118 protein-coding genes, 2 pseudogenes and 3 riboswitches (1 of these 123 only partly in view) are annotated in these 115,343 nt (G+C 43.3%); of the genes and pseudogenes, 47 read left to right on the top strand and 73 right to left on the bottom strand.

From position 1 onward, the window contains the following. From SFC25_RS12800 to SFC25_RS12820, 5 genes are all read right to left on the bottom strand, one after another. Window positions 1-1,014, bottom strand: the 5' portion of a protein-coding gene (locus tag SFC25_RS12800; RefSeq protein WP_411215649.1) for an ABC transporter ATP-binding protein. It extends 804 nt beyond the left edge of the window; 1,014 of the gene's 1,818 nt are visible here — the first part of the coding sequence; it begins with the start codon at window positions 1,012-1,014; the stop codon falls past the left edge of the window. 11 nt (window positions 1,015-1,025) lie between these two features. Further along, on the bottom strand, window positions 1,026-2,780 hold the full coding sequence (locus SFC25_RS12805; protein WP_411215650.1) for an ABC transporter ATP-binding protein: 1,755 nt from the start codon (window positions 2,778-2,780) through the stop codon (window positions 1,026-1,028). Window positions 2,781-2,903: 123 nt separating this feature from the next. Continuing rightward, window positions 2,904-4,073, bottom strand: a complete 1,170-nt coding sequence (locus tag SFC25_RS12810; RefSeq protein ID WP_411215651.1) for an alanyl-tRNA editing protein — start codon at window positions 4,071-4,073, stop codon at window positions 2,904-2,906. 67 nt (window positions 4,074-4,140) lie between these two features. Beyond that, entirely contained in the window at window positions 4,141-4,572 is a 432-nt protein-coding gene (locus SFC25_RS12815; protein ID WP_411215652.1) for a TlpA family protein disulfide reductase, read from the bottom strand. 2 nt (window positions 4,573-4,574) lie between these two features. Then, on the bottom strand, window positions 4,575-5,120 hold the full coding sequence (locus tag SFC25_RS12820) for a peroxiredoxin (protein WP_411215653.1): 546 nt from the start codon (window positions 5,118-5,120) through the stop codon (window positions 4,575-4,577). A gap of 126 nt (window positions 5,121-5,246) precedes the next feature. On the opposite strand from SFC25_RS12820, the gene SFC25_RS12825 reads away from it, so the two are divergent. Then, window positions 5,247-6,101, top strand: a complete 855-nt coding sequence (locus SFC25_RS12825) for a mechanosensitive ion channel family protein (protein WP_411215654.1) — start codon at window positions 5,247-5,249, stop codon at window positions 6,099-6,101. Window positions 6,102-6,115: 14 nt separating this feature from the next. Here SFC25_RS12825 and SFC25_RS12830 read toward each other — a convergent pair whose 3' ends face one another. The 3 genes from SFC25_RS12830 to cbpB form a co-directional block, all read right to left on the bottom strand. Beyond that, on the bottom strand, window positions 6,116-7,228 hold the full coding sequence (locus SFC25_RS12830; protein ID WP_411215655.1) for an N-acetyldiaminopimelate deacetylase: 1,113 nt from the start codon (window positions 7,226-7,228) through the stop codon (window positions 6,116-6,118). A gap of 58 nt (window positions 7,229-7,286) precedes the next feature. Beyond that, the gene (gene dapD, locus SFC25_RS12835; protein ID WP_411215656.1) at window positions 7,287-8,000 is read right to left on the bottom strand and encodes a 2,3,4,5-tetrahydropyridine-2,6-dicarboxylate N-acetyltransferase; all 714 of its coding nucleotides are present in this window, start codon (window positions 7,998-8,000) and stop codon (window positions 7,287-7,289) included. Between the two features lie 103 nt (window positions 8,001-8,103). After that, entirely contained in the window at window positions 8,104-8,577 is a 474-nt protein-coding gene (gene cbpB / locus SFC25_RS12840) for a cyclic-di-AMP-binding protein CbpB (RefSeq protein ID WP_411215657.1), read from the bottom strand. Window positions 8,578-8,789: 212 nt separating this feature from the next. On the opposite strand from cbpB, the gene trhA reads away from it, so the two are divergent. The 3 genes from trhA (at window position 8,790) to SFC25_RS12855 (ending at window position 10,913) form a co-directional block, all read left to right on the top strand. Beyond that, window positions 8,790-9,422, top strand: a complete 633-nt coding sequence (gene trhA / locus SFC25_RS12845; RefSeq protein ID WP_411215658.1) for a PAQR family membrane homeostasis protein TrhA — start codon at window positions 8,790-8,792, stop codon at window positions 9,420-9,422. 71 nt (window positions 9,423-9,493) lie between these two features. Beyond that, the gene (locus SFC25_RS12850) at window positions 9,494-10,354 is read left to right on the top strand and encodes a metallophosphoesterase (protein ID WP_411215659.1); all 861 of its coding nucleotides are present in this window, start codon (window positions 9,494-9,496) and stop codon (window positions 10,352-10,354) included. A gap of 85 nt (window positions 10,355-10,439) precedes the next feature. Continuing rightward, entirely contained in the window at window positions 10,440-10,913 is a 474-nt protein-coding gene (locus tag SFC25_RS12855) for a YkyB family protein (protein ID WP_411215660.1), read from the top strand. On the opposite strand, the gene SFC25_RS12860 is transcribed toward SFC25_RS12855, so the two are convergent. Continuing rightward, window positions 10,910-11,182 (bottom strand): hypothetical protein, encoded by a 273-nt coding sequence (locus SFC25_RS12860; RefSeq protein WP_411215661.1) that lies wholly within the window; start codon window positions 11,180-11,182, stop codon window positions 10,910-10,912. The two genes, SFC25_RS12855 and SFC25_RS12860, sit on opposite strands and share 4 nt — an antisense overlap. 118 nt (window positions 11,183-11,300) lie before the next feature. Next, on the bottom strand, window positions 11,301-11,438 hold the full coding sequence (locus tag SFC25_RS12865; RefSeq protein ID WP_411215662.1) for an FbpB family small basic protein: 138 nt from the start codon (window positions 11,436-11,438) through the stop codon (window positions 11,301-11,303). Window positions 11,439-11,546: 108 nt separating this feature from the next. Here SFC25_RS12865 and SFC25_RS12870 point away from each other — a divergent pair, with 108 nt between their 5' ends. Further along, the gene (locus SFC25_RS12870; protein ID WP_411215663.1) at window positions 11,547-12,707 is read left to right on the top strand and encodes an aminotransferase A; all 1,161 of its coding nucleotides are present in this window, start codon (window positions 11,547-11,549) and stop codon (window positions 12,705-12,707) included. Between the two features lie 33 nt (window positions 12,708-12,740). On the opposite strand, the gene SFC25_RS12875 is transcribed toward SFC25_RS12870, so the two are convergent. Next, on the bottom strand, window positions 12,741-12,968 hold the full coding sequence (locus tag SFC25_RS12875) for an aspartyl-phosphate phosphatase Spo0E family protein (protein WP_306452922.1): 228 nt from the start codon (window positions 12,966-12,968) through the stop codon (window positions 12,741-12,743). A gap of 388 nt (window positions 12,969-13,356) precedes the next feature. Here SFC25_RS12875 and SFC25_RS12880 point away from each other — a divergent pair. Further along, window positions 13,357-13,434: pseudogene (locus SFC25_RS12880) on the top strand (YjcZ family sporulation protein); the annotation flags it as partial. Window positions 13,435-13,477: 43 nt separating this feature from the next. Here the strand turns inward: SFC25_RS12880 and SFC25_RS12885 are convergent. Together SFC25_RS12885 and SFC25_RS12890 are read right to left on the bottom strand one after the other, a co-directional pair. Beyond that, window positions 13,478-14,842 carry a TrkH family potassium uptake protein gene (locus SFC25_RS12885; RefSeq protein WP_411215664.1) on the bottom strand — a complete coding sequence of 455 codons (1,365 nt, stop codon included), beginning with the start codon at window positions 14,840-14,842 and terminating at the stop codon, window positions 13,478-13,480. An 83-nt stretch (window positions 14,843-14,925) separates the two neighbouring features. Then, complete coding sequence (locus SFC25_RS12890; protein ID WP_411215665.1) at window positions 14,926-15,336, bottom strand: YwpF family protein; 411 nt, start codon at window positions 15,334-15,336, stop codon at window positions 14,926-14,928. 144 nt (window positions 15,337-15,480) lie between these two features. Between SFC25_RS12890 and SFC25_RS12895 the strand changes: the two genes are divergently transcribed. Next, entirely contained in the window at window positions 15,481-16,830 is a 1,350-nt protein-coding gene (locus SFC25_RS12895) for a dihydrolipoyl dehydrogenase family protein (protein WP_411215666.1), read from the top strand. A 28-nt stretch (window positions 16,831-16,858) separates the two neighbouring features. Here the strand turns inward: SFC25_RS12895 and SFC25_RS12900 are convergent, their stop codons facing one another. Further along, window positions 16,859-17,353, bottom strand: a complete 495-nt coding sequence (locus tag SFC25_RS12900; protein WP_411215667.1) for a class I SAM-dependent methyltransferase — start codon at window positions 17,351-17,353, stop codon at window positions 16,859-16,861. Window positions 17,354-17,493: 140 nt separating this feature from the next. After that, on the bottom strand, window positions 17,494-17,850 hold the full coding sequence (locus tag SFC25_RS12905) for a hypothetical protein (RefSeq protein ID WP_411215668.1): 357 nt from the start codon (window positions 17,848-17,850) through the stop codon (window positions 17,494-17,496). A 192-nt stretch (window positions 17,851-18,042) separates the two neighbouring features. Here SFC25_RS12905 and SFC25_RS12910 point away from each other — a divergent pair, with 192 nt between their 5' ends. Continuing rightward, entirely contained in the window at window positions 18,043-18,393 is a 351-nt protein-coding gene (locus SFC25_RS12910) for a YflT domain-containing protein (protein WP_411215669.1), read from the top strand. Window positions 18,394-18,430: 37 nt separating this feature from the next. Here SFC25_RS12910 and thiT read toward each other — a convergent pair whose 3' ends face one another. Next, a complete protein-coding gene (thiT, locus tag SFC25_RS12915) occupies window positions 18,431-18,997 on the bottom strand; it encodes an energy-coupled thiamine transporter ThiT (RefSeq protein WP_411215670.1) in 567 nt (188 codons plus the stop codon). Between the two features lie 84 nt (window positions 18,998-19,081). Then, window positions 19,082-19,181, bottom strand: a riboswitch (TPP riboswitch). A gap of 208 nt (window positions 19,182-19,389) precedes the next feature. Between thiT and SFC25_RS12920 the strand changes: the two genes are divergently transcribed. Then, complete coding sequence (locus SFC25_RS12920; protein WP_411215671.1) at window positions 19,390-20,763, top strand: peptide MFS transporter; 1,374 nt, start codon at window positions 19,390-19,392, stop codon at window positions 20,761-20,763. A 40-nt stretch (window positions 20,764-20,803) separates the two neighbouring features. Here SFC25_RS12920 and SFC25_RS12925 read toward each other — a convergent pair whose 3' ends face one another. The 6 genes from SFC25_RS12925 to SFC25_RS12950 form a co-directional block, all read right to left on the bottom strand. Further along, window positions 20,804-21,412: a response regulator transcription factor gene (locus tag SFC25_RS12925; protein ID WP_411215672.1), complete on the bottom strand. Its 609-nt coding sequence runs from the start codon at window positions 21,410-21,412 to the stop codon at window positions 20,804-20,806. Continuing rightward, on the bottom strand, window positions 21,387-22,532 hold the full coding sequence (locus SFC25_RS12930; protein ID WP_411215673.1) for a sensor histidine kinase: 1,146 nt from the start codon (window positions 22,530-22,532) through the stop codon (window positions 21,387-21,389). The genes SFC25_RS12925 and SFC25_RS12930 overlap by 26 nt, the downstream gene beginning before the upstream one ends. 8 nt (window positions 22,533-22,540) lie before the next feature. Further along, complete coding sequence (locus tag SFC25_RS12935; RefSeq protein WP_411215674.1) at window positions 22,541-23,275, bottom strand: ABC transporter permease; 735 nt, start codon at window positions 23,273-23,275, stop codon at window positions 22,541-22,543. Beyond that, entirely contained in the window at window positions 23,272-24,117 is an 846-nt protein-coding gene (locus SFC25_RS12940; RefSeq protein WP_411215675.1) for an ABC transporter ATP-binding protein, read from the bottom strand. The genes SFC25_RS12935 and SFC25_RS12940 overlap by 4 nt, the downstream gene beginning before the upstream one ends. Window positions 24,118-24,255: 138 nt before the next feature. Then, the gene (locus SFC25_RS12945; RefSeq protein ID WP_411215676.1) at window positions 24,256-26,049 is read right to left on the bottom strand and encodes a M3 family oligoendopeptidase; all 1,794 of its coding nucleotides are present in this window, start codon (window positions 26,047-26,049) and stop codon (window positions 24,256-24,258) included. Window positions 26,050-26,187: 138 nt separating this feature from the next. Beyond that, window positions 26,188-29,241 (bottom strand): NTTRR-F1 domain, encoded by a 3,054-nt coding sequence (locus tag SFC25_RS12950; protein ID WP_411215677.1) that lies wholly within the window; start codon window positions 29,239-29,241, stop codon window positions 26,188-26,190. A 417-nt stretch (window positions 29,242-29,658) separates the two neighbouring features. On the opposite strand from SFC25_RS12950, the gene ilvD reads away from it, so the two are divergent. The 9 genes from ilvD (at window position 29,659) to SFC25_RS12995 (ending at window position 40,631) form a co-directional block, all read left to right on the top strand. Beyond that, window positions 29,659-31,326 (top strand): dihydroxy-acid dehydratase, encoded by a 1,668-nt coding sequence (gene ilvD / locus SFC25_RS12955; protein WP_411215678.1) that lies wholly within the window; start codon window positions 29,659-29,661, stop codon window positions 31,324-31,326. 320 nt (window positions 31,327-31,646) lie between these two features. After that, window positions 31,647-33,380 carry an acetolactate synthase large subunit gene (gene ilvB, locus SFC25_RS12960; protein ID WP_411215679.1) on the top strand — a complete coding sequence of 578 codons (1,734 nt, stop codon included), beginning with the start codon at window positions 31,647-31,649 and terminating at the stop codon, window positions 33,378-33,380. Further along, on the top strand, window positions 33,377-33,901 hold the full coding sequence (ilvN, locus tag SFC25_RS12965; protein WP_367540367.1) for an acetolactate synthase small subunit: 525 nt from the start codon (window positions 33,377-33,379) through the stop codon (window positions 33,899-33,901). The genes ilvB and ilvN overlap by 4 nt, the downstream gene beginning before the upstream one ends. A gap of 23 nt (window positions 33,902-33,924) precedes the next feature. Further along, a complete protein-coding gene (gene ilvC / locus SFC25_RS12970; RefSeq protein WP_411215680.1) occupies window positions 33,925-34,971 on the top strand; it encodes a ketol-acid reductoisomerase in 1,047 nt (348 codons plus the stop codon). After that, window positions 34,949-36,490: a 2-isopropylmalate synthase gene (locus tag SFC25_RS12975; protein WP_411215681.1), complete on the top strand. Its 1,542-nt coding sequence runs from the start codon at window positions 34,949-34,951 to the stop codon at window positions 36,488-36,490. Before ilvC ends, SFC25_RS12975 begins: the two co-directional genes overlap by 23 nt. 24 nt (window positions 36,491-36,514) lie before the next feature. Next, window positions 36,515-37,600: a 3-isopropylmalate dehydrogenase gene (gene leuB / locus SFC25_RS12980; RefSeq protein ID WP_411215682.1), complete on the top strand. Its 1,086-nt coding sequence runs from the start codon at window positions 36,515-36,517 to the stop codon at window positions 37,598-37,600. A gap of 17 nt (window positions 37,601-37,617) precedes the next feature. Next, window positions 37,618-39,033 carry a 3-isopropylmalate dehydratase large subunit gene (leuC, locus tag SFC25_RS12985; protein WP_411215683.1) on the top strand — a complete coding sequence of 472 codons (1,416 nt, stop codon included), beginning with the start codon at window positions 37,618-37,620 and terminating at the stop codon, window positions 39,031-39,033. Between the two features lie 12 nt (window positions 39,034-39,045). Continuing rightward, window positions 39,046-39,627, top strand: coding sequence for a 3-isopropylmalate dehydratase small subunit (gene leuD, locus SFC25_RS12990; protein ID WP_411215684.1), 582 nt, complete (start codon window positions 39,046-39,048; stop codon window positions 39,625-39,627). A gap of 62 nt (window positions 39,628-39,689) precedes the next feature. Beyond that, window positions 39,690-40,631, top strand: coding sequence for a threonine ammonia-lyase (locus tag SFC25_RS12995; RefSeq protein WP_411215685.1), 942 nt, complete (start codon window positions 39,690-39,692; stop codon window positions 40,629-40,631). A gap of 29 nt (window positions 40,632-40,660) precedes the next feature. Here the strand turns inward: SFC25_RS12995 and SFC25_RS13000 are convergent, their stop codons facing one another. Together SFC25_RS13000 and SFC25_RS13005 are read right to left on the bottom strand one after the other, a co-directional pair. Further along, window positions 40,661-40,825, bottom strand: a complete 165-nt coding sequence (locus SFC25_RS13000) for a type II toxin-antitoxin system antitoxin (protein WP_095217437.1) — start codon at window positions 40,823-40,825, stop codon at window positions 40,661-40,663. A 12-nt stretch (window positions 40,826-40,837) separates the two neighbouring features. Beyond that, window positions 40,838-41,677, bottom strand: coding sequence for an SPFH domain-containing protein (locus SFC25_RS13005; protein ID WP_411215686.1), 840 nt, complete (start codon window positions 41,675-41,677; stop codon window positions 40,838-40,840). A 127-nt stretch (window positions 41,678-41,804) separates the two neighbouring features. On the opposite strand from SFC25_RS13005, the gene SFC25_RS13010 reads away from it, so the two are divergent. Further along, a complete protein-coding gene (locus SFC25_RS13010; protein ID WP_411215687.1) occupies window positions 41,805-42,593 on the top strand; it encodes a serine/threonine protein kinase in 789 nt (262 codons plus the stop codon). On the opposite strand, the gene SFC25_RS13015 is transcribed toward SFC25_RS13010, so the two are convergent. Together SFC25_RS13015 and SFC25_RS13020 are read right to left on the bottom strand one after the other, a co-directional pair. Then, a complete protein-coding gene (locus SFC25_RS13015; RefSeq protein WP_411215688.1) occupies window positions 42,590-42,808 on the bottom strand; it encodes a hypothetical protein in 219 nt (72 codons plus the stop codon). The two genes, SFC25_RS13010 and SFC25_RS13015, sit on opposite strands and share 4 nt — an antisense overlap. An 84-nt stretch (window positions 42,809-42,892) precedes the next feature. Continuing rightward, window positions 42,893-43,216 (bottom strand): thioredoxin family protein, encoded by a 324-nt coding sequence (locus tag SFC25_RS13020; protein ID WP_411215689.1) that lies wholly within the window; start codon window positions 43,214-43,216, stop codon window positions 42,893-42,895. A 146-nt stretch (window positions 43,217-43,362) separates the two neighbouring features. On the opposite strand from SFC25_RS13020, the gene SFC25_RS13025 reads away from it, so the two are divergent. Continuing rightward, the gene (locus tag SFC25_RS13025; RefSeq protein WP_411215690.1) at window positions 43,363-44,406 is read left to right on the top strand and encodes an LCP family protein; all 1,044 of its coding nucleotides are present in this window, start codon (window positions 43,363-43,365) and stop codon (window positions 44,404-44,406) included. A 13-nt stretch (window positions 44,407-44,419) separates the two neighbouring features. On the opposite strand, the gene SFC25_RS13030 is transcribed toward SFC25_RS13025, so the two are convergent. Then, window positions 44,420-45,301, bottom strand: coding sequence for a diacylglycerol/lipid kinase family protein (locus tag SFC25_RS13030; RefSeq protein ID WP_411215866.1), 882 nt, complete (start codon window positions 45,299-45,301; stop codon window positions 44,420-44,422). A gap of 129 nt (window positions 45,302-45,430) precedes the next feature. On the opposite strand from SFC25_RS13030, the gene SFC25_RS13035 reads away from it, so the two are divergent. Next, on the top strand, window positions 45,431-46,009 hold the full coding sequence (locus SFC25_RS13035) for a DUF2087 domain-containing protein (protein WP_411215691.1): 579 nt from the start codon (window positions 45,431-45,433) through the stop codon (window positions 46,007-46,009). Window positions 46,010-46,062: 53 nt separating this feature from the next. Beyond that, entirely contained in the window at window positions 46,063-47,256 is a 1,194-nt protein-coding gene (locus tag SFC25_RS13040) for an MFS transporter (protein ID WP_411215692.1), read from the top strand. Window positions 47,257-47,327: 71 nt separating this feature from the next. Here the strand turns inward: SFC25_RS13040 and SFC25_RS13045 are convergent, their stop codons facing one another. Both SFC25_RS13045 and SFC25_RS13050 read right to left on the bottom strand, forming a co-directional pair. Beyond that, a complete protein-coding gene (locus SFC25_RS13045) occupies window positions 47,328-47,540 on the bottom strand; it encodes a DUF6366 family protein (RefSeq protein ID WP_411215693.1) in 213 nt (70 codons plus the stop codon). A gap of 57 nt (window positions 47,541-47,597) precedes the next feature. After that, complete coding sequence (locus tag SFC25_RS13050) at window positions 47,598-49,301, bottom strand: DNA-binding protein (RefSeq protein WP_411215694.1); 1,704 nt, start codon at window positions 49,299-49,301, stop codon at window positions 47,598-47,600. A gap of 173 nt (window positions 49,302-49,474) precedes the next feature. Here SFC25_RS13050 and SFC25_RS13055 point away from each other — a divergent pair, with 173 nt between their 5' ends. Together SFC25_RS13055 and SFC25_RS13060 are read left to right on the top strand one after the other, a co-directional pair. Continuing rightward, window positions 49,475-50,128: a GntR family transcriptional regulator gene (locus SFC25_RS13055; protein WP_411215695.1), complete on the top strand. Its 654-nt coding sequence runs from the start codon at window positions 49,475-49,477 to the stop codon at window positions 50,126-50,128. Window positions 50,129-50,269: 141 nt separating this feature from the next. After that, window positions 50,270-51,616 (top strand): serine hydroxymethyltransferase, encoded by a 1,347-nt coding sequence (locus tag SFC25_RS13060; protein ID WP_411215696.1) that lies wholly within the window; start codon window positions 50,270-50,272, stop codon window positions 51,614-51,616. 142 nt (window positions 51,617-51,758) lie between these two features. Here SFC25_RS13060 and SFC25_RS13065 read toward each other — a convergent pair whose 3' ends face one another. The 5 genes and pseudogenes from SFC25_RS13065 to SFC25_RS13085 all read right to left on the bottom strand — a co-directional run bounded on the left by SFC25_RS13065 (window position 51,759) and on the right by SFC25_RS13085 (window position 56,595). Beyond that, window positions 51,759-52,178, bottom strand: coding sequence for an RDD family protein (locus SFC25_RS13065; RefSeq protein ID WP_411215697.1), 420 nt, complete (start codon window positions 52,176-52,178; stop codon window positions 51,759-51,761). A 222-nt stretch (window positions 52,179-52,400) separates the two neighbouring features. Next, window positions 52,401-52,886, bottom strand: a complete 486-nt coding sequence (locus SFC25_RS13070) for a DinB family protein (RefSeq protein ID WP_411215698.1) — start codon at window positions 52,884-52,886, stop codon at window positions 52,401-52,403. A gap of 693 nt (window positions 52,887-53,579) precedes the next feature. Beyond that, a pseudogene (locus SFC25_RS13075) lies at window positions 53,580-54,965 on the bottom strand (glycoside hydrolase family 30 protein); the annotation flags it as partial. 288 nt (window positions 54,966-55,253) lie between these two features. Beyond that, the gene (locus SFC25_RS13080; RefSeq protein WP_411215699.1) at window positions 55,254-56,141 is read right to left on the bottom strand and encodes a TIGR01777 family oxidoreductase; all 888 of its coding nucleotides are present in this window, start codon (window positions 56,139-56,141) and stop codon (window positions 55,254-55,256) included. A 16-nt stretch (window positions 56,142-56,157) separates the two neighbouring features. Beyond that, a complete protein-coding gene (locus SFC25_RS13085; protein ID WP_411215700.1) occupies window positions 56,158-56,595 on the bottom strand; it encodes an immunoglobulin-like domain-containing protein in 438 nt (145 codons plus the stop codon). Between the two features lie 187 nt (window positions 56,596-56,782). On the opposite strand from SFC25_RS13085, the gene SFC25_RS13090 reads away from it, so the two are divergent. From SFC25_RS13090 to SFC25_RS13100, 3 genes are all read left to right on the top strand, one after another. Continuing rightward, complete coding sequence (locus SFC25_RS13090; RefSeq protein WP_411215701.1) at window positions 56,783-57,844, top strand: YeeE/YedE thiosulfate transporter family protein; 1,062 nt, start codon at window positions 56,783-56,785, stop codon at window positions 57,842-57,844. Window positions 57,845-57,860: 16 nt separating this feature from the next. After that, the gene (locus SFC25_RS13095) at window positions 57,861-58,085 is read left to right on the top strand and encodes a sulfurtransferase TusA family protein (RefSeq protein ID WP_095222928.1); all 225 of its coding nucleotides are present in this window, start codon (window positions 57,861-57,863) and stop codon (window positions 58,083-58,085) included. Between the two features lie 158 nt (window positions 58,086-58,243). Next, complete coding sequence (locus tag SFC25_RS13100) at window positions 58,244-58,996, top strand: PAS domain S-box protein (RefSeq protein ID WP_411215702.1); 753 nt, start codon at window positions 58,244-58,246, stop codon at window positions 58,994-58,996. Between the two features lie 121 nt (window positions 58,997-59,117). Here the strand turns inward: SFC25_RS13100 and SFC25_RS13105 are convergent, their stop codons facing one another. Both SFC25_RS13105 and SFC25_RS13110 read right to left on the bottom strand, forming a co-directional pair. After that, window positions 59,118-60,383, bottom strand: coding sequence for an erythromycin esterase family protein (locus SFC25_RS13105; protein WP_411215703.1), 1,266 nt, complete (start codon window positions 60,381-60,383; stop codon window positions 59,118-59,120). 91 nt (window positions 60,384-60,474) lie between these two features. Continuing rightward, window positions 60,475-61,419: a magnesium transporter CorA family protein gene (locus tag SFC25_RS13110; RefSeq protein ID WP_411215704.1), complete on the bottom strand. Its 945-nt coding sequence runs from the start codon at window positions 61,417-61,419 to the stop codon at window positions 60,475-60,477. 181 nt (window positions 61,420-61,600) lie between these two features. Then, window positions 61,601-61,705: riboswitch (TPP riboswitch) on the top strand. A 79-nt stretch (window positions 61,706-61,784) separates the two neighbouring features. Between SFC25_RS13110 and SFC25_RS13115 the strand changes: the two genes are divergently transcribed. Genes SFC25_RS13115 through SFC25_RS13135 form a run of 5 tightly spaced genes read left to right on the top strand, consistent with a single transcriptional unit; the run spans window position 61,785 to window position 66,006 of the window. Continuing rightward, window positions 61,785-62,393: a YkoF family thiamine/hydroxymethylpyrimidine-binding protein gene (locus SFC25_RS13115; protein ID WP_411215705.1), complete on the top strand. Its 609-nt coding sequence runs from the start codon at window positions 61,785-61,787 to the stop codon at window positions 62,391-62,393. Further along, window positions 62,390-62,968 (top strand): ECF transporter S component, encoded by a 579-nt coding sequence (locus SFC25_RS13120; protein ID WP_411215706.1) that lies wholly within the window; start codon window positions 62,390-62,392, stop codon window positions 62,966-62,968. Before SFC25_RS13115 ends, SFC25_RS13120 begins: the two co-directional genes overlap by 4 nt. Further along, entirely contained in the window at window positions 62,965-64,572 is a 1,608-nt protein-coding gene (locus tag SFC25_RS13125) for an ABC transporter ATP-binding protein (protein ID WP_411215707.1), read from the top strand. Before SFC25_RS13120 ends, SFC25_RS13125 begins: the two co-directional genes overlap by 4 nt. Further along, entirely contained in the window at window positions 64,565-65,302 is a 738-nt protein-coding gene (locus tag SFC25_RS13130; RefSeq protein ID WP_411215708.1) for an energy-coupling factor transporter transmembrane component T family protein, read from the top strand. The genes SFC25_RS13125 and SFC25_RS13130 overlap by 8 nt, the downstream gene beginning before the upstream one ends. Before the next feature lie 41 nt (window positions 65,303-65,343). Then, window positions 65,344-66,006: an SOS response-associated peptidase gene (locus SFC25_RS13135; protein WP_411215867.1), complete on the top strand. Its 663-nt coding sequence runs from the start codon at window positions 65,344-65,346 to the stop codon at window positions 66,004-66,006. Window positions 66,007-66,049: 43 nt separating this feature from the next. Here the strand turns inward: SFC25_RS13135 and SFC25_RS13140 are convergent, their stop codons facing one another. The 15 genes from SFC25_RS13140 to SFC25_RS13210 form a co-directional block, all read right to left on the bottom strand. Then, on the bottom strand, window positions 66,050-66,868 hold the full coding sequence (locus tag SFC25_RS13140) for a hypothetical protein (RefSeq protein ID WP_411215709.1): 819 nt from the start codon (window positions 66,866-66,868) through the stop codon (window positions 66,050-66,052). Window positions 66,869-67,503: 635 nt separating this feature from the next. Then, entirely contained in the window at window positions 67,504-67,899 is a 396-nt protein-coding gene (locus tag SFC25_RS13145) for a hypothetical protein (protein ID WP_411215710.1), read from the bottom strand. An 8-nt stretch (window positions 67,900-67,907) separates the two neighbouring features. After that, window positions 67,908-69,836, bottom strand: coding sequence for a hypothetical protein (locus SFC25_RS13150; protein WP_411215711.1), 1,929 nt, complete (start codon window positions 69,834-69,836; stop codon window positions 67,908-67,910). Window positions 69,837-69,839: 3 nt separating this feature from the next. Further along, complete coding sequence (locus SFC25_RS13155) at window positions 69,840-70,148, bottom strand: hypothetical protein (protein WP_411215712.1); 309 nt, start codon at window positions 70,146-70,148, stop codon at window positions 69,840-69,842. Further along, entirely contained in the window at window positions 70,149-70,856 is a 708-nt protein-coding gene (locus SFC25_RS13160) for a DUF5081 family protein (protein ID WP_411215713.1), read from the bottom strand. It lies immediately after the preceding gene. Next, window positions 70,853-71,155 (bottom strand): WXG100 family type VII secretion target, encoded by a 303-nt coding sequence (locus SFC25_RS13165; RefSeq protein ID WP_411215714.1) that lies wholly within the window; start codon window positions 71,153-71,155, stop codon window positions 70,853-70,855. The genes SFC25_RS13160 and SFC25_RS13165 overlap by 4 nt, the downstream gene beginning before the upstream one ends. 3 nt (window positions 71,156-71,158) lie before the next feature. After that, on the bottom strand, window positions 71,159-71,497 hold the full coding sequence (locus SFC25_RS13170) for a chorismate synthase (protein WP_411215715.1): 339 nt from the start codon (window positions 71,495-71,497) through the stop codon (window positions 71,159-71,161). A gap of 41 nt (window positions 71,498-71,538) precedes the next feature. Next, a complete protein-coding gene (gene essC / locus SFC25_RS13175) occupies window positions 71,539-75,972 on the bottom strand; it encodes a type VII secretion protein EssC (protein WP_411215716.1) in 4,434 nt (1,477 codons plus the stop codon). 45 nt (window positions 75,973-76,017) lie between these two features. Next, window positions 76,018-77,292, bottom strand: coding sequence for a type VII secretion protein EssB (essB, locus tag SFC25_RS13180; RefSeq protein ID WP_411215717.1), 1,275 nt, complete (start codon window positions 77,290-77,292; stop codon window positions 76,018-76,020). A 43-nt stretch (window positions 77,293-77,335) separates the two neighbouring features. Continuing rightward, complete coding sequence (locus SFC25_RS13185) at window positions 77,336-77,590, bottom strand: EsaB/YukD family protein (protein WP_411215718.1); 255 nt, start codon at window positions 77,588-77,590, stop codon at window positions 77,336-77,338. Window positions 77,591-77,600: 10 nt separating this feature from the next. Further along, window positions 77,601-78,104, bottom strand: a complete 504-nt coding sequence (gene essA, locus SFC25_RS13190) for a type VII secretion protein EssA (RefSeq protein ID WP_411215719.1) — start codon at window positions 78,102-78,104, stop codon at window positions 77,601-77,603. Beyond that, window positions 78,073-81,612 (bottom strand): type VII secretion protein EsaA, encoded by a 3,540-nt coding sequence (gene esaA, locus SFC25_RS13195; protein WP_411215720.1) that lies wholly within the window; start codon window positions 81,610-81,612, stop codon window positions 78,073-78,075. The genes essA and esaA overlap by 32 nt, the downstream gene beginning before the upstream one ends. 179 nt (window positions 81,613-81,791) lie before the next feature. Next, window positions 81,792-82,088 carry a WXG100 family type VII secretion target gene (locus SFC25_RS13200; RefSeq protein ID WP_095222909.1) on the bottom strand — a complete coding sequence of 99 codons (297 nt, stop codon included), beginning with the start codon at window positions 82,086-82,088 and terminating at the stop codon, window positions 81,792-81,794. A gap of 363 nt (window positions 82,089-82,451) precedes the next feature. After that, entirely contained in the window at window positions 82,452-82,766 is a 315-nt protein-coding gene (locus tag SFC25_RS13205) for a DMT family transporter (RefSeq protein WP_411215721.1), read from the bottom strand. Then, complete coding sequence (locus SFC25_RS13210; protein ID WP_411215722.1) at window positions 82,766-83,104, bottom strand: DMT family transporter; 339 nt, start codon at window positions 83,102-83,104, stop codon at window positions 82,766-82,768. Before SFC25_RS13210 ends, SFC25_RS13205 begins: the two co-directional genes overlap by 1 nt. A 39-nt stretch (window positions 83,105-83,143) precedes the next feature. Then, a riboswitch (guanidine-I (ykkC/yxkD leader) is annotated at window positions 83,144-83,242 on the bottom strand. 94 nt (window positions 83,243-83,336) lie between these two features. On the opposite strand from SFC25_RS13210, the gene SFC25_RS13215 reads away from it, so the two are divergent. From SFC25_RS13215 to SFC25_RS13235, 5 genes are all read left to right on the top strand, one after another. Beyond that, window positions 83,337-84,110: an arylamine N-acetyltransferase family protein gene (locus SFC25_RS13215; protein WP_411215723.1), complete on the top strand. Its 774-nt coding sequence runs from the start codon at window positions 83,337-83,339 to the stop codon at window positions 84,108-84,110. Window positions 84,111-84,299: 189 nt separating this feature from the next. Next, window positions 84,300-84,530 carry a hypothetical protein gene (locus SFC25_RS13220; protein WP_411215724.1) on the top strand — a complete coding sequence of 77 codons (231 nt, stop codon included), beginning with the start codon at window positions 84,300-84,302 and terminating at the stop codon, window positions 84,528-84,530. Further along, window positions 84,527-84,814 carry a spore coat protein gene (locus tag SFC25_RS13225; RefSeq protein ID WP_411215725.1) on the top strand — a complete coding sequence of 96 codons (288 nt, stop codon included), beginning with the start codon at window positions 84,527-84,529 and terminating at the stop codon, window positions 84,812-84,814. The genes SFC25_RS13220 and SFC25_RS13225 overlap by 4 nt, the downstream gene beginning before the upstream one ends. Next, window positions 84,811-85,008, top strand: a complete 198-nt coding sequence (locus SFC25_RS13230) for a hypothetical protein (RefSeq protein WP_411215726.1) — start codon at window positions 84,811-84,813, stop codon at window positions 85,006-85,008. Before SFC25_RS13225 ends, SFC25_RS13230 begins: the two co-directional genes overlap by 4 nt. Then, window positions 85,005-85,304, top strand: coding sequence for a spore coat protein (locus SFC25_RS13235; protein WP_411215727.1), 300 nt, complete (start codon window positions 85,005-85,007; stop codon window positions 85,302-85,304). The genes SFC25_RS13230 and SFC25_RS13235 overlap by 4 nt, the downstream gene beginning before the upstream one ends. Window positions 85,305-85,423: 119 nt before the next feature. Here SFC25_RS13235 and SFC25_RS13240 read toward each other — a convergent pair whose 3' ends face one another. The 5 genes from SFC25_RS13240 to SFC25_RS13260 all read right to left on the bottom strand — a co-directional run bounded on the left by SFC25_RS13240 (window position 85,424) and on the right by SFC25_RS13260 (window position 88,567). After that, a complete protein-coding gene (locus tag SFC25_RS13240; protein WP_411215728.1) occupies window positions 85,424-85,717 on the bottom strand; it encodes a putative quinol monooxygenase in 294 nt (97 codons plus the stop codon). A 13-nt stretch (window positions 85,718-85,730) separates the two neighbouring features. After that, entirely contained in the window at window positions 85,731-86,375 is a 645-nt protein-coding gene (locus SFC25_RS13245) for a nitroreductase family protein (RefSeq protein WP_411215729.1), read from the bottom strand. After that, entirely contained in the window at window positions 86,372-86,824 is a 453-nt protein-coding gene (locus SFC25_RS13250) for a MarR family winged helix-turn-helix transcriptional regulator (protein ID WP_411215730.1), read from the bottom strand. Before SFC25_RS13250 ends, SFC25_RS13245 begins: the two co-directional genes overlap by 4 nt. A 121-nt stretch (window positions 86,825-86,945) precedes the next feature. Then, window positions 86,946-87,770, bottom strand: coding sequence for an SDR family oxidoreductase (locus tag SFC25_RS13255; protein ID WP_411215731.1), 825 nt, complete (start codon window positions 87,768-87,770; stop codon window positions 86,946-86,948). Between the two features lie 185 nt (window positions 87,771-87,955). Then, complete coding sequence (locus SFC25_RS13260; protein WP_411215732.1) at window positions 87,956-88,567, bottom strand: cell wall hydrolase; 612 nt, start codon at window positions 88,565-88,567, stop codon at window positions 87,956-87,958. A 229-nt stretch (window positions 88,568-88,796) separates the two neighbouring features. Here SFC25_RS13260 and SFC25_RS13265 point away from each other — a divergent pair, with 229 nt between their 5' ends. Continuing rightward, on the top strand, window positions 88,797-89,066 hold the full coding sequence (locus SFC25_RS13265) for a hypothetical protein (protein ID WP_411215733.1): 270 nt from the start codon (window positions 88,797-88,799) through the stop codon (window positions 89,064-89,066). Between the two features lie 76 nt (window positions 89,067-89,142). Further along, complete coding sequence (locus SFC25_RS13270) at window positions 89,143-89,295, top strand: DUF4021 domain-containing protein (RefSeq protein ID WP_411215734.1); 153 nt, start codon at window positions 89,143-89,145, stop codon at window positions 89,293-89,295. A gap of 544 nt (window positions 89,296-89,839) precedes the next feature. Here SFC25_RS13270 and SFC25_RS13275 read toward each other — a convergent pair. Genes SFC25_RS13275 through surE form a run of 5 tightly spaced genes read right to left on the bottom strand, consistent with a single transcriptional unit; the run spans window position 89,840 to window position 94,923 of the window. Continuing rightward, window positions 89,840-90,247, bottom strand: a complete 408-nt coding sequence (locus SFC25_RS13275; RefSeq protein WP_411215735.1) for a DUF2513 domain-containing protein — start codon at window positions 90,245-90,247, stop codon at window positions 89,840-89,842. 51 nt (window positions 90,248-90,298) lie between these two features. Beyond that, window positions 90,299-91,378, bottom strand: a complete 1,080-nt coding sequence (locus SFC25_RS13280) for an ABC transporter ATP-binding protein (RefSeq protein ID WP_411215736.1) — start codon at window positions 91,376-91,378, stop codon at window positions 90,299-90,301. Next, window positions 91,375-93,081, bottom strand: coding sequence for an ABC transporter permease (locus SFC25_RS13285; protein ID WP_411215737.1), 1,707 nt, complete (start codon window positions 93,079-93,081; stop codon window positions 91,375-91,377). The genes SFC25_RS13280 and SFC25_RS13285 overlap by 4 nt, the downstream gene beginning before the upstream one ends. 19 nt (window positions 93,082-93,100) lie before the next feature. Further along, on the bottom strand, window positions 93,101-94,120 hold the full coding sequence (locus tag SFC25_RS13290; protein WP_411215738.1) for an ABC transporter substrate-binding protein: 1,020 nt from the start codon (window positions 94,118-94,120) through the stop codon (window positions 93,101-93,103). A gap of 14 nt (window positions 94,121-94,134) precedes the next feature. Further along, complete coding sequence (gene surE / locus SFC25_RS13295; RefSeq protein ID WP_411215739.1) at window positions 94,135-94,923, bottom strand: 5'/3'-nucleotidase SurE; 789 nt, start codon at window positions 94,921-94,923, stop codon at window positions 94,135-94,137. A 557-nt stretch (window positions 94,924-95,480) separates the two neighbouring features. Here surE and SFC25_RS13300 point away from each other — a divergent pair. After that, the gene (locus tag SFC25_RS13300) at window positions 95,481-95,654 is read left to right on the top strand and encodes a hypothetical protein (protein ID WP_411215740.1); all 174 of its coding nucleotides are present in this window, start codon (window positions 95,481-95,483) and stop codon (window positions 95,652-95,654) included. A 35-nt stretch (window positions 95,655-95,689) separates the two neighbouring features. Here SFC25_RS13300 and SFC25_RS13305 read toward each other — a convergent pair whose 3' ends face one another. The 4 genes from SFC25_RS13305 to solA all read right to left on the bottom strand — a co-directional run bounded on the left by SFC25_RS13305 (window position 95,690) and on the right by solA (window position 99,672). Next, window positions 95,690-96,469 (bottom strand): nucleotidyltransferase domain-containing protein, encoded by a 780-nt coding sequence (locus tag SFC25_RS13305; protein ID WP_411215741.1) that lies wholly within the window; start codon window positions 96,467-96,469, stop codon window positions 95,690-95,692. An 88-nt stretch (window positions 96,470-96,557) separates the two neighbouring features. After that, window positions 96,558-98,042 carry a murein hydrolase activator EnvC family protein gene (locus SFC25_RS13310; protein WP_411215742.1) on the bottom strand — a complete coding sequence of 495 codons (1,485 nt, stop codon included), beginning with the start codon at window positions 98,040-98,042 and terminating at the stop codon, window positions 96,558-96,560. 215 nt (window positions 98,043-98,257) lie between these two features. After that, the gene (locus SFC25_RS13315; protein ID WP_411215743.1) at window positions 98,258-98,428 is read right to left on the bottom strand and encodes a hypothetical protein; all 171 of its coding nucleotides are present in this window, start codon (window positions 98,426-98,428) and stop codon (window positions 98,258-98,260) included. A 122-nt stretch (window positions 98,429-98,550) separates the two neighbouring features. Next, window positions 98,551-99,672, bottom strand: a complete 1,122-nt coding sequence (solA, locus tag SFC25_RS13320) for an N-methyl-L-tryptophan oxidase (protein ID WP_411215868.1) — start codon at window positions 99,670-99,672, stop codon at window positions 98,551-98,553. 194 nt (window positions 99,673-99,866) lie between these two features. Between solA and SFC25_RS13325 the strand changes: the two genes are divergently transcribed. From SFC25_RS13325 to SFC25_RS13335, 3 genes are all read left to right on the top strand, one after another. Next, on the top strand, window positions 99,867-100,007 hold the full coding sequence (locus SFC25_RS13325) for a hypothetical protein (RefSeq protein WP_411215744.1): 141 nt from the start codon (window positions 99,867-99,869) through the stop codon (window positions 100,005-100,007). A gap of 111 nt (window positions 100,008-100,118) precedes the next feature. Beyond that, entirely contained in the window at window positions 100,119-100,397 is a 279-nt protein-coding gene (locus tag SFC25_RS13330) for a hypothetical protein (RefSeq protein ID WP_411215745.1), read from the top strand. Window positions 100,398-100,497: 100 nt separating this feature from the next. Continuing rightward, entirely contained in the window at window positions 100,498-100,887 is a 390-nt protein-coding gene (locus tag SFC25_RS13335; protein ID WP_411215746.1) for a hypothetical protein, read from the top strand. 29 nt (window positions 100,888-100,916) lie between these two features. On the opposite strand, the gene SFC25_RS13340 is transcribed toward SFC25_RS13335, so the two are convergent. Then, window positions 100,917-101,570 carry a reverse transcriptase-like protein gene (locus SFC25_RS13340; RefSeq protein WP_411215747.1) on the bottom strand — a complete coding sequence of 218 codons (654 nt, stop codon included), beginning with the start codon at window positions 101,568-101,570 and terminating at the stop codon, window positions 100,917-100,919. 156 nt (window positions 101,571-101,726) lie between these two features. On the opposite strand from SFC25_RS13340, the gene guaC reads away from it, so the two are divergent. Beyond that, on the top strand, window positions 101,727-102,710 hold the full coding sequence (gene guaC, locus SFC25_RS13345) for a GMP reductase (protein ID WP_411215748.1): 984 nt from the start codon (window positions 101,727-101,729) through the stop codon (window positions 102,708-102,710). A gap of 125 nt (window positions 102,711-102,835) precedes the next feature. Beyond that, window positions 102,836-103,159: an antibiotic biosynthesis monooxygenase gene (locus tag SFC25_RS13350; protein WP_411215749.1), complete on the top strand. Its 324-nt coding sequence runs from the start codon at window positions 102,836-102,838 to the stop codon at window positions 103,157-103,159. 38 nt (window positions 103,160-103,197) lie between these two features. Here the strand turns inward: SFC25_RS13350 and lacZ are convergent, their stop codons facing one another. The 6 genes from lacZ to SFC25_RS13380 all read right to left on the bottom strand — a co-directional run bounded on the left by lacZ (window position 103,198) and on the right by SFC25_RS13380 (window position 112,864). Then, a complete protein-coding gene (lacZ, locus tag SFC25_RS13355) occupies window positions 103,198-106,239 on the bottom strand; it encodes a beta-galactosidase, LacZ type (RefSeq protein WP_411215750.1) in 3,042 nt (1,013 codons plus the stop codon). Between the two features lie 24 nt (window positions 106,240-106,263). After that, window positions 106,264-107,088, bottom strand: coding sequence for a carbohydrate ABC transporter permease (locus SFC25_RS13360; RefSeq protein WP_411215751.1), 825 nt, complete (start codon window positions 107,086-107,088; stop codon window positions 106,264-106,266). After that, a complete protein-coding gene (locus SFC25_RS13365) occupies window positions 107,085-108,020 on the bottom strand; it encodes a carbohydrate ABC transporter permease (RefSeq protein WP_411215752.1) in 936 nt (311 codons plus the stop codon). Before SFC25_RS13365 ends, SFC25_RS13360 begins: the two co-directional genes overlap by 4 nt. A 69-nt stretch (window positions 108,021-108,089) precedes the next feature. After that, the gene (locus SFC25_RS13370; protein ID WP_411215869.1) at window positions 108,090-109,364 is read right to left on the bottom strand and encodes an ABC transporter substrate-binding protein; all 1,275 of its coding nucleotides are present in this window, start codon (window positions 109,362-109,364) and stop codon (window positions 108,090-108,092) included. 233 nt (window positions 109,365-109,597) lie between these two features. Beyond that, window positions 109,598-111,364, bottom strand: a complete 1,767-nt coding sequence (locus SFC25_RS13375; protein ID WP_411215753.1) for a sensor histidine kinase — start codon at window positions 111,362-111,364, stop codon at window positions 109,598-109,600. Between the two features lie 15 nt (window positions 111,365-111,379). Next, window positions 111,380-112,864 carry a response regulator transcription factor gene (locus tag SFC25_RS13380; protein ID WP_411215754.1) on the bottom strand — a complete coding sequence of 495 codons (1,485 nt, stop codon included), beginning with the start codon at window positions 112,862-112,864 and terminating at the stop codon, window positions 111,380-111,382. Window positions 112,865-113,045: 181 nt separating this feature from the next. Between SFC25_RS13380 and SFC25_RS13385 the strand changes: the two genes are divergently transcribed. Both SFC25_RS13385 and SFC25_RS13390 read left to right on the top strand, forming a co-directional pair. After that, window positions 113,046-113,216 (top strand): hypothetical protein, encoded by a 171-nt coding sequence (locus tag SFC25_RS13385; protein WP_411215755.1) that lies wholly within the window; start codon window positions 113,046-113,048, stop codon window positions 113,214-113,216. A 190-nt stretch (window positions 113,217-113,406) separates the two neighbouring features. Further along, window positions 113,407-114,417 (top strand): aldo/keto reductase, encoded by a 1,011-nt coding sequence (locus SFC25_RS13390; protein WP_411215756.1) that lies wholly within the window; start codon window positions 113,407-113,409, stop codon window positions 114,415-114,417. A 40-nt stretch (window positions 114,418-114,457) separates the two neighbouring features. Here SFC25_RS13390 and SFC25_RS13395 read toward each other — a convergent pair whose 3' ends face one another. After that, window positions 114,458-115,324: an SDR family oxidoreductase gene (locus SFC25_RS13395; protein WP_411215757.1), complete on the bottom strand. Its 867-nt coding sequence runs from the start codon at window positions 115,322-115,324 to the stop codon at window positions 114,458-114,460. Window positions 115,325-115,343 lie beyond the last annotated feature (19 nt).

Raw genomic sequence — 115,343 nt, forward strand, 5'->3', positions numbered from 1 at the left:
TATACGCTCGGAAGATGCCATCGCTACAAGCAGCTGATTATAGATTTGACCCAGGCGGGAAATCGGCTCCCAGAACATTCCCAAGAAGAAAGCAAAGGTAACGAAAGTACCAATCTCAATTTGGTCTGACAAAATCAAATGAGCCCCATATGCGATCAGGATAACAGTACCAATAGCGTTGCTCATCTCCACGAAAGGACCAAAATACGCGCTCTTTTTTGTAGCAATTCGTTCACTTTCGAAATTATCCCGGTTAAGTGCTTCGAAATAATCTGTATTTTCCGGCTCCTGGGCATAAGATTGTGTCACACGAATACCTTGTATCGCCTCATTCAAATGCGAATTCATACGTGATTTTTGCATCCTCACTTGCTGCCAGGAACGCCTGATGCTTTTTCTGAGCTTCGTTGAGATGAAGAACATGAGCGGCAGAATAATAAGAACTGCTACTGCCAGCTTAGGACTTAGGACAAACAAGATAGCTATGATACCGATCAGCATAACAGAATCGGTCAGCAGGTTTATGATTCCGTTTGTGAACAGCTCTTGTAAGGAGTTGATGTCATTGAGAACTCGAACAAGAATGGATCCGGCAGAACGGGTATCAAAAAAACGATGCGACAGATGCTGGATATGACTGAACAGCTTCTTCCGTAGATCGTAAATCACATGCTGCCCGAGAATGTTTACCCACTTGATTCGCAATATATTAGCCACATAATTGAGTACGTATAAGAGCCCGATACCAACTACGAGATAGATCAGGGAACGGGTGTCACCGGACGCGATAGCCATATCGATTGCCACTTTACCGATTAGAATCGGAATAAGCAATCGGATTAGTGTGGACAGCAGCATCGTAACAATGGATCCTGGCAGCAGCGTTTTGCTGTAAGGTTTCATAAATCCAAGCAAACGCCTGATCTGAGCCCAGTCGAAAGGCTTTTCCATCGCTTGATCCTGTGAATAATGAAATCTGTTTGTATGCTTTTTCTTATATTGCAGGTTTTCCATAGGCTACCCCCTTACTGTGCTGAGCGCATGATTGCTTTTTGATCCTGGTACTGAATATCGTAGATACGCTGATACAAACCGCCATTGCGCAGAAGGAATTCATGCGTTCCCCGTTCAGCGATCCCCCCTTCATCCAGTACGAGGATCTCATCAGCATGCTTAACTGAAGATATACGGTGCGCGATAATGAATGTTGTACGGTTCTTCATTACTTCCTTCAGTGCCTTTTGTATCTTTACTTCTGTCTGCATATCAACGGCACTCGTCGCGTCATCCAGAATCAAGATACTTGGATCGATCAGCAGCGCCCTGGCAATTGCTATACGCTGCTTTTGACCTCCGGACAGACCCATGCCCCGTTCACCAAGCATCGTATCGTACTGATCAGGCAGTTCCATGATAAAATCATGGGCTTGCGCACGTTTAGCTGCATCTACAACTTGCTCAAAACTGACATGATCCGGATTGCCGTACGCAATATTTTCTTTGATTGTCGTGGAGAAGAGAAATGCCTCCTGCAAAACGAAGCCAATGTGCTGCCTTAACATCCGCAGATCATAATCCTGTACAGGCTTGCCGTCTATGTAGATATCGCCTGATGTTGGTTCATAAAAGCGGGTCATTAACTGGGTGATGCTTGTTTTTCCTGATCCGGTTCCACCCACAAGACCGATGATTTTACCTGGCGGCGCATCAAAGCTGATATCTTTAAGAGCCATGTCATCTTCCTTCACATACTGAAGTGAAACCCTGTCGAAGGTTACATGCCCGTTTATCTTTCTTTTGCTGATTGGCTGATCCAGCTGCTTGATATCTTCTTTTGCTTCCAAAACTTCCAGCAGCCTTTCCCCCGATGCCTTCGCTTGAGAGAACATATTGATTATAAAGCCAAGATTCGCGAGCGGTCCCAAGATGTAAGAGACAAGGCTGAAGAAAGCGACCAAAGCTCCTAATTCAAGCTGGCCGGAAATAACAAGATATCCGCCATAGGAGATGAGGACAACCATACAGATATTGCCGATCAGTTCCATGAGCGGGAAAAACTTTGCCCACACCTTGGAAGTGAAAATATAGTTGTCTCGATAAGTGGAATTATTATCTGTAAATCGATCAATCTCAAACTCTTCGCGTGATAAGGATTTAACCGTATTCATCCCGCTGATATTTTCCTGCACACGTGTATTAAGCACACCAAGGGAAGTTCTGATGTTTCGGAAAGCAGGATGCACACGCCGATCGAAACGATAAACGACCACAGCCAAAAACGGCATGGATACCATCGTAACAAGGGCAAGCGGAACAGAATATGCGAACATAACAGCAAGGCTGATCACAATCAGCAGGACAACACGAAGAAATTGGCCTACTCCCGCCGACAGAAAGAATCGTATTCCTTCTACATCCGCAGTCAACCGGGACATCAAATCACCTGTACGCGCGTTATCATAATACGTGAAGCTCAGTCTCTGCAGCTTTTGATAAAGACTGTTCCGCATCTTGAAAACCGTTTGGACACCGAATAGATCTCCAAGATACTGCTGCAGGAAATTGGCAACCCCCTTAATAATCATTAATAATACGAATCCGGCTGATATAATCGGAATAAGATTGTACTGATTACCCAGCACTACATCGTCAATCGTTATTTGCAAGATGATGGGATAGACAACTGTTATAGCTGTCACAATAGCGATGAATAGAAGCGATAAGTAGAAGTTGCGTCGATACGGCCAGTAGAATTCCTTCAATTTCCTGAATATATGCAAACCCTTCTCCCCCTCCAAGATTAGTCGCATGTTCTAATATATCGGGTTCCGAACTAATTTACCAGCTTAAATTAACGATTATTTAAAAAAGTTTGAATTTAGGTTAAATAAAAAAAGCATCGTTTACACGATGCTTCGATAATGCTCTTGCAGGAATCGTACATATCGCTCTAAATCTTCAGACTGCTGAAAACTAGCTTGCGCCACTTGGGCACTCCCGCCGCCCTTACCTCCGAAATCAGAGAGGGTTGTGCGGAATAGATTTCCGCTATGGAATTCTTCCAGATTATGCGTCAATACCAGCTTTCCGTCCGCAGCATTGGACAGTACGACAAAGTTCTTGCCAGCTTTGAGCAGTTTATCTGCCATTCGCTGCAAGGCTTTCACGTTTTTTCCTCCATAAGATCGAGTTACAATAGGACCCTCCGTTTGAATGAGTTCCTGTAATTCCAATTCTTCAAGTCTTCCTTCCAGCTCTTCCGCCCTTTTGACAGCTATTTGCAAATCAGCTGCTTGCTTCTGGATCCTATCGAGAACTTCCTGGCTGTTTGTTTGGAATTGGTCTGCTGCTTTTTCCACAATGGTAAACATATTCCGGGTGGTTTCCAGAGCTCGTTTTCCGCACTGGAAATAGATACGCTGCCCCTGTTTTTGTTTTTCTGTTTTTAGGATCTTAATCAACCCTATTTGTCCGGTAGATGAAACATGTGTGCCGCCACACGGGTTGTATTCCACTCCATCAATTTCAACGATCCTGACATCCTCAGTCACGGATGGCTGTTTGACAACAGGTAATTCAGCCAGCTGCGCAGCTGTCACATAATAGCTGGAAATCAGGCGGTTATCATAAATTAGTTCATTTACCTTTTGTTCTGTCTTTTCCAATTCTGCTTCTGTCAATTTGTCCCCAGGAAGATCAATTGTCACAGCTTCCTGTCCTAGATGAAAACCAATCGTTGGACGATCTAAGACGAAACGGAAAGCAGCAGAAAGAAGATGCTGTCCGGTATGCTGCTGCATCAAATCGAAGCGATGAGCCCAATCAATCTTGCACTCAACCTTACCTCTTACGCTGGACTCCAGACCATAATATGGCACTGCACCTTTGCTTTCGACAGCTTTGACTTCCAAATCAGATATGGTTCCTTGATCTGCAGGCTGTCCGCCGCCACCAGGATAAAATGCTGTTTCCTTCAATGACACATAGTATAGTCCATCTTTTTCATATGTATCTTCAACTTCTGTTGCCCACTTCTCACAAAAAGCGTCTTCTCTGTATAGCAGCTTGCTCATATCGTCCCACCCTTTATTTTCTGATAGAGCAAGCTTATCATGAATCACTTATCAGTAGAAAGTCTGCTCAACTATATCTAAGGGCATCCAACTGATTTATCAACATCGTCGTGAAGTTACCGCCAGTCTGTATATGCCGCACTCTTCCCTTTCTGTCCAGCAAGACAATGCATGGCAGCTTCTGTACTCTGAAGGTATTTTTCATTTGATGCCTTTGATCGAGATAGACAGGCAAATCGATATTATTTTTCAGCACATAATCATGTATTCTTTGTCCATCTAAATCCGATGCTGAGCGGGGTACATGAACCAATATGATATCAAAAAACCGTCTTTCAGAATTTGCAAAATTTAAAAAGACAGGTAGTTTCTCCTTACAAATCGCACAGCTGATAGACCAATAGTAAAGAATAACCGGCCGATTACCAGCATCTTGATGGGGTAATGTAAGCCAATTTGCGGTCTGCTGGTCAATTGTTTGTGGTAGCTGCGGTATCATGCCTATACATCCTCCCTCTTGAGCATCTCATCGCCCGGCTGCCAATTCACGCCGCATGCTTCTCCTGTTTGCAGCGCCTCCAAAACACGCAGTAATTCTGTTGTCTCCCTGCCAACCAAATCTGCATGCATTAGGTAATAGCAAATTTCACCCTCCGGATTGACAATGACTGTAGCTCGTAAAGATGTATAGCTTTTGCCGTCCAGCACACCGTAAGCCTGAGACACGTCACCCGTAAAGTCAGAAGCCAATGGATAGGTCACATTCTGGATCCCATTCTGTTCCCGTGGTGTTTCCTGCCATGCAGCGTGGGAAACAAGACTATCTGTAGAGATGGCAATTATCTCCGCATCCAAGTCATGCACTGTATCAATTTTATCCGCTAAATCATTCAATTCAGTGGGACAAACCGTACTGAAATCACGAGGATAAAAAAAGAGCACCAACCATTTATTATTATCAATTTTCTGTTTCAAGCTGATAGTCGCCGTCTTACCATCAGGCATGACAGCGGGCAGCTCGAACTGAGGTGCAGCACTCCCGATCATGGGCCCTCCCCCTTCATTTATACCTGTGTCACTATATGCTTATTGCCAGCATTTGTTACAGAACGTTTTGTCACTGCCTATTCCGGGTACTCTCCTAGGAGCAGAAATTGTAAAAGGAGACATGGTATGAACTTTCTAACAGACGGACTACAATTCAACTATGACGGCTTGATTGAAAAAACCGTGTCAATCGGCCTGCAGCTGCTGCTAATCATTATCGGTTATTTTGTTTTGCGAGCAGTTGGTAAAAAACTGATCAGTACGAGCTTGAATAAAGCAAGTTCTAAACAGCGTATTTCAACAAGCAGAATGATGACATTGGAAAAGCTGCTTATCAATACATATGGGTATGCCTTGATTTTCCTGCTCATTGTCATGGTATTTGGCGTTTTTGACATCCAGATTGGACCGTTGATAGCAGGGGCCGGGATTATCGGACTTGCCATCGGATTCGGCGCCCAAGGTTTGGTGAGTGACGTCGTGACTGGATTCTTCATCCTTTTGGAACGTCAAATTGAAGTAGGAGATGTTATTACTACATCCGGCTATAATGGTGTTGTAGAAGAAGTAGGATTACGGACGACACAGGTGAGGAGTTTCGATGGCACATTGAATTTCATTCCGAACCGCAATATAAACGGGATAAGCAACCACTCTCGCGGCAACATGCGCGCTATGGTTGACATTGGCATCAGCTATGAAGATGATATTGATCATGCTTTAAGAGTGCTGCAGGAAATATGCGAGTCGTTCCAGCAAGATGAACGCTTCCGGGAAGGACCAGATGTCATTGGTGTACAGGAACTGGGAGCATCTGAAATCACTTTACGAATCATTGGTCATACAGCCAATATGGAACAATACGGTGCAGAACGCGATATGAAAAAGGCAATCAAAGAAGCCTTCGACAGAGAAGGAATTGAAATTCCATATCCACACCAAGTTTTTCTGCAGCGAAAAGAAGAAAGCGCAAAGCAATAAGCTTTGCGCTTTTCTTATGCGTGGTTCATATAAGCCAATACAGCTTCGACTCCAAAGTGCAATGCCTGTTCATCAGGCTGCAGCTTACTATGATGCAATCCATAAGGTGAATCGACACCTAACCAAAACATAAAACCAGGAATCTCCTTCAGCATATAGCCAAAATCCTCACCGGTCATTGCAGCCGGAGCTTCCTTATACGTCAATGACGTTTTTGCTACAGCTCCTTGGAATGCTTCTACCTTCATTCCATCATTGTATACCTGATAATAATTCGAACCATAATCAATTTCAATCTGACAGTTATGACTAATTTCCATACCTCTTGCCTGCTGCTCGATATGCTGCTTCACCAGAGCAATAGCTTCCGGATCCATCGTTCTGATCGTGCCCTCCAAACGGGCAGTTTCCGCAATTGTATTCTGCACAAATCCGCTTTCCATCTTTCCGATTGTTATGACGGCACTTTGCAGCGGATCCAAATTACGCGCTACGATTCCCTGCATATTCGTCACAAAAGTACTAGCCGCGACAACCATATCCCTTGTTAAATGCGGATAAGCAGCATGTCCGCCTTTTCCTTTGAAATCAAGGAACAACTCAGACGTATTAGCAAATAGCAAACCTGCTCTTGAAGAAACAGTACCTACTGGAAGCTCGGGTGCAATATGAAGAGCGAATATCTCATCCGGCCACCATTCTTTTAGAATACCGCTTTGCATGAGCGGTAAAGCTCCTCCTGGACCTTCCTCTGCTGGCTGGAAGATGAATACGATGTTTTGTAAAGGCTGATCTTTGGCACAAGCAGTTAATGCGCCTAAAGCAATTGTCATATGCAAATCGTGCCCACACGCATGCATACGGCCTTCATGTTCTGACTGATAGGAGAGACCAGTAGCTTCCGTAATCGGCAATCCATCGATGTCCGTGCGATATGCAACCGTTTTTGAGCCGACAGACCCTGCCACTCTTACGATAATACCTGTCCGCCAAGTTTTGATTTCCAAAAATTCCTGTGGGAGTTTGCGGATGTAAGCAAGCAAATAGGCTTGCGTCCTCTCTTCCTGGAATCCAAGTTCGGGTATACGGTGCAAATCCCGTCTGATCTGTATCAATGTATCTTCCATGCCATCACCTGCTTTAGTTGATAATAAAAAAAGGAGCAGCAGCTGCTCCTTTTCCTTGTTAGTTCAGTTTACGAAGCTCCTGACGAATTTCTGTTTTTGATTTCGTCTGATCATCGATTTCTTTCAATACACGTGCTGGTGTTCCGCCAACAAGTGTGTTTGGAGCTACATCTTCAGTCACGATTGCGCCAGCAGCAACAATCGCTCCTTTTCCTACAGTTACGCCTTCCAATACGACAACGTTAGCACCGATGACAACATCGTCTTCGATAACAACTGGTTTCGCGGATGGTGGTTCGATAACACCAGCCAAGACCGTACCAGCTCCGATATGGCAGTTCTTACCAACAGTTGCTCGTCCGCCCATAACGACGTTCATATCGATCATAGTACCTTCACCGATAACTGAACCGATGTTGATGGAAGCACCCATCATGATAACGGCACCATCACCGATTTCCACTTGGTCACGGATAACAACACCTGGCTCAATGCGTGCATTGATTCCTTTCATGTCCAATAGAGGAATCGCAGAGTTCCGGCGGTCATTCTCGATGACATAATCCTCGATTGCTGCTGTATCTTTCAAAAAGCCTTCCAGCTCGCTCCATTCACCGAATAAAACTGCTGTGTTCGCTTCGGGGAAAGCTTTAACGCTTTCTGGGTAAGCCAGCGTGTCCAGGCCTTTCCCTTTTACGTATACTTTAACTGGTGTAGATTTTTTACTATTCGAAATGAAAGAGATGATTTCATTTGCGTCCATCATTTTCATGGTTTTTGCCTCCTATGTAACAACGTATGGAATTACTTTATCAAAACTTTTACTAATCAACAAGCTTTTTCAACCTGCCTGGTTTTTCGCCAGAAACACGTGATCAGACATTGGTCTTATCGCCGGTTGGATGGTAATGCACTTGTTCATGTAAGTAGCGGTTCATCTTTTTAAGAATCGCCCTTCGAGTCAGGATTCCCTCGAAGTAACCTTCCTCATCCAGCACGCAAAGAAAAGCTTGGTTCACAACAGCCTTCAATGCTGTCAGAAAAGAATCCGATTTCTTCAATACTGGTACATCCGTAAGCATCGTTTCCGACACTTTTATCTCGGAAAGCTTCTCCATCTCGAATCTCTCCATACCGAGAACTTCATTCAGGATTGCAGTCTTCGATATCATGCCCTTCAGTCTATACGTATGATCAAGTACGGGAATGACCGAATAACCTGATTTTACAAGCACAAGCAACGCGTGCTCCAGCGGGTTGTTCAATTGAACGTGAGCAACCTTTTCAGACTCGATCATCAAGTCCTCTACCGTTATTGCGGTGAGTTCCTGCAACTCTAATTTTGCCATTCGATCTCTCCTTTTGTCAGCGGCAATAGAAGGAGGTCAATCGCCTCTACCAGTTTACCACAACCCTCTGCAGCCTTCCAATTTCGACAACGTTTTCAAAGTGTCACATTTGGGCAGCTGCACCATAAAATATTTCCAGGATTGACTCGGTTTTTATGGTGTAAAGCTAAGAAAAGCTTTATACTGAAACAAAGCAGAAATGAGGTAAATAATTGGAAACTTATATTTTCACAAAAAAAGAAGAAGCCGCCCACTCTATCACGCATGGGTTCGGGGCTTTACTGAGTATTGCAGCCCTTGCTGTTGCAATCGTCTTGGCAAGCTTCACGAAGGATCCTTGGATCATTGTTTCTGTTACCATCTATGGTACGACAATGCTGCTTATGTATCTTTCTTCGACCATCGTTCATGCCTTGCCTGAGGGAAAAGTGAAGGATATTTTCCAGATTATCGATCACGCAGCCATCTATCTTTTTATAGCTGGCACCTATACTCCTTTATTGCTGATCAGCCTCAGAAGCTCGCTCGGTTGGACGATTTTTGGCATCGTTTGGGGAATTGCACTTGCAGGTATCATCTTCAAGATTTTCTTCGTCAAGAAATTTTTGATTATGTCGACAGTTTTCTATGTCTTGATGGGCTGGATGATCGTTCTCGTTTGGGAACCGATGCTTGCAGCTTTGCCGCAGCAGACGATTCTTTACTTGGTCATTGGCGGTCTTTTCTATACAGTTGGTGCTGTATTCTACGTTTGGCGAAAGATTCCTTATCATCACGCCGTATGGCATTTGTTCGTACTGGCGGGATCTGCTTTCCATTTCTTCGCCATTCTTTTCCTCATCTGAAGCAAAAAAGGCATTCTCCCCCTTCATTCGGGGAAGAGTGCCTTTATTACGGATAAAAGAAGGTGCACGTTATGAAAAAGACTTTGATTTCAGCTGCTGCGGGAACAATCATAACCGGAGCTGGACTAGGATATATGTATGCACGACATATAGAACCAGCACGGCTGGTAACAAAATCATACACACTTACTAGTGAAAGGCTGCCTAAATCTTTTCATGGGCTGAAAATTGTTCAATTCAGTGATTTACATTTGGGCTATCATTATTCCATTCGGAAGCTTAAACGTTTAGTTCGTCATATTCAGGAACAGCAGGCAGACGTCATCGTATTTACCGGCGATTTTGCCGATCGCCCAATACGACTGAAATGGAAGCAAGAGATCGTCGATTGTCTGACGACACTTCAGGCACCATTCGGAAAGTACTGGATATACGGCAACCATGATTATCGTGACGAAAGCGAAGCAATTGTTGCGAAATATATGGACGCTGGAGGATTCACACCCCTTCATAATACTGCTGCTTTCCTAAAACGCGGACAGGATCATATTCTCCTTGCCGGTATTGACGATGTCATCCGAAGCACACCGAACCTGCACGCAGCCACTCGTCATAGTGATGATGATTCCTTCACAATCCTGTTGGCACACGAACCAGACTTAGCAGAGAATGTGAGACATTTGCCAGTAGATGTCCAATTATCCGGTCATTCGCATGGCGGACAAGTAAGAATTCCTTTCTACGGGGAAGTGATTGTGCCTCCTTATGGCAGGCGATATGTGGATAGCCATTATGAAGTTGGCTCACGTCCCTTGCATGTTTTCGTTTCCAGAGGTGTCGGTACGACAAGAATGCCAATTCGTTTTGCATGCCCGCCGGAAATATCTCTACTCACCCTTCAGCATGGACCAAAGCACGTCGAGCTTAAATAAGAAAGAGCTTGCCAATTGTACAGCTTTTCTGTACGATAGTACCATTCTCCGATAGGGACTATTCCTGCAACAGGAGGTTAATCGAATGAAAGTGAACTGGACATTAGAGGATATAGCAAAAGCTTTGTTCGTCGTTAATCGGCACGCAAAGACAGCTTCTGATCCAAGCCACTTGTATCAATTAAAGAAACAAACAGTAGCGAAACTGCTGGAACAGAACAAGGCAAAGAAAATCGGCTTGCATTTTTCTGAACACCCAAAACTCAGCAGACAGCACTCTACCATGCTGGTACAAATAGCAGACTATTACTTCCATATTCCAGCTGCAAAGGAAGATTTCAAGACACTGCCGCATCTTGGAGAATTGGACAAGACTTTTCGGAACCCGAGGCCAAACCTTTCCCTTTCTCAAGCAAAGCGGATCCTTTCCAGCTATTTGGATTTACCGCAGCAGGATACCAGACCAAAACAGCAAACACCTATGAGCAGATCGGCATATTATACGCCGTCCTCACTTGGTCAGTTCACCTGGCCAGACAAGAAAAAGCGCCGCAGCTAAGCTGTGCGCTTTTTCTGTTTACCGCCTAAAACAGAAAGCAACCTAATCAAGATGAGTACGCTGCAAACGATTGTCATGACTAAAAGCAGTCTTTCTCCTAAAGCTTCCCACTGTATCCATCCTTTACGATATAAATTACCCAATGCCGTATGCGCACATAGTACAAATAGAATATAGTACCACTGCTTCCTTACCAGCCACTTTATACAGATAAATATAACTGCAAAAACAGACAGAACACCTAACAGGCCTACTATAGGCAAAATCATTTCTACCATCCCTTCCCGCTTACAGTTTTGACTAAAAAATAACCAGCTAAACAAAAAGGAATCCCTTTATCAATCAGGATTCCTTGTCTTCTTCCACTATGTTATAATGTATCAATCGTTATTCCATATGATCAGCCGGAATGCCATATTTATCATCCAGCGACTCTTCTATCTTTAGCATTGCCTGATCATCCTGTAATAACTCATTTTTGTTTTGCGTGATTAATTCTTCTAAAGAAAGCTTGCGGGGTCTCATCAATTAGCCTCCCTTTATATTTTCCTTTAGCTATTCCCAATACTATCACGTTATAATCAAAATTGTTTGAACATTATGTTAAGAAAGTATGACAATGGAGGATTTCAGATGGAACATCTTATCAATCCGCGCGTTACAAACATACAAATCTCCGGCATTCGCCGCTTTTACAATCTAGTGGCTGATAAAGAGGATATGATCAGCCTGACAATTGGACAGCCTGATTTTCCTACCCCGCTTCATGTAAAGGAAGCCGGAATCGAAGCAATCCGTACTGACAAGACGACGTATACACCAAATGCTGGTCTTATGCCTTTGCGTCAGGCAATCAGTGAGTTTTACACAAAATACGCTCCCGTCTACCGCGCTGCCGAAGAAATCATAGTCACAGTGGGAGCATCACAAGCTATCGATATCACACTGCGGACTATCCTGCAGCCAGATGATGAAGTAATTTTACCCGGTCCAGTGTATCCAGGTTATGAGCCGCTTATCACGCTGGCTGGAGGAAAGCCCGTTTTAGCTGATACAACTGAAAATGGATTTAAATTAACAGCCTCCATTTTGGAACAATACATTACACCGAAGACAAAATGTGTCATCCTGCCTTATCCCTCCAATCCGACTGGTGTCACACTTACATACAAGGAACTGGAAGAAATAGCGGATTTCTTAGCTGATAAGGAAATCTTCATTTTATCTGACGAGATCTATAGCGAGCTGACATATGATAATGCCCATGTATCAATTGCCGGTTTCCCGCAGGTTAGGGATAAGACGATTATTATTAATGGTTTGAGTAAATCCCATTCCATGACCGGCTGGCGAATTGGATTCACACTTGCACCGGCATGGCTGAGCACCCATATGCTAAAAGTCCATCAATATAACGCTACTTGTGCAAGTTCTGTCAGCCAATATGCTGCGATCGAAGCTCTGACAAATGGCCTAAAAGATCCTGTTGGTATGCGTGAAGCATACCGGGAACGCAGGGACTACTGCTTGAAGCGCTTGGAAAACATGGGATTGACTGTCGAGAAACCAAATGGGGCATTCTATATTTTCCCGAAATTCCCGATTAATGAAATGACTTCTTTGGATCTTGGTTTGACATTAGTGGAGAAAGCAGGCCTTGCTATCGTACCAGGAGATGCGTTTTCCCATCTCGGGGAAGGATATATGCGGATTTCTTATGCTTACAGCATGGAGCTGCTCCAAGAAGGAATGGACCGATTGGAGCGTTTTCTATCTACTAATAAGTTAGCATAACAAAAGGACAGGTCGCTTAGAACCTGTCCTTTTTTATATCTTTCTTTTTGCTTCATATAAATTCAGCAGCTTGTCCAATTCCTGGCTTTTCGCAATAGATTCACTGCTTGTAAACCCCTTCTCAAATGCTACTTCTGCCATTTGCTCACGCAGTACCTCAATCTGCTGCGTCAGCCTATTTAAATTGATTAGTTTATTGGAATGCTGCAGACAATATCTGGCGTGTTCAGGCAATATCATTTGATCACCATTATCCCTCATTAGTTACAAATCTTTTCCATAACTTATCATGCCAAAAGATCGAATGAATGTAAAGTTTATCAAGCACTTTTCACACTTTTTACATAAGTGGCTGACAAGCTTCCACCTTCTCTCCTATGATTCGGCAAAAGATGACGGAACGAAATTAGATCTTTATTCATAAAGGAGCCAGTCTATAGTCACGGTTACGCTCCAGAATACAAGATGGAAATAGTATTCGAAACTGGGCTAACGTCTATACCCCTTTACGCTCTGCGCCATATAGTAAGGTGTAAGCTTTAGGAGGTGAAACAGAATGGGTTACGGATACGGTGGCTTCGGCGGTTTCGGCGGAGGCGGTTACGGTGGCGGTTGTGAAAATGTCGGCGGTTACGGCGGCGGTGGCTGCGGCTATGGCAACGGCTTTGCTTTGATCGTTGTACTTTTCATCTTGTTGATTATTGTTGGTGCAGCATTCTACTGCTAATACTAACAAAAAAAGACGGCATCTTAGGATGCCGTCTTTTTCATTAACCAATGATGATTCGCTCTTTCGGATAGTGGTAGTTAGCTGTCTGTGAATTCCGCTGCAAGGAATAAAGGAACGTCAGTATACCGACACGTCCAAGAAACATAAGCAGCATCAAGACTATTTTGCTTGCATCACTCAGCTCTGGTGTAATTCCAAGACTCAGGCCGACCGTTCCGAACGCGCTGCAAACTTCAAATAACACTTCTGTAAGCGAAAACGGCTCAATAGAAGCAAGGATCACTGCAGAAGTGAATACCAAAATCATCCCGAAGATCGTTACGTTGATTGCTTTGAAAAGATCTTCCGGGTGGATTTCCCGCCGAAGGACAGTAATCTGTTTATTCCCTCTGGCAAAATGATAAAGCGCAATTACCACTAATGCCAGGGTGGTAGTCCGTATACCTCCTCCGGCACTGCTAGGAGATGCCCCGACAAACATCAGCGCAGACATGAACAGCTGATTTTGTTCTGTAAGCTGGGCAATATCCATTGTTGCCAGCCCACCACTTCGGGTGGTAACCGATTGGAAAAGGGAGTAGAACAGTACTTCATGCCACGATTTTCCCACAAAGAAATTCCTGGAATCAAGCAAAGCGATGATGATTGCACCAGCAAAAATAAGTACCATGAAAGTAATGGTTGTCAGCTTAGCGAATAGAGAAAATCGAATAAAAGTACGCTCATCCTTTGAAGCAAATATATACTGTTTTACCTCAATCAGAACCGGGAATCCGATTGCTCCCAGAACGATAAGCAGCATATGTACGAATTGTACGAAATAATCGTGCCGAAACGGAATCAGTGACTGCCCTGTTATATCAAAACCGCCATTGGTCGTTGCGCTGATGGAAGCAAATAAGCCCTGAAAATAAGCTTCTCCCGCAGTAGGAAAATACTGAAGATAATACGTCCCCAAGACAAGGAATCCAATCAGCTCTATGGAGAGGACTACAACCAATATCTGCTTCATAAGATTAACTGCTCCGCGAAACGACACTTGATTTTGATCTACCATGATCAGTCTTCTTTCCTTGAAGCCGATCTTTTTACCGAACAGCATCCATACAAATGTTCCTAATGTCATGACGCCAATTCCGCCGAGCTGCATCGTAAAGGCTATAAAAATAATGCCTGTCGTATTGAAGTATTCATGAATTGGCACAGAAGCAAGTCCTGTTACGCTAATTGCACTAACCGCTGTAAATAATATGTCGACGAAGGATATATTCGTTCCTTCTCTATGAGCGACTGGAAGTGCCAGCAAACACGTTGAGATAATTACAGCTGCTAAATAAAATAAGATGATCAATCTGGTTGGCGAAATATTATTCAGCCATCGCCAACGCGGGTCATAGGTACGCATACAAGAGCTCCTTTAATTGCACGTTCTAAACGTTGTCTATTATAGCAGGCATACTAAAGAATAGCTCGCTTTTTCAAGTGCACTTATTCTGTGGTTCCTGCTCCGCTGGTCAATATCTCTTCTTCTTCCATTCCTTCTTGACGCATGCTTTTAATGGAAGCGAACAGTTCCAGTTTTTCTTCCCTTGCAAGCGTACCCTTCATAATGACGTTTCCTTCCTCTCCTAAATCATTCACTTCCTGTACTTGGACAAGGAACATTGCTGGACGGTTTTCTGGTTTTGTAATTCGTACTTGTGCGAGCAGTACTTTACCGCTTTCCGATAATTTTTGTACACTGTCCAAATCTGTTTTACCCAAGACTGCTTCCAGCACCCATTCGTTATCTTCTTCCTTGTTGATGATCAATCCCTCTGCCAGTCTCATTTCCTTTTCGTTTAAAGCATCTTGATCTGTCGGATATAAAGTCAGCTCTACCAATTTGAATGTTTTCAAAGTACCTCTCCTTTTAACATGTCCAATTATGTCTTTTTCTCTATCTTATCAGAACTTCTCCTATCCGTATGTATTGTGTATCTAATGTTTTCTGGCTATAGAGCCAGGGTACAGAGTTAGGATATTGCCAGGAAGGATGATACTATGCATAAACTGGATTTAATCGTGATAGGGTCTGGCGTAAGTGGCCATAGCACAGCTTCAGCAGCAAGGAAAAAGGGTTGGACTGTGGCTGTCATTGACAATAAACCATTTGGCGGTACTTGCCCTCAATGGGGATGTGATCCAAAGAAGGTACTGATTGAAACAGTTAAAATCCAGGATGCTTTTGACCGGATGAAGGGGTATGGTTTGACTGGAGATGCACAGCTGGATTGGAGCAAGTTACGTGAACATAAGGAAACGTTCACGAAACCGATTCCTGCATCTACCGTAGAAGAATTTGAGAATGACGGTATCGAAGTATACCAAGGGCATGCACAATTTATTGATGACCATACTATAGAGGTTAACGGAGAAAAGCTCCAGGCTTCGTATATCCTGATCGCTTCAGGAGCATCTCCCATAAAATTGCCGGTTGATGGATTCGAACATTTAGTTTCAAGCGATGCTTTTTTTGAACTTGATGAGCTTCCCCAGGAATTAGTGCTGATTGGCGGAGGATATATCAGTTTTGAATTTGCACATATTGCTGCGCGCTTTAATAGAAAAGTCACTATCATTCATCGCGGAGAACGTCCTCTGGAAGGATTTGATGAAGACGTTGTCGAGCGCTTGGTTGACTATAGTAAAAAACTTGGTATCTATATTAGAACGAATACGGAGCTGGAAGCTGTAGAAAAGCAAGGAGATACATTCTCCGTTTCCATCCGCTCTAAAAACAATACAGAAAAGCTTTCTGCTGACATTGTCATTCATGGCGCTGGAAGAGCACCGAATGTTCAAGAAATGGGTTTGGATCAAACATCCATTTCCTATAGCAAGAAGGGAATTAAAGTGGATAAGAATCAGCAAAGCATATCAGCACCGCATATTTACGCTGCAGGTGATTGCGCGGATGACGGAAAACTGCCGCTTACACCTCTGGCATCAGAGGCTGGAAACCGCGTTATCCAGCATATGTTGGAAGAAAAACAGCAGCACGATTTCAACCATACGCAGCCTTCCGTTGTATATACGATTCCCGGAATTGCTTCCGTTGGTGTAAGAGCAGTCGAGGCTGCAAAACTACAGGATAAGTATGCGATCATTGAACAAGATTTGAGTTCCTTCTTCACGAACAAGATAACCCGGCTCGAGGAAGGATACAGTAAAATCATTTTAGACAGAGAAAAGCAAACCATTGTCGGTGCGCATGTATATGCAGCTCAAGCTGAACATTTAATCAATGTCTTTACATTAGCAATTGAAATGAAAGCACAAGTCAACCTGCTGCAGTCCTTGCTTTGGGCTTACCCGACAGTGGAGAGCGATATTCCAAGTATGCTTCAATAAACAAAAAAACCGCCAGCTTGGCGGTTTTTTATGCTTTATATGCTTTCACATAATATACTTCTTCATTTAAGTCCCCTTGAGATACTTCAAACCCTGCTTTCTTCAATTTGTCTGCAAGCAGATCTGCGCTGTGATCTCTGCTGTAGCCAAGCGCTATCATAATACCTTTTTCGATAGTCACCCTGTACATTTCCTGTGCCGCCTGCTCTGGTTCATCTAAGCTATCTAGCACAAATGCTGCAAGTCCACGTTGAAAGGAAGCGTCGGGAAAATTAAGAAGCCTGTCTAATCCGCTCGGCATCCGGTCGATATTCGATAGCGTCTCCTCCTCTGCACGAAGTGCCAACTCTTCTAATAAAGATTCATCCTTCTCCAGAGCAGTGACGCGATCCTTTGTTTTATGTGCGATAGGAATAACAAGGTCCCCATTTCCTGCACCGAAGACTATTACTTTTTCTCCACCTTCTATTTCCAATAGTTCCACTACTTCTGATGCGGAAACTTCTGTTGTTTTATTCGCCATACGACTCTCTCCTTTTGAATCAATTAGTTCTGTATTGCCCTTCCAATGCGAAAGCTAAACGTATCTTCCCTATACTCTCACGTATCTGCATTTTCTATCCTTCATACAAAAAGGACAGCTGATACATCCCAGCTGTCCTTTCAACTTGTATATTTATCTGTCTGTATCTTGCGGTCAATAAAGTAACATAAATCCCCTATCTTCGGAAATCGTTCAAATTCCATATCAACAGGATTTTCAGCATCAAGCAGCGTGATATCCCAATATCGCAGCAATTCATGATAACTCCTCAAAAAAAGCTCGCGATCCCCATTATATATCTCAAACAAATCAGAAGCTGTCGTTTTAAAAGTATAAGTTGGCAGTATATTCTTCGTATGTTTATCTACATATTTAACGACTGTCAAATATATTTCGTATTCAATACCCTTCATTTTGGCGACCTGACATAAACATTTTTTAGTCTTAACTCGATCCATATCAATAATATCTGCCATATTGTTTCCTCCTAACTCGGACTGGAAACCTCGATTTACATTCAGTTTATCACAACATAGGACGTCTGTATGTCAATTCGCAAATAAAAAGACATACTATATCGAATTTTTGTAATTATTACTGATGGTTTTATTTTCTAGATAGCGGGAAAACATTTAGTACAACAAATCAGCTAAAAAGGAGAATGTTACATGAAACCGTATTTAAAAGAGTACACAAATGATGAAAAGCTTCAAGAAGACATCCAACTTCTAAGCACAAAAGGCGTAAACAAAGATAACATCTATGTATTGTCTCATGATGATGACAGGACAAAACGAGTATCCAGTAAAGTGGATGCCAATACTATCGGATTATCCGAGATGGGAGCTAAAAGTGCTGTTGGCAGCATGTTCAGCAAACAAGGCGATGAATTACGTGCGAAATTAAGGGAAATCGGTTTTTCTCAAGAAGAAGCTGAGGATTTTGAAGAGGATCTTGATGAAGGGAAAATCTTCTTGATTGTCACAGAAACCGACAATGTCGAAGGCTTGCTTATATAAAAGAAAGGCACTGTCCAATAAGACAGTGCCTTTCTTTTTATTTCTTCGGCAAAATAAGTTTCGGCTGAGCCAAGACCAAAATGAGAATAACGATAATGCTTGCTATAAAGCTTGGCAGCAAATAAGAGCCGTTATATATAAGTGAGTAGGCCCACACAGTTTGCCCTGGAGCAGCAGCTGATCCGAAAAAAACCATTCCGCCTATAAAATGAGCGGCGAATCTCCCGATACTGCCAATCAATGTTCCAATGATCAAGAATCCAATAAGTTTAGTCCGGTTATTCTCTTTAGCTGCTTTTCTGGCTGAGCCAGCTGTTACAGCTGCCAAACCAACTAAAGTGAATGCTAGAGGATAATCCATAAAACCTTGGACAACATGTATGATATATGGGCCGGTGACTAATTGCAGAAGACCTACAACTAATCCTGTTGTCAGTCCGCCTTTCCAGCCCCAGCGAAACGCCATTAAGAATATCGGAACCATCTGCAAGGAAATGCTGCCTCCCTGCGCCCAGGCTTTAAATGAAAATAAGTCCAGTACGAATGCCAGTGCAGCGAATATTGCTACCTCAACTAAAAATAAAACCTTGCTTCTTGATTGCATATTTTTTTCTCCCCTAATAAAGAATGCAACAAAAAAACAATGCTGCAGTGGGATCCTTCCGATGGCCCAATGTGCATTGTTTCCCCATCAAAGAAGCTACATCCCTACGCGAGTGCTAACTCACAGGTTCAAAGGGTCTGGACATCCGTCCATCTCAGCCGAAATGGCTCCCCCTGCAGGCTTTTTTGTACCGTTTTGTTTTCTGTTGTCTATCTATTATATAGAAATATGATAGCGCTAGCAAGGAATAATATTATTTCCTTTATATGAAATATTGCCCAAGTGCTAATTTTAGCAATTTTATTACTTTTACTTCATCTAACGAAATTGTTTGAATTCGAGAAAAACTATGACGTATAATGGACAATGTTCTTAAAAAGGGAGGATTTAAAATGGATACACCAGCTACAATCCCACAAGGGAAGAAGCATCCAAAGGGATTGTATCTTCTCTTCTTCACAGAAATGTGGGAAAGATATAGCTACTATGGTATGCGTGCTGTCCTAATGCTTTACTTGACTGCTGCAGCAATCAGCGGCGGATTAGGCATGGATACACAGCAAGCAGCAATGATTTATGGCTTGTATACAGGAATCATCTACTTCACGCCAATTATCGGCGGTTACTTGACCGACAAGTATATCGGCTTGCGTACGGCTATCACAATTGGTGGCGTAACAATGGCGATCGGAGATTTCACAATATTCCTATTCAACAATCAGTGGGGACTATATATCGGTATGCTGCTTCTAATCATCGGAAATGGCTTTTTCAAACCGAATATCTCAACACATGTTGGTGAGTTGTATCATCCATTGGATAAACGTAAAGATGCTGCATTCACCATCTTTTATATGGGTATCAACATCGGGGCATTCTTCTCCCCGCTTGTTGCAGGGTTCCTTGCAGAGGATCTATTCCATACAACGGATGCTGCAGGAATTGAGCACTTTGGTTTCAAATGGGCATTCTTGGCATCTTCCATCGGAATGGTCATTGGTCAATTGATCTTCAGCTTGCTTGGCAAGAAATATCTAGGTGATATTGGTACAAAACCTGCGCGCACTAATATAGCTGCAGAGGGTGTACCTGCAAAAATGACATCAGCAGACAAGAAGCGTACTGGTGCAGTGTTGATTTTAGCTGTATTCATCATTTTCTTCTGGGCTGGATTCGAGCAGGCAGGTACTTCGCTGACACTTTATACAAGGGACTTCATCGACCGGAGTATCGGTGGTTACACAATACCTGTTTCCTGGTTCCAATCCGTGAACCCGTTGTTCATTGTCATTCTTGCACCAATCGTTTCTGCTGTTTGGATGAAATTAAGTAAATCCAAACGCGGAGATTTCCGTACAACTACAAAAATGTCCATGGGTATGATCCTATTAGGATTAGGATTCATGATTTTAGTTCCTGCTGTGCTTTATACAGGCAGTGACGAAGCTGATATGGTACACAAAGCCAATATTCTATTCATCGTCTTCACTTATCTGTTCCATACCTTAGGTGAGCTATGTCTGTCACCTGTTGGTCTATCGATGGTAAGCCGAGTAGCACCAATCAAGATTGCTTCACTATTGATGGGTGTCTGGATGGCTGCAACTGGTATCGCCAGTCTAATCGCTGGAAAGCTAGCTGCATTAACAGAATCCCTAGGTTATGTTGAAATTTTCAGCACCATTGGCGCAGTGGCTATCGTGGTAGGTATCATCCTGCTGGCGGTTTCCAAAAAACTGCAGTCCATGCTGGATGCAAGAGACTAACTCATAAGAAATACAGTTCCGTTTTTGGAGCTGTGTTTTTTTATATGTATTCCTTTTTCTTAGCCATGAATAGCGCTTGCGAACGATTTTGAGCTCCCAGTTTGTCCAGAAGTTCAGAAAAGTAATTTCGGACTGTGCCTGGTGAAAGAAACAGTTCCGCAGCAATTTGCTTTGTAGACAATCCTCTTTCGGCAAGTTGAAGAATTTCTTTTTCCCGTTCCGTCAATGGGTTATTATCTCCTTGGACGAACTGGTACGTGATCTCCGGACTGATTACTATGCGCCCATTACAGACTATATCCCTTACCGCATGAGCGAGCTGTTCACTTGGCGTATCCTTCAGTAAATAACCTTCTACATTCATCTTTATGGCTTGCTTTACATATGCCGTATTGGAAAATGTCGTCAGCATGAGCACTTTTTCTGCCCGATTATGCTGCCGTAACCAGTTGACGACTTCTAAACCGTTACAATTCGGCATTTCGATGTCAAGAATGAGCAAATCGAACGTCTGCATTTGAAGTGCTTGGATGACTTCATCTCCCGCACCAGCCTGGTGTGCTACAACAAAATCATCTTCCAGCTCGAGCATCGTTGCCATAGCACCTCGAAGCATGTTCTGATCATCCGCCAACAGCATACGTATCATGTATGACTTCTCCTTCCGTTTGCATCGGTATAACAACTGTCATATGGAATCCGCCTGACTGACTGGCTTTAAACTCTACACTGCCTTTCATCAGCATCACTCTTTTTCTGATTCCATTCATACCGTTTCCTTCCTGCCATGCGGTGCTTTTAAAGCTGCCATTATCCACCACTTCTAACTCAATCTCGTTTTCGGTTGCACTGACACGAATTTTACACATTGCAGCGCCGCTGTGACGGATTACATTTGTGACAGCTTCTTTGATAATATAACCAAGCATCGTTTCCTTCGAACTATCTTTAACCAAGTCTGTCTGCTGCTCCAATTTTAAAACAATACCGGCTTCGTTTAATCTCTGCCGAGCCGCTTTCACTTCTTCCTGTAAGGAAACCAACCGTAAATCACTTACAATTTCACGCATTTCTTGAAGCAAATTTCTGGCAAGCAGCTGGATATCATGCAATTCCTGTTTTGCCTTCTCCTGATTCTTATATAGAAGCTTCTTGGATATGTCGCTTTTTACTGATATAGTCGATAACGTCTGTCCTACCGTATCATGTAAATCACGTGCAATCCTGTCTCGCTCCCGCTCCTTGATCAATTCCTCGACACGTTGATTTGCTTCGTTAAGTTCCTTATTGACTGACTCCCATTTACGATACCATCTGTCTTGTATTTTCCATATTGCCGGCGTGATCAATCCAATCAAGATACCTGGCAATATATATCCCCAAACCAGTTCAAAGGGGCCAAAGATATCTATAAAAAGCAATCCTACTGTCACACTATTGATTGCAGCATATCCTAACCAGAATTCCCTTGGCTTCTTTAATCCATACAGCATGCTCATTGCATATAGAAGTAAATAAAAATAAGATACGGATACTAAGAAAACGAGAGAAGAAATAAGCAGTGTCATAATCATGGAAACAACAAACGTCCGTTCAGGTCTCCAGAAAATCTCTCGGTAGCTCATAAAGACCGCAGCAAGAATAAGCAACGTGAACCAAAATGAAAAACCTTCAAGGTGAATTAAATTCAGGCAAGAATAATAGAAGTACACCAACCAAAGATGTGGTATATAGCCATCCTCTTTCGGAAATAAGCGAAAGTTTTTCATCTATGCACTCAGCTCCTCTTCCTGTACTGCAATAACATTGCGCATATAAAGCATACCAAAAAATAACAGACAATAATTATAATATTGGAAAAATCTATACCCTGATTTGCAGCAATACTCCAAGCCCCTTGCGCATACAAGTAGGATGGCAGCCACTCCCCAATCGTTTGCAACCATACCGGAAATGAGTTCAGTGGCATCCACAGACCTCCCACGATAGCTAAACCAAGCACTACAATGTTTGATGTAGCAGAAGCAGTCTCAATTTTTCTCGACTGAGCAACTAAGATGCCGATCGTAAGAAAAAGGGTTGATCCACTCAGAAGCCATAAACTGGTCATCATCCACTCACTAAAAGGTCGATCGAATTGCTTCCAGAGATTTATAATAAAGAAAAACAGAGAGACAATCACTATATTCAATATAAGCTGCGTCATGATACGGGAGATGAAGTATTGTGGTCGTGTTATGGGTTGGGTAAACAAGTAATTCATCCAGGTTTGTTTACGATCATGCATAATTTGTATACCGAATGTTTGGACTGAAGTCATTACCAAGCTGTAGCAAGTCATGGAAATCAAAAAATAATAATCAAAATCAATTCCATTCACTGAAGAACCTCGACTCATATAAGTGAACAAGCAATAAAGGATAAAAGGCATCAGTAAAGAATAAAACAAAAAATATTTATCCTTTATCATACGCTGCAGCTCCATTTTTACCGTGAGAATAATTGGTCTCATGAGCGCATCTCCTTCTTATGCAATTCATCTACATAGCGCTCTAAAGTATCACCTTTTATCTCAAGCTGCTTTAGTTGAATACCTTTTTCGATCAAGTATTTCAGATCTTCAGCCGCATCATTACTCAATTTATGAAAAATGCCTTCCTTGTACATATATCCCATAGATACAAGCAAGGTATTATTTCTACCCACTGTCCGGAAGCTGATAGACTGCTTCCGCAGCCTAATTTCGTTGATTGTCCGGTCTTCCTTTATCACGCCGCCTTCCAAATACAATAATCGATCAGTAAGCTCTTCGGCCTCGGACAAGATATGACTAGTTAGTAAAAGACTGGCCCCATCCTCACGAGCTGCTGAAAGCTGTTTTCGAAATATCTGCTTTGCCTCCATATCCATGCCTGCTGTTGGCTCATCGAGTATCAGCAGTTTAGGTTTTGTCGCTGCAGCAAGCTGGAATAATAGACGCTTCATCTGCCCCACACTCAAATCCTCGGCCAATACTTTACTTTTGGCTTCCAGTCCTGCCTGTTGTAAAACATCAAAAGTTTGTGCCTTTCTTCCATGTAACGCCAGCACATAGGAAGCAAATTGCTTGACTGTCAAATTCGCTATCATAGAGGGTGCCTGTGGTACATAGCCTATCTGCGGTCTCTTTATATTCCAAATCATCTTGCCATGATCTTGTCTGATCATTTGCATGATGATCTTAAGCAGCGTTGATTTACCTGCTCCATTTGCTCCAAGCAGAAGAATACTTTCCCCTTCTTTGATTTGGAAAGTTATATCTTCCAGCACTGCGTGTCCTTGAAATGATTTACTAATATGATTCAATTTCAGCATGCTTCCACCTCCTGTTATGAGTTTAACAAGGCAGAACATCTTTAGTAAGAAAGTATTGTCACACAAAGAGATGACATTTGTCATAAAAAAACCGAAAAGATAGTAATAACCATCTTTCCGGTTGCATTAATAAACGCTTTATTCGGCAGTTAGTTTCAAGAATTCCTCAATGTCTTGCTTGCAAACTTCGATCGCTTTCAGCCAGAAAGCCTTGTCTGTCAAATCTTCCTGTAAATGCTTCATAGCCAAATCTTCAACTGTCATACGGCCAGTATCCTCCAGCAAAGCATTGTAGGAACGTTCAAAGTCTTCCGGATTCTCAGCTGCTTTTGCGTAGATACCGGTACTGAACAAGAACCCGAATGTATACGGGAAATTATAGAACGGTACATCAGTTGCATAGAAATGCAGCTTGGATGCCCAGAAAGTCGGATCATACTCGTCAAGCTGGTCATTATATGCTTCTTTTTGAGCCTCGACCATTAGCTCGCGCAAGCGGGCAGCAGATACCAAACCATTTTTACGTTCTTCGTAGAATCTTGTCTCGAATAAGAAGCGTGCATGGATATTCATAAAGAATGCGATGCTGCGCTGAATCTTCTCTTCAATCAACGCAATTTTCTCATCCTTCGTCGCTGCTTCTCTTACTGCAGCATCGGAAACGATTAATTCTGCTAATGTTGAAGCTGTCTCAGCCACATTCATTGCATATTCCTGGTTCAGCTGCTCAACATCATTCATTGCATAGCTGTGATAAGCATGACCTAATTCATGAGCTAGCGTAGAAACGTTGGAAGCAGTACCACTGAACGTCATGAAGATTCGGCTTTCTTTCTTTTCTGGAAAGCTGGTACAGAAACCGCCAGGACGTTTGCTGTTACGGTCTTCTGCTTCAATCCAACGCTTCTCGAATGCCTGTTGGGAGAAATCTGCCATTTGGCTGCTGTATGTCCGGAAATTCTTCACGATAAAGTCAGCCGCTTCATCGTATGATACATGCTTGGTCGCCGAGGTTAACGGCGCATCGATATCATACCAGCTTAATTTTTCCAAACCGAGAATTTCAGCTTTACGCTGCAGATACTTTACAAATGATTCTTTCTCATCTGAAATAGCTCCCCACATAGCGTCAAGTGTTGCTTGTGACATACGGTTATAAGCCAGCGGCTCCTTCAGCACACTGTCCCATTTCCGATGCTTGTAAGTCTGCAAGCGGAAGCCTGCAAGATGATTAAGCGTTTCTGCAAAGAAATCTTCTTTTTCCGTCCAAGCTTCCTGCATTTTAGCAAAAACATGCTGTCTTACTTTACGATCGGAAGCGTCCAGTTTATTAGCCGCTTGTCCGACAGAATAGTGCTTTTCTTCACCATCGATTTCCAATGGCACTTGGATGCTGCCGACAATCGTGTCATACATCGCTCCCCAGCCATGGTAGCCATCAATAGCCAAATCATTCAGCAACACTTCCTGTTCAGGCGAAAGTTTTTCAGCCGCCTCTTTTCTGCGCTCATCAAGAACAAACGCATAATCAATCAATTCCGGCTGCTCAAGAAGCTGCTCCCATGTCTGCTGAGGTACTCGTGTGATGACTTGATCTACACCAGTAAGCGTTCCGCTGTAAGCGGCCATAAGTTCATCTTTCTTTCCAGACCACTGCTTCGCTTTCTTATCTGTCACATCCTGTGCTACAAGGCATTCAACGAATGCAACGATTTCGAATACATGTTTAGCAGATGTTTCCCACTTTTCCACAATACGTACCAGGCCAGCAGTATCCTCTGCCTGATCCGGTACTTGAAAGGCTTCCAGAGCCTGTTTCCAATCAAGTAAAGCTTGATCTGCTTTATCGGCGAATTCTGCAAGAGCGGCAGAATCACTACCACCAGGGAAAATTGCATTCAAATCCCATGTTTGCCCATATTTGTTTGTCATATGTATACCTCCTTAAACTACCTTTCTATTATACGCTTTGCTATATTGACTGAAAAGTTTTAGTGTTCGATATTTTTCGGCATGAATGTAAAACAAGAAGGCCATAGCTAAAAGAAAGCTATGACCTTTCTATTGTGTTTATGCGAATCGTGTACCATTAAGATTACGGGTTTCTGCAGTAGCTGATGTGATATTCGAAGTTGATACTACTGTTACGCTCACTGTATAGGTAGCCACTCCAGTAGTTGTAATCACATCTACAAACGTATTCGGTACAATGACCCGATAAGTTCCCGCAGCTGTACCTGATCTGCTGACAATCACCTGATTAAGAATGGTGGCATCTCTCCGCAAAGTCGCAGTGACACTTACTGACCAGTTCGCAGTTGCGACAAATGCAATCTGTGCAGTTAAATCCAATTTCACATTATTGCCTGCCACTACTGCTGGAGTAATCGTGTTGATTACTGTATCCGTATTTAGAGGGACTGGGAGTGCTGTGGTGGCCTGGCTCGCTGCAATGGCACTAACAGAAGGAAGGGCACTACCCGTAGAGCCTGTCGGGCCAGTAGTTCCTGTAACTCCAGTCGGGCCGGTTGGTCCAGCTGCTCCAGTTGGGCCGGTGATTCCGGCTGGCCCTGTTAGTCCGACTGCTCCAGTTGGGCCGGTGACTCCAACAGCACCTGTTACTCCGGCTGCTCCGGTTGGGCCGGTGGTTCCTGCTGGTCCTGTAATCCCGACTGCTCCAGTTGGACCGGTAGTTCCTGCTGGCCCGGTTGATCCTATTTCTCCAGTAATACCAGTTGGCCCTGTTTCTCCGGTAACCCCAGTGAGGCCAGTTGGTCCTGTTTCTCCGGTAATTCCAGTAAGTCCAGTTGGTCCTGTTTCCCCTGTCACACCAGTGAGACCAGTTGATCCTGTTTCTCCGGTAACCCCAGTGAGGCCAGTTGGCCCTGTTTCTCCTGTCACACCTGTAAGTCCGGTCGATCCCGTTTCTCCAGTAACACCAGTTGGTCCTGTTTCTCCGGTAATCCCAGTGAGGCCGGTCGATCCCGTTTCTCCTGTCACCCCGGTGAGACCGGTCGATCCTGTTTCTCCTGTCACTCCTGTAAGTCCAGTTGGCCCTGTTTCTCCGGTAATCCCAGTGAATCCAGTTGATCCCGTTTCTCCTGTTGCCCCAGTGAGTCCAGTCGATCCTGTTTCTCCTGTCACTCCTGTAAGTCCAGTTGATCCCGTTTCCCCTGTCACTCCAGTGAGACCAGTTGATCCTGTTTCTCCGGTAACACCAGTGAGGCCAGTTGATCCTGTTTCCCCTGTCACTCCAGTAAGTCCGGTCGATCCTGTTTCTCCGGTAACACCAGTGAGGCCAGTTGACCCTGTTTCTCCGGTAACTCCAATTAGTCCCGTTGGCCCTGTTTCTCCGGTTACTCCAGTAAGTCCGGTGGTTCCTGTTTCTCCGGTAACTCCAGTGATACCAGTTGGTCCTGTTTCTCCGGTTACTCCAGTTAGTCCGGTCGATCCCGTTTCCCCTGTCACTCCAGTGATACCAGTTGATCCTGTTTCTCCGGTAACTCCAGTGAGTCCGGTGGTTCCTGTTTCTCCGGTAACTCCAGTGATACCAGTTGGTCCTGTTTCTCCGGTAACTCCAGTGAGTCCGGTCGATCCTGTTTCTCCGGTAACTCCAGTAAGTCCGGTCGATCCTGTTTCTCCGGTAACTCCAGTGAGGCCAGTTGATCCTGTTTCTCCGGTAACTCCAGTGAGGCCAGTTGATCCTGTTTCTCCGGTAACTCCAGTAAGTCCGGTGGTTCCTATTTCTCCGGTAACTCCAGTGATACCAGTTGGTCCTGTTTCTCCGGTAACTCCAGTGATACCAGTTGATCCTGTTTCTCCGGTAACTCCAGTGAGGCCAGTTGACCCTGTTTCTCCGGTAACTCCAGTAAGTCCGGTCGATCCCGTTTCCCCTGTCACTCCAGTGAGACCAGTTGATCCTGTTTCTCCGGTAACTCCAGTGAGGCCAGTTGACCCTGTTTCTCCGGTAACTCCAGTGAGGCCAGTTGATCCCGTTTCTCCGGTAACTCCAGTGATACCAGTTGGTCCTGTATCTCCGGTAACACCAGTGAGGCCAGTTGACCCTGTTTCTCCGGTAACTCCAGTTAGTCCCGTTGGCCCTGTTTCTCCGGTAACTCCAGTGAGGCCGGTGGTTCCTGTTTCTCCGGTAACTCCAGTGATACCAGTTGATCCTGTTTCTCCGGTAACTCCAGTGAGTCCGGTGGTTCCTGTTTCTCCGGTAACTCCAGTTAGTCCCGTTGGCCCTGTTTCTCCGGTAACTCCAGTGAGGCCGGTGGTTCCTGTTTCTCCGGTAACTCCAGTAAGTCCGGTCGATCCTGTTTCTCCGGTAACTCCAGTGAGGCCAGTTGATCCCGTTTCTCCGGTAACTCCAGTGAGGCCAGTCGACCCTGTTTCTCCGGTAACTCCAGTAAGTCCGGTCGATCCCGTTTCCCCTGTCACTCCAGTGATACCAGTTGATCCTGTTTCTCCGGTAACTCCAGTAAGTCCGGTGGATCCTGTTTCTCCAGTTGCCCCGGTAAGTCCAGTTGGCCCTGTTTGTCCTGTCGCTCCAGTAAGTCCAGTTGGTCCGGATACTCCTGGTACTCCAGGCGGTCCTGTTACCCCTGTTGCACCTGTAGGACCTGTTACTCCAGTTACACCTATTCCGCCCCCATAAATTGACAGACTCACATCATCCACTAGTATGCTGCCAAAAGCAGGATCAGGCAAAGTGTTAACCAGCAGGAAAATTTGAGCTGTTCCTTGAGGTGCTGTTACGGAAATACCTGTAACATTTCTCCAACCTTGTTGAGAGACTACAGGTATACTGTCTGAAGGTATATCTAACAATAATCCTCGCTCTAGCGTTTGGAAATTTGCTGAAAGAAAGATTAATTGTATTTGAACACTTGGTGCAGGCTGTTCACTCTCCCTTGCCAAATAAACAGATACATTATAGTTATAGGCTGCTATAACAGGAGTCACGTATTGTGCAATGAAAGCTGTCTCTTGACCACCGTCCAGCCTGGCTGCATAGTTACCGCTGTGCGTGTATTGCTGGGTGATTGATGCGTTAGATGCGACCCAAGGTGCCAGACTGCCAGATTCAAATCCGCCATTTCTTACGATGTTCTGGTCAGGCATCGTTTTTTTATGCCTCCTCCAAATAATTAATGAGTACCAATCCACATAATTTCTCTCCTATAACTATTCAAATTAAATCCTGTCTGAACCCTTGTTTGACCTATATTCCTATAACTTTTCCATATATGTACAAGTTGTAGCTTTCACTAAATTAAGGGCTATAAAAAAATTTTCTGCCAGATTTTCTTACAATCAGTCCCTGCACTAACGTATTGATAGCGCTTACAAATAGTTTGAATGATTTAAAGAATCTGAAAATTTATTCAAATAGCTGTTGACCTAGCTTGGGTTAGGCGTTATGATAACTGACAATTAATCAAATAAATGAATTTTCAAATTATTCAATGCAATTAACTTATGTGCGTTCAACAGGTAAAGAGAAAGAGAACTTTTGCAACTGGGAGGTGTTTTGATCCAATGCGAAGTGACATGATCAAAACAGGGATTGACCGCGCTCCGCACCGCAGTTTGCTGCATGCGACCGGTGTAAAGACGTCTGACTTAGGAAAACCATTCATCGGTGTTTGTAACTCTTACATCGACATCATTCCAGGACACATGCATTTAAACAAATTTGCTGAAGTAGTGAAAGATGCAATTCGCCAGGCAGGCGGTATCCCCTTCGAATTTAATACGATTGGTGTAGATGACGGCATCGCAATGGGCCATATCGGCATGCGTTACAGCTTACCAAGCAGGGAAATCATTGCGGATAGCGCAGAAACTGTCATACAGGCGCATTGGTTCGATGGCGTCTTCTATATACCGAATTGCGATAAGATTACACCGGGCATGCTGATGGCATCAGCCAGAACGAATGTACCTTCTGTCTTTGTTTCCGGAGGCCCGATGGAAGCTGGTGTAAGTCCAGACGGGAAACCATTGAACCTTGTTTCCATGTTTGAAGGTGTAGGTGCCGTGCAGAACGGTACCATGACCGAACAGGAATTGGCAACAATCGAGCAGCTTGCTTGTCCGACTTGCGGATCCTGCTCCGGTATGTTCACAGCAAACTCCATGAACAGCCTAATGGAGATGCTCGGCATGACCGTTCCTGGAAACGGAACACTGCTAGCAACATCCGACGAACGGCATGAACTGATCTATGAAGCTGCCAGACACCTTATCCGGCTTGTCAAAGAGGATATCCGTCCGCGCGACATTATGACGAAGGAAACCTTTGATAATGCCTTCGCTTTGGATATGGCTATGGGCGGATCAACGAATACCGTTCTTCATACTATCGCTATCGCGCATGAAGCTGGCATCGAGTATGATCTTGCAGATATAAATAAGATTGCAGAGAAGGTTCCTTACCTTTCCAAAATCAGTCCAGCGTCAGATTATTCCATGCACGACGTCCACTTAGCCGGAGGAGTCAGTGCAATCATCAACGAGTTATGCAAGATCGATGGCCTTCTTCATAAGGAGCGGATTACCATCACCGGTAAGACAATAGCTGAGAATGTGGAAGACTACGAGATCTTAAATAAAGAGGTTATTCGTCCATTGGATAACCCCTACAGTCCAGTTGGCGGTCTAAGTATCCTGTACGGTAATCTTGCACCCGACGGCAGTGTCATAAAAGTCGGTGCTGTTGATCCATCCATTAAGAAATTCCTAGGTGAAGCAATTGTCTTTGACTCACAAGATGAGGCACAGGAAGGCATCACGAACGGAACCGTGCAGGCAGGACATGTCGTCGTCATCCGTTATGAAGGTCCAAAAGGGGGACCTGGGATGCCCGAGATGCTCTCCCCTACTTCCGCTATTGCGGGACGCGGGTTAGCTAAAGAAGTCGCTTTGATAACAGATGGCCGTTTCTCAGGCGCGACCCGAGGCATTTCTGCCGGACATATTTCTCCGGAGGCTGCAGAAGGCGGACCAATAGCATTTGTTGAGAATGGTGATCCAATTTTGATCGATCTGGAAACACGCAGCATTGAATTGCTGGTTGATGAAGATGTTCTGGAGACACGCCGTCAGAATTGGAAACAGCCGGAACCTAAGATCAAATCTGGTTACTTAGCAAAATATGCAAAACTCGTAACCTCAGCTAACACTGGCGGGGTCATGAAAATATAACCAAACCGAAGACGGGACCATAGAGACGGAATCATTATATTCACAGAGAGCCAGGGACGCTGGAAGCCTGGCAGTATAATCCGTCATCTCTCCTCCCTGAGCGCGAAGCTGAATTACAGTAGGCTGAGCCAGGTGTACAGCACCTGTTACCAAAACGGAGCTGGCAAATGCAGCTCCATGAGGCAGTTTACCGTAAGGAAGCTGTGAACTTGGGTGGTACCGAGAAAAGCAAAGTCTTTTTTCCCCATTTCTTGCAAGATTGCTTGAATGGAGAAAAAAGGCTTTTTTTATATAACAAAATCTATTGGAGGGATATAACCATGAAGGTAAAGGCTCAAGCCGTACAAGAAAGAAATCCTGCTGCCGAAGTTCCGAAAACGGGTGCTGATTTATTTGTAGAGGCACTGCAAGCTGCAGGTGTTGATACAATTTTCGGCTATCCAGGCGGAGCAGTTTTACCGATTTATGATGCTTTGTATCGTGCAGAACCTCAGTTCCAGCACATCTTGACACGCCATGAACAAGGAGCCATACACGCTGCTGAAGGATATGCTCGTGTTTCAGGAAAGCCTGGAGTTGTCATTGCAACATCTGGACCTGGTGCAACAAATCTCATTACTGGAATTGCCGACGCCATGATGGACTCCCTGCCTCTAGTCGTGTTTACCGGCCAAGTAGGCAGAAGCGTCATCGGAACAGATGCTTTCCAGGAATCAGATGTAATGGGGATTACCACTCCCATCACAAAACATAACTACCAAGTTCAAAGACAGGAAGATATGCCGCGCATCATAAAAGAAGCGTTCTACATCGCGACAACTGGCCGGCCTGGACCTGTAGTAATAGACATCCCTAAGGATATTTCAGGTGAAATTTACCAAACAGCAGCTATTGAGGAATCTATTCATCTTCCTGGTTATCAGCCGACCATGAAGCCGAATAACAATCAAATCAAAAAACTGATTCAGGCAATATCAACTGCGAAACGCCCTATTTTGCTGACAGGAGCAGGTATCTTACATGCAAAAGCATCGGAAGAAGTTCAAGCATTTGCAAAGCGTTTCCAGCTGCCGGTAACCTCTACCCTGCTCGGACTAGGCGCCTTTCCAGCCAGTGAACCGGAATTTCTCGGCATGGCAGGCATGCATGGGACATACGCAGCCAACCGTGCTCTATATGAATGTGATTTGCTAATTAACGTAGGTGCCCGATTCGATGATCGCCTTACAGGGAACTTGGCGCATTTTGCACCCCAAGCAACAATCGCACATATCGATATCGACCCGGCGGAAATCGGCAAAATCATACCTACAAGCATTCCAGTCGTGTCTGATGCGAAGGCTGCACTGGAAGAACTCCAAAAAGCAGAAGCAGTTATACCAGACATCCAGACATGGAGAAATCATCTGCAGCAGTACAAAGAAGATTATCCGCTATGGTTCAACAACCCTGCACAAGATCTTATTCCGCAATGGGTCATGCAGGCCGTCCATAAAGCAACCAAAGGAAATGCTATCGTCACGACCGATGTCGGGCAGCATCAAATGTGGGCCGCACAATATTACAATTTTGACCAGCCCAATCGCTGGGTGACCTCTGGCGGACTCGGCACGATGGGATTCGGCTTCCCTGCTGCAATCGGAGCACAGCTGGCAAGTCCCGACAGTACAGTGATCAGCGTAGTCGGTGATGGCGGATTCCAGATGACCATGCAGGAGCTATCCGTCCTGCAAGAGCGAAAGCTGCCGGTGAAGATACTGATAGTCAACAACCAAAGTCTCGGCATGGTCAGGCAGTGGCAGGAATTCTTTTACCAAGAGCGTTATTCCGAGTCACTGCTGGATATACAGCCGGATTTCGTCAAATTGGCAGATAGCTACAGCATTAAAGGAGTTCGTTTGGACACGCAAGAGCAGCTAGTAGCAGAGCTCCCTTCCCTGCTTCAGTCCGACGAACCAGTCGTAATTGACTGCCGTGTGCTGCGACAGGAAAATGTGTTCCCAATGATTGCACCCGGAAAAGGGCTGCACGAAATGATTGGAGTGAGTCGATGAAGCGAATCATTACCGCAACCGTTCAGAATCGGAGCGGTGTGCTGAACCGGATAACAGGTTTGATGCAGAAAAGACAATTCAATATCGATAGTATTTCAGTAGGCAAAACTGAGGTGGAGCAAATCAGCCGCATGACCTTCGTCGTTGAAGTAGAAGACATGCAGAAGCTGGAACAGCTCACAAAACAGCTTCATAAGCAGATTGACGTACTGAAAGTAGCCGATATTACCGATCACGCCATAGTAGCCAGGGAGCTGGCACTCGTAAAAGTCGTCTGTCCCCCCGCCAGCCGGAATGAGCTGCAAAGCATCATTGCTCCTTTCCGCGCGAGCGCAGTTGATATCAGCAAGGACAGCATGATTGTTCAGGTAACTGGTGATTCGGATAAAATCGAGGCTTTCCTCGAGCTTGTCCGGCCTTATGGAATCAAGGAATTGACGAGAACTGGTGTAACGGCCTTCCTACGTGGGCATCAGCCGCAAACAGCGGATGGAAACACGTATTCACTTATAACTAATTAAAAATGGAGAGGAATGACGAGAATATGGCAAAAGTTATCTATCACAATGACATTCAAGAAGAGGTATTGAAAGGTAAAAAAATCGCAGTAATCGGTTATGGCTCTCAAGGCCATGCTCACGCGCAAAACCTGAAAGAAAGCGGATTTGATGTTGTTGTAGGAGTAAGGCAAGGTAAATCATGGGATCAAGCAGTCGAAGACGGACATGATGTGCGTTCTGCTTTTGAAGCGGCTCAAGCAGCAGATATCATCATGATGCTTGTTCCGGATGAGCTGCAGCCTGCTATCTACAAAGAAAGCATCGAACAGAATCTGGAAACTGGAAATGCCCTTGTATTCGCACATGGTTTCAACGTTCACTTCAACCAAATCGCACCTCCATCCAATGTGGATGTATTTCTTGTAGCACCGAAAGGCCCGGGTCATCTTGTCCGTCGTACGTATACAGAAGGTGCTGGCGTTCCTGCCCTATTTGGTATCTACCAAGATATCAGCGGCACTGCAAAAGAAATCGCATTGGCATATGCGAAAGGTATCGGAGCAGGTCGAGCTGGAATTTTGGAAACAACATTCCAGGAAGAAACGGAGACTGATTTGTTCGGTGAGCAGGCAGTCCTTTGCGGCGGACTTACCAGCCTTGTCAAAGCAGGCTTCGAAACGTTGACAGAAGCTGGTTATCAGCCGGAAGTTGCCTACTTTGAGTGTCTTCATGAGTTGAAACTGATCGTCGATCTTATGTATGAGGATGGTCTGGAAGGTATGCGTTACAGCATCTCTGATACAGCTCAGTGGGGTGATTTCGTTTCTGGGCCGCGCGTTGTCAATGGCGAAACGAAGGCTCGTATGAAAGAAGTATTGGAAGATATCCAGGATGGCACATTCGCCAAAGGCTGGATTCTTGAAAACCAAGCTAATCGCCCGCAATTCAATGCTATCAATACGAAAGAAGCAAATCACCAAATCGAAACTATCGGCCGTGAGCTCCGCGAATTGATGCCATTCGTCAAACAAGGCAAGAAAAATCAATCCGCTGAGGAAGTGATCGTCCATGGCTCAAATAAAATTTTTTGATACAACATTACGTGACGGCGAACAGACACCAGGAGTCAATCTGAACAAACTGGAGAAGCTTGAAATTGCCCGTCAGCTGGAACGCCTCGGAATGGATGTATTGGAAGCGGGCTTCCCCGCTTCCTCCGAAGGTGATTTCCTCGCTGTTCAGGAAATAGCCAAAAACATTAAAACTACTGCTGTCACAGCATTGGCCAGGGCAAAGAAAAGCGATATCGATACCGCCTGGGAAGCATTGAAGGATGCAGAACAGCCAAGGATTCATGTATTCTTAGCCACCTCACCTATCCATATGGAATACAAGCTGAAGAAAACACCTGAGGAAGTGCTTCGAACAGCTGTTGAGATGGTCACTTATGCGAAGGAACGGTTCCCGATTGTCCAATTTTCTGCAGAAGATGCTTCCAGATCTGAACTTCCCTTCCTTGCCAAAGTCGTTGAGGCTGTCATAGACGCTGGTGCAACAGTAGTAAACTTGCCTGATACTGTCGGTTACGCAACACCCGCCGAGTACGGCAGAATGTTTGCTTATATGAAGGAACACGTTCCGAATATCGAGAAAGCAGATCTATCAGCACACTGCCATGATGATTTGGGAATGGCTGTAGCCAATAGCATTGCTGCTATCGAAAACGGCGCAACTCAAATCGAAGGTACGGTAAATGGCATTGGGGAACGTGCAGGAAATGCTGCCCTTGAGGAAATTGCGGTTGCCCTTCACATTCGTAAAGATGCGTATGAGCACTCCTCCCGCATCGTTCTGCACGAAATCAAACGAACGAGCAGCTTGATCAGCAAATTAACGGGCATGACGGTGCCGGGCAACAAAGCAATCGTCGGTGATCACGCCTTCGCTCATGAATCTGGTATCCACCAAGACGGTATGCTGAAGCATGCAGAGACCTATGAAATCATTACGCCGGCCCTAGTCGGAATGAATGCTACCAATCTAGTACTTGGAAAGCATTCCGGACGACATGCTTTCAATACCAGAATCGCAGAACTTGGTTTTGCACTATCTGAAACACAGCTGCAGGAAGCATTCGACCGCTTCAAGCGCCTGACAGATAAAAAGAAAGAAATCACGGATGATGATCTCTTTACCATTGCACTAGACGTCCAGACCAAGCATGATCCAGTGAAAACGTATGAAGTAAAAGCCCTGCAAGTAACAATGGGTCCACAAAATCTGCCGACTGCAACGATTGCACTGCAGACTCCAGATCATGGCATCAAGGAAACCGCCCGGACCGGACATGGAACAGTCGAAGCTATTTACAATACATTGGCTGCTTTAATCGATGAAAAAGTAACACTCACCGACTACCGCATACATTCTGTCGGCAAAGGAGAAGATGCTCTCGCTGAAGTGCATGTACAGCTGCAAGTTGACGGTGATCCCTTTACCGGCCGCGGCACAGCGAATGATGTACTGAAAGCTTCCAGCCATGCCTTTGTCAACGGCGTGAACCGCGCTCTGCGTGCAGCCACAATGAAAAAGGTTCAAGCACTAATTTAAACCCTGACCTGGAGAGTGTTAACTATGCATAAAAACATCGTACTGCTTCCGGGAGATGGAATCGGTCCTGCTGTGACAGAAGCTGCGGCTTCCGTCCTGCAGCAAGTGGCCGTCATCTTTTCCCACAACTTCAGTTTTACAAGTAAGATGATTGGCGGTGCAGCCATAGATATATTCGGGGAACCGCTGCCAGCAGACACCCTTCAAGCTTGTAAGGAATCAGATGCCATTTTACTTGGTGCTGTAGGAGGACCAAAATGGGATCAGCAGCCTCCTCATCTGCGGCCTGAAAAAGGGCTGCTCCAGCTGCGCAAGGGTTTGGGTCTATTTGCAAACCTGCGTCCCGTCAAAACCTTCCCTTCCCTGCTTGCTAGTTCCCCGCTCAAGCAGGAAATCGTTGAAGGCAGCGATTTATTGATTGTAAGAGAGCTGACCGGAGGACTTTATTTCGGGCTTCCAAGCGAACGCCGTGAAGATGGTCAAACCGTTGTCGACACCTTGCATTATGAAAAAAGCGAAATCGAACGGATTATCGATACAGGTTTCCAGAGCGCTATGCTCCGGAATAAACGTCTAGCTTCCGTTGATAAAGCAAATGTACTCGAATCCAGCAAACTATGGCGTGAAATCGTCGATGAAAAGAGCAAAGACTATCCAGAAGTAACGGTTGAGCATATGCTCGTGGATTCTACTGCGATGAAACTCATTACGAACCCAACCTATTTCGATGTTATTGTCACCGAGAACCTATTCGGCGATATCCTGAGCGATGAAGCATCCGTGCTTACCGGATCTCTCGGCCTCCTCCCTTCTGCCAGCTTGCGTGAGGATCAGCTCGGTTTGTATGAGCCAGTGCATGGCTCCGCTCCGGATATAGCCGGCAAGGATATTGCTAATCCGCTTGGAGCGATTCTCTCAGCAGCCATGCTGCTTCGGTATTCATTCGGGATGGAAAGAGAAGCCGACGCTGTGGAAGCAGCTGTAGATGATGTACTTCAAAACGGTTACGGAACAACCGATATGCAGGTGGATACAGAGAAAACCGTCGGTACGAAAGAAATGACCTCCCTTGTCATAGAACAGCTGACGACAGCCAAAGTGAGTTCTTAAGAAAGGACCTGAGAACAATGAAGCAACCAAAGACGATTATCGAGAAAATCTGGGAAAAGCACACTGTTGTACAGGAAACGGATAAGCCGGACCTTTTGTATATTGATTTGCACCTTGTGCACGAGGTAACATCTCCGCAGGCTTTTGAAGGTCTGCGCCTGGCCGGTCGCAAAGTACGGCAGCCGGAACGTACCTATGCAACTGTTGATCACAATGTACCAACGATCCACCGTCCGCTGATTCGAGATGAAGTAGCACTAAAACAAATGGAGACGCTGCGTACGAATTGTGCCGAATTTGGAATTCGCCTAGCTGACATTGACCATCCGGATCAAGGTATCGTGCATGTCATCGGCCCGCAGCTCGGGCTTACGCAGCCTGGTAAAACAATTGTATGCGGCGACAGCCATACTTCCACACACGGCGCATTCGGAGCCCTTGCATTCGGAATCGGGACGAGTGAAGTGGAACATGTGCTTGCTACGCAGACACTTTGGCAAAACAAGCCAAAGACGCTCAATGTTCATATTGAAGGATCATTAGGAACTGGCGTGACTGCGAAAGACTTGATCCTCGCCATCATTGGTAAATTCGGTGTCAAATTCGGAACCGGCTATGTGCTTGAATATACCGGCAAAGCAATTCAAGAATTATCAATGGAAGAACGAATGACAGTTTGTAACATGTCCATTGAAGCAGGTGCCAGAGCTGGCCTGATCAGTCCAGATGAGACAACATTTGAATACTTGCGTGGCAGAAGATACGCGCCGGAAGGTTCAGATTTTGAAGCTGCTGTCTCCGAGTGGAAAAACCTTGCTACGGATGAAGGCGCAGTCTATGACCACACCGTTTATTTGGATGCATCTGAAATCGAACCGCAGGTCACATGGGGAACGAATCCTGGAATGTGTCTGCCGATATCTGCAAGTGTTCCAGATCCGGCACTTATCGAGGATAAGGATGAAAGAGCTTCTGTCGAGCAAGCCCTAGCTTATATGGGCTTGGAGGCAAACCAACAGCTGACTTCCATTGAAATTCAGCATGTTTTCATCGGCTCCTGTACAAATTCGCGGATTACAGACTTGCGCAAGGCAGCTAGTGTCATCAAAGGAAGGAAAGTCCACCCTTCTGTCCGCGCCATGGTCGTTCCAGGTTCATTCACTGTCAAGATGCAGGCAGAACAAGAAGGATTGGATGAAATTTTCCAGGAAGCAGGCTTCGAATGGCGTGACGCCGGCTGCAGCATGTGTCTGGCAATGAATGAAGATGTCGTTCCTGCCGGTGAACGCTGTGCTTCTACCTCGAACCGTAATTTTGAAGGCCGCCAAGGTGCAGGAGCCCGCACACACTTAGCAAGCCCCGAAATGGCTGCTGCGGCAGCAATTGAAGGACGCTTTGTCGATGCCCGGCAGGTAGTAGCACCCACTGTGTAAGGAGGATACAAAATGGAACCTATAAAAACGCATAATGGACTTGTCTATCCGTTGCCAAAACGCAATGTAGATACAGACCAGATCATACCAAAACAATTTTTAAAGCGTATAGAACGGGCGGGTTTTGGGCAATTTCTCTTTTATAACTGGCGTTTCGATGAAGATGACAAGCCACGTACAGACTTTTCTTTGAATCTGCCGAAATATGAGGGTGCATCCGTCTTGATCGGCGGCGACAATTTCGGCTGCGGATCATCACGTGAGCATGCTCCATGGGCTCTCTTGGACTATGGTTTCAAGGTAATCATTGCTCCTAGTTTTGCAGACATTTTCTACAATAATACAACTAAGAACGGGATACTCGCTATCCGCCTGTCAGAAGATCAAGTAGACTATTTGCTCGATCAGGCAGAAAAAGATTCTTATACACTGACAATTGATCTGGAAAAACAGAAAGTATATGATAAGCTAGGTTTTGAGGCAGGCTTTGACATTCCTGCCTATAATAAACATATGCTTTTAAATGGACTGGACGAGATTGGCATTACATTGAGCTATGCTGATCAGATTACACAATTTGAACAGACACATTAAAGGAGTGTGAAGGCATTGGGGATTGCTTAAGTCAGAAAAAGATACAAGCAGCTGCAGCTTATTTGAATGGTTTGGTACATCATACGCCAATCAGGACATCTACTACATTGGATAAAATGATGGGCAGGAACGTATATCTGAAGATGGAAAACCAGCAGAAAACGGGTGCTTTCAAAGCACGTGGAGCCATTTTCAAGATTGGCAGCATGAAGGATGAGGAAGCAAAACGCGGCGTTATCGCAGCTTCAGCCGGCAATCATGCACAAGGAGTTGCGCTTGCAGCAGCGAAACGCGACATTCCAGCAAAAATCTACATGCCAATCCATACACCAAAGCCAAAAGTGGAAGCAACCAAAAGCTATGGCGCAACGGTTGTGTTAGCTGGTGAAACGTTCCAGGAGGCGTTATTTGCAGCCCAGAAGGAACAGCAGCAGTCTGGAGGTACTTTCATCCATCCATTTGATGATATCGACATTATCGCCGGACAAGGAACGATTGCTGTAGAAATGCTGGCAGACCAGCCTGAGCTCGATACGCTAATCGTTCCGATCGGAGGCGGCGGCCTGATCAGCGGTATCGCTTTTGCCGCCAAGCAGATCAAACCGTCGATTCGAGTCATCGGTGTGCAAACAGAAGCAGTATGCGCAACCTATCACGCATTTCACAAGCATTTGATACCATCCCTTCCTTGTACAACAATTGCTGAAGGCATAGCTGTCAATGAGCCTGGGAAAGTAACACTGCCGCTTATACAGCAATATGTGGATGATATCGTTACTGTTTCGGAGCGTGATATAGCTGCGGGTGTCTTGCAGCTGCTTGAAAGGCATAAGACGCTTGCAGAAGGTGCTGGTGCCGCTAGTTTTGCAGCACTGATGCGCCATCATCAGAGTATACGTTCCAATCATTGTGGGGTCATCATCAGCGGTGGGAACTTCGATCTTCATAAGCTGACTGAGCTGCATGCACTTACTATGCATCTCCCTGCCAACAGCTTGGCATAAGAAAGAGCAGGAAGCTTTTGCTTCCTGCTCTATTTTTCTTTTTCCGGCTTCAGTCTGCCAGCTTGCTTCAGCTGTTCCCGAAGCAAATATTCAATTTGAGCGTTCACACTGCGAAAATCATCGTCTGCCCATTTCTGCACCATGTCATAGATATCCTGGTTGATGCGTAGCGGAAAACTCTTCTTTTTTGCCATATGACCCCTGCTTTAATATAGTGATCCATTGTTCACGACGGGCTGTGTCCCGCGATCGGAAACAATGGCCACCATCAGATTATTCACCATCTGCGCCTTGCGCTCTGGATCGAGTTCCAAATCGCCTTCGTTCAAAGCTTCCACAGCATCCATCGACATTCCAACTGCCCCTTCCACAATCATCTTGCGGGCAGCAATGATTGCAGCGGCCTGCTGGCGCTGCAGCATCGCTTGGGCAATTTCCGTTGAATAAGCAAGATGTGTGAAGCGTGCTTCCATTACTTCCACACCAGCTTCATTCAGACGTGCTTCCAATTCCGCCTGCAGCTTACCAGTAATTTCATCCCCATTTTCACGCAGGGAGAATCCGGATTCATTGAAATTGTCATAAGGATAATTGGAAGCGATATGACGGACTGCAGCTTCACTTTGGATAGCTACAAATTCCTCGTAATCGTCTACATTGAACGCCGCTTTAGCTGTATCTACTACACGATACACAATCACCGCAGCTATTTCAATCGGATTCCCTTCTATATCGTTTACTTTCAATGTCTTGGAGTTGAAGTTACGGATTCGCAATGTAATCCGTTGTCTTGTTGTCAGAGGAATAGTCAGGAACAAACCATTGGCACGAATTGTACCGATATACTTTCCGAAGAATGTTACGACGTAGGCTTGATTAGGGGGCACAATTACGATTCCAGTTACCAGCAATACAGCAACAACGAAGAGTATGACTGCCAGCACGATAGCCTCCTGCGTCAAACTGAAGATGCCAGCACCCGCACAAGCAAGGATAATCAGCACCCCAAGGAAACCATTTAATGCAGCCGCTTGCTTTTCTTTCATACACGTCACTCCTACATTTTCATATTAAAGTGATATCACTTTAATATTATTATATATTCTGATAACATGCTTTGCAACCCCGCAGACAAGCCTATATACTTAAAGAAAAAAAGATCGGGGAATTCACATGCTCTATCAGGTCTTCAGACCGTTTCGATTATTGCACCGCTATCTTGTCGATAAAAAATATCCGCAAGGAGCTTCTATTGCCAAGAGATACCGCGTCATCCGTAAACTCGGTTCTGGCAGCTATGGTACTACATATCTGTGCTTTGATAGTATCCTGCAGAAGACTTGTACAGTGAAACAACTCCGGCGCAGCCGTCAGGGGCGTAAGAAATATTTCCGTATGTTCCAGCAGGAATATGAGCTCCTTCGAGAACTCAAGCATCCTTCCATTCCAGCTGCCAGTTCTTTTTTCCATACGGATGACGGCTATTTCTTTGTGATGGATTTCATTTCGGGAGAGAATCTGGAGCAGCATATATTTGATACTAAAAAGCAATATCATGAAAAAGAAGCACTTGCACTGACAATTGATCTTGCCCAAATAGTAGTCCATCTGCATGCACATCGTATTTACCATGGTGATATCCGAATTCCGAATATCATGTTAGCATCTGGACATGCCAGCCTCATTGATTTTGGACTTGCAAAGCAGTTCAGTGGTCCATGGAGCTCTGAGGAGCAGAATCGCCTGGAACAAGATCTGTTCGATTTAGGTGACATTTTGCTTTATCTTTTGTATACGACCTATGAAAAGACAACTAAAAAAGCCCTACCATGGACGGAAGAGCTAACTTTATCACCCGTTTGCAAACAGGTGGTTGAAAAGCTACTAGGTATCCAGGAACCCTTCCCTTCTGCATCTGATGCGATCGATACCTTGAGAAAAGCAAAAGAAGCAGCAGATTAACTGCTGCTTCCATACCCACGGCGCTTGTACCGGCTGCTGCCGCCATAACGATTACGGCCATAGCCGCTGCTGCCGCTAGAACCATAACGTCGTCCACGATGACCACTGGAATCGTAGCGGCGTCCGCGATGACCGCTGGAATCATATCTTCTGCCGCGGCGATGGCTGCTGCCACCGGCGGATTCCTGTATTTTACGGATGAATTTCTTGAACATAGATTTCCCTCCCTAAATAGCAACTAGTCTATTTACGCAAATGATACCATGTTAGTTCCAAGAAGTACGTTTCTTTACATATTCTTAATAATTCGTCAGCGAAACAAGTCTTTCCACTCTATTCTCAAAATCCTCCATCCGGATAAATCTGCCTTCCCTTATCTGTTCTTTTCCCTCTGCAAATACTAAGATGGTTGGTGCCCCAAATGCCAGGAAACTCCCTTTCACTTCCGGCACTTCACTGGCATCTGCATATCCCAGCTCAACTTGGGGGTATCTCTCCAGCATATCAGCTATTCTCGGAAGCAAAGCCTGGCAGACACTGCAGCCTGGAGAAGAGATGAACACCGCAGCTAGTTTATTCGTTTTGATAAAAACTTCCACTTCTTCAATCGTATGCAATTTCATTCTAGCCACCTGCTTTATTGGTTGTTTCCTCCATCATATAGAATCATACCCCTTGATGGCGAATGATATGATATAGTAGGTTCTGGGGATATCCAAACATATTTTGACAAAATTCTAGATTAGCAGATTAAAGGAGAAACACATATATGGCAAAAGAAGATAAACAGGAGTTGCGCCGCTCACAGAAAAAGCGGAAGAAATCCCGCAAGAAGCGCGTTATCCGCAATATATTTTTGATTGTTTTACTTTTGATTCTAATTCCGGCAGCTTACGCAGGTTATCTTTATGTAAAAGCAGGCAATCTCGCCAATGATTCATTCGTTGACGATGGCCGGGACAAATCATCTCTTCGCGACAGCGCAGTGGATCCTGCCGAGGATAGTGTCAGCGTTTTGTTCATCGGTTCTGATTCAAGTGAGAAACGGGATAAACAGGACAATATCGGTAAACGTTCTGATACAATGATTCTTGCTACTTTCAATAAGGATGATAAAAGCATTAAAATGCTCAGCATTCCACGTGATACGTATACCTACGTACCTTACCTTGAACGTAACACGAAAATAAACGGTTCCTATAATGGCGGTCCTACAGCGACAGTGGAAGCTGTGGAAGAACTGACGCAGGTTCCAGTCGACTATTATATCGATGTAAACTTTGAGGCATTTATCAGTGTTGTGGAAGCTTTGGATGGTATTGAAGTTGATGTACCATATGAACTTAAAGAAATGAACTCCAAAGATGAAAAAAATGCCATCCACCTACAGCCAGGGGTACAGACGCTGAACGGGGAAGAAGCACTGGCACTTGCCCGGACACGGAAACAAGATAGTGACTTTGCCCGCAGTGAACGTCAGCAGCAAATCATTGAAGCGATGATGAATAAAGCGACGGATATGAGTTCAGTCCTCAAGTATTCCAGCCTTCTGGATGCCGTTGGTACAAATATGACTACCAATATGACGTTTGATGAGATGAAAAGCTTCATTTCTTACGGTGTGAACAACAAATTAACAGTAGAAAGTCTGAAGCTGGAAGGCCAAGGAGGAAATGGCATCGTTCCTGGTTATAGCGCCTACGCTTTCCTTCCGGATGCAACATCATTGGCTAACGCTACTCAGACGATGCGTGACCAGTTAGAGCTTCCTGCGCTTGATAATACAACTTCTACATCTGCAACCTCGCCTTGATAGGCGAGGTTTTTTATTTTTCTTTCGGAACGACTACACGTATTTCTTCCGGTAAAACCTTGGCTTCAAAAGGAAGCGGCTCCCCTTCATCGCCATCAATATTGACGACCAGCTCCGTGTCAGAAGTAACGCTGATTTCATTAGCCTGGAGATAGACAACTTGCTCATTGGATGCCAATTTACCTTTGAATATATCTGGAATCAGCTTTACGGCCTTTGGAATGGACAGATCATTCAAAATAAAGACATGAAACAGATTATCATCCACTTCAGCTTGTTCGGCAAATTTCTCGAAACCTGCTACAGAATTGGTCAATGCGATTAGCATCATATACGCTTTGTCATTATAGGCTTCCTTTTCTCCTGTATGGACACTGATCCGGAATGGTGTCTTATCCCGAAATGCTTTCGCTCCCTCCATCAGATAAGCAAAATGACCGTATTTACTCTTCTCCTCCGGAGTAACATCATACACTGCTTCGGCTATCACTCCCACAGCAAGTACATTCATAAAATAACGATTACCTAACTTACCAATGTCGACGGCTTTTGTATGATATTCCTCAAGCAAGGCTAATGCCTGCTCTGGTTTTCGGGGTATTTGCAATGCACGGGCAAAATCATTTACTGTGCCGAGCGGAACAAAAGCAAAATTGGGTTGCTGCTCCTTTTCGGCCAGCCCATTGATACACTCATTGATTGTCCCGTCCCCGCCCATCGCCAACAGCGTTTCATATGTACCATCACAAGCAGACGCAGCAAATTCCGTCGCATCCCCTTCTTTTTCAGTGTATTTTATCACCACTTGTTCATGTCGGTTTCCAAGCAGCGCTACAGCTTGTTCCTCATATTGCATTGCCTTTTCCTTCCCTGATGAAGGATTTATGATCAACATTGCCCGCACAGCATCCGCCTCTTTCTCTTTTTTTTTAACTTATACCCTTATTTGGAATAACATGAAACAAAATAAAGTTTGATAATTACCTAATTAGATGTTAATCTAATTATCGAAGGAGTTGAATGTATGCAGCTTGATAAATTAGTCCGATTTCATAAAGCCGTTGGGGATGCAACGAGAATGCGGATCATTGCAGTTTTAAAAAAGGGACCTCTGCATGGTCAGGCAATTGCACATAAACTAGGTCTGAAGCCGCCTACCATCACGCATCATATGACAAAACTCAGAGAAGTTGGGGTTGTCTATCAGCGCAGAGACGGAAACACAATTTATTTTTATTTGGATGAACCCCGTTTGAAAAAGCTTGCAACAAGCATTCTGCAACTGGGTCAAGAAAGCGAACATCCAAGCGCAGATATAAATGCGGAAGAAAAACTCAAGATAGTTAAAGCCTTTTTCTCTCCAGATGGAAAGCTCACACAACTGCCGGCACAAGAGAAAAAACGCGTCATTGTTCTAGCTTATATGATCCAGGATTTAAAGCGGCATCAAGTATATGAAGAACAAGAATTGAACATATTTATCCAGCAATACTTTGAGGATTATGCGACGATTCGCAGAGAATGGATTATGCACCATTTCATTTACCGTGCTGGAAATACATATCAACTAAATCCAGAGGAAATGTGGCCTGCTTCTTTTTAGGAGCAGCTTCCTTTTCTCCATAATTAGATATATATCGAATAAGGGGATGTGATATGATCTTGTTACGTAATCGTAATTTTAGCCTTTTGCTAGTATCCAGTATCTTTTCTGGTTTCTCCATTTCCATGTATTTGCTTATTGAGCAATGGTATGTTGTAACCGAACTAGGTGTGCCGAAATTGCTGGGAGCAGTTTTACTGGCAACAACTCTGCCTCGAGTAATATTCATGTTTATAGGTGGAATGGTGGCTGATAAACTTCGAAAAAGCCGCATCATTTTCTTTTCACATTTAGTCCGGAGTATTTTGATGCTGCTAGCAGCGCTTTTCGCTGAAGGCAATTTATTAAATCTTTTTGCCCTGCTCATATTGGCCGTAACATTCGGGGTATCGGATGCTTTTTTCTGGCCTGCTCGCGATAGCATCATCTCGCAGCTTATACCTGAAAAACATCTAATGAAAGCAAATGCGTATATGCAGACTATCAATCAGCTTGGCGTAGTTCTTGGACCGCCAGTTGCTGCCCTTTTATTATTTTATTTTTCTTACTCCACGGTATTCTCTATCATTTTTACATTTCTGTTAATCAGCAGTCTCTGCCAATTGACAATCAAGGAACCTCAAAAATTAAATGAAACTAAAATATCATTCCGATTTCAAATTCAGGAGGTACTGCAATATATTAAGGGCAGTTCTATCCTTCGATTGCTTATGCTGACATTACTCATTGATAATCTATTATACATAGGTCCGCTGATGCTTAGTATACCGCTCTTAGCGGAAGGCGTCCTGGCCGGTGATGCGTTCACACTTAGTTTTCTCCAAGTCAGTTTTTCAGGCGGTATTATTATTGGCGGCATTCTGCTTGGTCTGCTTACGATAAAGAAGCAAGGGCGCTGGATAACAGCAGTACTTTTGGGAGAAGGTATACTCCTGGGTTTGTATAGCCAGTCCGAAAGCTTCATTCTTTCGAGTATCCTGCTCTGCTTGCTCGGAGTCTGTGTATCTGCTATCAATGTACCCGTTATCAGTCTTATCCAGAGAGTTGTACCGAAGCACCTGAGCGGAAGGGTATTAAGCATGAGCACGCTCGTCAGCATCGGCTTGGTTCCTTTGTCTTACGGACTCGTTTCTTTCCTGCTGATAGCGGAAATTTCAATAGTATCTATACTGTTTGCATCCAGTTTAAGTATTATTGTTTTCAGCAGTATACTGCTTTTACAGAAAAATAGCTTCCGTAAGATGTAGAGATATCGATGAAGACTTTGTTCTTTTCTATAAAGTTTATTAGATTAGAAAAGACCTCCAGAAGAGGTCTTTTACTTTAGGAATAATAATGCTGCAAGAAAACCTATCAGAATGAGAAGAATACCCCCGGTTACTTTCCAGCTTAAACCGCCTGCTAAATCAACAAGATTCCCATTTTCACCTCTGTCGAATGCATCGCTCACATTTCCTGCTGGATTTCTCTTTATTTCTTCTTGTCTCAATCTTTCTGTTCGCATCTCAGGAGCTTCTATCTCTTTACACATAACAGCACCCCTCGTTTTTTAAAAAAAGCCAGCTTCCTTTATGAAAGCTGGCTGATTCTAATTCAATCCTTCGATAGAAATCTGCTCTATCGTAGCAGATGTTGCGCCATCTTGCATCGCAGCTTCAAAACTGACTTGATCCCCCTCTTTCAGGAAGATTGCATACGGTGCATCAGTAGAGTTAATGCTGTAGATGACATCCTGATCCTTCAGCAGGAATTGAATCGTTTTCGCCCCGGCATTGTTGCTGGAAATGAAGAGCCGATTCACCTCTCCGCTCACTTGCTGCACCGGCGCATCACCTGTGGATTCTGCTGTACTCGTATCTGTGCTAAGCTGAAGTCGATATGCTTCCAGCGTACTTTTCGCGTTATCCCCAAAAACAACATAATCGGAATCTGCTGCCCGGACGTATGCATACTGCTTGAAAATACCATTGGAATCGAGCACACTGATCACCCAGGTCGGATTGCCGTCAATATTGTAGAGTACCGGCATTTTGCCTTCCCATTTTTTCTCAGGATATTCCTTCTCCACCACTTGCACAGCACCAGAGGAATCCATGATGCCATTGTTCTTCTCACCACCGAAGAATGTTACTTCCCCTGTCCGGCCATCGACCATTGAGTAACCCAGGGCAGAGTCAATATTCTCTTTCGGTGATTTAAAATCAGTGAAGTACTGGATGCTGCCATCCTCAGCGAAGACAGCTGTCACACCATGCTCCGTTCCATTATCGTTCGGAATCTTCACGCCAGCTTTCCCGAAGTGTCGGTTCCAGAAACCGCCGCTATATTCTCCGTAATACGTATTGAGCTTACTGGCCATTTCTGGTGATATTGTGTTCTCAATAAAATCAGGCGCTTGATCAGCATCATAAATTTTTGACTGTCCATTGTAAGGGTTCACAACGACAACCTGAATATCGTCGCCATTCGCTTTCTTTGTGAGAAGTTTCGGTTGGTAGACAGTCTGGACGTACCACGCTTTTCCTTTTTCATCGACTTCCAAGCGTGCATCCCCTTCCTGGATATAGGAAGGATATCGAGAATAGATAATCCGCTGCAAATCTTTATGGAAGTAAGCAGATGGTACATAGGATAATTTATTTTCAACAAATTCAGGCTGTGCCCCAAGATCTGTCGCGTCAATGACAAAGTACCCGGAAGTCTCTCCGCCTTTCAGCCATTTGAAGAAACCGTCAAACTCAACTGGCGCGATGTATTCATTCGTCCCGCCAACTGTTTGCGTCTGAAGGCTGCCGAGATGATAGAGCTGTGTATCCGGCACTACGCTCATCTTCTTGTTCATTTTGTTCCGGACTGAGCTCGGCGCAATTGCTATGGGTGTCTTATCTTCATCAAGCGGTTTTGCTTCTTCCTCTGTTGATTTAACTACATGGTCATAAGATGACTGATAAACTGCAAAATTAGCAATCACACAAACAACTGCTCCGATAATAACAACTGCTAATAGTATTCCCGCAAGCGAAAGACCTGCTTTTTTTGATTTCTTTTCTGCTTGTTTGCTTGCAAGAAGCGGAAAAGCTGCAAAGAAAATACCTATTGCGTTCAGCCACAGGATATTTTGGATGATGAATGCTGGTAACACGAAATAAATGATAATAATCAGTACGATATACGCAGCAATACCCGCTGCCAAGTACTGCTTAAGTTTTGTCTTTCCTCCTCCAGCTGCCAAGTCAGCCAGAGCAATCAGGATAAAGCCAGCAAGACTGGCTAAAGCGATTAAAAATATCATGCAGTTCCTCCTTTAGATGTCGTACTACCTATACGGTATAAAGAAGGGAAATGTTTCATGTATAGAGATTTTTATACGTGCTGCAGGTAGGAGCAGCTTACAATGCTAAGCAAGAGAAGCACCAATTCAATTTGAATATTTGGGTGTTTCTTTAAATGTGATATATTGATTTTATGAAAAGTATAAATCAGATTCATCGCATATCATTACGTGATCAAGTGTATCAGCAATTAAGAAACGCTATTATTAATTTAGAGCTTGAACCTGGTGAACGGGTAAATGACAAAGAATTAGCGGAAGAATTCGGAGTTAGCAGAACCCCTGTCAGAGAAGCATTTAAGCGATTGGAGGATGAAGGATTAATTATATCTTCTCCAGGTTCTGAAACGAAAGTCAGCTTAGTAGATAAAATCCAATCTAGGGATGCCTTCACTGTCGTAGCTTCACTCCATGAGCTAGCTGCCCGTTTGGCAATTCCTTATCTAACCGAAGAACATGCTGTAACTATGGAAAAAATAAATGCTGATTTTAAGCTGGCCATTAAAAATGCTCAGCGATTAGAGGCCATCCAGCTAGACGATCAATTTCATGAAGTCATTCTCATTGCATCCAATAATCCAGAGATTTTGATTGCGCTCGAGCGGCTAATGTCTAAAATCAGACGGTTGGAGCTCTTAAAGTTCAATGAACTTGATGGTATGAATTCCGTGAAACAGCATCACGATATTGTCCAGTCCATCAAAAATAATAAAACCGATCTCCCAGAATTACTGAAACAAAACTGGCTGAGTTTATCCAGTCAGCTCACAAGCGATATGTTAACTTAAGCTGTTTTCTTTAAGCAGCTTTAATTTTTATTGGCATTTCTTCTTACAAGATAATAGTGCTGTCTCCTGTTCCATGCTACGATTACACAAAATCACCAAACCGATATATTGGTTTTTGGTTTTGGGAAAGGGGTAGTTTTTATGGTTACTATTCGTGATAATCAGGTTCTGAAGTCTGAGGTACATGATTCATCCGTTTTACAAAAAGCGCGGGATATTCTCGATAAGTGTTCCTCCCCTCGTTTAATGCAGCAAGAAGTAATCAATGCTGTGGAGCGAAATGCCATTTGGCGCGGAGAGGAATGTCTTAACCTGCTCGCACCTGAGGCACCAACTAGCCCCACAGTCAGAAACCTCTTATCATCAGAAGTCGGTACTCGAGCAGCTGAAGGTCATATTGGCCCTACACAGCGCTGGTTTTCTGGAACGATGTATATCGATGAAATTGAATCCCTTTGTGTGGAATTACTTAAAAAAGTGTTTAAATCAAATTACGCTGATCACCGTCTTGTCGCAAGTATGCTAGGTAATCTTACGGTGTATGCAGCATTAACTAAGCCCGGCGATAATATTATGACCATCCCGCAGCCAACTGGAGGTCACTCGAGTAATCGTCACGATGGTCCTGCTGGAATACGCGGTCTGAATATTTATGATGTTCCAATGGATCCGACTGAGCTAACGGTTGATTTAGATGCTTTCGCTGCAAGAGTACGTGAAATAAAGCCAAAACTTGTATCACTCGGTGCGTCAATGACTTTATTTCCTTTCCCATTGAAAGAAATGTCTGCCATTGTTGCGGAATGGGGCGGAAAAATATTCTTTGATGGTGCACATCAGCTTGGCCTAATCGGCGGCGGGCAATTCCAGGATCCGCTTCGCGAAGGTGCTGTGATCCTGACTGGATCTGCCGGTAAAACATTTAGCGGACCGCAAAGCGGGATCATCGTTTGGAATGATCCAGAAATTAACAAACCTGTGACAGATGCTATTTTTCCTGCTCTAGCTGCAACACATCAAGTGAATCGCGTAGCCGCTTTAGCCGCTGCAGCTGCCGAATTCCTCGCTTTCGGTGAAGACTATATGGCTCAAATCGTTAAAAATGCTCAGGCATTGGGAAGTGCTCTGCAGGAGCGAGGGTTAACAATGCTTGGTGCGCATAAAGGCTTTACACGTACGCATCAAGTCATTGCTGATGTGCGTGCTTTTGGAAACGGACTAGACATCGCTAAAAAACTTGGACAAGCGAATATCATTACGAATAAAAACCTTATCCCAAGTGACCAGCCAGAGGATTGGGATTATCCGAGCGGTCTGCGTATCGGAACCACTGAAGTGACTAGATTAGGAATGAAAGAAAAAGACATGGAAACAATAGCAGACTTCATAATAGCTGTACTAGAGGATAAAAAATCACCAGAAAACATTCGCAAAGAGGTCATTGAATTCCGCAAACAGTACCAAAAGATACATTATTGCTTTGACTGATGTTTCCTAACAAAAAAGGACCAGCGGATGAACATAATAGTTCATCGTATGGTCCTCTTCATCTTTAATCAATTGCAGATACTTAGACAGTTATAAGCTTAACTTTATCCCTTATGTAATTGAGAAATCAAACATTCCTTAATTATCGGCTGTAAACTACATAAGTACCGCCAATCAAATCATGAAGCCCCCGCCTATCCTCCATCACAAGCACCATAACAGCACTAATCAGTAAGGATATTCCTAAAGTAACAAATACCAGCAGTCCATTGCCAATAACCTCTCTAAGAATCATGTTGGCAAAAGTAACATCTCCACCGTCTGTTCGTTTGATTTTAATTCCCATAAGCCGCTTTCCAATGACATATCCTTTCCATAGAACAGGAAGTACTGTCAAATATATAACATATCCAATATCCCATAAGTAGCCATCTGACCATTCAATAGAAAATTCCCCCTGTATAAAGTAGAGCAGGCTACTGATAGGAATAATAAGAATAAACATGTCGATGATACTAGCGAAAAACCTGATTCCAAATCCTGCACGATTAAATTCATACATTTAGATAACTCCCCCCTCAAATAACTTTAACATATAATTCCATTTATTGATGCAGCTAAAAAGGAAGCTGGACATAAGCGTTTTGGCAAACAAAAATGGACCTGCTGGTGAATAGAATAGTTCACCAGCAGGTCCATTTTAAAAATATTTAAAGTCTACTGCTAGTTAAGTAGGTGCTTGAGCCATCTACACATAACTTTTCGAAAGCCATTACATGTAGTGTTATTTATTGAAGTAAGAAGTAAGACCTCGCCCTATGAAGTTTGCAGAAACTGGGCTTTTTCCGATTTCCCTTGCCCATATTGATAATTGCCCAATATGATGAATTTCATGAGCAATAATATGTCGCATGACTTCACCCCAAGTATCCGTTACAACTCTTCCATCTGATAAGGTATCGTAAAATATACGTCCCTCCATATTAGCATCCCATTTGTTAACAAAGCTTTCTACTTCTAAATGATAATCAGCGTTCAATTCTCGAACCTTTTTCAAGCTCTTATAAGTATCGAAACTGTCCTGGAAGTCGGTTTTGTCTTGTATGAGACGTATCCAGCTCCATTCGACATCAACTATATGGAAAAGTGTATGTAATATACTTCCCTTTCCACCCGTGCGGTCTAGTAGCAGTTCTTCTTCATTCAACTCTTCACACCATTGATACCATTCTTCTCTAACCATCCAGTTATATTTAAAAAATAATTGCAAAGAAGACCCTCCCAGTTTGGAGATAATTAAACGGTGACAAAATACTAGAGCAATACCAAACATTACATAACTACTTTTTCTGCATGTCTTTGTTGAATTCCTTGTTTTATTTATTTGCCCTATGAGAAGGTAAAGTAATACAAGAGGACACAAATAAGCAATTAAACTGCCATCTCATATCTATTGAAGATAAAAAGGACTGCTTTAAAAGCAGTCCTTTAATGGATTACTTGTTTATTTCAGTTGTTTTAGTTCAAATCTGTCAAATGCAGCCCAGTTACCAGCATTAGCATCAGAACATACTCCAACTTCAACCTGTCCGTTGGTAATCTGAATATCATCGATTTTGTACTTTGTATAACTTGTCACTGGGCTTGAGCCTATTTCAGTTATTTTTTTAGCTCCACCGTAATCATTTGCATAGAAGCGCAGTTTATTTTGACCACCACCTGATCGAACCCAAACGCTTGCCTCATAGGTGCCATCTGGTATGTTTTCTACCGTTTGTGCAGTCCGCTGTTGATAAGCATCCGAGTGCCAGTGCGTAAGTTTGTAAACTCCAGTAAAAGGTTCATCTGCATCTGCTTTATGTGCTGAAACACCATTATTTCTTTCCGTCCACTGATCTAACGTTCCTGTTTCAAAGCTGCCGTTTTCGATCAGATTATCGTTTTCCTGTTGTGAAGGACGCGGCCATTCATAGGTCCCTACTGTTCCTGCTGGCAGTATAGCAGCAAATTGCTTTCCTTCTGATACAACTCTGAACTTTTGAGCTTTGTCTGTTTGATTGATAACCACTGTTACGATGGAATTGTCGGGATTTAAAAAAGAAACATTTGTAACGGAATCACGAGATCCGTAGTTACTGTCAATCCGCTTCGCACCACGATCAACAAACTTTGAGTAATTACCAGTCATATAATAGATTGGTATCTTCCAGTACTTATTTACGTTTTTTGCATTCTGAATCATCATTGTTGGATCAGGAGTACCGATCCATTGGTGGGTGCTGATGTTACTATCCAGCATCGTTACCCATGCATTATAGCTAGCTGCGCCATTTCTAAAATATTGCGCAATCCGATCTGCTCCAGCAGTCCCCCAGACAGACCTTTCAGTAAGATGAATGCTTTTATCCGAATAAGCACGACTAATTTCTCCCATTAATTTAGGGTCACCGGCATAATCGTGAAATGCGATTCCATCTATTGATGCATCTGCTGTTTCATCCTTGAAAACAGTTGAAACGTAATCCAAAGCTTCACTGAAGTTATGATCGAATGTCCATAGTTTTGTATCTAAGTGATGGGCATCCAGTTCATTTCGGAGTAAAACTGCCAGTTCTCTTTGCTGTTCCGGCGGCATGTACATACTAGGATAATCGATCTCAAGCAGCGGTTCATTTTGCATAGTCATCGCATATATTGGAATTCCCTGAGCTTCAAATGATTGGACAAATTTCCGATAATAAGCTGCAAGTACTTCAGTATTCCCCTCTTCTAACCGCCCGCCTATCAAGCTTTTATTTGTTTTCATCCAAGCAGGCGGGCTCCATGGTGAGGCAAATATTCTGATGTCTGGATTGATCTGTAATGCTTCCTTTAGGGTGGAGACAATATTTAAATCGATATCACGCTGAATGGAAAACTCGCTTAAATCATAATCCGTCTTCGTAATAGGAATATCATTATAGGTATAAAATGCATCTTGTGCGGTAAAATCCGAGGTTCCAATCGTAATCCGGATAACATCCATCCCTATTCCTTTCTTCGGATCAAACAGATCTTTCAGCGCTTGCTTCCGTTTACCTGGTGCCATTTTTGACAAATTGTAGATCGATGATTCCTCTAAAGAAGTACCAACTCCAAGCATCTCCTGGTACTGTTTGTCTGGGTCTACAAAAATCGTTGTTCCGTCAGTTTCCTTTTCTTTTGTTATGTTGATAGATTGCTGCTGATCCAGCTTATACGTGATTTCTTTCGGTCCCTCATACCAGCTTCTGTCAGCTGGAGCATTTTCCGAGCTAAACCATACCTTCACTTCTTCTGGCTTAGAGGCAAGCGTAAAGCCTGGATTCATTGATATGATAAGAACAGTAATAAAAACAATGAAAAATGATTTCGACAATCTTTTTATAACATGCATTGTCTTTATCCTTCCCTTCAATGGCTGTTATAAGCCTTACTCCATCTTCATTCATCATAATATTAAAGCGCTTACATTTCATAGGTACCAATATCCCGAATTATTTACCAGATTATTTAGCAGTCGAAAATAAAAGAGCCTCTGCAGAAGTTCTTTAAGCAAACCAGCATACATTGTTTAAAAGGAATAAACATCAGAATACTATTCATTCTTCCGGTCTATTCATGTACTCAGAATGTCTTGTAATGTATGATCAAGTGTTTTAAATCTGAAGTTATACCCTTCACGTTCCAATCGATCAGGTATAACCCAACGGCTCTTCAGAACCAACTCTGTTTCAGTCCGAATGAAAACGGATCCTATCTCCAGCAACCATTTAGGTGCAGGCAAGCCGAATGGAGTATTCAATTTCTTTCTCAGTGTATGCATCAATTCACGGTTTGTAACAGGTTGCGGTGCAGAAGTATTGAAAACACCGCTCAGCTGTTTCTTTTCTCTTAAGAAAAGTATAATTTGAAATAAATCCTCGATATGTATCCAGCTGAACAACTGCTTTCCAGAACCTTGTATCCCTCCCAATCCGAAACGCACTAAATTACGATATGGGATCATGACTCCTCCCCCTCTACCTAATACAATCGCTATACGTAATGCGATCTGTCTTGTTTTAGGAAGCTCAAATGAAAAGAAGGCATCTTCCCATTTCGTGGCAACATCGACTGAAAACCCTGAACCAACCTCTCCTTCAGCTTCTTTCATCGGACGATCTTCCGCATGACGATAAATGGTTGCCGTACTGCTATTAACCCAAAGTTCAGGAGGATTGCTGCAGGACTGGACAGCCTCGCCTAATATCTTAGTAGTTGTTACCCTCGAATTCATTATTTCCTGCTTGTTCGTTTCATTGTATCGGCAATTAACAGATTTTCCAGCAAGGTTTATGAGAAGTTCAGCATCTTCCAATGTTTCTTGAATGGATAATTTATCATCCCAGTGGATGTGTTGCTTTTGTCTTGAGATAATACTGACTTCATACCCTGATTCCTGAAATCTCTTTTGAAAGAATTCCCCGATAAAGCCTGTTCCTCCAGCTATGACCACTTTCCTCATATATATCACTCCTCACTTACTTATCAATTTCGAAATCATCATACAATAAAATTCCATCTCCTTCTGAAGACAGAACCTTTATAATACGGTAATCACCCTTTGGAAAGCTGTATTTGAAAGCATCGAACGATGCAAAAAAACTGGTTTCAGTTCCAGAATCAATGATTATGCCATCCTCGTGAAAACCCATATTGTCTTTAAGTGGTATCTGTAACCATTCTTCTTTCTTCTTATCATATTTTTCAAGCACATATGCACGACCTATAGTAATACGATGGTCACTATTGTTTTTTATATGAAATTTAAAACCATCTTCCTGTTTTATACTGTCATCTTCTATATCGAGCACTATATCTTCTGCAGCAGTCATTTCATCGGCATACTTACTGGGCTCCAGTTCTGTCCCACAACCAGCTAAAAAGATCAATAAAAACAGGAACATAATTTTTTTCACCGAACTCCCTCCCCCTTAAGCAAACTTTATCACAGTTACACCATTACAAAAATACCCAATTAGCATAAAACCAATTGCATTCTATCTTGATAATTAATTCAGAATAGGTAAATTTGGGGTTGATTCTGAATTGACTAAATATTAATATAAAACCAATAAGAATACTCGGATTAAGAGAGGTGCTTTCATGATTCAAATGATTTTAACGGGTTTACTATGCGGGGCGTTGCTTGGATTTGTCATGCAACGCGGCCGTTTTTGTTTAACAGGAGGCTTTCGCGATATGTATTTAGCAAAAGATAACCGCATGTTTTACGCACTTTTAATTGCAATTGCAATCCAAAGCGTTGGCGTTTATACATTAATCAGTTTAGGAGTATTTGAATTTAATGCCGGATCACTGCCAATTGCAGCTGTAATTATTGGATCCTTTATTTTCGGTATCGGCATTATATTTGCTGGCGGCTGTGCAACAGGTACTTGGTATCGCGCGGGAGAAGGATTAATCGGCAGTTGGATTGCATTGGCGGGCTATATGCTTGTAGCAGCAATGATGAAATCTGGTGTTCTGCTGCCATTGGACACAGCTGTTAAAGAGGTACAGCTTGAATCAAACTCTATTGCTGCAACATTCGGCTTTAACAACTGGATTTTAATTGCTGTTCTTGTTGCCGTTGTCGGCTTTATTGTATACCACAATCTAAGAAAACCGACGGTTAAAATTCCTGGCTTAAAACCGAAAAAATCCGGTCTTGCCCATATTCTATTTGAAAAACGCTGGCATCCATTCATCACTGCGATTTTTATCGGACTCATCGCTATTCTTGCATGGCCTCTAAGTGTTGCCACCGGCCGGATTTCTGGATTAGGTATCACAACACCTTCTGCTAATATCCTGCAATACTTAGTTACAGGAGAACTAAGCTTTATAAATTGGGGTGTCTTCCTCGTACTCGGTATTTTCTTAGGTTCACTACTAGCTGCAAAAATGAGTGGTGAATTCAGATTCCGACTTCCAGATCTTAAAACGACGATCAATAGTTTCAGCGGCGGATTAATGATGGGATTCGGAGCTGGTTTAGCCGGCGGCTGCTCTATCGGAAACGGCCTTGTAATGACCGCTATGATGACATGGCAAGGATGGATCTCCCTAGGGTTCATGATGTTAGGCACATGGACCGCTTCTTACTTTGTGTTTGTACGCCCACGTAAAAAGACTAGACAAACTGCGCAAGCAGCAACTGCTTAAAAGGAGTGTATTTAGAATGAAAAAAACATTGGAAGTCATGGGTATGGTTTGTCCATTCCCGCTAGTAGAAGCAAAAGAAGCCATGAAAGAAATTCAAACAGGTGATGAATTGGAAGTACAATTTGATTGTACACAAGGGACAGAATCCATCCCCCGCTGGGCAGCGGAAGCTGGTCATGAAGTGACAGCATATGAACAACTAGGCGAAGCTGCTTGGACTATTACAATTAAAAAGAAATAAAGAAAAGATTGCAGAGAACCTTCTTGGTTTTCTGCAATCTTTTTTCTATTAAATGAAGAGACAATCCGCAATAATAAGTCTTTGTGAACCCGAGGCAAAAACTACTTGACTTGTTAACGTATTCAAACTTCTCTATACTTTCACTAGGAGGGGATAAAATGAGTGAAGATATATCGAAAATAAATTACCGCGAAGTCATTGAATATTCATTAGATCCCTTGATTGTACATACTGATCTCAAGATCATTTATGTTAACAATGCTGCGGAAGTCTTCTTTAAAGGAAAAAGAGAAGATATCATCGGTGCAAGTCCATTGGATATCTTTCATGAGAGCTCCAAGTCTGCGATTCATAAAAGAATTCAGTCAGCATATGCCAAGCCTGCTGAAGTGATAGAAGAATCAATTTTCAAGCTGGATGGTACAACAGCAGATGTGGAATTATACTGCCACCCTGTCTTTATTGGAAAAACGAAGGCAATTCAAACTTATGTAAGAGATATCTCTGAAAAGAAAGAATCGGAAAGAAAGAACAGGGAAATGATGGACCAAATCCATGAACTTTCAGCTACCCTGGTACCCCTGCTTAATGGAATAGCGGTACTTCCTTTAGTTGGGTCAATTGAAGGGGAGCGGGCAAAACATCTTTTACAACTGGTTCCTGCTAAAGCAAAGCAGCAGGATGTGCAATGCTTGATTATTGATTTCTCAGGCATCTATCAATTAGATAAAGTCGTCACAGATTATCTCTTCAAGATTCATAACGTTCTTTCAATGCTCGGTATAGAGTCTATATTTACAGGTATGAGACCAGAACTTGCAATGGAAGCAATAGAAATGGACATTAGCTTGTTGTCTTCACCTACAATGTCTACAGTAAAAGATGCTTTGGATTATCTTGGAGTACATTAATCTGGAGTATCATCCCTCTTATCTCCTTACCGCGTCAGGATATCGGAACGCACGCAAAGAGGAGCCTTAACTGTATAGGCTCCTCTGGTACATATAACCGCAAGATCCATTTCCACTAATCCTATAGTAAAACCCGCTCTACAGCCAATGGCCTCAAAGCGCTCGTTTCATCAATATAGATAAACCCATCATACCGCTGTGCCATGTGAGAAGGCACATAGTTTCCAAACTGTTCAAATTCTGGACGATACACGACTCCAATCGCACGATGCCCGATTTTCTGCTGGAATAAATGCTTGTTTTCTTTATCGAAAAAGAGCATCTTATCATATGCGCCGGCTCGGTGCATGAGGTCTTCCCATGATCCCCTAACTGCCTCGGGAACAATCTTCACATCATGATTGACTCCCCATTCATCCGCAGCAATGACAGTTCCTCTATGCGTACCGAATCCTATGACATACACATCCTCAACGGGATTTTGCTGGCGTACCAGCTCGCCTACATTGACCATGCCATTATGCGCCATATCAGTAGCCCGGGCGTCTCCGACATGTGTGTTATGCTCCCAAACTATTGCTTTACCCTTAGATCCATAAAACTTCATGACCTCATTCAGTGCATGTACCATATGTGTATCTCTTATATTCCATGATTCTTCATCACGAACAACCATTGAACGATAATAATGTTCGGCATTGTACGCAACTAGTGCATTTACCTCCAGATTGAGACGAATCTCTTCTTCACAAGGATACTGCTCTTTCTTTTTTTGAATTGCTGCCAGAAGCTTGGCTACTTCATCAATACATCCGTCAGAATACAAACCAGCAGATACAGCATATTCCTGGTTATCCCTATTGAATGGTTCGAAACAAGAAAATGCTCTTCTTGCAATCTCCACATCAGGAGATCCAATCTTGGTTAAATAAGCAATTACTTCCTCCATGGATTCCCAAAGACTGTACATGTCTATTCCATAGAAGCCTACTTTTGGCTGCACATCCCGATTTTTGTTATATTCCTTCATCCACTCAATTAAATCAATAATTTCTTCATTCGCCCACATCCACGTCGGCCAGCGGTTGAAACTGAGGAGAACCTCCCGAGCCGATCGGCTTTCTGTATCATAGCCTTTGATGTAGCGATTCACAGCCTGACAAGCAGGCCAGTCCCCCTCCACAGCCACAAAGGTAAAACCCTTCTCCGTGATCAGCTTCTTGGTTATCTCAGCACGTACAGTATAGAACTCAGAAGTACCATGAGATGCTTCACCAAGCAAAACAAATTTTGCATTTCCGGCTCTTTCAGTTACAATACTTAGCTCCGCTTCACCAGTTAATGGTATTGCGTATTTTTTAATCGATTGTATTGTCTTTAAATCCATTTAAAAACCCAACTTTCACTTTGAAGTGTGTTAGGTTTAAATTGTGATTAATGTGATGAAAAAATACCTTCAGTTAATATTCTTACCACTTTTAATCGACGTATTTTTGCTTTTTCTTGGATTTCAGCATATCTCCTGTCCAGCCCTTCGCCTTCAAGAACCAATAAACCAGAAGAGTCGAAAGGAGGATTAAGATCAGGGCTCCTGCGTACCCGAATTTCCACTTCAATTCAGGCATATTATCAAAGTTCATACCCCATAATGCGCCAAGCGCCATGACTGGTGTAAAAAGTACTGTTATAACAGTCAGTGTCTTCATAATCTCATTGCCCCTGAAAGAAGAGACGACATCTTCAAAATCAATCAGTCCTCTGATTTCCTCTTCATACGCCCGAACAAGATTCTCACAGCGTTCAAAACGATAATGTGTCCGTTTAAAATAGATGTTCTCTGTATATTTCTCCCCGAATGCTTCGACTACACCAGTTTTAACCTCTATGAACGGAATCAAAAAGTTCTTCCATACTAATATCTCATGCCGATTTTCAGCAATTTTGTTAAGCAGCTTTGTATCATTATTCTCTTTTACCTGCCAAAGCAAGTCCTTCAATCTGACTTCATATTGATCGATTTTATGTAAAAATGCTGAAATGATTTCTCCAAGAAGGATCATAAATCCTTCAATTGCATTGTTCGCATTGTGCATCTTAGCGAGAATATCATCTTGGGTTGTAGTCGGCAGCAGCTTAAAATCAAGTGCAGTTGTCAGCAGCGTGTTCTTTTTTACAAAAAAGTGAAAAAGATGCTTTTCTTCCTTCTTGTCTGCTTCCTGAACATATATGAGCGAGCCCCAAAGAGCCAAAGAGTCCTGATCTGTCGTCTCCATTTGAAGACTATTCGTGCCGGAAGCATGTATATGTTCTATCCATGGGATATGTAAGGTGTACGCGTTTAACGCTTCTTTTTTCTCTAAATCCCTTTTCTCATCCAACTGCAGCCACTCCCATGCAGTACCTGAAAAAGCGTGCTTCTCCATGTTTTCCCCTCCAATTTTTTTCTATCTATTTCCCTTACATGTAGCGGGATAATCCTTTCTTCTCCCCCCACTTTGGACAGTCACCTCTCTATTGATAGCTAAAAACCAGAATGTTTCACCAAGAAACCCTTTACAAATTCGGCTATCTTTTTTAATATAGACGTATCAATTGCATAAGCTTGCGACGCACTAGGGGAGCTGGTAACGGCTGAGAGGAATCTTGTGATTCTGACCCTTTGAACTCGATCTGGATAATACCAGCGTGGGGAAGTGCAGCCAGAATTTTCCTGTTACTTTTGTATATTCTGCGACTGCACCCTATGGTGCAGTCGCTTTTTATATGCAAAAAATAGGAGGAATCATTTATGGAAATACAAAATCATTGCGGAACCAGCCGTATTGCAGGCTGCAGTTTTTCGGTTTACCCGATGGCAGACAGGTTCAAAGAAATCATATTGGATGCACTGAAAACGGTCGATACGTCAAAGGTTTGGATTGAGACTGATGATGTGACAACACTTGTACGCGGTAGAATTCCGCATGTATTTGATGTTACATCCGCTATATTTTTAGCAGCAGCTAAAGATGGCGACCATGTTGTGTTCAATGGTACATATTCTATCGGCTGCCCTGGTGATTCTACAGGAGATGTCTATATGGCCGAAGACGAGACAAAGTTGAACCTTCCGAATGTAAAAGATACCCCGCTTGAGACAGCATCGAAATTCTCGCTTTACCCTTTGGGAGGCGGAAATTACATGGACACCATCTACAGTCAGATTGAGAATATGCGCTCCCGCGGCATCACTGTCTCAAAATCGCATTATTCCACACGGCTTGATGGCAATAGTATTGATGTTTTCGATGGTTTGGAGCATGTCTTCACTGAAACAGAGGCTTCTGGTTCCTCCCATACTGTTATGACAGTGACCATGTCAGCTAATAGCCCATCTGCTAAGGGTGTAATCAAATGAAAAGCTGGCGCATGAAAGATATCGTCGTCATGGCAGCGCTCGCTGTTGTGTTCGGCATTGTTTACCTCCTATTTCTACCGGTCAATGTTGTCATGATGGGGCTAATTGGACCTATCGGAACCGATATCATCTTCGGAGTATGGTTCCTTGTTTCCATTGTTGCAGCTTATATCATACAGAAACCCGGTGTTGCACTGGTATCGGAAACAATAGCCGGAATTGTCGAAGTACTGATTGGAAGCAGCGTCGGACCGATTGTCATCCTTTCTGCTATTGTTCAGGGACTTGGAGCTGAAGCAGCATTTGCTATCACACGCTATCGCTCTTATCATGTCCTTGTATTGATGGGTGCTGGTGTTGGGGCCGCCATCACTAGTTTCATCTGGGGATATTTCCGCGGCGGCTTTGCTGCCCTTGACCCTTCTTACGTTGTGCTTATGCTTGTTGTCCGAATCATCAGCGGGGCAGTCATAAGCGGATTGATCGGCAAAGCAATCAGTGAGGCGCTGGCGAAAACCGGCACGTTAACGAGCTTCCCGCTCGGTAAAACATATCGCCATCGAAAAGCAGGATGAAACAGCCCATTTTGGAAGTTGACCATCTGACCGTCATATTTGAGGAAGAAAACAGTCCTACCTTAACTGATTTGAGTTTCACGATACAGCAAGGAGACAGCATTCTTCTTCTTGGACCAAGCGGATCAGGAAAAAGCACACTCACCTATTGTTTGAACGGGTTGTATCCAAAAGAACTGGATGGAAAGATGACCGGCAATATCTCCTATGCAGGATCCAGTATCGAGAATTTCAAAAGCGGTAAGCTCAACCTAGAGGTTGGAACTGTTTTTCAAGATCCAGAAACACAATTCTGTATGCTGAGCGTAGAGGATGAAATCGCCTTTGGCTTAGAAAATAAGAAAATGTCACCGGAATTAATGGAGTCGGAAATCGATCGTGTTCTCTCCCTTGTCGGTTTGCAGCATCGGAGAAAAGATCAAATCCATACCCTTTCCGGCGGGCAGAAACAAAAGCTCGCACTGGCTGCAGTTTTGGCTCTAAAGCCTTGCATGCTTATTTTAGATGAACCGACGGCTAACCTGGATCCGGCTGCGAGCAAAGACCTTGTCGAAACAATACGTAAGTTAAAAGAACAGCAGGATATCACGCTTTTGATCATAGAGCACAATATTGACTATTGGCTGCCTATTATTAACCGGACAATGCTATTGGAGCGAGATGGCTCTTTATTCTTTGACGGAGACTTGAGCCAGGCAGTCAATCTCTATGACGAGGAGCTGCAGCAGCGCGGCATTTGGCTGCCAGAAGCAGTTCTGCTTGCCAAGCAAGCACAGCTTCCAAAGCCTTGGCCGCTTACAATTGACCTTCTCCCTCATGGTTTGCAGTTTCAGACTAAAACACCAGAGGTTATGCATACCAAGGAAAGTATAATTCAAGTGGAAAATGCTATCTTTCAAAATAAAGAAAAAGTATTACTGGATATCTCTAATCTTGATATTCAGCAAGGAGAATTCCTGTCTATTACAGGGAAAAACGGCAGCGGAAAGACGCTTCTTTCCCGTATGATAACCGGCTTGTTGAAGCCGACTGCTGGGGATATTGAATTTCTTGAGAAGAAACTTCGACGCTGGAAAACAGATGAACTTTACCAGCAGGTTGGTTATGTATTTCAAAATCCTGAACATCAGTTTCTTACCGATTCTGTTTGGGAAGAACTTGCATTTGGCCAGACAGCAAATAAGGATGATATACAGAAAGTCTTGGAGGATATCCAATTAGCTGCACAAGCCGACAAGCATCCTTTCACCTTGAGCCAAGGACAAAAAAGACGGCTTAGTGTAGCGACCATGCTTGTCCAAAAGCCTCAGCTGCTCGTGCTTGATGAGCCGACATTCGGCCAAGACAGTCATACTACAGAAGTATTGATGGATCTAATATGGAAACAAAATCAGCGCGGCTGCACCATTATTATGATCACGCACGACATGAACCTTGTCGACCGTTTCGCTTCACGGGTTTTGATAGTTGATCAGGGAAGAATCGTCCAGGATGAGACACCTGCTGCACTATGGAAAACAACCGATTTGTCTGTTCATGGGCTTTCCCTTCCTGCAAAAGAAGCCTACTACAAGCAAACAAGGGAGGCTAACCTCTATGCATAAAATCAATCCCAGCATCAAAGCAGGTACAGTTACGATAGCAGCAATCGTCATCGCCTTCCTCTTTGATCCATTGGCACTGCTTTTGTACATTGGCTGGACGATTGCCGTTACATTGCTGTTTGGTAAGGTGCAAATCAAGAAGTATCTTCTATACCTGCTCCCTTTCACTTTATTCGCAGTCGGTATGCTCGTATCAACGCTGCTATTTGCAAAAACACCGGAGAATCCTTCCATCACACAGCAGTTCCTCTTCTGGGATCTGCCGCGTGAAAACGTGCAGGATGCACTAGCTTTAGCTATCCGCGTATTCAGCTATAGCACGCTGTCCTTGCTATTTGTCCTGACGACAGATAAAGTGGCATTTATTTTAAGTCTGATTCAACAGTGCCGTGTTTCACCGAAACTGGCATACGGCATTTTAGCTGGCTATCGCTTTTTGCCATTATTAAAAGATGAGTTAACAACGATCCGCTCTGCACATCTTATTCGGGGAGCCAAAACAAATACAAGCAGATTCAGCCGCTACAAACAATACACGATTCCCCTGCTGGCCAGCGCGATCCGCAAAGCTGAACGGACAGCCATAGCCATGGAATCCAAAGGCTTCACAGGAGAAAAAGACCGCACATTCTACCGTACGTATCATACTAGTTGGACAGATTGGATGTTTGCTGCAGTCATGCTTGGCGCTATTGCGCTATGTATCATCGTTTCCAAGTCGTTTCAGTAAACAGCAGAAGGGTTATAATGGAGAAAAAAGGAGAGATGAAGATGTGCGGCAGATTTACATTACTCACTCCCTGGGAAGAGCTCCTGCGAACCTATGATGCTGTCTCAGAGATGGAAGCACTCGAACCAAGCTACAATATCGCTCCAACGCAGCAAATTGCAGCAGTCATCCATGACGGGACCAAACGCCGGCTCGGAACCCTGCGCTGGGGACTCATCCCGCCTTGGGCACCAGATAAGAAAATCGGCAGCAAAATGATCAATGCCCGATCCGAAACACTGCTGGAAAAACGCAGCTTCAAGAAAGCATTTCAGAAACAGCGCTGCCTCATTCCCGCTGACAGCTTCTACGAATGGAAAACAGAAGACGGCAAAAAACAGCCCATGCGCATCCAGCGCAAAGATAAAAACCCTCTCACATTCGCAGGTCTATGGGAGAAATGGCAGGATGAAGATGGCAGCAACATCTTCACCTGCACCATCATCACAACCGAAGCAAACAGCTTCATGCAGCAGATCCATAACCGAATGCCGGTTATACTGTCCGCTGCCTCCCAAGACATCTGGCTTAATCGGGAACAGCAAGACCCTGACAAACTTCAACCATTGCTGAAGCCTTATTCCGAAGAGTTGATTGCTTATCCTGTTTCTACGCTGGTTAATTCGCCGAGGAATAATAGTGAAGAATTGATTAATCCATTGTAAAAGGAGCATGCCGGGGCATGCTCCTTATTTAATAGAAACCTCTTCAAAAAAGTTTCTTTGGTTTGATGCTGTATTGCTTCTTTTTCTTCTCTCGCTGAGGTTTATAGCCGAACGGTTTTAAATTTCCTTTGCGATTATGATTAAAGCTTTCAAATCGAAATTTACAATATAAAATAACTAGCTGTTCTGGCAATACAAAGAGCATTGTCATGAATATAATGATACAGAGCGTTCCTATAAGGATGATATCAAAATCCCTTAATGGAATGAATCTGAATAAGTATTGAATAATAAATGATGCACCTACACTTAAAGCAATTATAATGGTAGATTTACCTCTTATAATATCTTCCCATTTTTTTCTCGTTATATCATTTCGAGAGTCTGCTCTATATTCACCGCGGTTTAATAAAATAAACAACCGAATTGTCGTGACTACAAATACTAGTCCTCCCCCGGATAAAGCCAATGCAGTTATAGTTAATAAATTCGGTTGCTCTATACCCTGTACTCTCCCAATTGCAAACAATGCAATGATAAGAGGAAATGCCCCAAATATATTTTGAGAAACAATTATGGAAAGAAAATATTGTATTCTCTCAAAACGTTTGTAAACAATCGGAAGTCCAAAAATCAAGCTGAGAAAACTCAAAATTATTGTTACGTATAGGTGTATTCTGAAGATTTTCTCTTTATTCGGAAATATTGAGTAATCGTATACAACTACGTATGTTAATAAAAACAGCACGGCATTAAGAAAAATAGAAAATGTTAAAATAAACCCCAAAGATGATATACTCTGACGTTCTTGAAGAGGATCTCTGAAAGTGAAGAAATCGCTCTCTTCTAAACGCATTCCCATTCTATAACAACCTCCTATTTAAAACAACACTAAAATAATCGTTAAAGTAAGTAATTTAACATTGTAAAACTCTAACAGCTTGTTATGTGTAAATAGAGTACTATTACTCTTTATAAACTGTTCCCGAGAACTCGTATATTTCCAAAAACGCTCTACTTTCCTTCGATTACGGAATTAAAAATGCGATATTATAACTTCTTCGAGAGAAAAAGCATATCCTGTTATATCATTAATATTAAAAGTACTTCTCTTTTTAAACTCCACAGGAACACCTATTAAATCTCCTAATATACCGCCATATATAATTGGAAGTTCTCTCTCATTTATTTACAAATCAAGATATATCTTATTGTCACCGTTCCATCTATCTACCATTCTTTCACTTGACTTGACATCCTTTCACCTTCCTTTGTAAACTGCATGACTTCTATTAGAATATGCTTCTTATATATTGTTTAATTTTAACTACACAACAGTCTTTAAAATGTAAAGTAAAACTCATTCTTTGCTAAATAGAACTCTTTTGTAACTGATAGGGAGTGGGGAATAACAATAAAGTCAAAAAAGCTTTACCGTACTTAGTTAATTAAAAATAAACCTTGAAAGTTAATAACTAATCAAGGTTTATTTTTTCATTACTTAATTAAAATCTTATCTTTTATTTCGTTGATAATCGCATCATTTTTATTTATCCACTTCTGATAGATACCTTTATCTATCAGATTCATGCTTAATTTTTCCCAAATCTTATAATCACCAGTCATAGTAACAATGGATATCATATCACCTTTTGTTTCCACCACTTCAAATTTATAACCTTTATAAATTGCTTCTATCTGTTTCTTATAAATTTGTTCTATGTCATTTTGATGGACATACTTTACATATATAGTATTATCGGCAATCGTTTTATTTTCAAATCCAAACTGTTCAGCCTGGGAATCTTCAGAACGCAAAATTATCTTTCCATCAGCTTTAATTCCTGCAGCATATTCTTTTCCCTCATATATCGCAAAAGTATTATTTTTCATAGCCCCTCCTAATTTACGCTAACGAATTTTCCAAAGTCTTCACTATATATAGCTCTCAATAGTTCAGTACCATCACTTCTTAATTCTATTAATTGAGCACCGTCAGAAACATCAAGAAATTTATTACACTTAAATTCAGGTATAATCTGTCCATTTGTAGCTTTTGTAAAACCATTCCCAGTGAAGGGTGGAGCATCTTTGATCGTACCGCCCATACTTGGTCCATATGGAATTGATACTTCAGAAACTTCATTCGTTGTATACCTAATAATACCCATAGAATCGTTTGATAAAGGATTATATACAGTACCTGGATAATCTAAGCGCAAACTATGGTAAATATCTTCGTATGACTTCAATTGTGTCACATCTTCTGCTCTTGTTACGTAACCACCAACTTGTGTATAGGTTCCGTTCATATATTTTTCAATATCACTAGATGGTATTACTTTTTGTAATACGGTATCAGTATCGGGGAATGGTACACTTTCTCTTATAGACTTCATTATTTCTTTTTGATTAGTTGTTAATTCGGTTACTTCTTTCAGTCGCAATTCATTAAATTCATCTATAGATATTCCGTTCTCTTCTATTTTATTGACAACAGAATAACTTCCATTAACCGACTTTTCGTCTACAGGAATTTTCGAACTAGAATGTACTCTACCTACATTGACGCTACTAACGTGATTACCTTCCGCAGAACCTTTGACAGGTCCTACACTACTTACACTAGAATCTCCATTTCTCATCATAATAGGACTTACATTGCCAGCCAAATTATTTGTAAATGAGAGATTCTCACCTCCAGCTACTTTCTGTAGTTCCTGAACCTTATCCTGTTCCTTCACAGCCCATTGACTATTACGAAGTCTATTAGCTGTCTGCTTATTTGCATGATCCGCCAAGCTGACTACATTATCCGTATGTACGGCTGCACTATCAGCATTTGGTGTTCTTACTTCCGGTTTTTCTTTCGGGATTTTCAATTCAATAACGTTGTCGGCTTGGCGTACAGAACTGGTAGTCTTATTCACCCTGTTCGCATATTGCCCTACATCAATCACTTTACTTGTCGTACGAGCAGTTCCGGTAAAGGTTGTGACAGCTTTTCCAATTGGCAGTATATCAATAGGTGCGAGTATACCTCGCGTCCAGCGTTCCGTGGTATCTAACTCGCGGCCGGAAGCCCAGTCTTTCCCTGAGATTGCACTACCCATTTCCACCGTCGCATAAGCAGCTCCTAATACAGCACCAGCAGGCGGACATACGACTGTAACGCCAACGATGACGACGAGTGCAGCTATGTTTACCCAGAATTCTTTGGTAAACTGGCCATCCTCGATGGACTCATATTCAAAGGCTCGTGTGTTGACGGCAGCAGTGCGGTAATCCTCATAGCTGATATCTTCCTCCGGATTCTGTACCTTCCATTCCTCAAAGGAAGCTTTGATCTGGTCGGCGTAATAGTTATCCCCACTAAGTATATCATCCATGGTGATTTTTGTTTTCTCCGTCGTGTATTCCTGATAAGAGCCGTAATAAGAGATTGGGATTGTTTCGGTTGCACCGATATGGTTCTTGGTCGTGTAGTTGGATATGGAAGAATCGCGTACTTTTTGGACAAATGCATCTATGTCTTCATAAAAAGGATGATCTATCTTGTCCTCCACGATATCTCCAACACTACCACTGTAATCCTCTAATACTTTAAAGTCTTCAAATAAGCGCTGATACTTATCTTTATCGCTTGTATACGAGAACGAGACAACACCGTCAGAGTCATACTTCGCTACCTTTTCGCTTGCTTCGTCCAGGTTGTCCGTAATATCTTTCATCGTATCGATCATGCCCTTGCCCCAAGCACCAAGTCCGATCAGGTTGCGCAGGCTGTCCCTTGTTTTTTCCCATTGACTTCTCTGGTATTTAACGTCCAAGCTTTACACCTCCAATGCATCAATGATTTTCAAAGCGATCGCTTCGTCTGTTTCGATCATCGTGTTCAGAGTATCTATTACCAAGGAGGAAATACGTGCATAATGATCCTGGAGCTCCAGGAACTTATCATTTGCTTCGGGATAGGCCTCGATAGCTTCCATTGCTTTTCCTTCTTGATAGAATTTTGTATTTTTAATGTTCTCAATCGCTGGTACAGCATTAGATTGCAAATCTTCCAGAATTGCGATGAGCTGCTTATAAATATCCGTAATCTCTATCGGATCAACTGTAATTGCTCCGCTGCCTGCCATTTACCCTAACCCCACTTTCTGCCGATACGGGAAGTCCAGTGCATCGAACACAACTTTCAAGAACCAGTGCTGGCTCGCTTGGTAATACTGCTTCTGCGTCGCATCAATCATGATCAGTCTGTCCTCTTTCGAAAGCACAAGCCATTGCTGATAATGATTCGGATTCGTGCTGATTTGCGGTTTTACACGAGGATGAAATAGTTCTATATTGATGATGTCGTTTGTCACATCCAGCTCTTTAATAGCTTCTTTATCCTCAGCCGACAGCTCTCGTTGCAGGAAATTCTTTTCCGCTTCAACTGGTTCACGATTCAGCAGCGGCACTTTCTCTCCAAGCAGTTTTAGGACAAGCGGTTTATCCATAACGTAAAGTTTGTAGGTCTTATCGGCTGTCTCAACAAGGATGATGACTTCTTTCGCTTCTTTTTCCTTGAAAGCAAACATCAGGTTATTGATCCGAACATATTTCTGGCTAAAAAAGTATGTATACAAGGTCTTAATAATGACAGCGCCAGATTTTGTAAGAGAACCCGCCTTATCAAAAACACCTTTGTTTGTAAGCTTTGCAAATGCCTGACTCCATGGTTCTTCTCCTTGAAGCTGATAGAGTTTTTTATCCGGCAAGCCAAATAGTGCTTCTGCATCAAACGCCGCAGCTAGCAAATACAGCTCGGTTACATCGAAAGTATCCATATCCGTCTGGGTCATAGACTTTTCACTTCCTTCACCAAATTGTCGTTTTGGAAGTCTGCCTGATAGTCTGCAATATTATCCAGGGCCTTTTTTTGTAGGGACGCTGCATCCTTAAGGTCAGCATGATACTGAAGAAGCAGCTCCAAGTAGGCTAGGAAGCTGTCACGCGATTTCCCTTCCCACTTCGAACCCTGTACAAGGGAAAGCAGAGCTTCCCCTTGAGAATAGGTATTATCAAGAGATTCTTTCAGCTTTGCTGCTGATGCTTTGGCTGTGTCCAATTCAGCTTGATCAATAATCACATCCTTCGCCACGCCTTAATCCTCCTTCGCCTCGTCCATTGCTTTTCGTTTATAATGAAGATATCGTTCGTATGCCCTGTCACTAGCCGTAACAAGCTTACTGCGGTATTCTTTTTCGTCATCCAAGTAATCTGTCAGCTTTTTGTTAAGTCGTTCTTGTGCTGGAATGAAGTCACTGCTTGGAATAGCATCTTCCGCCATACATGGTGAGCTTCCTTTGTAAGATGAAAAATAGGACTCCGCTTCACTGACCAATTTGTCATGTTCTGCCTTCGCATCCTCGAGCTTATTGTATAGCTTCAAATACTCATCCCTTTTCGCTTCCGCATCTGTCTTGAACCATAAAAACGACATATCTCTACTCCTTTCTTAGCATAGGAAAGCTAATTTGAATCTTATTCCGGGATTTTGACTTTCACATGCTGATGATCCAAGGCTACATAGCACTCGTACGGTTCAGGATATTTCTCCTGACGGATAAAAGGCTGTTTGAAGATATCTTGATCACCCAAGCGCATGCCCACGAGACCGAATATGGCTTGGTTGCGAAGGTACTTTGGTACTTGTTCATAGCTCATGCCAAGATAGTTGTAGTCGCTGCAGATAATGAAATGAATGCCCGCTTTGCCGCCACGTTCCATCATGAGATTTGCTTCTTCGAGCGTAAGTCCAGCGCGTTCAGTGAAGTCCTGCAGATCTGTAATGAGGACGATCCATTTAGATTCTGCTGTCCCATCTGCATTTCGCTGCTTGATCTCGTTGATAATCTCATTTTTAATTGCGGCTATTCCGATGCTTTCAGATACATATGCCTGCATACCTTCTCCAATGTTTTCTAGATCCTTATCGGCTGTATCTATTAGAATCGTTTGATACACATCTTTCAGTAACGTAACGTTCTTAGCGACAGATCTGATCATACGATCCAATCCATCTTTCCGATCGCTGATGACTGTCATGTGATCATATTGCGCTGGATTATAGGCAACTGGCAATACTTCCTCAAAATCAAGCCCAAGCGGCACTTTCCTCTCTTCCACAATCCTTTTGGTACGGCGCTGTTCCTTGAATTCGAGGAAGTCCACAACACCTTCTGGCATCATCGGGATAGCATCCGGATAGTCTCCATCCCATACTTCGTTCATGTCTTTGGCTAAATCCTGTATCCGATCAAGGATTTCCAATGCTTCTTCCCCATGTTCAGGCAGCATGGTCTGGAATAATGCTGGTTCCTCCATTTTCACAAGACCTCGGCCTGCGATTTCTTCAATTTCTATATCGGTGCGCCCAACAATCGATCTTGCTTCGTTGGACTCGATCAGGTACAAAGCGATTTGTGTCTTGATATTGGACAGCAAAGGCATGCGCATAGCACTTTGGCGGCCGGCACTGATAATCAGATGTATACCGATGCTGGCACCTTCCCGGGCAATCTGTGTGATGACCTTCTCGAAATCGTCACCGAAATCACTGTCTCTTACAGACTCATAGTTATCAATCACAATACAGATATTCGGGACAGTCTCCCCGCTTGCCTTCTCAAACAAGCCTATGTTCGCCACACTGTACTGGCTCAGCATTTGTTTACGCTGCTTCATGACCCCATTCAGCATCCGGATTAGTTTGCCTACTTTCTCGACTTGATCGACGAGGAATGTATCCGCCACATGCGGCAGATTCTTCAATGGCAGTAATCCATTCGTACCAAAGTCAAGCAAGTACACATGCAAATGTTCCGGGTTATGCTGTCTTACCAAATCCATGACTACTGTCTGCAGGAATGTCGACTTCCCGTAACCTGGACTCGCAAATACAGCGATATGGCCGTCTTTTGATAGATTTAGCGTCAATGGGATCTGCTGCTGCATTTCCGGCTGGTCGAGTAAACCAATCATCGGCTCCAAAGGCTTTTTCGGTTCTTTCCATGCATCGCGGAATGAAACTGGATGAAGTTCCGGCCCGAAAATCTTTTCAGGCAGAGGCGGCAGCCATGGGCGTGCTAAAGGTTCAATACGCTGCTGTTCTGTGTAATCCGCAATATGATTAATAACGGCATCAAGCTCTGATGGAATCTTTTCGATGGACTCCTTCTGCTCCAGTCCGCTTAAATCTTCCGTTAAAATGTCATATTGCCCTAGATCATTGATGCTGTAGATAGTTAGATCCACATGATCTTCATCATTTTTATCCGTAATATAATCTGCTCCGCTCCATGCGCTTTGGAATAGCTCATAAATTTCATTGTTCCCGACTTGCAGATAAGCACGGCCTGGCAGCGTGATTTCAGCTGCATCAGGTGTTTTGATGATTTCATTTGAATCACTGGCATTCTGTACCTTCAATGCCAGCTTGAACTTGGAGTTGGACCAAATTTGATCATCTACTACACCGCTTGGCTTCTGTGTTGCAAGAATCAAGTGGATTCCCAAGGAACGTCCGATACGGGCCGTAGAAACGAGTTCCTTCATAAAATCCGGCTGTTCGGATTTCAATTCAGCGAACTCATCAGAGATAAGGAATAAATGAGGCATCGGTTCCGCTGCTTTTCCTTGTTTAAACAGCTTTTGATATTGGTTGATATGGTTGACATTATACTCTCCGAACAGACGCTGTCTTTTCTGCAGCTCTGCTTTGATGGAAGCCAAAGCACGCATTGATTGTGCACGATCCAAGTTGGTGATCGTCCCCATCAAATGCGGCAGCTTGCGAAACAGGTTCGCCATTCCTCCTCCTTTATAGTCGATCAGGAGGAATGCAACTTCATAAGGATGGAAGTTTACAGCAAGCGAAAGGATATAAGACTGGATGATTTCGGATTTACCAGATCCTGTTGTACCAGCTACCAAACCGTGCGGTCCATGTGCTTTCTCATGAAGATTCAGCTGGACAATATCTTCTTTTCCACGTAGCCCAAGTGGTACAGCAAGTGTTTTGTATGTCTCATTTTTACGCCAGCGTGCTTGAATCGCTAATTCTTCTACCTTCTCTACGCCATACATCTCCAGGAAAGTTACTTGTTCTGGGATGGAATTCTTCAGGTTTTGGAGATGGTTCAATGGCGCCAAAGCCCGCGAGACAGCTTCTTTGTTGAAATCCTCCGGGAAATGATCTGGTTTGAACGCTTTGTTTACAAGCTCAGCCTCTTCCAGGATGATCTTTCCGTCATTGCTATCACGGATATCGATGACTGTTTTCACATGCTCCGGCAACGCCCGCATCACATCTTGAACGAAGACTAGCGATACACCGTATTGACTTGGATCTTCATTGAAGAATTCCATGATTGTGTGATCCAGTATCAGCTTCTCATCGGTGATTAGCACGACATAATGAGGCGAAAAATAGAGCTTCTCATTTGAATTGCTCTTTTCATCAACTTGCAGCTTCCGCTCCTTCAGCACTTGATACAGGCTATGAAGGACTTGATCGCGAGATCTCTCATGGTAAATGAACCCACGTACATTGATGTCCCGCACGCTCGCATGCGGCAGCCACCGCATCCAGTCCCACTCTTTCTTTTCTTCTTCCGGAAAGATTGTGATGAACTGCAAATCATGATAGCTGTGGAATAAGGATAGCTGCATCACTAACAGCTGAAGCTGTTCCAGCACAAGTTTTCTCTGCCCGATATAACCAACAGGTCCTTTCATCAGGGAAGTAATAACAGGAACATCCTGCAATTCTTTGAATTGGTCAAGTAAATGTCTGGCTTCATCTACCAAATCATCTTGTTCCTGTGTAAATTCTTCCTCGTTGTAAGAGATCTCAAAGCTGGTATCCACGCGCCCTAACCCTGTACGGAAGTTCAAAAAATCGTGGTGATAAGGTGTTTTCTCATAAATACGCGCTTCAGTCGCAGCTGCCATTTCCGAAATTTCCTCTACATCAGGATAGTGGTAATGCAGCGCATGTCGCTGTTCTTCACTTGCATGATATAGTTCCTTCGTTTTTCTCTTTAGGTAGCTCTTATACGTTGCCTCTCTGTGTTTCATGTCCGCTTTGTATTTACGCACATTTTTCACATAAGATGTAATGGAAAAGATGACCGTAACCAAAGTGGCGATTACCATAACGATGATGAATATCCCACGAGGCTGAACCAGTGAAATAGCAACTAAAGCCGCTATCATGACCAGCGGCGGTACAATGTTCCTCGCCAGCTGCTCACTCGGTTTACTTGGCTTATTGGCTGGTTTTGCAATGTTTCGTTTCTCTTCTGGTTCCCTGTAAATGATACGTGGAGATCGATGATAGTCAGGATACTCCCCTCCGTATGGCTTTTCCTGACCGATCAGTTCCGTGAAGGAAGCACCCAAACTTCCATTCGAGTTGATTTCGATCGTATCTGCGTATATTGTCATCATAACGCCATCTGCAAACAGGATATCTCCTACTTCCACAAGCACATCATCTTGGAGCAGCCGGTAGTTATGATACATGCTTCCGCTTCGTAGATCTATGCGGAAACCAGACCTATCCGTTTCACGAAGAAGTACAAAATCAGCTTTCCAATGCGGTTTATTGATATCATTGTAGGCCGCTTCACCGAATGCGATAGATTGCTGGCCAGCTATATCAAAGACGTTGTATTTATTCGCATCCGTCACATAGAGCTTCAGTTCCCCTATTTGTTTCGCGGTTCGAATCTCTTCCTGTTGATAGAATAGCTGTTGACCGTTCCATTCCAATTCTAATTCAGTTGCCAGTCCGGCTATCGTCACCTGATTCTTTCGTCTATCCCCGATGATTACGGTCTGACCGGTTTGTTCCGGCAAATGGCATTTATGCAGTTTGTCTTTATATGCTACGAGCAGTGTTTTATTTGCCATCTATTCTTCTTCCTCTCTATGCACTCCATCCATCGCTGATAGACATCATTTCTCTTCTTCTTGTTTATTCTCATCACTATTCTGATCTTCAGCGTTCTGCTGTTCTTCAGATGCAGCTTCCTGATCGGGGGCTGCTTCCGTCTCTGAATCCTCACCAAGCGGATCTAAATTATATTCCTCCAGCAATTTATCCAGCTGATTTTGGAAATCTTCGACTTGTCTGTCCCGATCTGTTCCAGATAGATCCGGATTGTTCTTCACTTGTTCAATCTTTTTGATCAAAGCATAGATAATCAACTGTGGATCATCGATATATTTTGCTTTATCCAGGGAGGTATCCAATTCACCACGGCCATTATAAATCCAATAAAGCAGATAATCCTGATCGCTATTCAGTGACACATTTTTTAAAATGGATTCTTTTTCTTCGTCAGATAAAGCTTCAACCTGGATATAAGAATACGCCAGTGCATATTTTGTCTGGCTCGGCAGCTTTTCAGGATCTTCTTCCTCCAGTGTAGTAATGACGTCATTATAATTATCCGCCAGGAACTCACCGTGTGCTTCCAATTGTTTATCCTGGAACGGATCTTTTATTAATGCATAGTAAACAAGCGGCGCAGCGAGTAAGACACTAAGGATGATCAAAATAATAGATAAACGTTTATATAACCTAAAACGTTTTGTCGGTAAAAAGCTCATCGTCTTATCTGTTTTTTTCTGTTCCTTCGCATAGCTTTCTTGAAGGTAATCTCTTAGCGCCCCGATTGTTTCCAGCTTTTGGATATTTTTCTCGAAATCTGATTCAGTTGCATTCTCAAGAGAGCCATGAAAAAGCTGATCGAATGTGTACTTCTTAGAAAACATGGCAATGCTGATACATTTATATTGTTTAAGGAATTTCTCTGACTGCATATCGAATGGGGGTACGATATCACGGACACCGCGGTGAATCACTTGCGGCATCAAATTCTCATCGAAGACGAGATTGTCAGGATGAAGGAAAAACGTGATCCGACTGGAAAGGAAACGTTCCAATTTGCCAATATTGCTCAGAATGCGCAGTTTATCATCCTGACGCAGCTTTTGGACGTCAGACCACTTTTTATGATTGGGATTGGTGGTGTAGATGAATGCTAAAGTATCTTCCTCTTCTTGTACCTCCATTGGCACAAACTGCTCAGAGGGTTGGTGCATTAAATGCAGCTGTCGGATATCTTTTACCGTTGTTTGGGATATAGGCATTTTTATCCGAATCGTTTGTTTATCGTGCTGCAGCGTATATGTCGCGTTATCCAATTCTATTTTTCTCTCATTCATGTTTTGCTGGCTCCTTCACAATTAGCACAAACGGCACTTTTCGTTACAAGACTACTAGTACATCGCCGTCTGTGACTGGATAGTCTCTTAGATAGTCATCATCCGCCAGGACAAGATGCTTGTTTACAATCTTGATCGTGGAATGGATGCCGCTTGATTCGATATGCAATGTATCCATCACGTGATGAAGCAGCTGCTTCACCGTCAATTGAGTGGGAATACGCAAGTCATAGACAGATCCTTCTCTGCTGAGAGATTGGAAGTCCATCGTGACGTTTATATGGTTCGTGTTGGCCATCGTCTCTCTCCTAGTCTAATAATTTTCGCATCATCATATATAAGCCGATGCATAACGCGAGCGCAATTCCGATCAGGAAGTAAAGTACTCCGTTTCCGGAATCCTGCTCCGTTTGACCCGCTGCCTTTTGACCATCGGCGACTTCAGAGGTATAGTCTGAGGTAAACAATGTATCCTGCACATCCTCTAATCGTGCTTGCTGATCGATGTCGAGTGTAAAAACACTATCTTGCAATGCTTTCACATCATCCCTTTTCACTTCAGCTTTTTGTTGGATATCATCTGTTGTTTCGTCATTGAACAGTCCTGGAAAAACTTTTTCCTTCTCCGTTTCCCGGTTATCTGTCCCAACATCTTTTTCTTTTTGTATACGATCGATTTCCATCTGGAGACTTCCACGTTCATTTTCATCAGAATTAGATTCTGCTGATACTTCCAAAGGAAGAAGTATCAGCAGAATAATGGTGAATATGAACGCCAAATCAACCAGCTTCTGTGTGGTTATCATCGGCATTATCTACTCCTTTATCCGATTGGCTAATGACCAATAGGTTGGCTAATGCACCTATAGCTGCTGCGATGACGAGTGCAAAAATCGCAACAACATAGTTGACCGAGCCTTCTACAATACGAAGCATGAATGTCTCCATGTATTGAAGAGGAGAAAACTTTTCTATGGTCGGGAATGCTGTGCTTGCTGTTCCGATCGCATCTGTAAAGAATAGATACAAACTGAATATCGCAAGCAAAATAAACATTCCGATCATCTTCATTTGTCTTAACAAATATGTCGCTATTAACAGCATCGCCGTGATAAGAAGAGCCATGACGGCAGTCAATTGAATCTTGTTCAAATCGTCGATTGGCAAGTAGTAGCTAGCGACAATACCAATAACAATACCTTCCAGCAATCCAATACCAGCTGTAATGATTGTGATTGGCGCATGCTGTACCATCAATGACGTATCAGATGCGAATTGGTCATCCTGTTTTCGTCTCATATGCAAGGTTGAGATGACATAAGCCGTGAATAGAACGACAATGAAACTAATCAGCACTAAATAATAAGGCGTGAAAATCGTCTCGGCTTGTGCTGCTATCGTACCTTCATTGCTCGTCTGAACAGGATTGGAAAGGAAATCATACAGATTCTCATTCTGCCTGTCACCGACTCGGCTGTTTGCCAGCACTTCCGTGAAGTTCTCCGTGAAGTTCTGATCATCCGACAGCTTGTCTGTCAGATTGGAAGCAAGCGTCTCCGCATCGCTTACCAGATTTGTACCGCTCTGTTCAATTTCTCTAGCTTGCGTATCGATATTATCGAAGGTTTCATATACTTGGTCAGCGGTATTCGTATTACTCTGTGCTTGCTCAGCTAATGACTGACTCGACATCAGCAGTGGCTGGAATTCACTGCCCAACGTCAGGACAGCTTCCTGTTCACCCTGGGCATTCGTTTGGATTTCTGTCTGCCCATCCAATACCGTCATCATTTGTTCGCGCCATGCAGCTACATCTTCTAATGTCTGGCTGACATTATCATTCAATACAGCTGCTTGCTCTGTCGTTGCAGCAACCTGTCCAGTTAATGTATCGGCATCTGCGATAGCTTGCTGCACCTGCGACTGGTAGTCACCGACTTGCTGACGGAAAGCTTCTGCTGGTGTTTGAAGCTGTTCTGTGACGCTGCCGGTGATTTGAGCTGTCATGTAATCTGCTAGAAGATCCTTGATGTCTTTTTTGTTGAATAAATAATAAAGCGAGTCCCTGCTAGCTAGATTGACTAAGCTTTCAGAACTAAAATTATCAGGTAGTCCATGTAGCCCGAAGCCAAAATAGCTTTCGTATTGTGATCCCAGTTCTTGATAGGAAGAAATAGTATTATCAACAGTATTAATTAATACTTGAGTTGTATCGTCCATTTCTTCAATTGGAGTCATTATCTTATGCTGTATTACATTGTTTTTGATAATAAGTGGTTCTGGCTTCTCTTGCTCTTCTTCTTTATCTCCTTCACCATCATTATCCTCGCCTGGTGTAGGAGTTGGATCCGCATCTTCGTTCTGATTATCTTCAGTATCTCCATTCTCCTCTGACCCTTCCTGATTTTGCCCTTGGTCATTGGTTGGATCGTTGGAAGACTCATCTTCTTCTACAGGTGCTGAATCAGCAGGTTCCTCATCGCTAGTTACAGGATCCTTTCCTTCAATATTATCCTTGTCTTCATTCTCTTCTTCCTTGGCTTCTTCTTGTGTCTCTTTATCTTTATCTGGATTAGGATCATTTTTTATTTGGATACTGCCCAGTAAATTACTGGACCCTGTTTGAAATGCAATATTTTCCTCTGGTTTCTCTTCTTCCTCTTTATGCTTCTTCGGTATCAATTTCCAAGACCATTCGACTGGCTTATACACGTCAAATGACCCTTCGTTCAACTGTAGTGTAGCTTCAACTTTGAAGCTTCCTTCCGTATGCGGAACTTTAATGACACCAGAACCATCTTTTGAAATCGGTTCTCCGTCTGATAAAGTCAATGTGATATTTTTTGCAGTAAAGTTCTTGGGTACTTGAAGTTCAAAGCTACTTTCTTCCGTGTCATTTTCCGGAATTTCAACAGTATCGGAAACAGGAATACCTTCTTGAAGCTTTTTATTCAATCTCTCAAATTCATCTTTTAATGTTGGAGAAGGGTCCTTATCAATATTAACGCCCTTAATTTCATTCTGATATTTTTCAGTCATTCGAATTACATTTGTAATCTCATTTACGGTACTATCCGATAAACCCACATCCTGAAAATCATCCGCGTTCAAAGAAGGTAGCTTACCTATAGCTCGATTGATTCTGTTTCGAGCAACTTGATTAGGGTCTTCGAACAGCATATTGATATTCAGATATTGATCTTCATCAAGTTCTTCTTCAATTGTATTCCTAATTCTATCCTCTATCTTAGCCCTGAATTGCTCATTGCTTTCCGTCAGATACGCATCAATATCCTGCTGAAGAGCCGCGACTCTTTCAGAGGAATCCTGCAGCTGCTGCTGTAACGATACGGAACCACTATAGATATTCGTAGTATTCAGTGATGCAACCGGACGGTTCATAACTGTATCAACTGTACCTTGCTGACTTGCAGCAAACTGGCGGTTGATTGCTTCATTTGTAGCAACCAGCTGATCCAATCGCTGGTCTACTTCCCCTGCAGTCAATCCTTGACTGAATTGATGGATTTGATCCTGGAAGTTTACTAGTTCGGTGTTATTTGTTTCTTTTAAATTCATTACTTCGTCCAAGTTGCTGACAAAGTCTTCTCCAAGCTGGGTTTCATCAACAAGCTGATCCTCATAGGAAGCCAGCAGCTCACCGAAACTTGTGAAGCTTTCTTTCGAAACTTCTGTATTGTCCCTTACCAAGCCAAATTGATCGGTATAACCAGATAATGGCTGGAACACATTTGAGTTATAGGAATTCGTATATGCCGCTTGACGGTTGACCATCTGACCGATGTTATCCTGCGCATTCTGCAGATTCCCGATGATGCTGGCAAAATATACGTCGATAACTCTTCTGTTAAAATCATTCAGTATATCACTTGCTGTTTTCTCCGCCTCTTCTTTCATACGCGGATTTTCAGATGCATTTATCTTATACTGCAGCACTACTTGCTCAGGTGCCTCCGCAGTGATATTGAGTGATTTCTCCGAAAAGTCATTGGGAATTACGATAATCATATCGTATGTATTATTCTTCAAGCCGCTTTCCGCAACTCCCCGACTTACGACGAACCACTCATGATTCTCATTCTCACTCACCGAATTGACAAAGGCATCTCCGAAGGCAAGCTCGGTACCATTAAACGTAGAACCTTGGTCTTCATTGACAAGCGCAACCGACATATTCTGTGTTTGCGGCTGTTCCGCTGTCTTCGTCGTTTCCTGGTGCAAGGTTAAGTAAGATAAACCCGATGCCAGCAATACGATAAGTACTAAAAATAAAATCCATCTTTTATCAAACTTTTTCAATGTATTATCAACTCCTGGTGTCTCCAGTTTGTATAGTATGTGTTTTCAAGTATCGTTTATGGTAATGATGGATGAAACATAAAACTTGTTTTTTTACAGTAATTGGGCTACATAACGCATGCGTCATGCAGCCCACCCTGTCGTGTCATGCGACGGTCAAACAGCAGCCAGTTGGGTGCTTATCTGAATCCGAAGTTTTGTGATAGTGCTTCGTCCTGCTCTTGTACTGCTTGAGCTGTTTTCTCGAGCTGCTGCTGGATATCTAGCATAAGCTGGGAGAACTCTTGAACTTTAGGCTTCAACTGGATGAATTGATCATCAAAACGATCGAAAGCTCTACCTTCCCACTCTGAACGAAGTTGTACCTGCAGGTTGCTTAAATCTGTAAGAACGTCATCAATTGTTTGAGAACCCTTACCATATCTCTTTGCATGGTTTTGTAACTGCTCAGGGGTCATGCGAATTTGTCCTGACATTTGCTCAGCTCCTCTTTTAATTAAATTTTACAGAAGGTTGTAGTGATTCCAATAAATGTATACCCAATACCTTCTCAAATAAATCCTAAAGAAAGGAAAATTTAAAGTCAACGTAGTATGAAACGATTTCCAGAAATTAAGCGGTAAGTCCCGAAATGATATAGGCAGATATCCCGGTTTAGAAAAAGAATTAATTTTGTACCATTATAAAAGTCTTATAAACTGGTAATTTGAGGTTTTTTGTAAAATTGGGGCGAATCACAATATGTAAGATGTTTTACAATTATTTAACACGAGTATGCTTGAAATGAATCCATTTAAATAAAAAAGGAGCATGTATCTCCACATGCCCCTACTTCCTCTTTAAGCAATCAATTTCAGACCTACAGCAGAGGCCAGTATCAGTCCAATACAAACAAGTCTCTTCCAATCCTTGGACTCCTGGAAGAAAAACATCCCTACAATCGCTCCCCCAGCTGTTCCTATACCAGTCCAGATAGCATAAGCAGTCCCCATCGGGAGGTACGACATGCTATAGGATAGACAGCCGAAGCTTCCAGCGAATCCAAGAATGAACAAGCTGATGTTCTTGAAGCTGGGCTTCTCATTTAGTTTGTTAATCATTGTAACACCCAGCACTTCAAACATACCTGCTATGATAAGCACAATCCAAGCCATCAGACACCCTCCTCTGTCTGTTTGTCCACAGTTACGAGCTTAAGGCCAATGACACCTAATAAAAGGACTGCAATCAATGCGACCTTTGCCAGTTTGAAAGGTTCGCCGAAAAATAGCATGTCCACAATCACCGTACCTGTCGATCCAATACCGACAAATACCGCGTATACGGTTCCGACAGGCATGTGCTTGCTTGCCTGCAGTATCAAATAAAAGCTAAGCAAAATACATAGGATCGTACCTGCCCATTCAAGTGTGTTATTCGCGTGCTTTAGCCCTATAACCCATAAAACTTCGATCAGGCCAGCCAGCACGACGCTAAGCCAATGTTTTGTCATGTTCATTTCCTCCAATCAAAAAAAGCCTGGGAGATAGAAATCTCCCAGGCTTTTATCCTTCCGTGTCACGGCATTGCTGCTGTGCGTTTTCTCTCGGACCAGTCCAGCTTTGGCTGCGGAACCCTAGAAAACTATCTGCCATATTCATCTGGTCATTATATAGGATACGAAAGCTCGATGCAAGCAATTATAAGACAAAGTGATTATACTGGCTAAGTCAGGAGGAATTACGATGCAATCATTTAAAGACCTATTTCAGCAGCGAATCAATATGGACAGCGAAGTGATATTTGTTACACTGCCTATGCTATTACAACAATTCTCTCAGACCATTCCATTTGAGAACCTGCGAATTATCGATAAACATAAAAGCCCTCTGTCAAAAGAAGGACTGCAGGAAAAAATCCTAATCCGCAACGAAGGCGGCGTTTGTTATGAATTAAATACGCTTCTATATCATTTCTTAGAAGAAAGTGGATTCGATGTCACCTTACTATCTGCCTGTATTTACGATCAGAAGACGAATGACTGGAGTGCAACTGGAAATACACATACTACAATCCTTTTGAAGCATAGCGGAGAGAAGTATATTGTCGATGCCGGATTTGGAGCTAATGTACCTCTTGCTCCACTGCCGTTGTCAGGAGAAGTCATGACAACTGCCAATGGCCAATTCTGCATCAAGCCCGCTGATGAAGGTTATACACTGGAATTAAAATTAGCAGACCGGGACAACGATTGGCATACAGGTTATGTTTTTTCAGAAGAAAACCAGATCACTAACATGGACAAACTGCAGGAAATGCAGCAGATTATCGAAACACATCCTGCTTCTCCCTTTAATAAGTCACCGTTGCTTACAAGAAGGACTACAAATGGCCTTTACATTTTAACGCCTTCTTCATATACAAAATGGCAGAATGGTATTCCTGAAAAGCAGACGATTGGCGAGGAAGAATATGACATGCTGCTGCAAACTATATTTAACATGCAGAGGCTGCAATAAATGCAGCCTCTTTTCTATGTATGGAAGTCAATAATCATTTGGAATCTTTTTCCGACAGTTTTTAATAAAGTTAATTAACTGTTGTCCTAATTCATCAGTTATTGAGTCATGCGCTATATCGCTCGTATAATCATTTAACTCTGCCACATACTACTTTTATACATTCTACAGTCGGGAAAGGAGCAGATTATGAAGAGCAATCAATTCGGTGTCCATGAAATCACAGATTTAAGGGAGCTCAGCAATTTTAAATGGGCATGTCTTACTCAATTAGAAACACAGCTTCTACAAGTACAGAATCCCGTTCTGAAACAGCTGCTGATTGAAAGTGCAGAACAGGACAAACTGACAATCACAAATATGCAGCCTTTTCTTGTATCTGCAAGTGAATCTTTCATGCATGGGGAGGGATCGATGTGAACGAGCAACCGTTATCCGTTTCAGATAGAGGTATAGCAACTGATTTATTATTTAAGACAAAAGCTTCTATAAAAGATTTATCCGCTGCAATTACGGAAGCGACAACTGGTGAAGTACATGAGCTGCTGGTAGATGAATTACATAAAGCGATTCAGCAGCACGAGAAAATCTATGGCTTCTTGCAGGATCGCGGTATTTATGATGCTTACCGAGTTCCTCACCAGCTGGAAAAAGACAGCAATTATATTAGTGATGCTTTAAAAAGGTCAGGTGGAACACTATGAAAGCAGGAGTGCATGAAGAGCTGGAGCTCCAGGAGCTGCTGCATTTCAAGAGTCTTTGTCTGACCAAGTCGACTATGATGAAAGGTCTTGTATCAGATCCAGCATTACAGAAGCTGATGGAAGCAGACTCCAGCACAACCCTCCAACACGTACAGGGGCTGTCTGATTTGCTGGAAAGGACGAAGGAAATATGAATGATATAGTAAAAAAGCTAATGGGGATGGGTCCTTTGACTGATCAAGTCATTTCATCCGATATGCTGCAATCCGCAAAAGCAGGAATTAAAAGTTATGCTTTGGCGATAACCGAAACAGCTACACCAGAAATAAGACAGGTACTCGTAAAGCAACTAGATGAAGCTATTACACAACATCGAAATATCGCTTTATATATGATCGATAAAGGCTACTACCATCCGCATGATTCCGCACAGCAGCTGGAGCAGAATTTAGCTGTTGGTCAAACAGCAATCAACCTAGCAAAGGATTGAAACTACCTAAAGAGAAATCACTCGATTTCTCTTTTTTTATTTCTTTCTGCAGGTAAAAGAATACTACCATTAGAACTTTACCCAAAAGAAAAGGATGACCGTTATGGTCATCCCTTCACTTAATTTAACTTCTCACCTTGATACACATCTACTGTCAGTGGAGCACTAAGCATTTTTTTAGCAGCTTCGCTGAACTTTTGGAAGTGGCTGCTTGTATTATGTGCTTGAACAGCCTCCATGTCCTTCCAGTTTTCCACCATAACAAAGCTGTTGGCATCTTTTGGATCCTGGAATAAATCGTAACTGTTGTTTCCAGCTTCTGCTTGACTTCCTTGCATAACCGCTTCGATTTCTTGAAGGAATTCTTCTCTTTTCTCTGGTTCAACTGACATTCTAGCATGAATGATAATCATGGTCTCTCTCTCCTTATTTCCATTCTGTAATTTGTTCTACCGGCATACGATAGGATCTGTAGCCTGCATCTGCTGCTTTTCCGATGGAAAGCAGCATGACCGGAACATAACGTTCCTTATCCAGATCGAACGCTTCCGCGATTTGGTCTTTCTCAAACCCGCCAATCGGATTTGTATCGTAACCATACGCCTTCGCAGTCAGCATCAGCTGCATGGATACCAAACCGCTATCGATAAGGATTGTTTCCCTATTTTTCTGTTCCGTAATACCAGAAAGCAGATTACGGATAGAGACGACTTGCTGCTCTTTGACTTCTTGCGGCATAAGTCCATGCTCAACGGCTTTTCCATAGATTTCTTCCAAGTAGTCAAGATTATTCATATCAGCAAAAACAGCGATCACTGCTGAGGAAGTTTTCACTTGCTGCTGATTGAATCTGGCAAGCGGCGCAAGCTTTGCTTTTGCTTCCGGACTCTCAATGATAACAAAACGCCAAGGCTGTAAGTTGACTGAGGATGGCGCCTTCGTTGCAACAGTAAGGATTTCAGACATTTCTTCCTTACTGATTTTTACATTCTCATCATACGTACGGATGGAACGGCGATCCTGCACAATCTGAAGGAAAACTTCTTTATTATATAGTGGTGTTTCGTTCATTTTTCTCCTCCTAGCTGATTCTTTGTGACTTGGGACACATTTTCACTGACTTTGCTCAGCATTTGCAGGAATTGTACTAGCTCTGCTTCAGAAAAGCCAGCCAACGTCTCTTTCACAAACTGGCTTTTTTCCTGATAGGATTGCTCGATATGACGCTTTGCTTCCTCCTCCAGCTTCACCCACGTAGCCCGCTGATCATCTACCTTCTTAAAGCGAATGATCGTACCAGCTGCTTCAAGCTGCTTTAAATGTCTGGTTACAGCAGCAGCATCGATATTGACTTCCCTTTGTAATGCAGATTGAGTCACTTCTCCATGCTGCAATAAATAATGAAGTATTTCCACACGTGAAGGGCTGGCTCCTAAACAAGCCTCGTACTTTGAGCATAACTCCTTATTAACAGCTTGCAGCTGCAGGAAAATCTGCAGGCGAACGGAACAAGCAGTCATCGGCATAACCTCTTTCTAAATAGTTGATACATCAATGGTTGATAGGTCAATCATATACTTTCGTAATATATATGTCAATCCTCTTGCTCGCATAAAAAAAGAGCAGGGATTGACCCCACTCTTATTTCGTCGTTTCTTTCCAGCTGTCATCCATCACCATTTTACCTGGCCATGTATATGCAGTAAGCCCTCCATCAACAACCAAATCCTGTCCAGTGATATAGGAGCTATCGTCTGATACAAGGAATAATACGGCTTTGGCAATTTCATCCGGAGCTCCGAGTCTGCCCATTGGAGCAAGCCATTTATTTGATTCGCGGAAGGCTTTTCCCTGCTCCTCTTCCTTCGATCGTGTCAGTTCATCTATCAGGGGAGTTTCAATTGTACCTGGTGAAACGGAGTTCGCTCTGATTCCTTGTCTGCCATAATCAATGGCAGTTGCTTTGGTGAAATTAATGATGCCGCCTTTTGCTGCATTATAGCCGGATCTGTCAAGATCCGCGAAACTTCCGCTCATGGAAGCATTATTTACGATGGCACCTTTCCCATTTTCCAGCATCAGCGGAATAAGGAATTTGCTCATCAGGAACGTTCCCCGCAAATCCGTCTTTTGGATGCTGTCAAATAATTCAATTGGATATTCATGTACCTTGCCGCCTTCTTGGTCGATACCGGCATTATTAAAGAGCACATCCAATTTCCCGTATGATTCCTTCACCTGATCAGCAAATTTCTTCACACTAGCTTCGTCAGAAACATCTACTTCATAGGCTTCTGCTTGTCCTCCAGCAGATTGAATTGAGTCTGCCAAATCCATCATTTCGTCTTTCTTGATATCTGCCACCAGTACGGTAGCTCCTTCTTGCGCGAACATAGAAGCAGTCGCTCGTCCGATACCGGTTGCCCCACCAGTTACGACTGCAATACGATTATCTAGTTTTCCCAATGCTAACAACTCCTTCAACAATGCTTGCCTATTGTTTTACCGGTCAAAGGAGAGTTAAAACATAACACTTGGAGACAAAGTAATGTGTTGCGAAAAATTTTACTAGCGCATTTACCCCAAAAATACAACTGCGTCATGCATAGTTATAAATTATAGTATTGCAGCGATGAATGAATCCATCCGTATTAACGGTAAAATACATGGTTGCCGATTTGCTCCACATGCTCCTGTGTTTCCGCAATCCAGTTTGTAGTAGCTGTTTCTGGATTCATGAACCAGACGATATCCTGCATATTATCTTTTTGTACCAAAGCGTCTGCTACTGCTTGTACCGTTTCCTCCGTTGGTTCACTTCGCCAAATGACGCCAGAGCTTACTGGCTGAAACTGCCCCTTTTGCATGATGACATCATGGATGGAATCAGGGAATTCCTCACTGTCAATACGATTGAGTACAACCGTAGCCACTGCTACCTTTCCTGGATAGTCCTCACCGCTTGTTTCAGCCTGAACTAGTCTTTGAAGCAGCTCGATCTCTTCTGCTGTATATTGTTTTTGCTCGATCGTCGCTTCTGCCAAGTCCTCTGTCCGATCATCTCTATCGGTTAAGACGATAGCAGCTGGCCCATTTTCAGAATGTGTATCTTTATTGGATAACATCGGCTGGGTTCTTTCATCCGCATAAACTTTTGCTGGATAGACATTCTGTTTCAGATCCTTCATTGGCAGATATAAAACCAGACAAAGGTTGCTTACAAAAAAGAAAGTCAATAAAAAAAGCGTTAGAAGTTTCTGCATAATCAAGTCCTTTTCTTTGTTATGTATGTGGAATAATCAGTCCATAACGCTTAATACCCAGTCACCTTTTTTAACAAACATTAAGATTTCATTACTAGTGTATGTTCTTGTATGCAAACTAGTCCTGCCAATGTATTTCTAGCTTGGAAATCTTTTGTCTTCCAGCAGGATACTTGCCCAACCTTGCATAGACTGCTGTGCATACAGTAAAGGGACAGGAGGAATGTTTATGAGCTACACACACTATTCGCATCCATATAACCAGCCAACCTATACGACAGACTACAGAACGAACCAAGAAGACCAGCGCTTTGGATTTGCTTTTCTGCCATTCATCGGCGGACTTGCCGGAGGTCTGCTTGGCAGTGCTTTGATCAGCGGACCCGGTTATGGTTATAAGTATGGATATAATACTCCTTACCCGGTGCCTTATCCTGTTCCTTATCCATATCCGACACCTTATCCGTATAACTATTACTATTCCACTCAACAGCGTTGACTTATAGAGGGACAGCTTGACTGTCCTTACATAATTACTGTCTATCGTGCAACACTACTGGCAGGAGGTGGGATAGATGCAGCAGAAACAGAACAAATCGGATCATCGTGATCTTGCAGCAGAAGCAATTGGTTTGGATCAAGATGAGCAAGCAATGAATGGCGAATACGGTCATCCGGAAACAGAATATGAAAACAATGCCCACAAGCAAAAGAAAACACAGCTTTAACAGCTGTGTTTTTCTGTATCAGATGAATTTGGAAGCAATATAAGTCACGACGAACCATACCGCCAGGGCAATGACAATCCCTAGCATGAACCCTTTAATGAATGTAGACCGACTGCGCACCTGCCTGCACCTCTTTTGCTTTTTGCCAATAGTCTTTACTTGGATTCCGCTTTTTATAAGTACGCAGCCTTTTCTTATTTCTTAGCAGTAGTATCAGTCTTTGTACCTTGCTTAGCTGTCTGCTGCTGTTTTTGGAAATCTTCCCGGAACTTATCCCTCGCAGCGGAAAAGATGCAGAGCATACCCAACCCTCCCATATTCTTGATACTTCTGTTTTGCCAAGTTGGCAACAACTTAAAACTTCTTTTTCACAAAAATTTCAGAAGCAGAATGTTTAATCTTCCAGTATGTTATAGGTCTCCAGCTAATATGTTTGAGTCGATGATGATCTGTAAAAGAAGCATCGAAAGATACCCACTTCAATTTATGCTCCTGTTGTTTGTCTGATTAAACTTTTTTTGTAACTGCCGTATCCTTTTCAGCATTATTCAGAAGCATAAAATGCTTCCGCTGCTTTCGCTGCCTGTTTACGTAAAACGGAAAACGGCATACTGCCCTTCTCCCGTTTCAGCTTCACGAGCAGTTGCTGCCAGACTACCTCTTCTCTGATACTGTCCAGGAGCTCATGCCCTTCCCATGTCAGTCCATATATGAGAAGTTCCTCCTCTTCCTCTTCTTCATCCAGAACGGTTTCCAGCTTAATCAGCTTTGCTTCCTTCATCAGCTGCAAGTGATAATTCATTTCTTCTTCGGAATATTCATCTTCCTCAGTTACTTCCAGCGCAAAGCCCCCCTCTGTGAATTCTGCTTCAATGTCCAATAAGAGACTTCTAATAAGAGACATGTCCCTTTTCAAACGCATCACCTCTACCCATAATTTCTGCTTTTGCACCCATTTTCCTTCAAGAAAAAAAGACTCCCTATTCGCGGGAGTCCAGTCTTGCTATCTTATCTCTAAAAGTACTTCCTCAGTGGCATCTTGCGTCTTTCTTCCTCTTATCTGCAAAGTTACCCTTTCGCCTTCACACCATACAGGAGCAGCAATCGGAAGAGAAGCTTGATAATCCTGGCCGCCCACCCTGATCACATAATGCCTTTCTGTTCCTTGGAACTGGCTAATGATAATTTCGCCATTTAATCCTTCTGCTTCTGCTGGTAGCAGCTGCCACTCCTCCGGCCTGACGGGGAAAAGCTGCTTTTGTTTCAGCTTCTCTGATACACCATTATCCTTCCAGCGCAACTGACTGCCGGCAGGATTGAAATAGTTTCCATTCCATGTACCTTCCACTAAGTTTGCTTTACCGACAAATGTAGCTACAAATGGAGTTTCCGGACGCTGATAAATAGCTTCCGGTGTATCTGCTTGTTCAATCCGGCCATGCTGCATGACAAGCACCCGATCAGCCATTGCCAGCGCCTCTCCTTGATCATGTGTGACATAAATGATGGTTGCACCAAGCTTCTTGTGGATCTGCTTGATTTCTTTTCGCATACTGATCCGCAATTCCGCATCCAAAGCACTCAGAGGTTCATCCATGAGCAAAATATCCGGTTTTGGAGCAATTGCCCTGGCTAAAGCTACACGCTGCTGCTGCCCGCCTGATAATGCTGCAGGATATCTCTCCCGAAAGGATTCCATACCGACAAGCTGTAACACCTCTGTTACTCTTACCTCTTGTTCCTCTGGCGTTCGTTTCTCTGAGAAACGATGATTTTTCAATGCAAAACAGATGTGTTCCTCCACTGTCATATGAGGCCAGAGGGCGAAGGATTGAAATACCATTCCTATATTTCGGTTTTCTGGTTTGCTGATTTGCTTGGAATTTGCTACTTCCTTATCACCGAATCGTATCGTTCCGGCCGTGGGTTTCATGAAACCCGCCAGCAAACGCAGTAACGTTGTTTTTCCGCAGCCGGACGGACCAAGAATCGCGAGGAATTCTCCTTTTTGGATTGTCAATTCCACCTGGCTCAATGCAGCAGTTTTCCCATATTCTTTTTCCAATCCCTGCAATGTGATCACGCTCTTCTCCTCCTTTGTCTCCCTTTACGCTGCACGAAGAGATATGCAGTGCCTCCAAGCAGGATCGCCAATACAATCAACGTTGAGAAAGCTGTCGAGTACGTGCTGTAACCTGCTTGTTCGAAACTGAAAATGATGACGCCAACTGTCTCTGCACCACTGGACCACAGCATACTGGAGACAGTCAGCTCTGTCAGCGAAGTCAGGAAAACCAGCAACGCGCCACTTAAAACTCCCGGCATGATAAGCGGCAGCAGAATTTGTCTCCATCTTGTAAAAAGATTGGCACCATTCGTTCGTGCAGCCTCCTCCATCCGAACGTCCAGCTGTGTGAATGCAGTATAGCTGCCCCGGAATTGCAAAACAAAGAACCGGGTGATATAAGCAATCAAAAGTATAGCCGGTGTGCCATATACACCTGGATACCAACCTGGAAAAGGCTGCATCCACATTAAAATGATGCACAGAGCCAGCACTGTCCCTGGAAGTGCGTAAGGCATTGTAATAATTGCCTCCATTATCTTCGGGAATCTTCCCTGCTTATGGGAACGGTAATAAGCAAATATAGTACCGAAAACAAGACATACAATCGCAGTGATGAGCCCAAGTATCAGACTATTGCTCAAGGATCGAATCACTTTTTCATCCTCAAATAGAATATAGCGATAATTTCCAAGGGAAAAATTCTCCCATGTCAAATCGATTCCGTATGCCTGAACGAGACTGACTGTACCCATGGCAAGTAAGGGAACCAAGCTTGTACCAAGCAGGAATATCCAAAGAACCGCCTGCAGGATTCTGCGTTGGCTTGATCGCAGCTGGATGCGAGGCTTATTATCTGGAACAGTCGTTTCAGTGACCTTGCTTTTTCTTAATAACCATACTTGAATCAGTGTAGCAGCCACTGCAATGATACCGAGCAAAACAGAGAGGACAGCTGCCCGACTGAAGGCACTCGGCCCATATCCGATTACTTGTTCATAGATATACGTACTCAGTACACGAATATTTGCCGGTATTCCCAGAAAAGCAGGCACACCGAAATTATCCAAGTTGGATAAGAACGCCAGCAAGCCTCCACTGCATATACCCGGCAATGCCATCGGCAGTATCACTTTTCTCCAGCTGGTGAACCTTGATGCACCAGAAACCATGGCAGCAAGTTCCGCATCACGAGGAATCCTGCGGAAGACTTGTACTGTCATCAAATAGACAAGTGGGTAATGCGAAATACCGAGTACAAATATAATACCGCCGACGCTGTATAAATTAGGGACAAGCCAGTCAGGCAATGCTCCAAGCGGGCCTGAATTGCTGAAAAATTGAACCCATGCGAGTGTCGTGATATACGACGGAATGATAAAAGGCAAATATACGAAAAGCTGCATCACTGCCTTACCGCGGACATCCATGTAGGCCATGATGGCAGCCATCGTTATGCCCAGAATCATAGACAGTAAAGTACTGCCGAGGACAATATAAATTGTATTCCAAAGTGTTTTCCACGTAACAGACTCTTTGAGCACCTCTGAATAAGCGCTCATTGAGATGCTCTCTCCAGAGGTGAAACTCATACAAATCAATCTGACAATCGGCAACAGGAAAAAGAAAATTAGAATCAGGATCCCGATAAAAATAGGAAGCTTTCGGAGGGCGGTATGTCTGCCTTCTTCCAGCTGCCTTGATTTCATGGTTAATTGCAATGGGTTGCCCTCCTTTTGCTTATTTACCGAAAAGATCCTCAAATTGCTGTTTGTCTTCGTTGCGAGATGTATACAATGCTTCCGTATCGGCCTGTAATACTTTCATCTCATCGTATGTTTTCAGCCCTTCCGGCGCATTGATCTCATCCCTGATCGGAGTATATCCAAGCTCTGCTGCAAGCTTTTGCCCTTCCTCAGATAAAACATAGTCAACAAATGCTTCTGCTGCTGCAGCATTATCCGCATCCTTCGTGATGCCTATCGGCTCTGTTATGACTGGTACACCTTCCTCTGGATAAACAAGCTCGACTGGAGATCCATCCGCTTTTGCCCTGGCAGCAAGATAGTCGACAATCACACCATACTGTTTCTCACCGGAAGCAACAGATTTCAATACATCACCATTTCCCTTTACGACTGCAGTCTCCTGATTCATGAGCTTTTCGTAGAAGTCCCAGCCAAAAGCATCCTGCCTGGTCAATACACCAAGATTATATGCAGCAGCCCCAGAGTACAACGGGCTAGGCATAACTGTTTGAGCCTTCGCATCAGCTTCAGTCAATGCACTCCAGCTAGTTGGTGCATCGCCTGCGTCGGTATTTGCAACGATTCCTGTTGCCATGATTTTCGTACCAGTATAATAATGATCTGTATCTTCGAATTCATCCGGAACAGCATTCAATTCTCCTGACTCATAGGCCTGCAGCATATCCTGCTCTTTCAAATCCTCAAATGTCACACTGTCCGCTACGAGCAGGACGTCAGCTTGCACATCACCTGCCATCTTCTCCGCATTCAGTTTGGAAATCACTTCTTCAGTACCGGATCGGTACGTTTCCACTTCCACTTCCGGATAACGTTTTTCAAAACCCTCAACCAGTTTCTGTGCATCAGCATCCGGCTGGGATGTATAGAAGCTGAGCGTACCGGCGATTTCTCCGTCCGAAGCACCAGCACTTGTTTGAGCGTCCTCTTGTCCGCACGCTGCAAGTGCAAATAATGCAGTACCTGCGATACCTGCCAACCATTTTCTTTTCATCCCAATCTCTCCTTTTACTCTGAAGTATTTGTCTCCATAGACTTGAACCAGCGTTCTATTTGTTCTTGCTTTCGTTTATAATGAGTTCGCAATTCAATCGGTGAAACGGTTATGTATCCTTCTTTCAGCAAAAGATAATCGCTTTCCGGCTGGAAATCTGTCAGCTCCCGCAGCTGATCCTTCAGCCAATAATATACTTCTCCATGCGGATCATGGAGGCCAACGAAGCGATACCGCGATACACTCAAATCCATCGGGATAACTTGAATCCCTTTGAATTCCCGTTTATCGATATTTGGCAAATTGACATTCAGTAAACCGACGGCTTTCGATCTATGCTGAAGCAAAACTTCTGCAACCTGATAAAATAGGGTTTTAACCTTAGAATAATTCACATGACGAGGCGAACTGCTATTCAAGCTGACCGAAGCAGACGGTATATGATAGAGGGACGCTTCTACTGCAGCCGCCATCGTACCGGAGTAATAGATGTCACGTCCCAGATTTGGTCCAAGATTGATCCCGGAAAAAAGGAAGTCTGGTTTTTCAGGCAGCAGTACTTCCACAGCAAGCTTGACACAATCTGCTGGAGTCCCATTCAGACTCCAAGCTCCAGCAACTCCTGGAAAATGGTACATCTCCTTGATACGAACGGGCTGACGCATGGTAATAGACTGGGTAACAGCGCCGTACTCCTGATCTGGACAAACAACATACACCTCACCAAAATGCTGCAATGTCTCAATCATCGCCTCTGCTCCAGGAGAGAAAATACCGTCGTCATTCGTAACCAGAATTCTCATGTGACGCCCTCCTTTAGTTGGCTAAGTTCAGCAAAATAGATGCCAGCTGAATCAGGCACAACCTTCTCCATCGGTTCACTCCTGGGCAGCATTATTAAAAAATAGATATTCTTCACAGCATGACTCCTTTCATTTGTTCCTATATTGTTAACTGTACAAGCTGATTGTGAAGCTAGTGTTTAAGGAATTGTGAAGATATGTTTAATTGTTGTAAAAGAAAGAAAATTGTCATGGGTAGCTTACTCTCCAACAGAACAACGTTTTTTAATCCAGCTTCTTGTCTAAACGTAAATAATTTACAATCCATACACAATTTGATGATTTTTTATCTAATAAAGACATTTCGTAATTATTGATAGATCATCCATAGTTCACTTTGTTTTAAAAAAACCTACTTTTTACCTAATTTCTATTGAATGTCAGCTAATAAAATGCAGATTATACTAAATTGCCACAAAATCTTAATGGTATATTCGATTTAATTCATATACTTTCGCTATTACCTATGAGACAATGGATATAGAAACATAAATACACTAGGTAAGGAAGTGAGTTCGATGCTCTACAGAATTGTCCGAGAAGCGAACGGAACGAAAACCTACCTAAAACATTCCAGTTCATCTTCAGATATGCTGTTCCGCAGTGAGACGGAAGCTACAGATCTGATGCAGAAGCTTAATTCACAGACTAAGAGCGATGTCCGGTGGTCGGTTCAAGCTAGTATAGATTAAAAAGAGCGATGTCCTAGTGGATATCGCTCTTTCTTTTACATATTTACAAGAGACGCTTCTATAATCAGTTTTCGATAAAGAGGTGCAATCAATTGTTTTTCGGGATCTTTAAGATGTTCTTCCAGAAAGGGATTTTCTTGCATAAGCAGCGTCAAGATAGCAGCTGCTGCTTTCTGATAACCTGATGGTGTCAGATTTTCCAGTACTTCTTTAAACTTGGAGAAAATATCTTGCGGCAGAAGCTGCTCCGCTCGTTTAAGCCCAAGCTGTGCACGATCAGGCGCATGGTGATGCATCAGTATCCTGGCTAGCGGATCCGTAACCTGCTGCAGCATAGCTGCTGCCCATGCACCATTCCCTCTTAAAGCAGCTTTCCGGTATTGGAATAGGAACCATGTCAGATCTATTATCTGGTTTCCGTACTCTTCATCTGTCATCGTAAGCTTTTGATTTCCTTTGAATTGATCCATCAATCGATCAGGATCATAAAGTACTCTAAAATGATCACTTTGTTTGAATGTTTTTACTGTCACGGTAAACAAATCCACATGGAGGAAGTTATCATAAACAATAATCAACTGCGGTGCGATAATAAATAGCTCTTCACTATAAAGAACATTTTTATATCTGGCCAGCAAATCTAGTCTCTTTTCTAAAAAACTATGTAAGTCATGATCTTCTACAAGACAATATAAATCTATATCAGAGTAAGGGTCCTGTTCTCCTCTCCCAAAAGATCCCTTCACAAATACAGCTTTAACTTCCACCTCATTTGCCAGAATATCTACTAGCCTATCAAGAGCGCTGTCGTGCATTAAACTCCCTCCTTTTTCCATATATTCTTTCCACTTTACACTATATAACAAGAAACTCCAACACCTTTTAGCGGTGTTGGAGTTTCTTTTAGTTCAAATATGGTATTGGATTCACTGCATTCGACTTACTGCCGTTCCATGGACCAGTATGCAGCTCAAAGTGGAGGTGCTGTCCTTGGGACATGCCTGTATTCCCCATTGTACCAATCTGCTGTCCTTGGGAAACACGCTGACCGGCACTTACTTGCATGGACGTCAAATGGGCGTAAACTGTCGTATATGTTTTTCCATCAATCGAATGGCTTACAAAAATTACATTTCCGTAGCTGGATGAGTAGTAGGCTTGTGAAACCGTACCTGAAGCTGCTGCCCATATCGGTACATTAGATCCGCGTTTCGCAATATCGATACCGTAATGGAATGTACCCCATCTTGGCCCAAATCCAGAAGTAATGCTGCCTGGTGCCGGAGTGATGAAATCACCGCTGGACGCAGGAGCCTTGGATGCTTGCTGCTCCTGTTTTGAAGCAGAAGCAGCAGGCTGTTTCGCCGGAGCTGAAGCAGACTTGGAAGTCCCTGAATTTGTTTCAGCTGTCTGTTTCTTCTCTTCTTTCTCCTGCTTCGGTTCTTGTTTTACAGTCGGTTTGCTGGCAGCAGATGCTGAAGCTTTTTCTTGTTCTGCCTGTGCTTTATCTGCTGCTTCTTTTTCCTCCGCTGCTATTCTGGCAGCTTCTTCCTGTTTCGCTTGCTCTGCACGCTGACGCTCTTCTTCTTTACGGGCTTCTTCCTCCGCCTTTTGCTTATCACGGTAAGCAACCTCTGCAGCAATAGCCTCTTCCTGGGCAGCCAGCAATGCAGATTCCTCGCCAAGACTTACTAGCTCCTCAGAAGTTACATCGTATTCCTTCATAACATCTGCAATAAGCTTGTCCTTCTCTTTTTGCTGGTCCGTCAAGGTTTGCTTTGTTTCTTCCAGAACGTCTGCTTGCTCCTCAACACGTACGAGCTTTGTTTGACGTTCTGTTTTCTTGGACTCAACATCTTCCAAATCCTGCTGCTGTGCTTCCATCAAATCCTGATCTGCTCCCATGATAGTACTGACAGCATCAACACGGTTAAGGAAATCTGAAAAACTCTTGGATTCCATAATGACATCCAGGTATTTTACCTGACCGCCACTTTTCTGCAGAGAATGCATGCGATCCTTCAGCAAACCGTGACGCTCCTCGATCCGGACTTCCAGGTCGGCAATCTCTTTTTTCAATGTATCGATATCCGTTTCCAAACTGGAAATCTCAGACTCTGTATCCGCTAGTTTCGTGTTCGTTTCACCGATTTTACCATCTATTTTCTCTAATTCAGCACGAAGTTTTTCAGCTGCAGCCTGCAGATCATCTTGCTTCTCTGTTTTCTCTGATTGCTGCTTTTCATTCTCCGATTTCTTCCGTTCGACTTCATCTCTTTGTTCATCTAAATCTTCATAGGCATAAGCAACATTACTAGATACCGGCAAGACAAGTGCAGCAGTTCCGATCACTGCAGCCAAACCGATATGCAGCCATTTTTTTCTCAATTCTGTTCCCCCTGTGAATCTGTTTATTCTTTTTATAGCCCTAGTTCGATTAATCTGTAATGAAATAGAAAATAAAGTAATCTCCGGGAACAGTATACTATACGAAAGTGTGACAAAACATTACAATAATGTTTCAAATTCACCGCTTGTAGAAGTGAATGGTAAATCTTCTTGTAGAAAATAAAAAAAGCATGCACAAAACGGTGCATGCTCTGTCATAAAACAAATAATACAACAAATGAAACGATATAGATGAATGCTAATAATATCCCCAAAATCAAGAAAGGCACCCTCATCTGCTTACTTTTTGCGGCTCCATAGAATAAGAGACCGACAGTAAGCAAGGCCACCGCCAAGATCAGAATCAAACGCACGCTTGGTGGCATGATACAGCATCTCCTTACAAAAATGATATTCCTTTATTATAACATGATAGAAAGGCACCCTGCTTTTATTTATGTCCATTCTTTAACATTAACAGTCATTTGGGCACTTCTCTATCTTGCACCTAGTCAAACCTGCTTAAACGAAAAGGTCTCATATCAACTGTTAATTCCTTCTCCATTGCCATTTCACTCAAAACTTCTCCTACTGCACTGGCGAATTTGAATCCATGACCGGAAAATCCAAGTGCGAACATGATTTCAGGGTGTTCAGGATGATAATCGATGATAAAATCTTCATCGGGAGTCATACTGTACATACATGTTTTCCCTTCTCGCAGCTGAAATGTTCCGCCGCCCATAAACCGGGATAGGAAGCTTAGCAGCTCTTCAGCATCTCCGTCATGGAAAGGAGCACCTTTTTGGTCTGGATGTATTGGCAAGCCAGTGTCATGGCGCCCGATTTTCAACCCGGTCCCATTTATATCTGGAAACCCATAATATGTACCAATATCCGTATCAAAGCTGAAACAAGGAAACCTGCCTTCTTGAAAAGGTTCATCTGCATGCAGCCAGGCAAATGTCTTCCGAGTGACTGTAATCGGCAGCTGCAATCCAAGCTGCGACAATAATTCTTTGCCCCATGCCCCTGCTGTCACAATAAGCTTTTTACCTTTATGTATCTCATTTTGAGTCTTAACTTCGATATTACCTTCTTTTATTTGTACTTTTTCCACACGCTGGCCGCCTGCGAGTTCAGCTCCATGGGAGGCTGCTAGCTCAGCATATCCTTTTAAAATTGGATCCGTTCGCAAATAACCTGCATCTTTTTCGTAAGCCCCAATATAATCTGCTGGTACAGTCAGACCTGACCAACGCTTTTTCATTACATCTGAAGTAAGCTCTTCCACGTGCAGATCATATGTTTCTCCACTTTTAAGTACATTTTGTATAAAAGGACTTGATTCAGGACCACAGTTCAGTACTCCTGTTTCCAGGAAAATGTCTTTTCCGAGCGTCCGCTCTAACTCTTTCCACAGTTCTCTGGCTCGGAGTGCAAAAGGCACATAAGCTTCTCCTTCGCCATAGGCGTGACGAATAATCCTCGTTTCTCCATGGTGACTTCCATGTACATGCGGAGGGTGATAGCTGTCCAGCATAAGTACTGCCTGGCCTTTCTTTGCCAGCTGATATCCAGCGCTCAATCCCATAGATCCAGCTCCGAGAATGATCATGTCGTATAGCATCTGTTTCACCTCAACCTTCCTATAAATAAAGCATATCGAAAGAGGGGTTGGCGGACAACCTATTGAATTATATTACTTACAGAAAATTGGTGGCGATTTACCTAGTATAAAGGATGTGATTATGTGCCATTATACTGGAAGCATTAACAAATCACGGTAGTAGAGAAAACCTATGGAGAAGGAGTGCGAAGAAAATGGATTCCCAATTGTACAAAGCTATCCAATATATTGATAAAACACTTGCGGAAGGTCTTTTTGATCCAATGACACGGCAGGAAATGCTGGAAATCAAACAAAGGCTGGAGCGGGCAGCAAATCAGGAGAAAAGTCCCTAAAAAGGCTTCATACCAGCTTTTAAGTGCTTACTGACACTGGTTGAATTAACAGAAACTATCCATTATAGTTATTTCTGTCATTATTTTACCTAAGTCAGGAGCGATTTATTTATGGAACCACAACAAAGAGACCACCAAAGCAATGGTCAGATGAGAATCATGCAATGGGTATGGACATTGGTATTAACAGGAATTCCTCTAGTCAATATTATCATGCTGATTATTTGGGCAGCTGATCGTACCAATCCAAGAAGAAATTATGCCATTGCCACATTCATTGTGATGGCTGCTTTTATCATCATTTACTTTATTATTTTCATGATTTTCATGATTCTTGGATTCACACTATTCGAGTCAGATCCAACATATTCCGACACTTACTATTATTGATAACTTGTCAGAAAGTTAGCAATTCTACTGCTAGACTTCTAAAATCTGCGAAAATATCATATGATAGAGGTTGCAGACAATAATAGAGGAGTTTTTAGTCGTGACAGTACTTACGAAAACCGAAAGTCTGGATAAAGTTCTTGCTGAGATGAACATGCGTTCCAAGAAGAAGCGTGCCCGCAAGAAATTCATCAAGCAGGCAATTCAACAGCTGGCATCTGAAAACGAGACAGCTGTGGCAGAAACGCCGCTAGTCGAGACAAAAGCAGCATATGCTTATGATAAGCTTCCTGTAGGATTCATGATTAAGGTCGGAAAACAGCATTTCCCTGAAGAAGCTATCTTCCGTTTCTACTACAATCAGAACCATCCACAGGAATATAAAAACAAGGAATTGCTGACAGAACGTTTCCAGACATTAGTGGAAGCAGCATCTGGTTCAACCAAGACTAGCTTGATTGAAGCTCTTGATCAACAGACTTCCAAATAAAAATGACCGCTCAAGCGTTGCTTGGGCGGTTATTTTTGTATTGTACTGTCAATTTGTATACTTTTCAAAGCCTGGCTTGCGAGCTGATCTGCTTCTTTGTTTTGTTTCCTATCCACATGGGCATATTGAATTGTCAAACCAATACCGTCAGCCAATTCATCCACTTTATCTGCCCAATATTTCAATTCCTTTTCATACATAGGCCACTCTTCCGACATCTGATTGACAACGGTAAGGGAATCAGCGTAAACCTCTATCTCCTGTTCTTTTACTCCAATTTCCGATAATACACCTATGGCAAAATGCAATGCAGCATATTCTGCTTCGTTATTTGAGATAAGCTGTTCCATCTCCTGATTACGCCGAAGACGGTATTCCCTTTGATTTTGTTCGTAATGAATAACGCATCCCAGGCCGCCTCTGCCTGTTTCCTTATCAAAACCGCCATCCACGTATACACGAACATTATGTGGTTCTGTTTCGAGTTCCTTCATGTAACTGCGGAGCTCTTTTATCGTCCATTCTGTCTCGTATTGATCCAAGAGTTCTATCTGAGGCACTCTTCCGCTTTGCTGCATATCCTCCATCAGCAAAAGCGCAGCTCCCGGCGGTAAATAATCCGATAAGAACTCTGCTTCCGTCCCTTTAGGCGTTCGATAGCTTATCTTCATACGCAATTTCATTTCGTATCCCTCCCCTCTTATTCTACCCCATTTATTTATATTTTTATTTTTTGAATAAAAACCTTTGCTTTGTTTTCTGAATTATTGTATAGTACCAAAGGGCGAACGAAATAAAAGCAACCACCAAAAATAATTCGTCTTTAGAGGGGTATAAACATGGAAAATGTATTTGATTACGAAGATATTCAATTAATTCCCGCAAAATGCGTAGTAGACAGCCGTTCAGAATGCGATACGACTGCTACACTTGGAAACCATACATTCCGTCTGCCAGTCGTACCGGCAAATATGCAGACGATCATTGACGAAAACATTGCCACTTATCTGGCTGAAAATAATTACTTTTATGTAATGCATCGCTTTGAACCTGAAACAAGAGAAGCTTTCATTAAAAAAATGCAGGAACAGAATCTTATTGCTTCTATCAGTGTTGGCGTAAAAGAAGAAGAATATGGTTTCATCGAAACACTTGCAAGTAAAGCTTTGGTACCAGAATTTATTACAATTGATATTGCACACGGACATTCCAATGCTGTAATTCGTATGATCCAACACATCAAGAAACATTTGCCGGAAAGCTTTGTTATTGCTGGCAACGTTGGTACACCAGAAGCAGTCCGGGAACTTGAGAACGCTGGTGCTGATGCAACCAAAGTTGGCATCGGGCCAGGTAAAGTATGTATCACTAAAATCAAAACTGGATTCGGTACTGGCGGATGGCAGCTTGCAGCACTGCGCTGGTGTGCGAAAGCAGCAAGCAAACCAATCATCGCAGATGGCGGTATCCGAACTCATGGCGACATTGCCAAATCAGTTCGGTTCGGTGCATCCATGGTCATGATCGGTTCCTTGTTCGCCGGCCATGAGGAATCACCTGGTGACACGGTAGAAAGAGACGGCAAGCTTTACAAAGAATATTTCGGTTCTGCTTCTGAATTCCAAAAAGGTGAGAAACGGAACGTCGAAGGTAAGAAAATGTTCGTTGAGCACAAAGGATCTCTTCAGGATACGCTGACAGAAATGGAACAAGACCTTCAGTCTTCCATCTCTTATGCTGGCGGCACGAAATTGGAAGCAATCCGCAACGTTGATTATGTTGTTGTAAAAAACAGCATCTTTAATGGCGATAAAGTATATTGATTAGAGAGGGAGCTGTCTTTGACAGTTCCTTTTGCTTTCTTTAATACTGATAATCATTCTCATTGACTGTCCTCCTGCTTTCTGGTAGCTTTAAAGGAGAACAAGTTTTATGAGGAGGCAATCCTATGTTTGTCAATCAAGTTATTTTCGAAGGTGCACTAGACGCCCAAGATAAAATCATAAATAAAGTAAAGCATACGATGGAAGAGCTGACGGATGTAGCTGGCTTGCATTCCGCCGAGTGCTGGAACAAAGATACGAAAAAAAGTGACACTGTCGCTTATGCTATCGTTACAAAGTGGGATAAAAAAGCTGATTTTGTAGCCTGGATTTCCCGTGAATCACATGTTGCAGAGCACCGTGCGATGCGCAAAGAGAAAAAAGATAAAGATCAAGCACCAGTTATGACGAAAACATTGCTGCAATATGAAGAAGCAAGCTTCGCATAATTCAAAAACCCCTTCTGCCTGAGCAGAGGGGGTTTTCTTTATACTCTCTTAATGGTAAAAGTGAAGCTGTGATCTCCGTTGGAGGTTAGCGTATGCTCCGGATGCACCGGTGCGCCCCAGCTATCATCGCCACCTACACCCATCTGTTTTCCAGAAACAGTCAGTACAGTATAATGTACCGGCGGCAATTCATAAGCATGGTTTGCTTGCTCAATCTCCAGAGCGGTATGAGGAGATGCATTGCATGTAATCGGCAAAGCATCAGCATCCAGCTTTATCCCGCTGCCTTTTTCATCCGTGAGCTTCAGCCAGCGAACTCCCGTCCTTGTACCTGACTCCTGCGGTCGGACATAAGCTGTGCCATTCGTTTGAACCGTATTTTTGAAACGGCTGAGTCTAGCTCCATGATTTCTGTCGGCATAGTTCTCTTCAGGTCCTTGGGCAAACCATTCCAGATTGCTATATGCTGCCGATGTACGGAAAGTAAGGGCAAATGTCGGCAGATCTGGCAGGCCTTCTGCTCCTTGGTACACTGCTTTCACACGGATAGCACCATCTGGGAAGACTGAATAGATTGTCTGTACTTGCAGCTTTTCTGCTATGGAAAATGTATAGGTGAATGTCACATCCACTTGCTCTGCCCCAATATCCAAAGCTATATCTGTACACCTTCTTGCTACACTGGCTGCCAGCCAGACACCAGCTGTATAGCACTGCTGATACCCGTTGTCATTATCCGTGCTTGCACGCCAGAATGTTGGATGAGGAGGTGTCTCAATCAATTCCTCTCCATCATAACGAAGTGACGTCAAACCGCCTGCTGCTTTAGAGAATTGAACACTGAAATCATTACCATGTACGCCGATATTCACATCACCTTCGACGACACGGAGTTTACCCGCCGTTTTAGGAGTGTCTGCTTTGCTTTCCCAAACATATTGCCCGAATGCGATTTCGAACCCTGCATCTGCCCATAATGCTGCTTCACGCAGCTTCATGCTGGCATCAATCGAATATGTTCCAGGTTCCGCTAGAATGCTGCCTGGAATATTTATCTCGAATTCCGCTTGCTGACCAGCCGGGACACTTTGTTCCAGGCTTTCCTCGTAACAGCTCTCCCCTTCTCTTCGCACTGACCAAACTAAATCATAAGCACTTGTATCCGCGAAAAGATTCTCATTACGCACTACAATTTTCTTATCATCTACATCCAGCTTGATGTTCTGATACAGATACTTCACTTCCTGCATTTTCGGAGAAATTTTACGATCGGCAAAGACGATGCCATTTGTACAGAAGATATAATCCGTCGGACGGTCTTGGAAATCACCGCCGTATGCCAGGAATTCCTCTCCATAGCGATTCTTTTTCAGTATTGCCTGATCCATGTAATCCCAAATAAAGCCGCCTTGGTACATTTGATATGCATTTTCCAAATCCGTATATTTGTACATCCCGCCTAATGAGTTGTTCATGGCATGGGAATATTCACAGCTGATAAATGGTTTCTCCGGATCATTTTCCAGATACTTCACAATGTCTTCGACTTTGGCATACATCCGGCTTTCCATGTCACTTGCTTCATCGTATTCCCGTGCGTGGAACACACCCTCATAATGGACAAGCCTGCTCGGATCCTTTTCACGGAAGTAATTCGCCACGTTCACGATGACTTCTCCAGCGTATGATTCATTACCACAGGACCAGATCAGAATCGACGGATGGTTTTTATCCCGTTCCAGCATGGATACTGCTCGGTCCATTACGATATCCTGCCACTCTGGCAAATTGCCTGGGACGTTCCAGGACGGCTCCACCTGACCAAGCTTCTGCCAGGAACCGTGCGATTCCAGGTTCATCTCGTCAATAACATACAATCCATACTCATCACATAACTCATACCATCTGGTCTGGTTCGGATAATGGGAAGTCCGGACAGCATTGATATTGTGCTGCTTCATCGTTTTAATATCCCACAGCATATCTTCTTCGGTAACAACCCGTCCTGTCCGAGCATTGAACTCATGTCGGTTGACGCCTTTGAACACAACACGCTTCCCATTCAGACACATTACTTTATCAATCATCTCGAAGCGGCGGAACCCTACGGACTGCGGAATGACTTCAACGAGCTGCCCTTCTTCATTGAAAATTTGCAGATACAGCGAATAAAGATAAGGATCTTCGGCACTCCAGAGATGCGGTGTTTCTACATGCAAGGAGACGACAGCTGTCTGTTCATGGAATAACCCTTCTGCTTCCTGTACGAAGCTTCCGTGTTTGTCATAAAGACTGCCGGTTATCTTTGCACCCGCCGGTATCGTTTCTTGGAATTGCATGGCTGCCTTTAGTGCTCCTCTTGAATACGTATCATCCAATCGCGCTTGAACAGACAAATCAAAGACATGCAGCTTTGGTGTTGTGTAAAGATACACGTCTCGGAAAATACCGGAGAACCGCCAGAAGTCCTGGTCCTCGAGCCAGCTGCCTGTGCTGCGCTGGTATACTTCTACTGCCAGTTTGTTCTCACCTGGCTGGAGATATGCTGTCAGATCGAATGCTGCCGGTGTAAAGCTATCCTCGCTATAGCCGACAAAATGACCATTCAGCCATACGTAGAACGCAGACTCCACGCCCTGAAATGATATATATAATGGCATGTTTTCCATATGCTTTGGTATAGAAAAATGTTTTACATAGCTGCCGACAGCATTATCCTCCATCGGTACTTGGGGCGGTCTGATATCATGAATGCCATCCCATGGGTACATCGTATTCACATATTGTGGTGTACCATAGCCCTCCAGCTGGATATGAGCAGGGACAGTAATGGAATCCCAGCGGCTGTTGTCGTATGATGAACTGTAAAAATCTGCAGGACGGACGGCAGGATTCTGTGCGTAATGGAACTTCCATTTTCCATTTAGACTGTGGCGCCAAGGCATATCCTTCTTTGCCTTGGCCTGTTCCAAAGTCTCAAAATACACATGATCGGAATGAGCCGGCACGCGATTCACCGCAAACACACTTGTATCTGAAAGCCAATCCAGACTTGGCGTTACCTTCGTATTGCTTGTCATATTCTCTTCCTCCCTCTTTATCTGTTACTTCACGGAACCCATCATTCCTGCTACGAAATGCTTCTGCATAAAGAAGAAAATAATCGCTGTCGGCAATGTCGCAATAACAATCGCCATCATGATCATGCCGTAATCCGGTGAGTAGCTGGAACCTAGATTCGAAATAAGCAATGGAATCGTTTGGTTTTGAGGTGATTGCAAAACAACGAGCGGCCAGAGATAGTTATTCCAGCTGGCCATGAATGTAATGATGGCTGCTGCTGCATATGTCGTTTTCATCGTCGGTACATATATTCGGAAAAAGATACCGATCTCCTTCAAGCCATCAATTCGTCCTGCTTCCAAAATTTCCTTAGGAAACATCTTTGTACTTTGACGGAAGAAGAAGATAAGGAACGCTGTCGTAATACTTGGCAGAACTACAGCAGTTAGTGTATCAATTCCGAGAAACGGAAAAATTGGTGTGATACTTCCGAACATACGGAACAAAGGCACCATCAATGCAGCAAATGGAATCATCATCGACAATAGCAAGATATTGAATACTACGTCCTTCGCTTTGCTGCGATAAATCTCAAATCCATACCCTGCCAAAGAAGCAATCAGCAAGCTAAGGACTGTTGTCGCAACTGCAATGATAGCTGAGTTCGTCAATGCGGGTACCAAATCAACTGTTTGCAAAAGATTTTTGAAGTTCTCAATGAAATTTCCGCCCGGCAGCAATTTTCCCCTTGTAACATCAGAAGAAGTATTTGTCATGCTGACAACCATCCAGTAAAACGGGAAGATGGAGATGATCGCACAGATGCTGAGGAACAGATAACCGATGACTTTGTTGGATAGTTTCATTTCTTATCACCTGCCGCTTTGAATTGGATGATCGAGAAGATGACGATCAGGATTACGATGGCATAGGAAACAGTCGCAGCGTAGCCAAAGTCAGGCGTGTACTTGAAGGACAAGTTATAAATATATTGGGAAATGGTCATAGTTGAATTCCCTGGTCCCCCGGCTGTTATGTTCATAACCTCATCGAACAATTGCAGTGTCCCGATAGTCGATGTAATGGATGTGAATAGAATGATGGGCTTCAGCATTGGAATCGTAATCTTGAAGAACTGCTGGATAGCAGAAGCACCATCAATTTTTGCGGCTTCATAGATGGAACGATCCACGTTCTGCAGAGCAGACAAATAAAAGATCATGTTGTAGCCAGTCCATCTCCATGTGATTGCCAGGATAATTGTGATTTTCGCCCAAAATGGGTCTGTCAGCCACTGAATCGGCTCAGAAACAAGGTTGATCTTAAGCAAGGTCATGTTCACGATACCGTCTGGTGCAAATAAGTATTTAAACACAACAGAGTAAGCAACCAGAGACGTTACACACGGAAGGAAAATGGCTGTGCGGAAAAACCCTTTCCATTTCAGTGTTTTATTGTTCAGTACAACAGATAGGAATAATGCTAACAGGATCATGACAGGTACTTGGATGATCAAGTAAATGACCGTATTCTTAACCGTTGTCAGGAACACAGGATCCTGGAATAGCCGGACGTAATTCTCGAATCCAACGAATGATAGATTCACGCCGCTGCCTGACTGGAACGATAATATCAACGCTTGCACCATAGGGAAGAAATAAAAGATTCCGATCAGCAGTGAGGCTATTGCAACGAATGACCAGCCGACCAATGTATTTTTCAGCCGGAGGGAACGAGCTGGGCGCGGAGCTGGTTTTTCTGCAAGTTTTTCCGGGCCGAGTTTTTCAGGGATATTCATGAATGTGGACTCCTTTCAAAGAAGCCCCGGGAGGCACCATGCATTGCGCGGCGTCCCAGGGCCCTGAGTTTACTTCGCTTGCTGTTCTGCCAGCGATTGTGAATTTTCCAATACTGTATCCAAGTCTTCACCTTGCAAATACTTTTGAATTTCATTGGCAAGGATGTCTTCAATCACATACGTATGCAAGCCATAGTTAACTTGTGGGATTTCTTCTGTCCAAGCTGCGAAATCTGACATAATCTTCTGACCGCCGAAGAATTCATCTTCTGCTTGGTAAGCTTCCCCTTCTGCTGCTGGCTGGTATGTTCCTAGACCGCCCACTTCTTCAACGAACTGCTGATAAAAGTCGACATCAGCTCCGAAAGTCTTACCTAGGAATTCAGCTGCTTTCTCTTTACCAGGAATGTTCAATACATACCAGGAGCTGCCGCCCAAGTTGGATGCATTCACAGATTCCATACCAGGAAGTTTTGGAAACGGTGCTACAGCCCATTTGCCTGACTGAGATGCTTCCGCTTTTACGGAAGGTGTGATCCAGTTACCGCTTGGCAGCATGGAAATGTCTCCATTATTGATTGTGGCAATGTACTGGCTCCAGTCTGCATGCGGTTTCACCAGGTCTGCATCGATCATTTCCTTATACAGACGGAATGCTTCTTTCAATGCATCGTTATTAGCGATATTCGGCGTTACGCCATCTTCCTCCAAATACCACGCACCACTTGTTTGGATCATCATACGCAATAGACCTAGATCTTTTGGATCCTGTGTGATCATCTGCTTGCCTGTAGCATCTTTCACTGCCTTACCGATTTCAATTACTTGCTCCCAATCAGCGTCCTGCAGATCATCAATGCTGTAGCCTGCTTCTTCCAAGTAGTCAGTTCGAACATACAAACCAGCCACACCAGAATCAAAAGGTACGCCATACTGCTTGCCTTCAAAGCTAGTCGGCGGCTGTTTGTACTTTGCGAAGTCATCGATGGAGATTGCATCATCAACTGCATAAAACATATCCGGATAAGACTGCAGGAAGCTTTGTGCACGATAGTCTTCTATCAAAACGACGTTTGGAAGACCTTTTGTCGTTCCAGAGCTAAGACTTGTGTTGAGCTTTTGGATGATGTCGTCCTGCGCATACTCGATTACCTCAATATTAAGCTCACTGTTTTCCTCTTGATAAGCTGTTTTTGCAAGCTCCGCTGCTTTTATATTGAAGTTTGGATCCCATGCCCAAACCTTGATATCGTTCGTATCTGCGTCAGCTTCTGAGCTGGAACCTGAAGAACACGCAGATAGAACGAGCAAACTAATAAATAAAAGTGCTAAAAACTTTTTCATCATGTTTACCCCCTCATTTTTGTAAGCGCTGTCTTTCTAGTTAAATCTTAGCATGTGCTTGCTAACTTCTGTTAGGAAATTATTGTGTCATACTTGGATTTAATTTCCTTGTTGGTAACGCTTACAAATAAGACGATTAGGATTATATTTTGCTATTTGTATATTTTATAGCATTTTATTTACATTCTATTACGCTCCTTTAGCTCGACAGTCGGGACAGTTAATAGGTTGTCTTATATGACGTCTCTTTCATCTTCTTTTATTGCAGGAATTCTTAAACTTACTTTCGTCCCTTGACCTGTCTCACTAGTGATGGACACACCATAATCTGTCCCATAAAGAAGCTGAATCCGTTCGTGTACATTTTTAACTCCAATCCCGGAGAATAGCTGACGGTTGCGATTTGTATTGGGCAGATCTGTATAAGCTTCCATTCCATCGCCATCATCGGCTATTTCACATACAAGCTCCTCTGCTTCTTTCCACACAAGCACCGAAATGGTGCCTTTAGCCGTCTTATTGAAAGCATGGAAAAAGGAGTTCTCGATAAAAGGCTGCAATATCAGCTTCGGGATATGATAGTCTAAACAATCCGGAGACACCATGAACTGTACTTGAATCCTATCCCCGTACCGTTTCTGATTGATCAGCACATAATTCTTCAAGTTCTCCAGTTCCAGCTCAACCGTAACGGACTCATCTACATTGCCGATCGTATTTTGCAGAAGTGTTATGAATGCATCAATCGTTTTTTCAGCCTCTTCTCTTTCCCCCATCATAACGAGGAACTTGATGGAAGCCATTGTATTATATAGGAAATGCGGATTAATCTGCTGCTGCAATGCAGCCAGCTCAGCATGGCGCTGTTGTTTTTGTGCCTCAATGAGTTTTTCCACATACACTTGGAGTTCGTCCATCATGCTGTTAAAAGCATGGCCAATCTGCTTTGTTTCGTATGTACCCTCATACACCAGCCGCCGCTTCAGTCCTTTCTTTGGTACTGCTTCAATGTCTTTAACAAGCTTCGATAAGGAGTTGGTCAGCCGCTTCGTAACAAGGAAAACAATAATCAGCGCAAGTACAACGACACCCGCAAGCAATAAGGCAATCTGCTTTGTATCAATCAGATTGCCTACAGCGGTCTGCTTGTCCACCATATTGACAAGATACATATCAAAATAAGGCAGATATTCTGCCAGCATAATTTGATTGGTATCCTGAAACTCCACCTCACGGTACGTTTCTTCATCTGTTTGCATATTCTTTGCCTGCTGACTAAGCTCAGGAAGCGATTCCCCAATTACATTCGTTAAACTGCTCGAGACCACTTTGCCGTTTTGATCCAGCACATAAAAATCATTCCCCGGCTTCACGTAGTCAGTGTAAAAGGAACGCAGCTGCCCCTCTTTAATCGGGAAGTAAACCGCGCCATATGATTGATCTGTTTCCCGATCAAGAAGAGCCTTCGCCGCAATAACATAATTATCGGATGCTTCGCGTGAATCCTGAAAATAAAGCAGCTTGTTCGGCTCCTTCGTGATTGTTTCCGTAATGTCATGATTACGAATATCTGTTGGTTCAGCTGGCCAATACGTAAAGTTCGTCCTGTATGAAATTGCATCTTGATCAGCGATTGCAATCTCCACATTTTGATCACCTAACTGCTCTCTCAGATGATCAATTTGGCTCATTACAAGATAAAGACTCATGATACGCTCATTATCTGGCTCTTCCTCAGATAAATAAGCCTCGATTGTGCTGCTCTGACCGATATCGGTAGCAGCCATCACAATGCTGTAGTTCAACTCCTCGAAATCATACTGTATCTGATCGATGATCTGCGAATTAGTGATGCTGAACTTCTCAACAAAAAATTGCTCAGCCATCCGGATCGTCGTAAGTGTTACTGTTAAAGCAACGAAAATAATAAGTGCGATAGTAATAAGAAACATCTTTATAAACAGACCATTGGGCTGAAGCTGGTTCTTGATCAGGTTCATTCAGCTCCCCCCTCCTCAATTCATTATCCGTTTTCGCCGGTATTGCGAAGGAGAATAACTCGTTTGTTTTTTGAAAACACGACAAAAATAACTATGATCGGAGAAACCGACTTGCTCACTGATTTTGGAAATAGGGATATCGCTTTGCCGGAGCAACGTGATAGCCGCTTCAATTCGGACACGGTTAAGGTACTCGCTGAAACCCTCCTTGCTATGCGTGGAAAAATAATTGGATAAATAGGAAGGACTGAAGTGGAAATGGTTCGCAATATCAGATAATGATAACGATTCATGATAATGCGCTTTTATATAATCCGTCAGTTTCCGCATATGTCCCTGCTCTTCTTCCGTTTCCACAATCTTCATGACTTCCTTTAGGAAGTCATGCACTATCTGGTTAGCTGCGAATACATCTGCCGCTAGACTGACTTGCTGGAAATACGTATACTTCTTTTTCTCCAGCATCTCCGTCTGATAATCCATATTGCCAAGTAGCACAATTAAATTGAACATAATATTATTGAGAAATGCTTTGTATTCAACGACATCCTGTTGATAATCCAGTATCAACCGTTCGATATGCCCCTCCAAGTAGGAAAAAGCCTCCTGAAAATTATCTCGCTTGCATTCTTCAATAAAACGATCCAGCTGAAATACCTGCCTCTCACCGGGCGGAAGCGGCAGGATGTCTTCCGACAGATAAGACTTCTCTGGAAAGAAGAACCGATAATTCTGCACTTGTTCTAATTCCTTTTGCTTCCCTTTCAGTTCTGGAAGATTTTCAAAAGCTTCTGTGCTGCAAACATAGCTTGATTGACGTAAGTCTGAAAACAGCTCTTCCCTAAGCGTTTGGCTGCTGTTCCACAAGTATATGTGCAGATCGGAAGTTGTTACAATCTGTGTAAGAATGCCATTCTCTTTTGCTACATAATCATGAAACGGCTTCTCTGTTTGATTAGCTGTCAGATAATGGCTTACTACTTGAAAATACTTATGTGGGAAAGAATCCATCTCTTCTTCCTCGATAGAGACATCTGTTCCTTCATAAAGATCTCGTAACTTATCCTTTATAGTCTCCTCATGCTGCCCTTCTCTGCTAAGGTGAAACCCTTCCAGTTGTCCTGCCGCTTGGCGCAGCGCTTTCAGCAGCACTTCTGCATTCAGTTTTGGCTTGAGAATATAATCGATAACTCCGTTCTGAAAAGCACTTCTGACATAATCAAATTCACTGAAGCTGCTCAGCACAATCAATCCAATGTGCGGATATTTTTCATTTACGATTCTCGTCAAGGCTTCTCCATCCATGATCGGCATGACGACATCTGTGATAACAATATGCGGGACCAGCTTTTCAATCAGCTCCAGAGCTTCTTTTCCGTTTGAAGCTTCCCCCACTATTGTAAACCCTTCCTTTTCCCAATCCAGATAGTGTTTGATTCCTTGCCGGATAAGAATTTCATCATCGACAATCAACGTCCTGCACAATCCCTTTGTATCCAAAATGCATGACACCCCTTTATCAAGCTTCTGCTTGATTCTAATTGGAAAGCGCTTTCTTTTATAGTGTTCCGGATCCTGACATTTGTCAAGATGAGTTGGTTGAACCTTCCCAAAATAAAACGTTTTGTTAGTAAATTATGATAAGATAAAGAAAACCTGATTTTTCCAGAAGGAGAGATGAATGTTGACACTGAGGGAGCGACGAAGAAAAAGAAAAAGAGAAGCTGATCCGAATCATAAATGGGATATCCTCGATATCCTGCTTTACGTACCAGAGCTGCTGTTTTTGCCTTTTCGCTTACTTCTGTGGATCGGCCGCGGCATTTTCCGTTTATTCCAATTAGGACCTTAAAAGTAGAAAGTTTCTGAGGAATATTACCCTGCTCCTGATAATCGTTTTAACAATTGGCAGTACCATTTATTTTGTTACCCGCGCATTGCTTCGGCATTTTGGCACTACATGATTACTTTCCCCATGTGTTTCATTTCCCAAAAGACGGGAACACAATTTCCAAAAGCACACGAGGAAGGAATGACATAACTTGAAGAAAGTAAAACTTGGAACAAGCGATCTGAAAGTAACACAAATTGCTTTAGGTACATGGGCCATGGGTGGCTATATGTGGCAGCGAAAACCCAATGAGGACAGTGCCAAACGCACTGTGCATGCCGCAATTGACCAAGGAATCAACTTTATCGATACTGCCCCTGATTATGGTCTTGGGAAGTCGGAGGAATTCATAGGCAAGGCGTTGCAGGAGTCAAGCATTCCGCGCGATCAGCTAATACTGGCAGGAAAACCTGGCGTGAATTGGACCGATGACATACAGCTGTTTCGGGATATGCGTCCTGAAAGCGTGGAAAAAGAACTTGATTTGACTTTGAAGCGCCTGGGAACTGATTACCTGGATCTTTATCAAGTTCACTGGCCAGATCATGAAATTCCAATGGAAGAGCTTGCTGGCATTATGCATGACTTATATAAAAAAGGTAAAATCCGTGCTATTGGGGTCAGTAATTTCACGCCGCAGGAAATGGAAGCCTTCCAGCGGGAAGCACCACTTCATGTCACACAGAATCAGTTCAACATGCTGCAGCGCGGACTATGGGAATGGTTTGATTACGCCAAACGGCATAATATCGGCGGCTTAGCATGGGGGCCAATGGCACATGGCTTGTTAGCAGGAGCATTGACGAAATCGGCTGCATTTTCTGAAGATGACTTCCGCTCTTCTCACCCCCTATTTGAAAGTGGCAGGTTCGAAGCAATACTTGATGCTGTCGAGCAATTGAAGAATTTTGCAGCTAACCGCGATAAGACAATTGCACAGCTGGCGATGCGCTGGGTATTGGAACAGGACGGAGTGGACGTAGCGATTTGGGGTGCTTATTCGCCAGAACAGGTGAGTGAAGTGTCAGGAGTCACCGACTTATCTCTCACAAAGGAGAATCTGTTAGCAATCGACCAAATCCTGAAGCTTCATATCGACGACTGGAGCAGCAACTACCTCGATGCCTATGCACCACCAGAACGATCAACAGTCAATGCATAAAAACAAGCACCAGCCAAGACGGCTGGTGCTTATTTCATCCTCAGGAAGAAGTCCACTGTCCTCCATTGATATGGATCGTCTGTCCTGTCATATAAGAGCTCTCATCTGAAGCCAGCATCACATACGGCCAAGCATGCTCAGAAGGCTGGCCCGGACGTCCCATCAAATTGCTTTGTCCGAAGTTTTCAATATGATCTGCAGGGATGGAAGCTGGGATAAGCGGTGTCCAAACTGGACCAGGCGCAACAGAGTTTGCCCGGATTCCTTTGCTTGCCAAGCTCTGCGCAATACTGCGGATCCACGCTGTAATAGCACCTTTCGTTGCCGAGTAATCCATGAAGATGGGATTGCCTTGGAAAGCATTGATGGAGGAAGTCGCGATGATGGAATCGCCTTCCTTCATATGTTTGACACTTGCCTTCGTCAAGTAAAACAACGGATAGAAATTCGTACGGAACACTTCTTCAAATTGTGCACTAGAGATATCCAGCACATCGTCCACGACATATTGGATAGCAGCATTGCTCACCAATATATTAAGTTTGCCGAATTCCGCAACTGTCTTCTCCACCAAACTTACACAATGTGCTTCATCCTTGATATCACCAGGCAGCAGCAAGCATTTTCTACCCTCTGCCTCAACCAAGCGCTTCGTCTCTTCTGCATCCTCTTGTTCGTCAAGATAAGAAATAGCAACATCCGCGCCCTCTTTCGCATATAAAATCGCTACCGCACGACCAATACCGGAATCACCGCCAGTGATCAGCGCCGCTTTATCCTGCAGCCGACCTGCACCTTTGTAGTTGTGCGGCTGATACGGCAGCGGCTCCATCTGTGCTTCAATACCAGGCTGCCGATCCTGTTCCTGTTTTGGTGTACCGTCTGTTTGCATCTCTTTTGGTTCCATGATCAAGTCTCCTTTACTG

The sequence above is a fragment of the Terribacillus saccharophilus genome (assembly GCF_046592595.1).
Classification (GTDB): Bacteria; Bacillota; Bacilli; order Bacillales; family Amphibacillaceae; genus Terribacillus; species Terribacillus saccharophilus_C.

Bases quoted from the DNA above. Each gene is read 5' to 3' on its own strand.
- SFC25_RS12930 (WP_411215673.1), bottom strand. From the start codon at position 22,532: ATGAAAAACTTTCGCTTATTTCCGAAAGAGGATGGCTATATACCACAT.
- dapD (WP_411215656.1), bottom strand. From the start codon at position 8,000: ATGAAAATGATGGACGCAAATGAAATCATCTCTTTCATTTCGAATAGT.
- SFC25_RS13030 (WP_411215866.1), bottom strand. From the start codon at position 45,301: ATGTTGATCATAAATCCTTCATCAGGGAAGGAAAAGGCAATGCAATAT.
- SFC25_RS13135 (WP_411215867.1), top strand. From the start codon at position 65,344: ATGTGCGGCAGATTTACATTACTCACTCCCTGGGAAGAGCTCCTGCGA.
- SFC25_RS12830 (WP_411215655.1), bottom strand. From the start codon at position 7,228: ATGGAAGATACATTGATACAGATCAGACGGGATTTGCACCGTATACCC.
- SFC25_RS13210 (WP_411215722.1), bottom strand. From the start codon at position 83,104: ATGACAAAACATTGGCTTAGCGTCGTGCTGGCTGGCCTGATCGAAGTT.
- SFC25_RS13125 (WP_411215707.1), top strand. From the start codon at position 62,965: ATGAAACAGCCCATTTTGGAAGTTGACCATCTGACCGTCATATTTGAG.
- SFC25_RS12920 (WP_411215671.1), top strand. From the start codon at position 19,390: ATGGATACACCAGCTACAATCCCACAAGGGAAGAAGCATCCAAAGGGA.
- SFC25_RS13000 (WP_095217437.1), bottom strand. From the start codon at position 40,825: ATGGCAAAAAAGAAGAGTTTTCCGCTACGCATCAACCAGGATATCTAT.
- SFC25_RS13110 (WP_411215704.1), bottom strand. From the start codon at position 61,419: ATGGAGAAGCACGCTTTTTCAGGTACTGCATGGGAGTGGCTGCAGTTG.
- SFC25_RS13300 (WP_411215740.1), top strand. From the start codon at position 95,481: ATGCTCTACAGAATTGTCCGAGAAGCGAACGGAACGAAAACCTACCTA.
- SFC25_RS12900 (WP_411215667.1), bottom strand. From the start codon at position 17,353: ATGGCGAATAAAACAACAGAAGTTTCCGCATCAGAAGTAGTGGAACTA.
- essC (WP_411215716.1), bottom strand. From the start codon at position 75,972: ATGGCAAATAAAACACTGCTCGTAGCATATAAAGACAAACTGCATAAA.
- SFC25_RS13105 (WP_411215703.1), bottom strand. From the start codon at position 60,383: ATGGATTTAAAGACAATACAATCGATTAAAAAATACGCAATACCATTA.
- SFC25_RS13230 (WP_411215726.1), top strand. From the start codon at position 84,811: ATGAAAGCAGGAGTGCATGAAGAGCTGGAGCTCCAGGAGCTGCTGCAT.
- SFC25_RS12895 (WP_411215666.1), top strand. From the start codon at position 15,481: ATGCATAAACTGGATTTAATCGTGATAGGGTCTGGCGTAAGTGGCCAT.
- SFC25_RS13095 (WP_095222928.1), top strand. From the start codon at position 57,861: ATGAAAAAAACATTGGAAGTCATGGGTATGGTTTGTCCATTCCCGCTA.
- SFC25_RS12910 (WP_411215669.1), top strand. From the start codon at position 18,043: ATGAAACCGTATTTAAAAGAGTACACAAATGATGAAAAGCTTCAAGAA.
- essA (WP_411215719.1), bottom strand. From the start codon at position 78,104: ATGCCGATGATAACCACACAGAAGCTGGTTGATTTGGCGTTCATATTC.
- SFC25_RS13170 (WP_411215715.1), bottom strand. From the start codon at position 71,497: ATGTCGTTTTTATGGTTCAAGACAGATGCGGAAGCGAAAAGGGATGAG.
- ilvN (WP_367540367.1), top strand. From the start codon at position 33,377: ATGAAGCGAATCATTACCGCAACCGTTCAGAATCGGAGCGGTGTGCTG.
- SFC25_RS13020 (WP_411215689.1), bottom strand. From the start codon at position 43,216: ATGAAATTGCATACGATTGAAGAAGTGGAAGTTTTTATCAAAACGAAT.
- SFC25_RS13145 (WP_411215710.1), bottom strand. From the start codon at position 67,899: ATGAAAAATAATACTTTTGCGATATATGAGGGAAAAGAATATGCTGCA.
- SFC25_RS13350 (WP_411215749.1), top strand. From the start codon at position 102,836: ATGTTTGTCAATCAAGTTATTTTCGAAGGTGCACTAGACGCCCAAGAT.
- SFC25_RS12855 (WP_411215660.1), top strand. From the start codon at position 10,440: ATGAAAGTGAACTGGACATTAGAGGATATAGCAAAAGCTTTGTTCGTC.
- SFC25_RS13360 (WP_411215751.1), bottom strand. From the start codon at position 107,088: ATGAAACTATCCAACAAAGTCATCGGTTATCTGTTCCTCAGCATCTGT.
- SFC25_RS13015 (WP_411215688.1), bottom strand. From the start codon at position 42,808: ATGTTCAAGAAATTCATCCGTAAAATACAGGAATCCGCCGGTGGCAGC.
- SFC25_RS13025 (WP_411215690.1), top strand. From the start codon at position 43,363: ATGGCAAAAGAAGATAAACAGGAGTTGCGCCGCTCACAGAAAAAGCGG.
- solA (WP_411215868.1), bottom strand. From the start codon at position 99,672: ATGCTATACGACATGATCATTCTCGGAGCTGGATCTATGGGATTGAGC.
- leuD (WP_411215684.1), top strand. From the start codon at position 39,046: ATGGAACCTATAAAAACGCATAATGGACTTGTCTATCCGTTGCCAAAA.
- SFC25_RS12925 (WP_411215672.1), bottom strand. From the start codon at position 21,412: ATGATACGTATGCTGTTGGCGGATGATCAGAACATGCTTCGAGGTGCT.
- SFC25_RS13115 (WP_411215705.1), top strand. From the start codon at position 61,785: ATGGAAATACAAAATCATTGCGGAACCAGCCGTATTGCAGGCTGCAGT.
- SFC25_RS13185 (WP_411215718.1), bottom strand. From the start codon at position 77,590: ATGGCCAACACGAACCATATAAACGTCACGATGGACTTCCAATCTCTC.
- SFC25_RS13260 (WP_411215732.1), bottom strand. From the start codon at position 88,567: ATGCAGAAACTTCTAACGCTTTTTTTATTGACTTTCTTTTTTGTAAGC.
- SFC25_RS12820 (WP_411215653.1), bottom strand. From the start codon at position 5,120: ATGATCGGGAGTGCTGCACCTCAGTTCGAGCTGCCCGCTGTCATGCCT.
- thiT (WP_411215670.1), bottom strand. From the start codon at position 18,997: ATGCAATCAAGAAGCAAGGTTTTATTTTTAGTTGAGGTAGCAATATTC.
- SFC25_RS13215 (WP_411215723.1), top strand. From the start codon at position 83,337: ATGCAATCATTTAAAGACCTATTTCAGCAGCGAATCAATATGGACAGC.
- SFC25_RS12945 (WP_411215676.1), bottom strand. From the start codon at position 26,049: ATGACAAACAAATATGGGCAAACATGGGATTTGAATGCAATTTTCCCT.
- SFC25_RS13045 (WP_411215693.1), bottom strand. From the start codon at position 47,540: ATGTGTAAAGAGATAGAAGCTCCTGAGATGCGAACAGAAAGATTGAGA.
- SFC25_RS13050 (WP_411215694.1), bottom strand. From the start codon at position 49,301: ATGATATTTTTAATCGCTTTAGCCAGTCTTGCTGGCTTTATCCTGATT.
- SFC25_RS13370 (WP_411215869.1), bottom strand. From the start codon at position 109,364: ATGAAAAAGTTTTTAGCACTTTTATTTATTAGTTTGCTCGTTCTATCT.
- SFC25_RS13205 (WP_411215721.1), bottom strand. From the start codon at position 82,766: ATGGCTTGGATTGTGCTTATCATAGCAGGTATGTTTGAAGTGCTGGGT.
- SFC25_RS13010 (WP_411215687.1), top strand. From the start codon at position 41,805: ATGCTCTATCAGGTCTTCAGACCGTTTCGATTATTGCACCGCTATCTT.
- SFC25_RS13040 (WP_411215692.1), top strand. From the start codon at position 46,063: ATGATCTTGTTACGTAATCGTAATTTTAGCCTTTTGCTAGTATCCAGT.
- SFC25_RS13325 (WP_411215744.1), top strand. From the start codon at position 99,867: ATGGATTCCCAATTGTACAAAGCTATCCAATATATTGATAAAACACTT.
- SFC25_RS12865 (WP_411215662.1), bottom strand. From the start codon at position 11,438: ATGAGACCCCGCAAGCTTTCTTTAGAAGAATTAATCACGCAAAACAAA.
- SFC25_RS12815 (WP_411215652.1), bottom strand. From the start codon at position 4,572: ATGATACCGCAGCTACCACAAACAATTGACCAGCAGACCGCAAATTGG.
- SFC25_RS13290 (WP_411215738.1), bottom strand. From the start codon at position 94,120: ATGAAAAGAAAATGGTTGGCAGGTATCGCAGGTACTGCATTATTTGCA.
- SFC25_RS12885 (WP_411215664.1), bottom strand. From the start codon at position 14,842: ATGCGTACCTATGACCCGCGTTGGCGATGGCTGAATAATATTTCGCCA.
- SFC25_RS12860 (WP_411215661.1), bottom strand. From the start codon at position 11,182: ATGATTTTGCCTATAGTAGGCCTGTTAGGTGTTCTGTCTGTTTTTGCA.
- SFC25_RS12810 (WP_411215651.1), bottom strand. From the start codon at position 4,073: ATGAGCAAGCTGCTATACAGAGAAGACGCTTTTTGTGAGAAGTGGGCA.
- SFC25_RS13200 (WP_095222909.1), bottom strand. From the start codon at position 82,088: ATGTCAGGACAAATTCGCATGACCCCTGAGCAGTTACAAAACCATGCA.
- ilvB (WP_411215679.1), top strand. From the start codon at position 31,647: ATGAAGGTAAAGGCTCAAGCCGTACAAGAAAGAAATCCTGCTGCCGAA.
- SFC25_RS13395 (WP_411215757.1), bottom strand. From the start codon at position 115,324: ATGGAACCAAAAGAGATGCAAACAGACGGTACACCAAAACAGGAACAG.
- SFC25_RS13375 (WP_411215753.1), bottom strand. From the start codon at position 111,364: ATGAACCTGATCAAGAACCAGCTTCAGCCCAATGGTCTGTTTATAAAG.
- guaC (WP_411215748.1), top strand. From the start codon at position 101,727: ATGGAAAATGTATTTGATTACGAAGATATTCAATTAATTCCCGCAAAA.
- SFC25_RS13140 (WP_411215709.1), bottom strand. From the start codon at position 66,868: ATGGGAATGCGTTTAGAAGAGAGCGATTTCTTCACTTTCAGAGATCCT.
- SFC25_RS12975 (WP_411215681.1), top strand. From the start codon at position 34,949: ATGGCTCAAATAAAATTTTTTGATACAACATTACGTGACGGCGAACAG.
- SFC25_RS13080 (WP_411215699.1), bottom strand. From the start codon at position 56,141: ATGAGGAAAGTGGTCATAGCTGGAGGAACAGGCTTTATCGGGGAATTC.
- SFC25_RS13385 (WP_411215755.1), top strand. From the start codon at position 113,046: ATGTTGACACTGAGGGAGCGACGAAGAAAAAGAAAAAGAGAAGCTGAT.
- SFC25_RS12935 (WP_411215674.1), bottom strand. From the start codon at position 23,275: ATGAGACCAATTATTCTCACGGTAAAAATGGAGCTGCAGCGTATGATA.
- SFC25_RS12875 (WP_306452922.1), bottom strand. From the start codon at position 12,968: ATGAGGGATAATGGTGATCAAATGATATTGCCTGAACACGCCAGATAT.
- leuB (WP_411215682.1), top strand. From the start codon at position 36,515: ATGCATAAAAACATCGTACTGCTTCCGGGAGATGGAATCGGTCCTGCT.
- SFC25_RS13365 (WP_411215752.1), bottom strand. From the start codon at position 108,020: ATGAATATCCCTGAAAAACTCGGCCCGGAAAAACTTGCAGAAAAACCA.
- SFC25_RS13060 (WP_411215696.1), top strand. From the start codon at position 50,270: ATGGTTACTATTCGTGATAATCAGGTTCTGAAGTCTGAGGTACATGAT.
- SFC25_RS13240 (WP_411215728.1), bottom strand. From the start codon at position 85,717: ATGATTATCATTCATGCTAGAATGTCAGTTGAACCAGAGAAAAGAGAA.
- SFC25_RS13065 (WP_411215697.1), bottom strand. From the start codon at position 52,178: ATGTATGAATTTAATCGTGCAGGATTTGGAATCAGGTTTTTCGCTAGT.
- SFC25_RS13120 (WP_411215706.1), top strand. From the start codon at position 62,390: ATGAAAAGCTGGCGCATGAAAGATATCGTCGTCATGGCAGCGCTCGCT.
- SFC25_RS13005 (WP_411215686.1), bottom strand. From the start codon at position 41,677: ATGAAAGAAAAGCAAGCGGCTGCATTAAATGGTTTCCTTGGGGTGCTG.
- SFC25_RS13220 (WP_411215724.1), top strand. From the start codon at position 84,300: ATGAAGAGCAATCAATTCGGTGTCCATGAAATCACAGATTTAAGGGAG.
- SFC25_RS12940 (WP_411215675.1), bottom strand. From the start codon at position 24,117: ATGCTGAAATTGAATCATATTAGTAAATCATTTCAAGGACACGCAGTG.
- SFC25_RS13160 (WP_411215713.1), bottom strand. From the start codon at position 70,856: ATGACCCAGACGGATATGGATACTTTCGATGTAACCGAGCTGTATTTG.
- SFC25_RS12905 (WP_411215668.1), bottom strand. From the start codon at position 17,850: ATGGCAGATATTATTGATATGGATCGAGTTAAGACTAAAAAATGTTTA.
- lacZ (WP_411215750.1), bottom strand. From the start codon at position 106,239: ATGACAAGCAATACGAAGGTAACGCCAAGTCTGGATTGGCTTTCAGAT.
- SFC25_RS13100 (WP_411215702.1), top strand. From the start codon at position 58,244: ATGAGTGAAGATATATCGAAAATAAATTACCGCGAAGTCATTGAATAT.
- SFC25_RS13235 (WP_411215727.1), top strand. From the start codon at position 85,005: ATGAATGATATAGTAAAAAAGCTAATGGGGATGGGTCCTTTGACTGAT.
- cbpB (WP_411215657.1), bottom strand. From the start codon at position 8,577: ATGGCAAAATTAGAGTTGCAGGAACTCACCGCAATAACGGTAGAGGAC.
- SFC25_RS13270 (WP_411215734.1), top strand. From the start codon at position 89,143: ATGCAGCAGAAACAGAACAAATCGGATCATCGTGATCTTGCAGCAGAA.
- surE (WP_411215739.1), bottom strand. From the start codon at position 94,923: ATGAGAATTCTGGTTACGAATGACGACGGTATTTTCTCTCCTGGAGCA.
- SFC25_RS13330 (WP_411215745.1), top strand. From the start codon at position 100,119: ATGGAACCACAACAAAGAGACCACCAAAGCAATGGTCAGATGAGAATC.
- SFC25_RS13035 (WP_411215691.1), top strand. From the start codon at position 45,431: ATGCAGCTTGATAAATTAGTCCGATTTCATAAAGCCGTTGGGGATGCA.
- SFC25_RS13245 (WP_411215729.1), bottom strand. From the start codon at position 86,375: ATGAACGAAACACCACTATATAATAAAGAAGTTTTCCTTCAGATTGTG.
- SFC25_RS13090 (WP_411215701.1), top strand. From the start codon at position 56,783: ATGATTCAAATGATTTTAACGGGTTTACTATGCGGGGCGTTGCTTGGA.
- SFC25_RS13265 (WP_411215733.1), top strand. From the start codon at position 88,797: ATGAGCTACACACACTATTCGCATCCATATAACCAGCCAACCTATACG.
- ilvC (WP_411215680.1), top strand. From the start codon at position 33,925: ATGGCAAAAGTTATCTATCACAATGACATTCAAGAAGAGGTATTGAAA.
- SFC25_RS12850 (WP_411215659.1), top strand. From the start codon at position 9,494: ATGAAAAAGACTTTGATTTCAGCTGCTGCGGGAACAATCATAACCGGA.
- SFC25_RS12950 (WP_411215677.1), bottom strand. From the start codon at position 29,241: ATGCCTGACCAGAACATCGTAAGAAATGGCGGATTTGAATCTGGCAGT.
- SFC25_RS13340 (WP_411215747.1), bottom strand. From the start codon at position 101,570: ATGAAATTGCGTATGAAGATAAGCTATCGAACGCCTAAAGGGACGGAA.
- SFC25_RS13305 (WP_411215741.1), bottom strand. From the start codon at position 96,469: ATGCACGACAGCGCTCTTGATAGGCTAGTAGATATTCTGGCAAATGAG.
- ilvD (WP_411215678.1), top strand. From the start codon at position 29,659: ATGCGAAGTGACATGATCAAAACAGGGATTGACCGCGCTCCGCACCGC.
- SFC25_RS13315 (WP_411215743.1), bottom strand. From the start codon at position 98,428: ATGCCACCAAGCGTGCGTTTGATTCTGATCTTGGCGGTGGCCTTGCTT.
- essB (WP_411215717.1), bottom strand. From the start codon at position 77,292: ATGAATGAGAGAAAAATAGAATTGGATAACGCGACATATACGCTGCAG.
- SFC25_RS13130 (WP_411215708.1), top strand. From the start codon at position 64,565: ATGCATAAAATCAATCCCAGCATCAAAGCAGGTACAGTTACGATAGCA.
- SFC25_RS13055 (WP_411215695.1), top strand. From the start codon at position 49,475: ATGAAAAGTATAAATCAGATTCATCGCATATCATTACGTGATCAAGTG.
- SFC25_RS12870 (WP_411215663.1), top strand. From the start codon at position 11,547: ATGGAACATCTTATCAATCCGCGCGTTACAAACATACAAATCTCCGGC.
- SFC25_RS13155 (WP_411215712.1), bottom strand. From the start codon at position 70,148: ATGGCAGGCAGCGGAGCAATTACAGTTGATCCGATAGAGATTACGGAT.
- leuC (WP_411215683.1), top strand. From the start codon at position 37,618: ATGAAGCAACCAAAGACGATTATCGAGAAAATCTGGGAAAAGCACACT.
- SFC25_RS12825 (WP_411215654.1), top strand. From the start codon at position 5,247: ATGAACTTTCTAACAGACGGACTACAATTCAACTATGACGGCTTGATT.
- SFC25_RS13250 (WP_411215730.1), bottom strand. From the start codon at position 86,824: ATGACTGCTTGTTCCGTTCGCCTGCAGATTTTCCTGCAGCTGCAAGCT.